Annotated in this window: 98 protein-coding genes, 2 tRNA genes, 1 other RNA gene, 1 pseudogene and 1 riboswitch (2 of these 103 cut by a window edge); of the genes and pseudogenes, 67 read left to right on the top strand and 35 right to left on the bottom strand. The window is 71.6% G+C overall.

The features are described 5' to 3' along the window. On the bottom strand, window positions 1-1,145 hold the 5' end (the start) of the coding sequence (locus ACFYUZ_RS30020) for an FHA domain-containing protein (protein ID WP_389314456.1). It extends 2,854 nt beyond the left edge of the window; 1,145 of the gene's 3,999 nt are visible here — the first part of the coding sequence; it begins with the start codon at window positions 1,143-1,145; its stop codon lies beyond the left edge, outside the window. Window positions 1,146-1,653: 508 nt separating this feature from the next. Between ACFYUZ_RS30020 and ACFYUZ_RS30015 the strand changes: the two genes are divergently transcribed. From ACFYUZ_RS30015 to ACFYUZ_RS30000, 4 genes are all read left to right on the top strand, one after another. Beyond that, a complete protein-coding gene (locus ACFYUZ_RS30015; protein WP_389314454.1) occupies window positions 1,654-3,387 on the top strand; it encodes a serine/threonine-protein kinase in 1,734 nt (577 codons plus the stop codon). Window positions 3,388-3,494: 107 nt separating this feature from the next. Next, window positions 3,495-4,733: a protein kinase gene (locus tag ACFYUZ_RS30010; RefSeq protein WP_389314452.1), complete on the top strand. Its 1,239-nt coding sequence runs from the start codon at window positions 3,495-3,497 to the stop codon at window positions 4,731-4,733. 52 nt (window positions 4,734-4,785) lie between these two features. Then, window positions 4,786-5,889, top strand: a complete 1,104-nt coding sequence (gene prfB, locus ACFYUZ_RS30005; protein WP_225801576.1) for a peptide chain release factor 2 — start codon at window positions 4,786-4,788, stop codon at window positions 5,887-5,889. Window positions 5,890-6,314: 425 nt separating this feature from the next. After that, entirely contained in the window at window positions 6,315-7,343 is a 1,029-nt protein-coding gene (locus tag ACFYUZ_RS30000; RefSeq protein WP_389314450.1) for a hypothetical protein, read from the top strand. Between the two features lie 79 nt (window positions 7,344-7,422). Here the strand turns inward: ACFYUZ_RS30000 and ACFYUZ_RS29995 are convergent, their stop codons facing one another. Beyond that, entirely contained in the window at window positions 7,423-7,605 is a 183-nt protein-coding gene (locus tag ACFYUZ_RS29995) for a hypothetical protein (RefSeq protein ID WP_030692057.1), read from the bottom strand. A gap of 237 nt (window positions 7,606-7,842) precedes the next feature. On the opposite strand from ACFYUZ_RS29995, the gene ftsE reads away from it, so the two are divergent. The 6 genes from ftsE to ACFYUZ_RS29965 all read left to right on the top strand — a co-directional run bounded on the left by ftsE (window position 7,843) and on the right by ACFYUZ_RS29965 (window position 12,023). Next, on the top strand, window positions 7,843-8,532 hold the full coding sequence (gene ftsE / locus ACFYUZ_RS29990) for a cell division ATP-binding protein FtsE (RefSeq protein WP_030692056.1): 690 nt from the start codon (window positions 7,843-7,845) through the stop codon (window positions 8,530-8,532). Window positions 8,533-8,553: 21 nt separating this feature from the next. After that, window positions 8,554-9,471, top strand: a complete 918-nt coding sequence (gene ftsX / locus ACFYUZ_RS29985; RefSeq protein ID WP_123452836.1) for a permease-like cell division protein FtsX — start codon at window positions 8,554-8,556, stop codon at window positions 9,469-9,471. 78 nt (window positions 9,472-9,549) lie between these two features. Beyond that, window positions 9,550-10,737 (top strand): S41 family peptidase, encoded by a 1,188-nt coding sequence (locus ACFYUZ_RS29980; RefSeq protein ID WP_389314448.1) that lies wholly within the window; start codon window positions 9,550-9,552, stop codon window positions 10,735-10,737. Between the two features lie 18 nt (window positions 10,738-10,755). Beyond that, entirely contained in the window at window positions 10,756-11,295 is a 540-nt protein-coding gene (gene smpB / locus ACFYUZ_RS29975; protein ID WP_389314446.1) for an SsrA-binding protein SmpB, read from the top strand. Window positions 11,296-11,391: 96 nt separating this feature from the next. Next, window positions 11,392-11,785, top strand: a transfer-messenger RNA (tmRNA) gene (ssrA, locus tag ACFYUZ_RS29970). A gap of 91 nt (window positions 11,786-11,876) precedes the next feature. Beyond that, entirely contained in the window at window positions 11,877-12,023 is a 147-nt protein-coding gene (locus ACFYUZ_RS29965; protein WP_389314444.1) for a hypothetical protein, read from the top strand. Here the strand turns inward: ACFYUZ_RS29965 and ACFYUZ_RS29960 are convergent. Next, window positions 12,020-13,273, bottom strand: coding sequence for an MFS transporter (locus tag ACFYUZ_RS29960; RefSeq protein WP_389314442.1), 1,254 nt, complete (start codon window positions 13,271-13,273; stop codon window positions 12,020-12,022). The two genes, ACFYUZ_RS29965 and ACFYUZ_RS29960, sit on opposite strands and share 4 nt — an antisense overlap. A gap of 68 nt (window positions 13,274-13,341) precedes the next feature. Between ACFYUZ_RS29960 and ACFYUZ_RS29955 the strand changes: the two genes are divergently transcribed. The 6 genes from ACFYUZ_RS29955 (at window position 13,342) to ACFYUZ_RS29930 (ending at window position 22,282) form a co-directional block, all read left to right on the top strand. Then, window positions 13,342-14,322 carry a LysR family transcriptional regulator gene (locus tag ACFYUZ_RS29955; RefSeq protein ID WP_389314440.1) on the top strand — a complete coding sequence of 327 codons (981 nt, stop codon included), beginning with the start codon at window positions 13,342-13,344 and terminating at the stop codon, window positions 14,320-14,322. A gap of 184 nt (window positions 14,323-14,506) precedes the next feature. Further along, window positions 14,507-15,862, top strand: coding sequence for a nitrate/nitrite transporter (locus tag ACFYUZ_RS29950; protein ID WP_389314438.1), 1,356 nt, complete (start codon window positions 14,507-14,509; stop codon window positions 15,860-15,862). 84 nt (window positions 15,863-15,946) lie between these two features. After that, complete coding sequence (locus ACFYUZ_RS29945) at window positions 15,947-17,083, top strand: uroporphyrinogen-III synthase (protein WP_389314437.1); 1,137 nt, start codon at window positions 15,947-15,949, stop codon at window positions 17,081-17,083. Between the two features lie 439 nt (window positions 17,084-17,522). Beyond that, window positions 17,523-19,802, top strand: coding sequence for a HelD family protein (locus tag ACFYUZ_RS29940; RefSeq protein WP_389314435.1), 2,280 nt, complete (start codon window positions 17,523-17,525; stop codon window positions 19,800-19,802). Between the two features lie 455 nt (window positions 19,803-20,257). Next, window positions 20,258-21,688, top strand: coding sequence for an NAD-dependent malic enzyme (locus ACFYUZ_RS29935; RefSeq protein WP_389314433.1), 1,431 nt, complete (start codon window positions 20,258-20,260; stop codon window positions 21,686-21,688). Window positions 21,689-22,000: 312 nt separating this feature from the next. Then, window positions 22,001-22,282 carry an HU family DNA-binding protein gene (locus ACFYUZ_RS29930; RefSeq protein WP_015033921.1) on the top strand — a complete coding sequence of 94 codons (282 nt, stop codon included), beginning with the start codon at window positions 22,001-22,003 and terminating at the stop codon, window positions 22,280-22,282. 166 nt (window positions 22,283-22,448) lie between these two features. Here ACFYUZ_RS29930 and murA read toward each other — a convergent pair whose 3' ends face one another. Continuing rightward, window positions 22,449-23,789, bottom strand: coding sequence for a UDP-N-acetylglucosamine 1-carboxyvinyltransferase (murA, locus tag ACFYUZ_RS29925; RefSeq protein ID WP_030692046.1), 1,341 nt, complete (start codon window positions 23,787-23,789; stop codon window positions 22,449-22,451). A gap of 278 nt (window positions 23,790-24,067) precedes the next feature. On the opposite strand from murA, the gene ACFYUZ_RS29920 reads away from it, so the two are divergent. The 13 genes from ACFYUZ_RS29920 (at window position 24,068) to ACFYUZ_RS29860 (ending at window position 39,347) form a co-directional block, all read left to right on the top strand. After that, the gene (locus tag ACFYUZ_RS29920; RefSeq protein ID WP_389314431.1) at window positions 24,068-24,628 is read left to right on the top strand and encodes a YqgE/AlgH family protein; all 561 of its coding nucleotides are present in this window, start codon (window positions 24,068-24,070) and stop codon (window positions 24,626-24,628) included. A gap of 28 nt (window positions 24,629-24,656) precedes the next feature. Further along, on the top strand, window positions 24,657-24,944 hold the full coding sequence (locus tag ACFYUZ_RS29915) for a DUF3039 domain-containing protein (protein ID WP_015033918.1): 288 nt from the start codon (window positions 24,657-24,659) through the stop codon (window positions 24,942-24,944). Between the two features lie 234 nt (window positions 24,945-25,178). Next, the gene (locus ACFYUZ_RS29910) at window positions 25,179-26,885 is read left to right on the top strand and encodes a beta-N-acetylhexosaminidase (RefSeq protein ID WP_389314429.1); all 1,707 of its coding nucleotides are present in this window, start codon (window positions 25,179-25,181) and stop codon (window positions 26,883-26,885) included. 224 nt (window positions 26,886-27,109) lie between these two features. Continuing rightward, entirely contained in the window at window positions 27,110-27,985 is an 876-nt protein-coding gene (locus ACFYUZ_RS29905) for an FAD binding domain-containing protein (protein WP_389314427.1), read from the top strand. After that, window positions 27,982-29,478 carry a (2Fe-2S)-binding protein gene (locus tag ACFYUZ_RS29900; protein WP_389314425.1) on the top strand — a complete coding sequence of 499 codons (1,497 nt, stop codon included), beginning with the start codon at window positions 27,982-27,984 and terminating at the stop codon, window positions 29,476-29,478. The genes ACFYUZ_RS29905 and ACFYUZ_RS29900 overlap by 4 nt, the downstream gene beginning before the upstream one ends. After that, on the top strand, window positions 29,475-31,778 hold the full coding sequence (locus ACFYUZ_RS29895; protein ID WP_389314423.1) for a xanthine dehydrogenase family protein molybdopterin-binding subunit: 2,304 nt from the start codon (window positions 29,475-29,477) through the stop codon (window positions 31,776-31,778). The genes ACFYUZ_RS29900 and ACFYUZ_RS29895 overlap by 4 nt, the downstream gene beginning before the upstream one ends. 121 nt (window positions 31,779-31,899) lie before the next feature. Further along, window positions 31,900-32,379 (top strand): hypothetical protein, encoded by a 480-nt coding sequence (locus ACFYUZ_RS29890; protein ID WP_389314421.1) that lies wholly within the window; start codon window positions 31,900-31,902, stop codon window positions 32,377-32,379. A 101-nt stretch (window positions 32,380-32,480) separates the two neighbouring features. After that, entirely contained in the window at window positions 32,481-33,932 is a 1,452-nt protein-coding gene (locus ACFYUZ_RS29885) for a WXG100 family type VII secretion target (protein WP_389314419.1), read from the top strand. A 77-nt stretch (window positions 33,933-34,009) separates the two neighbouring features. Beyond that, on the top strand, window positions 34,010-35,176 hold the full coding sequence (gene mycP / locus ACFYUZ_RS29880) for a type VII secretion-associated serine protease mycosin (RefSeq protein WP_389314516.1): 1,167 nt from the start codon (window positions 34,010-34,012) through the stop codon (window positions 35,174-35,176). Window positions 35,177-35,225: 49 nt separating this feature from the next. Further along, window positions 35,226-35,645, top strand: a complete 420-nt coding sequence (locus tag ACFYUZ_RS29875; RefSeq protein WP_389314417.1) for a hypothetical protein — start codon at window positions 35,226-35,228, stop codon at window positions 35,643-35,645. A 52-nt stretch (window positions 35,646-35,697) separates the two neighbouring features. Continuing rightward, window positions 35,698-38,016 carry a hypothetical protein gene (locus ACFYUZ_RS29870; protein WP_389314415.1) on the top strand — a complete coding sequence of 773 codons (2,319 nt, stop codon included), beginning with the start codon at window positions 35,698-35,700 and terminating at the stop codon, window positions 38,014-38,016. 17 nt (window positions 38,017-38,033) lie between these two features. Further along, window positions 38,034-38,690 carry a hypothetical protein gene (locus ACFYUZ_RS29865; RefSeq protein WP_389314413.1) on the top strand — a complete coding sequence of 219 codons (657 nt, stop codon included), beginning with the start codon at window positions 38,034-38,036 and terminating at the stop codon, window positions 38,688-38,690. A gap of 12 nt (window positions 38,691-38,702) precedes the next feature. Next, on the top strand, window positions 38,703-39,347 hold the full coding sequence (locus ACFYUZ_RS29860) for a hypothetical protein (RefSeq protein ID WP_389314411.1): 645 nt from the start codon (window positions 38,703-38,705) through the stop codon (window positions 39,345-39,347). Between the two features lie 12 nt (window positions 39,348-39,359). Here ACFYUZ_RS29860 and ACFYUZ_RS29855 read toward each other — a convergent pair whose 3' ends face one another. The 3 genes from ACFYUZ_RS29855 to ACFYUZ_RS29845 are packed head-to-tail and all read right to left on the bottom strand — an operon-like array spanning window position 39,360 to window position 44,602. Further along, window positions 39,360-41,456, bottom strand: a complete 2,097-nt coding sequence (locus tag ACFYUZ_RS29855) for a PQQ-binding-like beta-propeller repeat protein (protein ID WP_389314409.1) — start codon at window positions 41,454-41,456, stop codon at window positions 39,360-39,362. Between the two features lie 40 nt (window positions 41,457-41,496). Beyond that, a complete protein-coding gene (locus ACFYUZ_RS29850; RefSeq protein WP_389314407.1) occupies window positions 41,497-43,683 on the bottom strand; it encodes a PQQ-binding-like beta-propeller repeat protein in 2,187 nt (728 codons plus the stop codon). 4 nt (window positions 43,684-43,687) lie between these two features. After that, window positions 43,688-44,602, bottom strand: coding sequence for a serine/threonine protein kinase (locus ACFYUZ_RS29845; RefSeq protein ID WP_389314405.1), 915 nt, complete (start codon window positions 44,600-44,602; stop codon window positions 43,688-43,690). A gap of 458 nt (window positions 44,603-45,060) precedes the next feature. Here ACFYUZ_RS29845 and ACFYUZ_RS29840 point away from each other — a divergent pair, with 458 nt between their 5' ends. From ACFYUZ_RS29840 to ACFYUZ_RS29830, 3 genes are read left to right on the top strand one after another with little or no spacing between them, the layout of a single operon-like run. Further along, window positions 45,061-45,489: a hypothetical protein gene (locus ACFYUZ_RS29840; protein WP_389314403.1), complete on the top strand. Its 429-nt coding sequence runs from the start codon at window positions 45,061-45,063 to the stop codon at window positions 45,487-45,489. A gap of 14 nt (window positions 45,490-45,503) precedes the next feature. Further along, window positions 45,504-47,840, top strand: a complete 2,337-nt coding sequence (locus ACFYUZ_RS29835) for a hypothetical protein (RefSeq protein WP_389314401.1) — start codon at window positions 45,504-45,506, stop codon at window positions 47,838-47,840. A 51-nt stretch (window positions 47,841-47,891) separates the two neighbouring features. Next, entirely contained in the window at window positions 47,892-48,554 is a 663-nt protein-coding gene (locus ACFYUZ_RS29830) for a hypothetical protein (RefSeq protein ID WP_389314399.1), read from the top strand. A gap of 24 nt (window positions 48,555-48,578) precedes the next feature. Here ACFYUZ_RS29830 and ACFYUZ_RS29825 read toward each other — a convergent pair whose 3' ends face one another. Then, window positions 48,579-48,965: a hypothetical protein gene (locus ACFYUZ_RS29825; RefSeq protein ID WP_389314397.1), complete on the bottom strand. Its 387-nt coding sequence runs from the start codon at window positions 48,963-48,965 to the stop codon at window positions 48,579-48,581. Between the two features lie 67 nt (window positions 48,966-49,032). Continuing rightward, a tRNA-Cys gene (locus ACFYUZ_RS29820) sits at window positions 49,033-49,107 on the bottom strand. Window positions 49,108-49,287: 180 nt separating this feature from the next. On the opposite strand from ACFYUZ_RS29820, the gene ACFYUZ_RS29815 reads away from it, so the two are divergent. The 5 genes from ACFYUZ_RS29815 to ACFYUZ_RS29795 all read left to right on the top strand — a co-directional run bounded on the left by ACFYUZ_RS29815 (window position 49,288) and on the right by ACFYUZ_RS29795 (window position 54,363). Further along, window positions 49,288-50,769, top strand: coding sequence for an MFS transporter (locus ACFYUZ_RS29815; RefSeq protein ID WP_389314396.1), 1,482 nt, complete (start codon window positions 49,288-49,290; stop codon window positions 50,767-50,769). Window positions 50,770-50,815: 46 nt separating this feature from the next. Next, window positions 50,816-51,016, top strand: coding sequence for a CopG family transcriptional regulator (locus tag ACFYUZ_RS29810; RefSeq protein WP_389314394.1), 201 nt, complete (start codon window positions 50,816-50,818; stop codon window positions 51,014-51,016). Continuing rightward, window positions 51,013-51,405: a type II toxin-antitoxin system death-on-curing family toxin gene (locus ACFYUZ_RS29805; protein WP_389314392.1), complete on the top strand. Its 393-nt coding sequence runs from the start codon at window positions 51,013-51,015 to the stop codon at window positions 51,403-51,405. Before ACFYUZ_RS29810 ends, ACFYUZ_RS29805 begins: the two co-directional genes overlap by 4 nt. Window positions 51,406-51,509: 104 nt before the next feature. Further along, window positions 51,510-53,306 (top strand): DEAD/DEAH box helicase, encoded by a 1,797-nt coding sequence (locus tag ACFYUZ_RS29800; RefSeq protein WP_389314390.1) that lies wholly within the window; start codon window positions 51,510-51,512, stop codon window positions 53,304-53,306. A 415-nt stretch (window positions 53,307-53,721) separates the two neighbouring features. After that, the gene (locus ACFYUZ_RS29795) at window positions 53,722-54,363 is read left to right on the top strand and encodes an IclR family transcriptional regulator (RefSeq protein WP_041129456.1); all 642 of its coding nucleotides are present in this window, start codon (window positions 53,722-53,724) and stop codon (window positions 54,361-54,363) included. 466 nt (window positions 54,364-54,829) lie between these two features. Here the strand turns inward: ACFYUZ_RS29795 and ACFYUZ_RS29790 are convergent, their stop codons facing one another. Then, on the bottom strand, window positions 54,830-55,768 hold the full coding sequence (locus tag ACFYUZ_RS29790) for a helix-turn-helix domain-containing protein (protein ID WP_389314388.1): 939 nt from the start codon (window positions 55,766-55,768) through the stop codon (window positions 54,830-54,832). A 79-nt stretch (window positions 55,769-55,847) separates the two neighbouring features. Here ACFYUZ_RS29790 and ACFYUZ_RS29785 point away from each other — a divergent pair, with 79 nt between their 5' ends. Next, entirely contained in the window at window positions 55,848-56,978 is a 1,131-nt protein-coding gene (locus tag ACFYUZ_RS29785) for an alpha/beta hydrolase family protein (RefSeq protein ID WP_389314386.1), read from the top strand. Window positions 56,979-56,987: 9 nt separating this feature from the next. Further along, entirely contained in the window at window positions 56,988-57,782 is a 795-nt protein-coding gene (locus tag ACFYUZ_RS29780) for a S16 family serine protease (RefSeq protein ID WP_389314384.1), read from the top strand. Here ACFYUZ_RS29780 and ACFYUZ_RS29775 read toward each other — a convergent pair. The 4 genes from ACFYUZ_RS29775 to ACFYUZ_RS29760 form a co-directional block, all read right to left on the bottom strand. After that, window positions 57,715-59,079: an MFS transporter gene (locus ACFYUZ_RS29775; RefSeq protein WP_389314382.1), complete on the bottom strand. Its 1,365-nt coding sequence runs from the start codon at window positions 59,077-59,079 to the stop codon at window positions 57,715-57,717. The two genes, ACFYUZ_RS29780 and ACFYUZ_RS29775, sit on opposite strands and share 68 nt — an antisense overlap. Window positions 59,080-59,109: 30 nt before the next feature. Further along, entirely contained in the window at window positions 59,110-59,298 is a 189-nt protein-coding gene (locus ACFYUZ_RS29770) for a hypothetical protein (RefSeq protein ID WP_389314380.1), read from the bottom strand. 86 nt (window positions 59,299-59,384) lie between these two features. Further along, window positions 59,385-59,966 (bottom strand): ArsR/SmtB family transcription factor, encoded by a 582-nt coding sequence (locus ACFYUZ_RS29765; protein WP_389314378.1) that lies wholly within the window; start codon window positions 59,964-59,966, stop codon window positions 59,385-59,387. 155 nt (window positions 59,967-60,121) lie between these two features. Next, window positions 60,122-60,589: an Lrp/AsnC family transcriptional regulator gene (locus ACFYUZ_RS29760; protein WP_389314376.1), complete on the bottom strand. Its 468-nt coding sequence runs from the start codon at window positions 60,587-60,589 to the stop codon at window positions 60,122-60,124. A 121-nt stretch (window positions 60,590-60,710) separates the two neighbouring features. Here ACFYUZ_RS29760 and hppD point away from each other — a divergent pair, with 121 nt between their 5' ends. Then, the gene (gene hppD / locus ACFYUZ_RS29755) at window positions 60,711-61,856 is read left to right on the top strand and encodes a 4-hydroxyphenylpyruvate dioxygenase (protein ID WP_389314374.1); all 1,146 of its coding nucleotides are present in this window, start codon (window positions 60,711-60,713) and stop codon (window positions 61,854-61,856) included. 415 nt (window positions 61,857-62,271) lie between these two features. On the opposite strand, the gene ACFYUZ_RS29750 is transcribed toward hppD, so the two are convergent. Continuing rightward, window positions 62,272-63,660 carry a tetratricopeptide repeat protein gene (locus ACFYUZ_RS29750; protein ID WP_389314372.1) on the bottom strand — a complete coding sequence of 463 codons (1,389 nt, stop codon included), beginning with the start codon at window positions 63,658-63,660 and terminating at the stop codon, window positions 62,272-62,274. A 98-nt stretch (window positions 63,661-63,758) separates the two neighbouring features. On the opposite strand from ACFYUZ_RS29750, the gene ACFYUZ_RS29745 reads away from it, so the two are divergent. Next, a complete protein-coding gene (locus ACFYUZ_RS29745; protein ID WP_389314370.1) occupies window positions 63,759-65,150 on the top strand; it encodes an FAD-binding oxidoreductase in 1,392 nt (463 codons plus the stop codon). A 32-nt stretch (window positions 65,151-65,182) separates the two neighbouring features. Here ACFYUZ_RS29745 and ACFYUZ_RS29740 read toward each other — a convergent pair whose 3' ends face one another. Beyond that, the gene (locus tag ACFYUZ_RS29740; RefSeq protein ID WP_389314368.1) at window positions 65,183-65,674 is read right to left on the bottom strand and encodes an SsgA family sporulation/cell division regulator; all 492 of its coding nucleotides are present in this window, start codon (window positions 65,672-65,674) and stop codon (window positions 65,183-65,185) included. Between the two features lie 311 nt (window positions 65,675-65,985). On the opposite strand from ACFYUZ_RS29740, the gene ACFYUZ_RS29735 reads away from it, so the two are divergent. Both ACFYUZ_RS29735 and ACFYUZ_RS29730 read left to right on the top strand, forming a co-directional pair. Beyond that, on the top strand, window positions 65,986-67,467 hold the full coding sequence (locus ACFYUZ_RS29735) for an RDD family protein (protein WP_389314366.1): 1,482 nt from the start codon (window positions 65,986-65,988) through the stop codon (window positions 67,465-67,467). 68 nt (window positions 67,468-67,535) lie between these two features. Continuing rightward, window positions 67,536-68,306 (top strand): RDD family protein, encoded by a 771-nt coding sequence (locus tag ACFYUZ_RS29730; RefSeq protein WP_389314365.1) that lies wholly within the window; start codon window positions 67,536-67,538, stop codon window positions 68,304-68,306. A 30-nt stretch (window positions 68,307-68,336) separates the two neighbouring features. On the opposite strand, the gene ACFYUZ_RS29725 is transcribed toward ACFYUZ_RS29730, so the two are convergent. Then, window positions 68,337-68,594 carry a hypothetical protein gene (locus tag ACFYUZ_RS29725; RefSeq protein ID WP_389314363.1) on the bottom strand — a complete coding sequence of 86 codons (258 nt, stop codon included), beginning with the start codon at window positions 68,592-68,594 and terminating at the stop codon, window positions 68,337-68,339. 327 nt (window positions 68,595-68,921) lie between these two features. Between ACFYUZ_RS29725 and ACFYUZ_RS29720 the strand changes: the two genes are divergently transcribed. Further along, window positions 68,922-71,330 (top strand): immune inhibitor A domain-containing protein, encoded by a 2,409-nt coding sequence (locus ACFYUZ_RS29720; RefSeq protein WP_389314361.1) that lies wholly within the window; start codon window positions 68,922-68,924, stop codon window positions 71,328-71,330. A 122-nt stretch (window positions 71,331-71,452) separates the two neighbouring features. After that, the gene (locus ACFYUZ_RS29715) at window positions 71,453-71,764 is read left to right on the top strand and encodes a hypothetical protein (protein WP_389314359.1); all 312 of its coding nucleotides are present in this window, start codon (window positions 71,453-71,455) and stop codon (window positions 71,762-71,764) included. A gap of 27 nt (window positions 71,765-71,791) precedes the next feature. Here the strand turns inward: ACFYUZ_RS29715 and ACFYUZ_RS29710 are convergent, their stop codons facing one another. Beyond that, window positions 71,792-72,391 carry an isochorismatase family protein gene (locus ACFYUZ_RS29710; RefSeq protein WP_389314357.1) on the bottom strand — a complete coding sequence of 200 codons (600 nt, stop codon included), beginning with the start codon at window positions 72,389-72,391 and terminating at the stop codon, window positions 71,792-71,794. Between the two features lie 100 nt (window positions 72,392-72,491). After that, a complete protein-coding gene (locus ACFYUZ_RS29705) occupies window positions 72,492-73,820 on the bottom strand; it encodes a nicotinate phosphoribosyltransferase (RefSeq protein ID WP_389314356.1) in 1,329 nt (442 codons plus the stop codon). A gap of 148 nt (window positions 73,821-73,968) precedes the next feature. On the opposite strand from ACFYUZ_RS29705, the gene clpS reads away from it, so the two are divergent. The 4 genes from clpS (at window position 73,969) to ACFYUZ_RS29685 (ending at window position 77,126) form a co-directional block, all read left to right on the top strand. After that, window positions 73,969-74,274 (top strand): ATP-dependent Clp protease adapter ClpS, encoded by a 306-nt coding sequence (gene clpS / locus ACFYUZ_RS29700; RefSeq protein ID WP_041129438.1) that lies wholly within the window; start codon window positions 73,969-73,971, stop codon window positions 74,272-74,274. After that, window positions 74,274-74,858, top strand: a complete 585-nt coding sequence (locus tag ACFYUZ_RS29695; RefSeq protein WP_389314354.1) for a DUF2017 domain-containing protein — start codon at window positions 74,274-74,276, stop codon at window positions 74,856-74,858. Before clpS ends, ACFYUZ_RS29695 begins: the two co-directional genes overlap by 1 nt. A 320-nt stretch (window positions 74,859-75,178) precedes the next feature. Next, window positions 75,179-76,615, top strand: a complete 1,437-nt coding sequence (locus ACFYUZ_RS29690) for an amino acid permease (RefSeq protein WP_389314352.1) — start codon at window positions 75,179-75,181, stop codon at window positions 76,613-76,615. Window positions 76,616-76,700: 85 nt separating this feature from the next. Next, complete coding sequence (locus tag ACFYUZ_RS29685) at window positions 76,701-77,126, top strand: Mov34/MPN/PAD-1 family protein (protein WP_389314350.1); 426 nt, start codon at window positions 76,701-76,703, stop codon at window positions 77,124-77,126. 35 nt (window positions 77,127-77,161) lie between these two features. Here the strand turns inward: ACFYUZ_RS29685 and ACFYUZ_RS29680 are convergent, their stop codons facing one another. After that, a complete protein-coding gene (locus tag ACFYUZ_RS29680; RefSeq protein WP_389314348.1) occupies window positions 77,162-78,106 on the bottom strand; it encodes a GlxA family transcriptional regulator in 945 nt (314 codons plus the stop codon). Window positions 78,107-78,187: 81 nt separating this feature from the next. Here ACFYUZ_RS29680 and ACFYUZ_RS29675 point away from each other — a divergent pair, with 81 nt between their 5' ends. The 4 genes from ACFYUZ_RS29675 (at window position 78,188) to ACFYUZ_RS29660 (ending at window position 80,419) form a co-directional block, all read left to right on the top strand. Further along, window positions 78,188-78,817 (top strand): HD domain-containing protein, encoded by a 630-nt coding sequence (locus ACFYUZ_RS29675; protein WP_389314514.1) that lies wholly within the window; start codon window positions 78,188-78,190, stop codon window positions 78,815-78,817. A gap of 100 nt (window positions 78,818-78,917) precedes the next feature. Next, complete coding sequence (locus ACFYUZ_RS29670; RefSeq protein ID WP_389314346.1) at window positions 78,918-79,091, top strand: putative leader peptide; 174 nt, start codon at window positions 78,918-78,920, stop codon at window positions 79,089-79,091. A 93-nt stretch (window positions 79,092-79,184) separates the two neighbouring features. Continuing rightward, window positions 79,185-79,463, top strand: a complete 279-nt coding sequence (locus ACFYUZ_RS29665) for a MoaD/ThiS family protein (RefSeq protein WP_389314344.1) — start codon at window positions 79,185-79,187, stop codon at window positions 79,461-79,463. Between the two features lie 5 nt (window positions 79,464-79,468). Further along, window positions 79,469-80,419, top strand: a complete 951-nt coding sequence (locus ACFYUZ_RS29660) for a PLP-dependent cysteine synthase family protein (RefSeq protein ID WP_190160209.1) — start codon at window positions 79,469-79,471, stop codon at window positions 80,417-80,419. Between the two features lie 38 nt (window positions 80,420-80,457). Here ACFYUZ_RS29660 and ACFYUZ_RS29655 read toward each other — a convergent pair whose 3' ends face one another. Further along, window positions 80,458-80,970: a type II toxin-antitoxin system PemK/MazF family toxin gene (locus tag ACFYUZ_RS29655; protein ID WP_389314342.1), complete on the bottom strand. Its 513-nt coding sequence runs from the start codon at window positions 80,968-80,970 to the stop codon at window positions 80,458-80,460. 202 nt (window positions 80,971-81,172) lie between these two features. Here ACFYUZ_RS29655 and ACFYUZ_RS29650 point away from each other — a divergent pair, with 202 nt between their 5' ends. Then, a complete protein-coding gene (locus tag ACFYUZ_RS29650; RefSeq protein ID WP_389314340.1) occupies window positions 81,173-81,928 on the top strand; it encodes an MBL fold metallo-hydrolase in 756 nt (251 codons plus the stop codon). 75 nt (window positions 81,929-82,003) lie between these two features. Here the strand turns inward: ACFYUZ_RS29650 and ACFYUZ_RS29645 are convergent, their stop codons facing one another. Both ACFYUZ_RS29645 and ACFYUZ_RS29640 read right to left on the bottom strand, forming a co-directional pair. After that, window positions 82,004-83,269 carry a PTS transporter subunit EIIC gene (locus ACFYUZ_RS29645; RefSeq protein WP_389314338.1) on the bottom strand — a complete coding sequence of 422 codons (1,266 nt, stop codon included), beginning with the start codon at window positions 83,267-83,269 and terminating at the stop codon, window positions 82,004-82,006. Window positions 83,270-83,558: 289 nt separating this feature from the next. Next, window positions 83,559-84,878 carry a PTS transporter subunit EIIC gene (locus ACFYUZ_RS29640; RefSeq protein WP_389314336.1) on the bottom strand — a complete coding sequence of 440 codons (1,320 nt, stop codon included), beginning with the start codon at window positions 84,876-84,878 and terminating at the stop codon, window positions 83,559-83,561. A gap of 235 nt (window positions 84,879-85,113) precedes the next feature. Here ACFYUZ_RS29640 and ACFYUZ_RS29635 point away from each other — a divergent pair, with 235 nt between their 5' ends. The 4 genes from ACFYUZ_RS29635 to rdgB all read left to right on the top strand — a co-directional run bounded on the left by ACFYUZ_RS29635 (window position 85,114) and on the right by rdgB (window position 87,260). After that, entirely contained in the window at window positions 85,114-85,347 is a 234-nt protein-coding gene (locus ACFYUZ_RS29635) for a glucose PTS transporter subunit EIIB (RefSeq protein WP_389314334.1), read from the top strand. Window positions 85,348-85,431: 84 nt separating this feature from the next. After that, entirely contained in the window at window positions 85,432-86,163 is a 732-nt protein-coding gene (gene rph / locus ACFYUZ_RS29630; RefSeq protein ID WP_389314332.1) for a ribonuclease PH, read from the top strand. Between the two features lie 73 nt (window positions 86,164-86,236). Then, on the top strand, window positions 86,237-86,644 hold the full coding sequence (locus tag ACFYUZ_RS29625) for a hypothetical protein (protein ID WP_389314331.1): 408 nt from the start codon (window positions 86,237-86,239) through the stop codon (window positions 86,642-86,644). A 7-nt stretch (window positions 86,645-86,651) separates the two neighbouring features. Further along, on the top strand, window positions 86,652-87,260 hold the full coding sequence (gene rdgB, locus ACFYUZ_RS29620; RefSeq protein ID WP_389314329.1) for an RdgB/HAM1 family non-canonical purine NTP pyrophosphatase: 609 nt from the start codon (window positions 86,652-86,654) through the stop codon (window positions 87,258-87,260). A gap of 61 nt (window positions 87,261-87,321) precedes the next feature. Here the strand turns inward: rdgB and ACFYUZ_RS29615 are convergent. From ACFYUZ_RS29615 to bcp, 3 genes are all read right to left on the bottom strand, one after another. Further along, a tRNA-Leu gene (locus ACFYUZ_RS29615) sits at window positions 87,322-87,404 on the bottom strand. A gap of 264 nt (window positions 87,405-87,668) precedes the next feature. Next, window positions 87,669-89,165 (bottom strand): glycine betaine/L-proline transporter ProP, encoded by a 1,497-nt coding sequence (gene proP, locus ACFYUZ_RS29610; protein ID WP_389314327.1) that lies wholly within the window; start codon window positions 89,163-89,165, stop codon window positions 87,669-87,671. A 117-nt stretch (window positions 89,166-89,282) separates the two neighbouring features. Then, complete coding sequence (bcp, locus tag ACFYUZ_RS29605) at window positions 89,283-89,750, bottom strand: thioredoxin-dependent thiol peroxidase (protein WP_389314325.1); 468 nt, start codon at window positions 89,748-89,750, stop codon at window positions 89,283-89,285. Window positions 89,751-89,872: 122 nt separating this feature from the next. Between bcp and ACFYUZ_RS29600 the strand changes: the two genes are divergently transcribed. The 3 genes from ACFYUZ_RS29600 (at window position 89,873) to ACFYUZ_RS29590 (ending at window position 91,082) form a co-directional block, all read left to right on the top strand. Further along, complete coding sequence (locus tag ACFYUZ_RS29600) at window positions 89,873-90,193, top strand: DUF3618 domain-containing protein (RefSeq protein ID WP_093875911.1); 321 nt, start codon at window positions 89,873-89,875, stop codon at window positions 90,191-90,193. 46 nt (window positions 90,194-90,239) lie between these two features. Beyond that, a complete protein-coding gene (locus tag ACFYUZ_RS29595) occupies window positions 90,240-90,578 on the top strand; it encodes a co-chaperone GroES (RefSeq protein ID WP_030554720.1) in 339 nt (112 codons plus the stop codon). Window positions 90,579-90,658: 80 nt separating this feature from the next. Beyond that, window positions 90,659-90,730: riboswitch (guanidine-III (ykkC-III) riboswitch) on the top strand. 31 nt (window positions 90,731-90,761) lie between these two features. Further along, window positions 90,762-91,082 (top strand): multidrug efflux SMR transporter, encoded by a 321-nt coding sequence (locus ACFYUZ_RS29590; protein WP_086831901.1) that lies wholly within the window; start codon window positions 90,762-90,764, stop codon window positions 91,080-91,082. On the opposite strand, the gene ACFYUZ_RS29585 is transcribed toward ACFYUZ_RS29590, so the two are convergent. Beyond that, window positions 91,076-93,250: a transglycosylase domain-containing protein gene (locus tag ACFYUZ_RS29585; RefSeq protein WP_389314322.1), complete on the bottom strand. Its 2,175-nt coding sequence runs from the start codon at window positions 93,248-93,250 to the stop codon at window positions 91,076-91,078. The genes ACFYUZ_RS29590 and ACFYUZ_RS29585 overlap by 7 nt on opposite strands. A 158-nt stretch (window positions 93,251-93,408) precedes the next feature. Between ACFYUZ_RS29585 and ACFYUZ_RS29580 the strand changes: the two genes are divergently transcribed. From ACFYUZ_RS29580 to ACFYUZ_RS29565, 4 genes and pseudogenes are all read left to right on the top strand, one after another. Then, window positions 93,409-94,209 carry an ABC transporter permease gene (locus tag ACFYUZ_RS29580; RefSeq protein WP_389314512.1) on the top strand — a complete coding sequence of 267 codons (801 nt, stop codon included), beginning with the start codon at window positions 93,409-93,411 and terminating at the stop codon, window positions 94,207-94,209. Continuing rightward, window positions 94,202-95,092 (top strand): ABC transporter permease, encoded by an 891-nt coding sequence (locus ACFYUZ_RS29575; RefSeq protein ID WP_389314320.1) that lies wholly within the window; start codon window positions 94,202-94,204, stop codon window positions 95,090-95,092. Before ACFYUZ_RS29580 ends, ACFYUZ_RS29575 begins: the two co-directional genes overlap by 8 nt. A gap of 6 nt (window positions 95,093-95,098) precedes the next feature. Then, window positions 95,099-96,079: an ATP-binding cassette domain-containing protein gene (locus ACFYUZ_RS29570; protein ID WP_389314318.1), complete on the top strand. Its 981-nt coding sequence runs from the start codon at window positions 95,099-95,101 to the stop codon at window positions 96,077-96,079. Between the two features lie 12 nt (window positions 96,080-96,091). Next, window positions 96,092-97,360: pseudogene (locus tag ACFYUZ_RS29565) on the top strand (DUF445 domain-containing protein); the annotation flags it as partial. A 27-nt stretch (window positions 97,361-97,387) separates the two neighbouring features. Here the strand turns inward: ACFYUZ_RS29565 and ACFYUZ_RS29560 are convergent. Then, entirely contained in the window at window positions 97,388-97,690 is a 303-nt protein-coding gene (locus tag ACFYUZ_RS29560; protein WP_389314316.1) for a hypothetical protein, read from the bottom strand. A gap of 50 nt (window positions 97,691-97,740) precedes the next feature. Continuing rightward, window positions 97,741-98,607 (bottom strand): hypothetical protein, encoded by an 867-nt coding sequence (locus ACFYUZ_RS29555; protein ID WP_389314315.1) that lies wholly within the window; start codon window positions 98,605-98,607, stop codon window positions 97,741-97,743. Between the two features lie 210 nt (window positions 98,608-98,817). On the opposite strand from ACFYUZ_RS29555, the gene ACFYUZ_RS29550 reads away from it, so the two are divergent. Continuing rightward, window positions 98,818-99,552 carry an aspartate/glutamate racemase family protein gene (locus tag ACFYUZ_RS29550; protein WP_389314313.1) on the top strand — a complete coding sequence of 245 codons (735 nt, stop codon included), beginning with the start codon at window positions 98,818-98,820 and terminating at the stop codon, window positions 99,550-99,552. On the opposite strand, the gene ACFYUZ_RS29545 is transcribed toward ACFYUZ_RS29550, so the two are convergent. Beyond that, window positions 99,525-100,010: a TrmO family methyltransferase gene (locus tag ACFYUZ_RS29545; protein ID WP_389314311.1), complete on the bottom strand. Its 486-nt coding sequence runs from the start codon at window positions 100,008-100,010 to the stop codon at window positions 99,525-99,527. The genes ACFYUZ_RS29550 and ACFYUZ_RS29545 overlap by 28 nt on opposite strands. A 59-nt stretch (window positions 100,011-100,069) precedes the next feature. Beyond that, a complete protein-coding gene (locus ACFYUZ_RS29540) occupies window positions 100,070-101,458 on the bottom strand; it encodes a Tat pathway signal protein (RefSeq protein WP_389314309.1) in 1,389 nt (462 codons plus the stop codon). Window positions 101,459-101,523: 65 nt separating this feature from the next. On the opposite strand from ACFYUZ_RS29540, the gene ACFYUZ_RS29535 reads away from it, so the two are divergent. Continuing rightward, window positions 101,524-102,180 (top strand): ATP-binding protein, encoded by a 657-nt coding sequence (locus tag ACFYUZ_RS29535; protein ID WP_389314307.1) that lies wholly within the window; start codon window positions 101,524-101,526, stop codon window positions 102,178-102,180. Between the two features lie 308 nt (window positions 102,181-102,488). On the opposite strand, the gene drmB is transcribed toward ACFYUZ_RS29535, so the two are convergent. The 4 genes in view from drmB to ACFYUZ_RS29515 are tightly spaced (each overlapping or abutting the next) and all read right to left on the bottom strand, a layout consistent with a single transcriptional unit that may run on beyond the window. Continuing rightward, on the bottom strand, window positions 102,489-104,342 hold the full coding sequence (gene drmB, locus ACFYUZ_RS29530; RefSeq protein WP_389314305.1) for a DrmB family protein: 1,854 nt from the start codon (window positions 104,340-104,342) through the stop codon (window positions 102,489-102,491). Then, window positions 104,339-107,587, bottom strand: coding sequence for a helicase-related protein (locus tag ACFYUZ_RS29525; protein ID WP_389314303.1), 3,249 nt, complete (start codon window positions 107,585-107,587; stop codon window positions 104,339-104,341). The genes drmB and ACFYUZ_RS29525 overlap by 4 nt, the downstream gene beginning before the upstream one ends. Then, window positions 107,584-109,491 carry a UvrD-helicase domain-containing protein gene (locus ACFYUZ_RS29520; protein WP_389314301.1) on the bottom strand — a complete coding sequence of 636 codons (1,908 nt, stop codon included), beginning with the start codon at window positions 109,489-109,491 and terminating at the stop codon, window positions 107,584-107,586. Before ACFYUZ_RS29520 ends, ACFYUZ_RS29525 begins: the two co-directional genes overlap by 4 nt. Further along, window positions 109,488-113,478 carry the 3' portion of a DEAD/DEAH box helicase gene (locus ACFYUZ_RS29515; protein ID WP_389314299.1) on the bottom strand. It continues 773 nt past the right edge of the window, so only the last 3,991 of its 4,764 coding nucleotides appear in the window; its start codon lies off the right edge, out of view — the gene reads right to left on this strand; it ends in the stop codon at window positions 109,488-109,490. Before ACFYUZ_RS29515 ends, ACFYUZ_RS29520 begins: the two co-directional genes overlap by 4 nt.

Raw genomic sequence — 113,478 nt, 5'->3', positions numbered from 1 at the left:
TCGGTGGTGCCGAGCCGGACCACCAGGGACTCGGGGTGGCCCTGGGCCCGCTCCCAGAGCCGGGGGCCCGGGCCGAGGGCGGTGAGCAGGACGGTGGCCGGGTCGGGCCACGTGTCGGCGCGCGGTACGGGGCCGGGGGCGCCGTCCGGGGCGCCGGGGCCGGGCCGGGTGCCCGCGTGCGTCTCCGGGGAGCCGTGGAGGCCGGCGGGGGCCGGGAGCTCCTCGCGGCCGCCCGCGAGGCGCCGGGCCCATGCGCCGAGTCCGCGCTTGCCGCCGCGCGCGGACGCGGGGGGAGCCGCGGGCGCGTCCCCGCGGCCCCGGGCCCCGTCGTGCGGCTCGTCCCCGTCGTGGGAGGACGGGCCGCCGTGTCCGTCGTGCGGGTCCCCCGCGTGCGCGTGGCCCCCGTCGTAGACCTCGCCGTACGCGATGCCGCGCGCTCCGCCGTGGGTGGTGTCGTCGCCCGGTCCCACCTGCCCGGCGCGGTCCGGCAGGCGCGTCCCGGGCGCGACGCGGAGGTGGCCCTCGCCGTCCGGGGCGGTCGCCACCGCGTCCGTGCCGCCGGGGGCGCCCGTCAGCCGCAGGGCGGACTCGCCGAGGCGCAGCAGCGCGCCCGGGCGGAGCGGCACCGGACGGTCGCCGACGGGCACGCCGTCGAGCGTCGTGCCGTTCGTCGAGCCGCGGTCGGAGACCGTGACGCGGCCGTCCTCGCCGACGGTCACCGTGCAGTGGGCGCGGGAGACGTCGGGGTCGTCGAGGGGCACGTCGGCGTCGACGGAACGGCCGATTCTGATCGCTCCGCCGTGCAGCAGGTGCACTCCGCCCGCGTCGGGTCCGGCCACCACGTGCAGCCGGGCGGAGGCCGTCTCGTCGACCCGGTCGTCGGGGCCGGGGACCTGGAGGGAGAGGACCGCGCCGTCGACCAGCGGGGGCTCGCCGAGGACGCAGCGCCGGCCGTCGAGCCGCTCCGCGCCCGCGTAGAGGACGGTCGTGCCCGAGGCGGAGGTGTCGGGGCCGGTGACGGCGGCGGCGAGGTTCGAGGCCACGGCGGCGAGAGCCGTCCCGGCGGGGGCCGTGACGAGCACGTCGCAGGCGCGCCCGGCGCCGTGGCCGGCGTACGGCGCGAGGACGGTCAGCCGGATCTGCATCGCCGTCAGCGGTCCCTTCTGCGCGAGCCGGCTCGGCAGGGGGGAACCGCCCTGTGTCTCCCCCCACCCGGCACGGACGCGTCGCCCGGTACAGGTCGGCACGGCGCGGGGGCTCCCGACCCCGTCGACGCGACGTGCTGGAGGCATCCTCGCACCTGCCACCGACGACACGCCCGCGGGTCGGTCACAAATGATCTTGAATGTTCGGCGGTGGGCGAGAAATAGCCTGGTTGGGCATGCCTTCGGACCATGCCTGGCAACCGTCGTCCGCCGTGGAGCGTCTTCTTCCGGACAAGTTCCGTCCGCTCCGATCCCCCGGCGAGACCCGGACACGGCAGCGGGACCGGCCTGTGGACGACCGGCCTGTGACCCGTTCGGCGGCACTAAAGTGGGTCGGACACCCGGACGGGTCACAACAGAGGACAGGGACCCGGGGCAACAGAGGACAGGGACCCCGGGGACGCCCCGGGGACCACCCCAGGACCACGATCAGCAGGGAGCGCGTGACGTGCGGCCTATCGGCAGCAAGTACCTGCTCGAGGAGCCGCTCGGCCGCGGCGCCACGGGCACCGTCTGGCGAGCCCGCCAGCGGGAGACGGCGGGCGCCGAGGCGGCCGTGCCCGGCCAGCCCGGCGAGACCGTCGCGATCAAGGTCCTCAAGGAGGAGCTGGCCAACGACGCGGACATCGTGATGCGCTTCCTGCGCGAGCGGTCCGTGCTGCTCCGGCTGACCCATCCGAACATCGTGCGCACCCGCGACCTGGTCGTCGAGGGCGATGTCCTCGCCCTCGTCATGGACCTCGTCGAGGGCCCCGACCTGCACCGGTACATCAGGGAGAGCGGTCCGCTCACCCCGGTCGCCGCAGCCCTCCTCACCGCCCAGATCGCCGACGCGCTCGCCGCCAGCCACGCCGACGGCGTCGTCCACCGCGACCTCAAGCCGGCCAACGTCCTGCTCGCCGAGCAGGGCGGCGAGATGCACCCGATGCTGACCGACTTCGGCATCGCGCGCCTCGCGGACTCCCCGGGCCTGACCCGCACCCACGAGTTCGTCGGCACGCCCGCGTACGTGGCGCCCGAGTCCGCCGAGGGCCGCCCGCAGACCTCCGCCGTCGACATCTACGGCGCCGGCATCCTCCTCTACGAGCTGGTCACCGGCCGGCCCCCGTTCGCGGGCGGCACCGCCCTGGAGGTCCTCCACCGCCACCTCAGCGAGGAGCCGCGCCGCCCCTCGACCGTGCCCGGGCCCCTGTGGACGGTCATAGAGCGCTGCCTCAGCAAGAACCCGGACCAGCGGCCGAGCGCCGTGAACCTCGCCCGGGGCCTGCGCGCGGTCGCCGCGGGCATCGGCGTGCACGCCACGCCCGCCCAGATCGAGGCGGCGGAGGGCGTGGGCGCGCTCCTCGCCCCGGATCCGGCGCCCGCGCCGGTCCCGGGCACCCCGGAGGCCCAGGCCCGCGGCGCCGCCGACCCGACCCAGGTGCTGCCGACCGGCGCCGCCGGTGCCGGGGCGCCCCCGCAGTACGACCCCGCCGCCGCGACCAGCGTCATGCCGACCAGCGGCCCGGCGGGTGCCGCCGATCCGACGGCCGTCATGCCCCCCGTACCGCCGCAGCCGCCCCAGCCCGGTCAGCCGGAGGAACCGCACCCCTGGCAGAGCCAGCTGCGGCAGGTCCGCGACCGCAACGAGCAGACGCAGGTGCAGTACCTCGACCCGAGCGAGGACCCCCTGCGGCGCCGCCCGCAGCGCCGGCCGCAGCAGCCGCCGCAGGACGCCCGCCCCGGGGCGTACGGGCAGCAGCCGCCCCAGCAGTACCAGCAGCAGCGCCCGGCCCCGCAGCGCCCCGCGCCCCAGCAGTACCAGCAGCAGCCGCAGCAGTACGCGCCCCCGCCGCCGCCCCAGCAGTACGCCCCGCAGCAGCAGCAGTACGCGCCGCCGCAGCCGCCGCCCCAGGCCCCCGCGCCCCGGGAGCCGCGCCCGCCGCGCCAGCGGAGCGCGAACCCGGTGCGGATCCCCGGTCTCGGCTGCCTCAAGGGCTGCCTGATCATGATCGTCCTGTTCGTGGTCGCCGGCTGGCTCGTCTGGGAGCTCACCCCGCTCCAGGACTGGGTCGCCCAGGGCAAGGGCTACTGGCAGGCCATCGGCGACGGCATCTCGTCGCTCACCACCTGGGTCTCCGACCTGTTCGACAGCGCGAACACGGGCACCGGGACGGGTGCTACCGGCGGTACGGGGCAGTAACACTGCCGATTTGTCGACTTCCGAGGGGTGATTTCCCCTCGGAAGTCGAGACCGGCGGCCGTGGACGCGTAGCTTTGTCGAGAACCGCAGCCGCTGAGGGAGCAGTCTTGGCACGGAACATCGGCAGCCGCTACACCGCCCACCAGATCCTCGGGCGGGGCAGCGCCGGAACGGTGTGGCTCGGCGAGGGACCCGAAGGGCCCGTCGCCGTCAAACTGCTGCGCGAGGACCTGGCCTCCGACCAGGAACTCGTCAGCCGCTTCGTCCAGGAGCGGACCGCACTGCTCGGCCTCGACCACCCCCGGGTCGTCAAGGTCCGCGACCTCGTCGTCGACGGCAACGACCTCGCCCTCGTCATGGATCTCGTCCGCGGCACCGACCTGCGCACCCGGCTCGACCGGGAGCGACGGCTCGCCCCCGAGGCCGCCGTCGCGATCGTCGCCGACGTCGCCGAGGCCCTCGCCGCCGCGCACGCCGCCGGCGTCGTCCACCGGGACGTCAAGCCGGAGAACATCCTGCTCGACATGGAGGGCCCGCTCGGCCCCGGCGGGGCCCACCCCGCCCTCCTCACCGACTTCGGCGTCGCCAAGCTGATCGACACCCCCGGCCGCACCAAGGCCACCCGGATCATCGGCACCCCCGACTACCTCGCCCCCGAGATCGTCGAGGGCCTCCCGCCGCGCGCCGCCGTCGACATCTACGCCCTCGCGACCGTCCTGTACGAGCTGCTGGCCGGCTTCACCCCGTTCGGCGGCGGCCACCCCGGCGCGGTCCTGCGCCGCCACGTCACCGAGACCGTCGTCCCGCTGCCCGGCATCCCCGAGGAGCTGTGGCAGACGATCGTCCAGTGCCTCGCCAAGGCCCCCGCCTCCCGACTGCGCGCCTCCGAGCTCGCCGCCCGCCTCGGGGACGTCCTGCCGCTGCTCAAGGGCATCCCGCCGCTGGACGTCGACGAGCCGGGCGCGGAACCGGCCCCGGAGCCGTACGAGGAGGACGCGTACGCCACCGCCACCGGAGCGGGCGAGCCGAGCCCCCGCCGCGCCGCCGTCCCGCTCGTCCCCGGCGCCTCCGCCGACTCCAACCGCGACACCCACACCTCCATGCGGGTCCCGGCCCCCGACGAGCTCTCCGGCGGCCCCCTCGGCACCGCCCGCGCCCCGCGCCCCTCCGGCGCCCGCCGCCCCGGCTCGGCCCGCCACAAGGCGGGCGCGGTCCGCAAGAGAAGGATCACCCTCACCGTCGCGGCGGTCGTGGTCGCGGGCGCGCTCGGCGTCGGCGGCTACCTGGCGGCCTCCGGCGACGGGGAGGCCCCGCCGCAGGACTCCAAGCAGTCCTCCCAGCCGTAGGAGGCGTCGGCCGCAGGTTCGGCTCCCGGCCCGGAGCCGTTACGCTGGACGCGTGGCAGTCGTCGATGTATCCGAAGAGCTGAAGTCCCTCTCCTCGACCATGGGGTCGATCGAGGCCGTCCTGGACCTCGAGAAGCTGAGGGCAGACATCGCCGTGCTCGAAGAGCAGGCCGCGGCCCCGTCCCTGTGGGACGACCCGGAGGCGGCGCAGAAGATCACGAGCAAGCTTTCGCACCTCCAGGCCGAGGTCCGCAAGGCCGAGACCCTGCGCGGCCGGATCGACGACCTCGCGGTGCTCTTCGAGCTCGCCGAGGAGATGGACGACCCGGACACCCTCGCCGAGGCCGAGGCGGAGCTGGGCTCCGTCCGCAAGGCCCTCGACGAGATGGAGGTCCGCACCCTCCTCTCCGGCGAGTACGACGAGCGCGAGGCCCTGGTGAACATCCGGGCCGAGGCCGGCGGCGTCGACGCCTCCGACTTCGCCGAGCGGCTCCAGCGCATGTACCTGCGCTGGGCGGAGCGCCACGGCTACTCGACGGAGATCTACGAGACCTCGTACGCGGAAGAGGCGGGCATCAAGTCCACCACCTTCGTGGTCAAGGCGCCGTACGCCTACGGCACGCTCTCCGTCGAGCAGGGCACCCACCGGCTCGTCCGCATCTCGCCCTTCGACAACCAGGGCCGCCGCCAGACCTCCTTCGCCGGCGTCGAGGTCCTGCCGGTCGTCGAGTCCTCGGACCACGTGGAGATCGAGGAGTCGGACCTCCGCGTCGACGTGTACCGCGCCTCGGGCCCCGGCGGCCAGGGCGTCAACACGACCGACTCGGCCGTGCGCATCACGCACCTCCCGACCGGCATCGTCGTCTCCTGCCAGAACGAGCGCTCCCAGATCCAGAACAAGGCGAGCGCCATGAACGTCCTCCAGGCCAAGCTCCTGGAGCGCCAGCGCCAGGAGGAGCGCGCCAAGATGGACGCCCTCAAGGACAGCGGCAGCTCCTGGGGCAACCAGATGCGTTCGTACGTGCTCCACCCGTACCAGATGGTCAAGGACCTCCGTACGGAGTTCGAGGTCGGCAACCCGCAGTCCGTCCTGGACGGCGAGATCGACGGCTTCCTGGAGGCGGGCATCCGCTGGCGCAAGCAGCAGGACAAGTAACCCCTCCGTGGTTCCGGCCGGGCCCCGCACCTCTCGGTGCGGGGCCCGGTGCCGTTCCGGGGCCTCCCGGGGACCCGGTCTCCCGGGGACCCGGCCTTCTCGGATTCGGCCTCCTCGGATTCGCTGACGCAAGCGGCGGCGGGGCCACCGGGACGCTTTGTCGACAAGGGAACTGTCCACGCCGGCCCCGGAGTTCAGGGTTTACGTCACAGTTGCATCGTCGCATGTCGGTCAGCTGGTGATCTTTCGGGCATCGCACGCGCAACGACCTTGACGCTTCATCGGAAACTCGGAAGGGTGGCGTACTGGCATGCGCTTTTCTGGGACGCGTGTGAACGGGGGCCGGTCCAGTGGTGACACGCCCCTGCTGCGCGGGGCCCGAGCGCTGCCCCATGACGAGATGAGCTACTGGGGGTAGCAGCCAGATGACCAACAAGACGCGAGTCCGCCTGGTGCGGGTCGCGGCCAGTGCCGTGATCGTCGCCGGTGCGTCCCTGACGGCGGCCGGTGCCGCGCAGGCCGTCGGCGGCTTCGGAACCGACTCCGGCCAGACCCTGGACGTGAGCATCGGCATCCAGGAAGGCGAGGGAGACGTCAACGGCGTCATCGGCGGCGGCATCGCCGGCGGCGCGGCTGACGGTGGTGCGGCCGATGGTGGTGCTGCTGACGGCGGTGCCGCTGACGGTGGTGCGGCCGATGGTGGTGCTGCTGACGGCGGTGCGGCTGATGGCGGCGCGGCTGACGGTGGTGCGGCCGATGGTGGTGCCGCTGACGGTGGTGCGGCTGATGGCGGCGCGGCTGACGGTGGTGCGGCTGACGGTGGCGCGGCCGATGGCGGTGCGGCCGATGGCGGTGCGGCCGATGGCGGTGCGGCCGATGGTGGTGCTGCTGACGGTGGTGCTGCTGACGGTGGTGCGGCCGATGGTGGTGCTGCTGACGGCGGTGCGGCCGATGGTGGTGCTGCTGACGGTGGTGCGGCCGATGGTGGTGCTGCTGACGGTGGTGCGGCCGATGGTGGTGCTGCTGACGGCGGTGCCGCTGATGGCGGCGCTGCTGACGGCGGTAACGGCAACAACGGCGGCAACGGCAACAACGGCAACAACGGCGGTAACTCGTCGAACGGCTCCGGCTCGAACGGCTCGGGCTCCAACGGTTCCGGCTCGACCGGCACCGACGGCGGTTCCTCCGCCACCGGCGGCTCCGGTTCCACCGGTGACGCCGGCACCTGCACCGTCGACCTCGACGGCGCCGAGTGCGTGGACACCCCGAACAACACCGACCCCAACCAGGGCGGCTCGCAGCCGGTCCAGCAGGGTGAGGCGAAGGAGGAGCTCGCCGAGACCGGTGCGGCCGAGACCTCGTTCCTGATCATCGGTGCCGCGACCATGATCGCCGGCGGCATCGGCTTCCGCATGCTGCCGCGTCTCGTCGGCGGTGGCCGCGCCGCCGTCTGAGGCATGCGCCCGGACGCGTGACGCGCGAGAAGGGCCGGGGAGCGAGGCTCCCCGGCCCTTCTCGCGCATCCGGCTCGGTCTACACCGTCTGGACGGCCGCGAGCAGGGCGATCGCCGCGAGCAGCGCGATCGCCAACGTCAGCAGCATCGCGGGGGACAGCCCCTGAGGGGTCAGACGCTCCCGGTTCGCGCGGCAGACGGGGCAGCGGCCCTCGGCGACCGGGGCCGCGCAGTTGGCGCACACCAGTCGGTCGTAGGTCATGCGCTCTCCTCCTCCCGCACTGGGGTACACACCAGGACAACGTCCGGGGGGATCGGGACGTTCCCCTACCACTGTGCCAGCTCCGCGGCGTTTCGGCGCGCCCCGCCGGATTGCCCGGCTTCCGTCCGGAGGGGCCAAAAAGGATAAACGGTGCAAGCCAGGACCGCGACTGCGCGGGCCATCCCCGGTCGCGTAAGGTCACGCACACCTATACTCCCGGCCGACCGTGGTGCATCCGTGATCCGATTCGACAACGTCTCCAAGTCCTATCCGAAGCAGAGCCGCCCCGCGCTCCGGGACGTCTCCCTGGAGATCGAGAAGGGCGAGTTCGTCTTCCTGGTCGGTTCCTCCGGCTCCGGAAAGTCGACCTTCCTGCGACTGCTCCTGCGTGAGGAGCGTGCCAGCCAGGGCCAGGTGCACGTCCTCGGCAAGGACCTGGCCCGGCTCTCCAACTGGAAGGTGCCGCAGATGCGGCGTCAGCTCGGCACCGTCTTCCAGGACTTCCGCCTGCTGCCCAACAAGACCGTCGCCGAGAACGTGGCCTTCGCCCAGGAGGTCATCGGCAAGCCGCGCGGCGAGATCCGCAAGGCCGTGCCGCAGGTGCTCGACCTGGTCGGTCTCGGCGGCAAGGAGGACCGGATGCCGGGCGAGCTCTCCGGCGGTGAGCAGCAGCGCGTCGCCATCGCCCGGGCCTTCGTCAACCGGCCGATGCTGCTGATCGCCGACGAGCCCACCGGCAACCTCGACCCGCAGACCTCCGTCGGCATCATGAAGCTGCTCGACCGGATCAACAGGACAGGGACCACCGTCGTCATGGCGACCCACGACCAGAACATCGTCGACCAGATGCGCAAGCGCGTCATCGAGCTCGAAAAGGGCCGGCTCGTCCGTGACCAGGCGCGCGGCGTCTACGGATACCAGCACTGACGGCGGGGGAATCAGAACACCATGCGCGCTCAGTTCGTGCTCTCCGAGATCGGCGTCGGTCTCCGGCGCAATCTCACGATGACCTTCGCCGTCATCGTCTCCGTGGCCCTCTCGCTCGCCCTCTTCGGCGGCGCGCTGCTCATGCGCGAGCAGGTCAGCACGATGAAGGACTACTGGTACGACAAGGTCAACGTCTCCATCTTCCTCTGCAACAAGGCGGACGCGGCCACGGCGGCCAAGTGCGCCAAGGGCGCGGTCACCGGCCAGCAGAAGGAGCAGATCGAGGCCGACCTCAAGAAGATGGACATCGTCGAGTCCGTCCAGCACGAGTCGGCCGACCAGGCGTTCAAGCACTACAAGGAGCAGTACGGCGACACCGCCATCGCCTCCGTGGTGACGCCGGACCAGATGCAGGAGTCGTTCCGGGTCAAGCTCAAGGACCCGGAGAAGTACAAGGTCGTCGCCACGGCCTTCGCCGGCCGGGACGGCGTCGAGTCGGTCCAGGACCAGCGGAACATCCTGCAGAACCTCTTCGACCTGATGAACGGCATGAACATCGCCGCCCTCGGCGTCATGGGCCTGATGCTGATCATCGCGCTGATGCTGATCGTCAACACGGTCCGCGTCTCGGCCTTCAGCCGCCGCCGTGAGACCGGCATCATGCGGCTCGTCGGCGCGTCCAGCTTCTACATCCAGATGCCGTTCATCATGGAGGCCGCCTTCGCCGGACTCCTCGGCGGTGCCGTCGCCTGTGTGCTGCTGCTCGTCGGCCGGTACTTCCTGATCGACCACGGCATCGCGCTCGCCGAGAAGATGCAGCTGGTCAACTTCATCGGCTGGGACGCCGTCCTCGCCAAGCTGCCGCTGGTGATCGCCATCGGCCTCCTCATGCCCGCCGTGGCCGCCTTCATCGCGCTGCGCAAGTACCTGAAGGTGTGAGAAGGCACCTCTGACGGCGAAGGGCGCCGTACGGCCAAAGGCCGTGCGGCGCCATCGTCTTGTCCTAGAGTGGGCGACATGCCGGTCGACACCGACGATCTCTGTATCCGGCCCCGCGGAGTGCTCCGTGGGGCCGTTCTGACGTTGGTGTTCGCCGGGGTCCTCGCCACCGCCGCCGCCACCGGGGCGCTGCCCCGGCAGGAGTCCGCGGTGAAGGCGGCGGATGCGTCCGGTGGGGGCGAGGGGGTGGCCGCGGGCGGTACGACCGTCGACCGGGCCGCTCTCGCGCGGGCCGCCGCCGCGGCCATGGCCGACGGGAAGTCGGGGAAGAAGGCCGCCGAGGAGTTCGTCAGCCGCAGCGGGGACCGCTGGGGCGCGGTGTACGACAAGAGGGAGTACGCCGAGTTCGAGCAGGCCCTCGACGGCGCCTACACCGGGGTCGGTCTCTCCGCGGGCCGTGCCGGCGAGGACGGGGTCCGGGTGACGCGGGTGCAGCCCGGGGGGCCCGCCGAGCGGGCCGGGCTGCGGGCCGGTGACCGGCTCGTCTCCGTCGACGGGCGGCCGGTCGACGGGCTCTCCGTCTCCGAGGCCGTCTCCCTGCTGCGCGGTGACGGGGTTCCCGGCTCCGCCGTCGTCCTGCGCGTCGAGCGCGGTCGCGCGGCCTGGACGCAGACCCTGCGCCGGGCCCGGCTCGCGACCGACCCGGTCACCGTCCGCCGCCTCGACGACGGGGCCGTGATGATCAGGGTCGCCGCCTTCACCAAGGGCGCGGGCGCGCGCGTGCGTGACGCGGTGCGGGCCGCCCCGGCCGGCGCCGGAGTCCTCCTGGACCTGCGGGGCAACTCGGGCGGCCTGGTCGCGGAGGCCGCCGTCGCCGCCTCTGCCTTCCTCGACGGCGGGCTCGTCGCCACGTACGACGTGGAGGGCGAGCAGCGGGCCGTGTACGCGGAGGACGGCGGCGACACCGGCAGACCCCTGGTGGCGCTGATCGACGGGGGCACGATGAGCGCGGCCGAGCTGCTCACCGGGGCCCTGCAGGACCGGGGCCGGGCGGTGACCGTCGGCTCGCGGACCTTCGGCAAGGGGTCGGTCCAGATGCCGAGCGCGCTGCCCGACGGCTCCGTCGCCGAGCTGACCGTCGGCCACTACCGCACCCCCGCCGGGCACGCCGTCGACGGCCGGGGCATCACCCCGGACCTGGCGGCGGAGGAGGGGGCCGAGGCGCGGGCGAGAACGGTATTGAGTGGCCTCGGAGGGGGCTCGTAGTGCGAAAATGACCGCACTATGGCAAAGGGACTCGTGAACGTGCAGGGCAAGCCTGCCAAGAAGAACCAGGACAAGGCGCCGGAGCGCAAGCTCATCGCGCAGAACAAGAAGGCGCGGCACGACTACCACATCATCGACACCTACGAGTGCGGTGTGGTGCTCATGGGCACCGAGGTGAAGTCGCTGCGCATGGGGCGGGCCTCGCTGGTCGACGGCTTCGTCCAGATCGACGGCCACGAGGCGTGGCTGCACAACATCCACGTGCCCGAGTACATGCAGGGCAGCTGGACCAACCACCACGCGAAGCGGAAGCGGAAGCTGCTGCTGCACCGGGCCGAGATCGACAAGCTGGAGTCGAAGTCGCAGGAGACGGGTCACACGATCGTGCCCCTCTCGCTGTACTTCCTGAACGGTCGGGTGAAGTGCGAGATCGCGCTGGCCAAGGGCAAGAAGGAGTACGACAAGCGCCAGACCCTGCGGGAGAAGCAGGACACGCGCGAGACGAACCGGGCGATCGCGGCGGCGCGGCGGAGGCAGCGGGCGGCCCAGAGCGCGTAGCGCCCCGCGCCGTCAATGCGCTGGCAACCGGGCCCGTCGGTCACGTACCATGGGTCGTGCACCCCACCGAGGGTGTGTCTTTTGAAAAAACAACATGGGGATGATCGGTTTCGACAGCGGATGTCGAAGCAGTGGGAAGCGTGTCGAGGAAGCGGCAATGATCTCGTAAACCATATGTCGCAACCAATAATCGCCAACACCAAGAGCGATAACTCCCGCTTCGCCCTCGCTGCCTAATTTTAGGTAACGACAAGAAGCCTCTGTGAGGAGCGTCAGCCCGGGGGTGGTCCCGACCCGGATCCTGGCGTCATTCAGGGATCTAAACCTCCAGCCCCGGTCACGGGGGTTGGAGGGAAATCAAACAGTGACTGAGCCCGTTCCGGACTTGTCTGGGTGATCCGGAGGGCTGAGAAACTCGTACCAGACTGCACACGGAGAAGCCCTGATTCTGCACCGTTGGACGCGGGTTCGATTCCCGCCATCTCCACCCATGCGATGCCGCTCGCACGAGCGGGACCGCAAGGTCATCCCATCGACAGACGGCGCCTTCCACACGGAGGGCGCCGTTTGTCGTACTCACGGTGATCCGCCGACCGGCCCTCCGCGTCCCCGCCGCCCTGCCCGCCGGAGCCGCCGCGCCCCCACAGGTCCACGGCGCCTGGCACCGCGAGGACGACTACCGCACGGGGGCCGCCGTTCGCCCGATGACGCCGTTGCGGCAGAGCTAAGCCCTTTCCTGTGTCCGGCGGCCCGCACCGGTCGCCGTGCACAGGGCCAGGGCCGTCGCCGCCGCCGTCACCGGGATCAGGAAGCCGAAGGACGCGAAGGGCGCGTGGTCGGCGGCCCAGCCGCCCGTGGCCGAGCCGGTCGCGATGCCCGCGAGGAGCGCGGTCACGGCGAGGGTCATGCCCTCGTTGAGCTGCGCCGCCGGCGTGAGCCGCTGGATCAGGGCCATGCCCGTCAGCATCGTCGGAGCCGTCGCCATGCCGGCCACCAGGAGGCCGGCGGCCAGCGCGAGCAGGGATCCGGTCGAGGCGGCGAGCAGCGGCATCGCCATCACGACGGTCATCGCGGCCAGGCAGGTGCGCAGCCGGGCGGTGCGGCGGGCGCGGCCGTAGAGGAGTCCGGCCGCGCAGGATCCCGCGGCCTGGAGGGCGAGGACCGGCCCCGCGACGGGACCGTCCACGTACGCCAGGGCGACCACCTCCATGGAGCCGAAGACCGCTCCCGTGGCGAGGAAGACCGCGAGCAGCGGGGCCGTCCCGGGGGCGCGCAGCGGAGAGCCGGCGGCGGTGCGGGGGGCGACCGGGGGTTCGGTGGAGCGCTGGGCGGCGAAGACCAGGGTCCCGCCGAGGAAGAGGACGGCGGCGGTGAGCGTGCCGGCCTCCGGGAAGAGCGCCGAGCAGAGGACGGCGGCGAGCACCGGGCCGACCATGTAGCAGAGCTCGTCGACGGCCTGCTCGAAGGCGTTGGCGGTGTGCAGCGCGTCCGGGGCGTCGCGGAAGAGGTGCGCCCAGCGGGCCCGGGACATGCCGCCCGTGTTCGGGACGGTGGCGGTGACGGCGGTCGTGAGGAAGAGGGCCCAGACGGGGGTCCTCTCGTGGACGCAGAGCAGCAGGACCAGATGGCCGAGGGCCGCGTAGGCGGCCGCCGGGACCGCGATCCTGGCCTGGCCGTACCGGTCGACGAGCCGGGCGATCAGGGGAGCGGTGACGGAGCCGACCGCGAGGTGGGTGGCGGTGACCGCGCCGGCCAGGGCGTAGGAGCCGTACGCCGCCGCGATCATGATCACGGCGCTGACGCCGAACATGCCCACGGGCAGCCGGGCGATCAGGTTCCCGGCGGTGAAGGCGCGGGTGCCGGGGTGGGAGAAGAGGCGGAGGTAGGGATTGGCGGGGAGGGGGCGGGTCGCCCGGTCGCGGTAGCGGGGGGCGAGGGCCGGGCCCGCCGGGGTGAGGGTGAGGTCCGGTTGCGGCATGGATCAAGGCTCTGTCGGCATGGCCCTGCCGGTCCAACACCTTCTCGGTGGCGATTGACGCACCTGTGATGTTAACTGCGGCGGTGGTGACCTCCTCGTACGACATAGACCCCCGTCTCCTGCGCGCCTTCACCGCCGTCGCCGAAGAACTGCACTTCACCCGCGCCGCCGCCCGCCTCTACCTCGCCCAGCAGGCGCTCAGCCGCGACATCCGGCGCCTGGAGCGGGAGTTGGGCGCCGAACTCTTCGTGCGGACCACCCGGCAGGTCGCCCTCACCGCCGACGGCGAGCGCCTCCTCCCTTACGCCCGACGGGTGTTGGCCGCCCACGACGAGCTCGTCGACGCCTTCCGCGCCGCGCCCAGGCCGCTCCTCGTCGACCTCAACAGCCCGGACCTCGTCCATGAGCGCGTCCTCCTCCGGGCCCGTGAACTCGCCCCCGAACAGGAGCTGATGGCCCGCTACGAGAGCGGACTCACCGGCGCCGCCCAGTCCATCCTCGCGGGCCGGATCGACACTTCCTTCGGCCGGTACGGAGGGCTCGACGCCCGGCTCCGGGCGCGGCTCGACTCCCAGCTCGTCCGGTACGAGCCGATGGCCGTGATCCTCCCCGAGGACCACCCGCTCGCCGGCCTGCCCGAGGTGCCGCTCGACCGGCTCGCCGGGGAGCGGATCTACGCCGGGGCCGGGAACGACCGCACGCCCGAGTGGACCGACCTCGCCGCCCGCCTCTTCGCCGGCCGGGGCATCGAGATCGCCCCGCCCGCGCCGCTCGCCATCGGCCACGAGGAGTTCCGGCGGCTCATGGCCAAGCTCCGCAGCCCCATCCTCGCCGTCGTCGACTTCCCGCCCATGCCGGACCGTGTGATCCGGCCGCTCGTCGACCCCGTCCCCCTCTCGCCCGTGAGCCTCGTGTGGCGCAAGGGGCTCCGCCACCCCGGCCTCGACGCGCTCCGGCTGGCGGCGGCGGAACTGGGAGCCCGGGAGGGGTGGCTGGAGCGCCCGCCCGGCGCCTGGCTGCCGGAGGCAGAGCCGGGGCTGCCCGCGTAAGACCGGGATCAGAGGGGCAGAGAGGCGGAGGGGGTACAGGGTCGCGGGGCCGCGGGGGCGCTCACAGGGCCCGCGCGCTCCGGGTGAGAGCAAGGTTCCGTCACCGACACCTCACGGCACCGGCCTGAAACGCGCCCTTCCTAACGTCGTTCACATCAGGGATCCGACTCCGTGGAGGTACGAGATGGGTGGCCGCTGGATCGAACGCTGGGAACCGGAGGACGAGGCCTTCTGGCGAGAGAAGGGAGAGCGGATCGCCCGGCGGAACCTGCTCTTCTCCGTCCTCTCCGAGCACATCGGCTTCTCGGTCTGGAGCCTCTGGTCGGTCATGGTCCTCTTCATGGGACCCCAGTACGGGGTCGACCCGGCCGGCAAGTTCTTCCTCATCGGCACCGCCACCTTCGTCGGCGCGCTCGTCCGCATCCCGTACACCTTCGCCGTCGCCCGCTTCGGCGGCCGCAACTGGACGGTCGTCAGCGCCCTCCTGCTCCTGCTGCCGACCGGCCTCGCCTTCGCGGTGATGCACCCCGGCACCCCGTACTCCACCCTCGTCCTCGTGGCGGCGCTCACCGGCGTCGGCGGCGGCAACTTCGCCTCCTCGATGACCAACATCAACGCCTTCTTCCCGCTGCGGAAGAAGGGCTGGGCCCTCGGCCTCAACGCGGGCGGCGGCAACATCGGCGTCCCCGTCGTCCAGCTCGTCGGCCTCCTCGTCATCGGCACCGCCGGGGCGATGCACCCGAGGATCGTGCTCGGCGTCTACCTGCCCCTGATCGTCGTCGCCGCCGTCTGCGCCGCGCTCTTCATGGACAACCTCGCCCCCGTGAAGAACGACACCGGGGCCGCGAAGGAGGCCGTGAAGGCCCGCCACACCTGGATCATGGCCTTCCTCTACGTCGGCACCTTCGGCTCCTTCATCGGCTACAGCTTCGCCTTCGGCCTCGTCCTCCAGACCCAGTTCGGCCGCACCCCGCTCCAGGCCGCCTCGCTCACCTTCATCGGCCCGCTGCTCGGCTCGCTCATCCGGCCCGTCGGCGGCTCCCTCGCCGACCGGCACGGCGGCGCCCGCATCACCCTGTGGACCTTCGCCGCGATGGCCGCCGCGACCTCGGTCGTGATCTACGCCTCCGTCATCGAGTCCCTCGCCGTCTTCCTCGTCGGCTTCATCGGACTCTTCGTCCTCAGCGGCCTCGGCAACGGCTCCACGTACAAGATGATCCCGGCGATCTTCCTCGCCCAGGGCCACCGCAAGGGCCTCGCCGGCGAGGCCGCCGAAGCCTACGGACGGCGGCTCTCCGGGGCCGCCATGGGCCTCATCGGCGCCGTCGGCGCGCTCGGCGGACTCGGCATCAACCTCGCCTTCCGCCAGTCCTTCCAGACCGCCGGCACCGGCACCGCCGCGTTCGTCGCCTTCCTCGCCTTCTACGCGGCCTGCATGGCCGTCACCTGGGCGGTATACCTTCGTACCCCGGTCACCGTCCCCGCGACCGCCGAGGCGGTCACGGATCAGGAGCCCCGGCCCGGCTACGCCCGGGTGTGACCCCCCGTGCCCGGCGCGGACCGTAACGACCAGGAAATACGGGCGAACCGAGACCGTCACGCACCCCCGTCAGGCTCAGGACCCATGGACGAGCAAGAACACGGCCCCCTCGCCGGCTTCACGGTCGGCGTCACCGCGGCACGACGCGCCGACGAGCTCATCGCGCTGCTGCGCCGGCGCGGCGCGGCCGTCGTCCACGGCCCCGCGCTGCGGATCGTCCCCCTCGCCGACGACACCGAGCTCCTCGCCGCCACCAAGGAGCTCATCGGCCACGCCCCGGACGTCGTCGTCGCCACCACGGCGATCGGCTTCCGGGGCTGGATCGAGGCCGCCGAGGGCTGGGGACACGGGAACGAGCTCCTCGCCGTCCTGCGGAACGTCGAACTCCTCGCCCGCGGACCCAAGGTCAAGGGAGCCGTACGGGCCGCCGGGCTCACCGAGTCCTGGTCTCCCTCCTCCGAGTCCATGGCCGAGGTCCTCGACCGGCTCCTCGACGAAGGCGTCGAGGGCCGGCGCGTCGCCCTCCAGCTCCACGGAGAGCCGCTCCCCGGCTTCGTCGAGGCGCTCACGGCCGGCGGCGCCGAGGTCGTCGGCGTCCCCGTCTACCGCTGGATGCCCCCCGAGGACCTCGGCCCGCTCGACCGGCTCCTCGACGCGACCCTCTCCCGCGGGCTCGACGCCCTGACCTTCACCAGCGCGCCGGCCGCCGCCTCCCTCTTCTCCCGGGCGGCGGAGCGGGGCGTGCGGGACGAACTCCTCGCCGCGCTCCGGCACGACGTGCTCGCCGTGTGCGTGGGGCCCGTCACGGCGCTGCCGCTCCAGGCCGAGGGCATCGACACCCACCAGCCCGAGCGCTTCCGGCTCGGGCCGCTCGTCCAGCTCCTCTGCAAGGAGCTGCCCGCCCGCTCCCGGGTCCTGCCGGTCGCCGGGCACCGCGTCGAGATCCGCGGGCACGCCGTCCTCGTCGACGGCGGCCTCCGACCCGTCCCGCCCGCCGGGATGGCCCTCCTCGGACTCCTCGCCCGCCGCCCCGGCTGGGTCGTCTCCCGCGCCGACCTCCTCCGGGCGCTGCCGGGGGCGGGGCGCGACGAGCACGCCGTGGAGACGGCGATGGCGCGCCTGCGCTCCGCCCTCGGCACGCCGAAGCTGATCCAGACGGTGGTGAAGCGGGGGTACCGGTTGGCGCTGGACCCGTCGCCGCAGGAAAAGTACGACGGCTGACCCTCCCGGAACGGCACGCCCGCCGGAGCGGCGCCCCCGCCCCGTTGCGGGCAGTCGCTCCGCCGGGGCGGTGCCGCCCCGCCACCCGCCCGTATGGGCGATCGTCCCGCAGGGCGGGACGGGTGGGCACACGGGACGGCGCCTCTGCGGGCGCGCTCCGCCTTACGCGCCTGGACCCGCACCCCCGGTGCGCCGTGCACGGGGTGCGGGTCCAGGCCCGGGAGCCTCGGGCGCCGGCAGGGGCGCCGTTCCGTTGTGCCCACCCGTTCCGCCCCGGCGGAACGATTGCCCACAACGGAGGGCGCGGGGTGGGCACCGCCCGGCCGGGCGCAGCTCACACGGGGCGGGGGGCCGGGGAAGCAGGCCCCTCGCCTGACACGGTGCCCTTGCGTGGCGTACGCTCGACGGCTGCCCAGTGCACGTGAGAAGGGGGCCTTAGGTGGCCGCGCAGGAAGCCGTGGACACGGTCAGAGACCGTGAGATCGGTGTCGAGCAGGAACATCTGGATCAGGTCTACCGCCGTCTGGAGGAGAAGATCCACGAGGCGGAGTTCCTGATGAACGACGCCGCCCAGCGGGGCCAGGTCGGCACGCCCGGCGCCCTCGCCGAGCGCGACGCCCAGGTCTTCCGGGCCGGCATCCACCTCAACCGGCTCAACAACGAGTTCGAGGACTTCCTCTTCGGCCGGATCGACCTGCTGTACGGCAAGGACGGGAAGAAGGGCCCCGACGGCGCCTACACCTCCGTCGAGCCGGCCGAGGACGCCGTACGCCCCGACAACACCGCCGACATCGGCGAGACCCTCCACATCGGGCGGATCGGAGTCCTCGACTCCGACTACGCGCCGCTCGTCATCGACTGGCGCGCGCCCGCCGCCGCACCCTTCTACCGGTCCACCCCCGTCGACCCCGGCCGGGTCGTGCGCCGCCGCGTGATCCGTTCCAAGGGCCGCCGGGTCCTCGGCGTCGAGGACGACCTGATGCGCCCCGAGCTGCGGGCCACCCTCGACGGCCGCGAGCTGCCCGTGATCGGCGACGGCGCCCTGATGGCCGCCCTCGGCCAGGCCCGCAGCCACACCATGCGGGACATCGTCTCCAGCATCCAGGCCGAGCAGGACCTGGTCATCCGTGCGCCCGCCGCCTCCGTGACGTACGTCGAGGGCGGCCCGGGGACGGGGAAGACGGCGGTCGCGCTGCACCGCGCCGCCTACCTGCTCTACCAGGACCGGCGGCGGTACGCGGGCGGCATCCTGATCGTCTCCCCGACCCCGCTCCTCGTCTCGTACACCGAGGGCGTCCTGCCGTCCCTCGGCGAGGAGGGCCAGGTCGCGATCCGGGCCGTCGGTTCGCTGGTCGACGGCGCCGAGGCCACCGCGTACGACGAGCCGGCCGTCGCCCGCGTCAAGGGCTCCTCCCGCATGGTGCACGTGCTGCGGAAGGCCGCCCGGGGTGCTCTGGAGAGTCCCGAGGCCCCGCAGCTGCTCCGTGTCGTCGCCTTCGGACGACGCCTTGAGCTGGAGGCCGACGAGCTGCGCCGCATCCGGCACAACGTCCTCGGCGGCACCGCCCCCGTCAACCTGCTCCGGCCGCGTGCCCGCCGGCTGCTGCTCGACGCGCTGTACGCCAAGTCCGGCGCGGCCGGCCGGCACAGCGACCCCGAGCTCGCCGCCGAGCTGCGCTCCTCCTTCGACGAGGACGTGTCGAGCGAGGACTCCTTCCTCTCGTTCCTCGACGCCTGGTGGCCCGAGCTGGCTCCCCGGCAGGTCCTCGACGCCATGGCCGACGAGCGGCGGCTCGGCCGCTGGGCCCGCCGGATCCTCAACCAGGGCGAGGTGCGGCGGCTCGCGCGTTCGCTGCGCCGCCGGGAGCCGTCCGTCCACGACGTCGCCCTCCTCGACGAGCTGAACACGCTGCTCGGCGCCCCGGCCCGGCCCCGCAAGAAGCGGGAGTACGACCCGCTGGACCAGCTCACGGGGCTGGAGGAGCTGATGCCCGTACGGGAGGAGACCCAGCGGGAGCGGGCCGAGCGGCTCGCGGCGGAGCGCACCGAGTACGCGCACGTGATCGTCGACGAGGCCCAGGACCTGACGCCCATGCAGTGGCGGATGGTCGGACGGCGCGGCCGGCACGCCACCTGGACGGTCGTCGGGGACCCGGCGCAGTCGTCCTGGTCGGACCCGGACGAGGCCGCGGAGGCCCGGGACGAGGCGCTCGGCTCGCGGCCGCGGCGCCGCTTCGAGCTCACCGTGAACTACCGCAACCCGGCGGAGATCGCCGAGCTGGCCGCCAAGGTCCTCGCGCTCGCCATGCCGGGCAAGGAGTCGCCGCGGGCGGTCCGCTCCACGGGGGTCGAGCCCCGTTTCGTCGCCCTCGGCGAGAAGGCGGACCTGGCCGAAACCGTACGTTTGGAGGCCGAGCGGCTGCTCGGCGAGGTGGACGGGACGGTGGGCGTCGTCGTCGCCATGAACCGGCGCGCGGAGGCCGCCGGCTGGCTCGCCGGACTCGGCGACCGGGTGGTGGCGCTCGGTTCCCTGGAGGCCAAGGGCCTGGAGTACGACGCGACGGTGGTCGTCTCGCCCGCGGAGATCGCGGACGAGTCCCCGGCCGGCCTGCGGGTGCTCTACGTGGCGCTGACCCGGTCCACGCAGGCCCTGACGGTGCTCTCGGGCGATCGGGACGTGCCGGACGAGGCCGGGGTCCCGGACCTGCTGCGGGACTGAGCGGGCAGGGGCGCGGGGCTGCGCGAGCAGGGGCGCGGGGCTGCGCGGTCAGGGCGGTGGGGCCGGGTCCGCTCCGCCGCCCGGGGCTGATTTCAGGTCAACCTGCGGTGCTGGAATCACCGAGCAGGGCGGTTTGTTAGCCTTGTCGTGGCACCGGCTCGATCCAAGCCCCCGGGCCCAACCTTCGTCCCTCAGAGGGACCACTTGCCGCGAGGCGAGCATGGCGGGTCGGTGCCACTTAGACATACGTACAAAGTTGAGGCCCCCGTCACCTCCGGTGACGGGGGCCTCTTCTGTTTCCCCACCACTTCTCGTATGGTGGAAACTACTTTCCGAAAACAAAATGACCGTATTACCTGCTACCGGCAGGTAGGTGCGACCATCGGAGGGCGCCGCCGGGCAACCAGCCGGGGCGGCGTAGCAACGAAGCTCAGGGAAAGCAGAGGAACTCGGCCATGGCAACGGCGCCCAGCGTCTCGTACTCGATGACGGTCCGGCTGGAGGTTCCCGCCAGCGGAACCGCGGTCTCCCAGCTCACCACGGCGGTGGAGTCCCACGGCGGATCCGTCACCGGCCTCGACGTGACCGCCTCCGGCCACGAGAAGCTCCGCATCGACGTCACCATCGCCGCCACCTCCACCGCGCACGCCGACGAGATCGTCGAGCAGCTGCGCACCATCGAGGGCGTCGTCCTGGGCAAGGTCTCGGACCGTACGTTCCTCATGCACCTCGGCGGCAAGATCGAGATGGCGGCGAAGCACCCCATCCGCAACCGTGACGACCTCTCGATGATCTACACCCCGGGCGTCGCCCGCGTGTGCATGGCGATCGCCGAGAACCCCGAGGACGCACGCCGCCTCACCATCAAGCGCAACACCGTCGCGGTCGTCACCGACGGCTCCGCCGTCCTCGGCCTCGGCAACATCGGCCCGATGGCCGCGATGCCGGTCATGGAGGGCAAGGCGGCCCTGTTCAAGCGCTTCGCCGACATCGACGCCTGGCCGATCTGCCTCGACACCCAGGACACCGACGAGATCGTCGCGATCGTCAAGGCGATCGCCCCCGGCTTCGCGGGCATCAACCTGGAGGACATCTCCGCGCCCCGCTGCTTCGAGATCGAGGCCCGGCTGCGCGAGGCCCTCGACATCCCCGTCTTCCACGACGACCAGCACGGCACCGCGATCGTCGTCCTCGCCGCCCTCACCAACGCGCTGCGCGTGGTCGGCAAGGGCATCGGCGAGGTCCGGGTCGTCATGTCCGGCGCCGGCGCCGCCGGCACGGCCATCCTCAAGCTGCTGATCGCGGCGGGCGTGAAGCACGCCGTCGTCGCCGACATCCACGGCGTCGTGCACGCGGGCCGCGAGGACCTCGTGGACGCCCCGGCCGACTCGCCGCTGCGCTGGATCGCCGACAACACCAACCCCGAGGGCGTCACCGGCACCCTCAAGCAGGCCGTCGTCGGCGCGGACGTCTTCATCGGCGTCTCGGCCCCGAACCTGCTGGGCGCGGAGGACGTCGCCGCCATGGCGGAGGACTCCATCGTGTTCGCGCTCGCGAACCCCGACCCGGAGGTCGACCCGGCCGCCGCCCGGCAGACGGCCGCCGTCGTCGCCACCGGCCGCTCGGACTTCCCGAACCAGATCAACAACGTGCTGGTCTTCCCGGGAGTCTTCCGCGGTCTGCTCGACGCCCAGTCCCGTACGGTCAACACGGAGATGATGCTGGCGGCGGCCTCCGCCCTCGCCGACGTGGTCACCGAGGACGAGCTGAACCCGAACTACATCATCCCGTCGGTCTTCAACGACAAGGTCGCGGGCGCGGTCGCCGGCGCGGTCCGGAACGCGGCGAAGGCCGCGGGCGCGGGCACGGCGCCGAGCGGGCGCTGACGGCGCGTCGCGATTCGCGGAGCCGTAAACCCGCCTTTAGGGTGGCTTTTCGGCTCCGCGCGGTTTTGGTGGTGTCGACACAACGTCACCACCACGGGGATCCGGCGCTTTTCGTGTGACCCGAGGGGGTGCCGGATTGGCGTTCCCGCCGCTGGTGGGGGCAGGATGCGTGTTTGGGCGCGAGGGTCTGTCATTTGACCCGGGTCCGGGGACTGTCCGAGGGCCCTGGCAGCATCGGCTTCGCTGTACCCAATCACGCGGCTTCCGCCGCGTGGCACGCCTCACAGGCAAGAAGAACACGGGAGTAACAACATGAACCGCAGTGAGCTGGTGGCCGCCCTGGCCGACCGCGCCGAGGTGACCCGCAAGGACGCCGACGCCGTGCTGGCCGCTCTCGCCGAGACCGTCGGTGAGGTCGTCGCCAAGGGCGACGAGAAGGTCACCATCCCCGGCTTCCTGACCTTCGAGCGCACCCACCGTGCCGCTCGCACCGCTCGTAACCCGCAGACCGGCGACCCGATCGACATCCCGGCCGGCTACAGCGTGAAGGTCTCCGCGGGCTCGAAGCTCAAGGAAGCCGCCAAGGGCAAGTAAGGCGGCCTGTAGGCGCAGAAAGGGCGGCCACCCTGTCAGGGGGTGGCCGCCCTTTCGTTCGTGCGTGTACGGGCCCGTGGAAGCCCGTGGCGCCTTACGGGCCCCGCGACCTCGCGGGGCCGCGAGCCTACGGGGCCCCGTGAGGTCGCGGAGCCCCGTAAGCCGGTCAGACCAGCGCGCTGCCCGGCAGCTCGACCTTCGCGCCGAGCTCCACGAGCTTCTCCATGAAGTTCTCGTAGCCGCGGTTGATCAGGTCGATGCCGTGGACCCGGGAGGTGCCCTGGGCCGCCAGCGCCGCGATCAGGTACGAGAAGCCGCCGCGCAGGTCGGGGATGACGAGGTCGGCGCCCTGGAGCTTCGTCGGGCCGGACACGACCGCGGAGTGCAGGAAGTTCCGCTGGCCGAAGCGGCAGTCGGAGCCGCCCAGGCACTCGCGGTACAGCTGGATGTGCGCGCCCATCTGGTTCAGCGCGGAGGTGAAGCCGAGGCGGGACTCGTACACCGTCTCGTGGACGATGGAGAGGCCGGAGGCCTGCGTCAGGGCCACGACCAGCGGCTGCTGCCAGTCCGTCTGGAAGCCGGGGTGCACGTCCGTCTCCAGGTGGATCGCGTTGAGCGAGCCGCCCGGGTGCCAGAAGCGGATGCCCTCGTCGTCGATCTCGAAGGCGCCGCCGACCTTCCGGTACGTGTTGAGGAAGGTCATCATCGAGCGCTGCTGGGCGCCGCGCACGTAGATGTTGCCCTCGGTGGCCAGCGCCGCCGACGCCCAGGAGGCCGCCTCCAGGCGGTCCGGGAGCGCCCGGTGGGTGTAGCCGTCGAGGCGGTCGACACCGGTGATCCGGATGGTCCGGTCGGTGTCCATGGAGATGATCGCGCCCATCTTCTGCAGGACGCAGATCAGGTCCTCGATCTCGGGCTCCACGGCCGCGTTCGACAGCTCGGTGACGCCCTCCGCGAGGACCGCCGTGAGCAGCACCTGCTCGGTCGAGCCGACCGAGGGGTACGGGAGGCGGATCTTGCAACCGCGAAGGCGCTGCGGGGCCTCCAGGTACTGCCCGTCCGCCCGCTTCTCGATGGTGGCGCCGAACTGGCGCAGCACGTCGAAGTGGAAGTCGATGGGCCGGCCGCCGATGTCGCAGCCGCCGAGGCCCGGGATGAAGGCGTGGCCGAGGCGGTGCAGCAGCGGGCCGCAGAAGAGGATCGGGATGCGCGACGAGCCGGCGTGGGCATCGATGTCAGCGACGTTCGCGGACTCGACGTGCGTCGGGTCGAGGACGAGCTCGCCGGGCTCCTCGCCCGGTCGGACCGTCACTCCGTGCAGCTGGAGCAGCCCGCGGACCACGCGGACGTCACGGATGTCGGGAACGTTGCGCAGGCGGCTGGGGCCGCTGCCGAGCAGGGCGGCGACCATCGCCTTGGGCACGAGGTTCTTCGCGCCGCGGACGCGGATCTCGCCCTCCAGCGGGGTTCCGCCGTGGACAAGCAGGACATCGTCTGTGCCGGTCATGAATCTCGCGTTCCGAAAGTGGGGTCCGACGGGTGGCCAGAGAAAAGGGTAAGGGCCCATGAGACCCCGATCGGGTGCCCCATGGGGGCTGTCAGATGTAATGAATTCGGCACAACACCCTCTGTTCCCGTGATCTTGCGGAGCGTCACCGTCCGCTTGTTCTCGCGGGGCGACCCGGCGCCGCGGCCCCGTCGGTCCTGAACTGCGGTGGGGCCCGCCTTCCCGCCATCCCGTCCGACAACCCCCGCGAACGCCGAAGATGCGGGATCATGTGTCGCATGACCGAGGTGTCCTCGCTCACAGGACGGCTGCTCGTGGCCACCCCCGCGCTGGCGGATCCGAATTTCGACCGCGCGGTGGTCCTGCTGCTCGATCACGACGACGAGGGCTCGCTCGGCGTCGTCCTCAACCGGCCCACGCCCGTCACCGTCGGCGACATCCTCGCCCCCTGGGCCGCCCTCGCCGGCGAACCGGGGGTCGTCTTCCAGGGCGGCCCCGTCTCCCTCGACGCGGCCCTCGGCGTGGCGGTGATCCCCGGCGACGAGGGTCCGCTCGGCTGGCGGCGGGTGTACGGCGCGATCGGCCTGGTGGACCTGGAGGCCCCGCCCGAGCTGCTCGGACCGGCCCTCGGCTCGCTGCGGATCTTCGCGGGATACGCGGGCTGGGGCCCCGGCCAGCTGGAGTCCGAGCTCGACGACGGCGCCTGGTACGTGGTCGAGTCGGAGCCCGGCGACGTCTCCTCGCCGCACCCCGAGACGCTCTGGCGGCAGGTGCTGCGACGGCAGCGCGGCGAACTCGCCATGATCGCCACGTACCCCGACGACCCGTCCCTCAACTGAGGCCGGGCTTTCAGTACCCTTGGCGGTTATGAGCACTCTCGAGCCCGAGCGCGGGGCAGGTACGGGAACCCTCGTCGAGCCGACGCCGCAGGTGTCCCACGGTGACGGCGACCACGAGCGCTACGCCCACTACGTCCAGAAGGACAAGATCATGGCGAGCGCTCTCGACGGCACGCCCGTCGTGGCGCTGTGCGGAAAGGTCTGGGTGCCGGGGCGCGACCCCAAGAAGTACCCGGTCTGTCCGATGTGCAAGGAGATCTACGACTCCATGGGCGCCGGCGGCGGCGACAAGGACAAGGGCGGCAAGGACAAGTAGCGCGGCCCTGAGGTCGGGGTGACCCTTCCGCGGCCCCCGTCGTGCGTGCTCCGGTGCGCACGACGGGGGCCGTTCCGCGTTCCCGGGACGGGACGGGGCGGGGCGGGACGGGCGCGCGGACGAAGTGGTCGAGACCTCTTGTGGGCCCGCCCCGGGCGCCCCTAGTCTCACGCGTGTTGTGCGGTGCGAAACGCTCATTGCGCATGACGCAACGGATGTGTGAGGACTGACGCGATGACCCTTCCCGTGGACGCGACGCCCCTTCCCGCGGACGCCAGGACCCTTCCCGCGGACCTGATCCCGGCGCCGCTGTCCGCCGGGTGCCGGAGCGCCGCCCCGGGCCGCCGCCCCCTCGACGGCCGTACCACGCTCGACGCCGGCCCCGGCACCGAGACCACCGCCCGCTGGATCCGCGCCACGCTCGGGGCGGCCACGGGGCTGCCGCTCGCCGACGGCGCCGGGCCGCACGCGATCCGGCTGCGGATCACCGAGGGGGCGGCCGGGGGGCGCGGCCCGGAGGCGTACCGCCTGACCACCGAGGACCCGGACGCCGCCGTCGTCATCGAGGGCGGAGGCCCCGCCGGGGTGTTCTGGGGCGCCCAGACCCTCCGCCAGCTCCTCGGCCCCGACGCGCACCGCAGGGCGCCCGTACGCCGGGACGGGACCTGGGACCTGCCGTGCACGACGGTCGAGGACGCCCCCCGCTTCGGCTGGCGCGGGCTGCTGCTCGACGTCGCCCGGCACTTCCTGCCCAAGGACGACGTCCTGCGGTACCTCGACCTGCTCGCCGCCCACAAGCTGAACGTCCTCCACCTCCACCTCACCGACGACCAGGGCTGGCGCGTCGAGATCGAGCGCCATCCGCGGCTCACCGAGGTCGGCGCCTGGCGGGCCCGCACCAAGTGGGGACACCGGGACTCACCGCTCTGGACGGAGGTCCCGCACGGCGGCTTCTACACCCGGGACGACATCCGCGAGATCGTCGCGTACGCCGCCGAGCGGCACATCACCGTCGTCCCCGAGATCGACCTCCCCGGCCACGCGCAGGCCGCCATCGCGGCCTACCCCGAGCTCGGCAACACCGACGTCGTCGACACCGCGGCCCTCACCGTCTGGGACACCTGGGGCGTCAACCCCAACGTCCTCGCCCCGACCGAGGCCGTCCTGCGCTTCTACGAGGGCGTCTTCGAGGAGGTCCTCGACCTCTTCCCGTCCACCTTCGTCCACATCGGCGGCGACGAGTGCCCCAAGGACCAGTGGAAGGCCTCCCCGACCGCCCGGGCCCGCGTCGAGGAGCTCGGCGTCGGCGACGAGGAAGGCCTCCAGTCCTGGTTCGTCCGCCACTTCGACCGCTGGCTCGCCGCCCGCGGCCGCCGCCTCATCGGCTGGGACGAGATCCTGGAGGGCGGCCTCGCCGAAGGGGCTGCCGTGTCGTCCTGGCGGGGGTACGCGGGCGGGATCGCCGCCGCCGAGGCCGGCCACGACGTCGTCATGTGCCCCGAACAGCACGTCTACCTCGACCACCGCCAGGCACCCGGCGAGGACGAGCCGATGCCCATCGGATACGTCCGCACCCTGGCGGACGTCTACTGCTTCGAGCCCGTCCCGCCCGGGCTCGCCCCGGAGGCCGCCGCCCGCATCATGGGAACCCAGGCCAACGTCTGGACCGAGGTCACGGAGAACCGCTCCCGCGTCGACTACCAGGTCTTCCCGCGCCTCGCCGCCTTCGCCGAGGTCGCCTGGTCCGCGCTGCCCGCGCCGGAGGCGCGCGACCACGCCGGTTTCGAGCGCCGCATGCGCACCCACTACCGGCGCCTGGAAGCCCTCGGCGTCGACCACCGCCCGCCCGCCGGGCCCCGCCCCTGGCAGCGGCGACCGGCCCCGGAGGGGATGGAGGGCAGCCTCGGCCGCCCCCGGGAGGGCACACCCCCGAACGTGTGAGAGACCCCCTGTCCCCCCGTCACCCAAGAGCGGCGAAACGGAAGTCGCCGTCGCACCCGGGCGTCCCGGACGGAACCGTCCTTCGCGGCCCCTCGCTCCGGACTGCTCGGAAGATGTGCCAGAGTTGCCACGTCCGGCCTGTGAGCACGTACGGTACGCCCACACGCAGGCGCGACGGCCGGGCACAGTCGGGGACCACCGGGACACCGGGAAGGGGCAGCGGGTTGACCACGCACGCACCACAAACAACGCAGTCCGTGATGCTGCCCGCCTCGCTGGACGAGGCCGTGGCAGCCCTCACGGCCATGCCGGCCGCCGTGCCCGTCGCCGGCGGCACCGACCTCATGGCATCCGTCAACAAGGGCCAGCTCCGCCCCGCCGGACTCGTCGGCCTGAGCCGCATCAACGAGATCCGCGGCTGGCAGTACCAGGACGGGCACGCCCTCCTCGGCGCGGGCCTCACCCACGCCCGGATGGGCCGCCCCGACTTCGCCGCCCTCATCCCGGCCCTCGCCGCCGCCTCCCGCGCGGCCGGACCGCCCCAGATCCGCAACGCGGGCACCCTCGGCGGCAACATCGTCACCGCCGCGCCCACCGGCGACTCGCTGCCCGTCCTCGCCGCCCTGGAGGCCGACCTCGTCGTCCTCGGCCCGCTCGGCAGCCGCGAGATCCCCGTCTCCCACCTCCTCGCGGGCCGTGACCTGCTCGCCCCCGGCGAGCTCGTCGGCTTCGTCCGCGTCCCGCTCCTCCACGCCCCCCAGGTCTTCCTCAAGGCCACCGGCCGCACCGGGCCGGCCCGCGCCACCGCCTCCGTCGCCGTCGTCCTCGACCCGGCCCGGCGCGGCGTGCGCTGCGCCGTCGGCGCCGTCGCGCCCATGCCGCTGCGCCCCCTGGAGGCCGAGCGCTGGATCGCCTCGCTGGTGGACTGGGACAACGACCGGGCGCTCGCGCCGGAGGCGCTCGCGGCGTTCGGCGAGTACGTCGCCGCCGCCTGCATCCCGGACCCGCCGGGCGACGAACAGTTGCCGCCGGCCGTACTGCACCTGCGGCGCACGGTCGCCGCACTCGCCCGACGGGCACTGGGGAGGGCACTGGCATGAGCGACGAGCACGCGGGTCAGACGGGCGGCTGGGAGCCGCTTCCGCAGAGCGAGGGGTACGACGGCGACGCGACCGCCTTCGTCCAGCTGCCGCCCGACTTCATGCTGGACGGCGTCCCCCTGGAGGCGCCGGGCCACGGCTACGTGCCGCCGATGATCACCCCGCTCCAGCCGCTCGCCCCGGCCTCGGTGACGGACCCGGCGGTGACGGGCACCTGGACGGTGCACGTCCCGACGGAGGCGCAGCAGACGCAGTACTTCGAGGGGTACGAGGGGGGCGAGTACGGGGAGCAGGACGGCTCGCCCCAGGAGGCGCCGTTCCAGGAGGGTCCGTTCCAGGACGGCTCGTTCCACGACGGCTCGTTCCAGGACGGTTCGCTTCAGGACGGCTCGCTCCAGGACGGTTCGTTCCAGGACGGCTCGCTCCACGGCGGGGAGCACTTCCGGCCGCCGGCGTACGTCGAGAACACCGTCGAGCACGTCGAGGACCCGCAGGCGACGGCCGAGTGGCGCTTCGACGAGGCCCTGGCGCCCACCGCCGACCCGGGATCCACGGGCCAGTGGCAGATCCCCGCCGTTCCGGAGGCGGCCGAGCAGACGGGACCGGGGGAGCGGGGAGAGCCGGGGGAGCCCCAGGAGGCCCCGCCGCCCGCCGCCCCGTACGCCGATGCCCCGGCGACGCTGCCGGGCGGCGCGCCCGCGCCCTGGGCGCTCCCGGAGGAGCCGCCGGCGCAGGAGCCGGAGGCGGCTCACGAGGCCGTGCCGGAGGCCGTACGGGAAGCGGAGGCTCCCGAGGCGGCCCCCGAGGCCGTTCCGTCGCCCGTTCCGGAGGGGGAGGCTCCCGAGGTCCCCGTGCCGACCGTCGTGGTCGACCCGGTGACCACGGACGGCGTGAACGTCACGGAGGTCACGGACAGCACGGACAGCGACGAGCACCCCCACACCTCGTACACGCTGCGGGTCAACGGGACCGACCGTCCCGTCACCGGGTCCTGGATCGGCGAGTCGCTGCTCTACGTCCTGCGCGAGCGCCTCGGTCTCGCCGGGGCCAAGGACGGCTGCTCGCAGGGCGAGTGCGGCGCGTGCAACGTGCAGGTGGACGGCCGGCTGGTCGCCTCCTGCCTGGTGCCCGCGGCGACCGCCGCCGGGAGCGAGGTGCGGACGGTCGAGGGCCTCGCCGTCGACGGCGAACCCTCCGACGTGCAGCGGGCGATGGCCAGGTGCGGCACCGTCCAGTGCGGCTTCTGCATCCCGGGCATGTGCATGACCGTGCATGACCTCCTGGAGGGCAACCACGCCCCCACCGAGCTGGAGACCCGTCAGGCCCTCGCCGGCAACCTCTGCCGCTGCTCCGGCTACCGCGGCGTGCTCGACGCCGTCCGGGACGTCGTCGCCGAGCGCGAGGCCGCCGCCGCGGCCACCGCGCCCGAAGCGGCCGACGAGCTCCGTGTCCCGCACCAGATTCCCCACCCGCACGACGGAGGCATGGCGTGAGCAGCGACGCGACGACCGCGGCTCTGGACACCCCCGATCAGGAACAGGCCACGCGCGGAATCGGCGCCTCGCTCCCGCAGGCCGAGGCGCGGGCGAAGACCGAGGGCACCTTCCCCTACGCCTCCGACCTGTGGGCCGAGGGGCTGCTCTGGGCCGCGATCCTGCGCTCGCCGCACCCGCACGCGCGGATCGTGTCGATCGACACCACGGCCGCCGTCGCCATGCCGGGCGTACGGGCCGTGGTGACGGCCGCCGACGTGCCGGGCGCGGCGACGTACGGCCGCAGGGTCGCCGACCGGCCCGTCTTCGCCTCCGACCTGGTCCGGCACCACGGCGAGGCCCTCGCGGCCGTCGCCGCCGACCACCCGGACACGGCGCGCCTCGCGGCAGCGGCGATCGCCGTCGAGTACGAGCTCCTCGAACCCGTCACCGATCCGGAGAAGGCCTTCGCGGCGGAGGCGCTGCACCCCGACGGGAACCTGATCCGGCACATCCCGCTGCGCTTCGGCGACCCGGAGGCGACGGGCGAGGTCGTCGTCGAGGGCCTGTACCGGATCGGCCGCCAGGACCCGGCGCCGATCGGCGCCGAGGCGGCCCTCGCGGTTCCGCGTCCCGACGGGGGCGTCGAGCTCTACACGGCCTCCACCGACCCGCACACCGACCGCGACCTGGCCGCCGCCTGCTTCGGGCTGCCGCCCGAGCAGGTCAAGCTCGTCGTCACCGGAGTCCCCGGCGCCACCGGCGACCGCGAGGACCCGGGCTTCCAGATCCCCCTGGGCCTCCTCGCGCTGCGCACCGGCTGCCCGGTCAAACTCACCGCCACGCGCGAGGAGTCCTTCCTCGGCCACGCCCACCGCCACCCCACCCTGCTGCGCTACCGCCACCACGCGGACGCGGAGGGACGCCTGGTGAAGGTGGAGGCGCAGATCCTGCTCGACGCGGGCGCGTACGCGGACTCGTCCTCGGAGTCCCTCGCGGCGGCCGTGGCCTTCGCCTGCGGCCCGTACGTCGTCCCGCACGCCTTCGTGGAGGGCTGGGCCGTCCGCACCAACAACCCCCCGTCCGGCCATGTGCGGGGCGAGGGCGCGATGCAGGTCTGCGCGGCGTACGAGGCCCAGATGGACAAGCTGGCCGCGAAGCTGGGCGTGGACCCGGCGGAGCTGCGCATGCGGAACGTCATGGCGACCGGCGACATCCTGCCGACCGGCCAGACGGTGACCTGCCCGGCCCCCGTGGCCGAACTGCTCGCCGCCGTACGGGACTTCCCCCTGCCCCCGCTCCCCAAGGACACCCCCGAGGGCGACTGGCTGCTGCCCGGCGGCCTCGAGGGCGCGGGCGAACCCGGCGCGGTGCGGCGGGGCGTGGGCTACGCGCTCGGCATGGTGCACATGCTGGGCGCCGAGGGCACCGACGAGGTCTCGACGGCGACCGTCCGCGTCGTGGACGGGGCGGCGACGGTCATCTGCTCGGCGGTGGACACCGGTTCGGGCTTCTCGACGCTCGCCCGCCAGATCGTGCAGGAGACCCTCGGCATCGACGAGGTGCACGTGGCGCCGGTCGACACGGACCAGCCGCCGGCGGGCCCGGCGGCGCACGGCCGCCACACGTGGGTGTCGGGCGGGGCGGTGGAACGCGCGGCGAAGATGGTCCGCACGCAGCTACTCCAGCCGCTGGCCCACAAGTTCGGCATGTCGACCGAGCTGCTCCAGATCACGGACGGCAAGATCACCTCGTACGACGGGGTCCTCTCGACGACCGTGACGGAGGCGATGGACGGCAAGGAGCTCTGGGCCACCGCCCAGTGCCGCCCGCACCCGACGGAGCCGCTGGACGAGTCGGGTCAGGGCGACGCGTTCGTCGGCCTCGCCTTCTGCGCGATCCGCGCGGTCGTGGACGTCGACATCGAACTCGGCGCGGTACGCGTGGTGGAGATGGCCGTCGCCCAGGACGTCGGCCGCGTCCTCAACCCCGCCCAGCTGGCCGCCCGCATCGAGGCGGGCGTCACCCAGGGCGTCGGCGCGGCCCTCACGGAGAACCTCCGCACGGCCCGCGGTCTGGTCCGTCACCCCGACTTCACGGGCTACGCACTCCCGACATCCCTGGATGCCCCGGACATTCGCATCGTGAAACTCGTCGAGGAACGCGACGTCGTGGCCCCCTTCGGCGCGAAGGCGGCGAGCGCCATCCCCGTCGTCACCTCGCCCGCCGCAGTGGCCTCAGCCGTGCGCGCGGCGACGGGCCGCCCGGTCAACCGCCTCCCGATCCGCCCCCAGGCGGCGGTCGCCGTGCCCAATTCGTAACCATGTGATGTCCGTTGCTTGTGCAACCGGGAGGTGCGGACTGTCGTCGTTCCTGACTACAGTGAACTTCTAGACTTGTGCGGTACACGGCATGGTGGTTCACCGGGGGAGGAACGCGGGCATGCGAGCTGAGTTGGACGGGGCCAGCTACGGGATGCGCGGCATGAGCGCCGAGGCCGTGCGCTACAACACCGAATCGATGACGCAGTTCAAGAAGCGGATCGATGGTCTGATCGACACGCTCACCGCCTCCGAGGCCGGCAAGGGCAAGGTCGAGTCGGATCCCGTGACGCGCAGTCAGTTCGGTGGTGGCGGCGCGGCCTGGGGCGAGGCGCACAGTGTGTACGACTCGTACAACTCCGTCATCGAGCAGCTGAAGAGCCTCTCGGGCCTGCTGCAGGACTGCCTGGAGGGCCTCGGTATCGCGGTCGTCGCGTCCAAGGACGGCTTCGAGCAGATGGACGAGGACACCAAGCGGAAGATGATCAACATTCACCAGCGCACCGAGGACGCCAAGGTGAAGGCGGACAGGGAAGCAGGACGCACCGCTTCGGAGACCGGGACCGGCCAGACGGCCGGCGGCGACGGCTCCCTCCAGTAGGCGGGCTTTGACGGAATGACGGGGACACGGGGAAGAGGCGAAGGATGAGGCCTGCAGAGGGCGGCGGCCGAAGTGGCGGAACGAACTTCCACTCGAAGTCGATGACCCACCAGAAGATGCTGGACTGGCTGGACGAAGCCGAGACGTACCCGGTCAGGAACGCGGCCGATCGCCTGAAGGCGGCAGCCACGGAGCTGGAGGCGATCGCCGACGAGCTCAAGGACCGGACGGGCCGGGTGGACTGGAAGGGCGAGGCGGAGAAGGCCTTCACGGAGTGGGCCGCGAACGTGGTGAGCTCGACGTACGCACTCAGTACGTACAGCACCAGCGCCGCCACGGAGATGGACCTCGCCTCCCAGGCCATCGCCACCGCGAAGAGCGCCATTCCTCGCTACACCTCCAACGAGGCGGCCAAGGCGAGCCTGGAAGCGGCGATCAAGTACCACAACGACCCCGACTCGGCGACCATCGCGCGCGACGCCAAGAAGTCGATCACCGCCAGCCAGGACCTCGCGGCCATCGAGGCCCAGGAGGAGCGGAACAGGCTGGCCGCGGCGGACGAGATGGCAAAGCTCTCCGGCACGTACAGCGTCTCGAGCCAGCGCATGGCGGAGCTCGTGCCGCCGACGTTCCCGCCGCCGCCGGGTGACTTCGTGCCGGCGGATCCCGGCCGCGGTCGCCAGAGCGAGTACCAGGGCGACACGTACTCGACGACGGGTGACAGCGGCACCACGGGTACTACCAGGGGAAACACGTCGACGACGCGTCAGCAGCCTGAAACCCGGACCACGCCTGACTCGACCACGGTCCCACCGACGGGCGACCCGACCGGGCCGACCCACGTCATCAAGCCCGAGGTCCGGCCCGACGCCCCCGTGGACCTCGGCATCGACAGCGTGGAGACCCTGCCGAAGCCGGACACCACCGGGCCGACGACGCACACCCCGGGCGGCCCGCCGCCGCTCACCAAGCCGGACGGCGGTACGCCCCCGTTCGTGACCACGGGCGTGCCTCCGCTGACCGTGAAGGGCGGTCCGGGCCCCCTGGGCCCCACCTCTCCCATCACCGGCGGCACCGGCAACCCCCGTGGCCCGCAGACCGGCGGTCTCCGCACCACGCCGGGCATGCCCCGCGAAGGCATCAGCGGCGGCCGTCAGGTCCCCAGCACCACGGGCCGGCCGCAGACCGGCATCCCGCGCAGCACCGTCATCGGCAACGAGCCCACCGGACAGAACCGGACGGGCATGGGCCGGGGCATGGGCGGCGCGCACGGCATGGGCGGCCCCATGGGCGGCGCATCCGGCCAGAACGGCGTCACCGGCGGCCGCCGCCTCGCCGGCGAGACCGGGGGAGTCGTCGGCGGCAAGGCGCAGCGCGCCGGTGCCGCGGGCGGCGGAAAGCCCTTCACGGCCGGCGGCTCGGGCCTCGTCCGCGGAAACGCCGCGAAGCCCGGTGACCGCGAGGAGCAGAACGGAGAGCGTCCCGACTACCTGGTCGAGGACGAGGAGACCTGGCAGCAGGGGCGCCGTGTGGCGCCGCCCGTCATCGACTGATCAGCGCGAGGAAGCAGATGCGTACCAGCAGTATTCGTCGGAGCCGTGCCCGAGTCACCGCCTCGGCCGCCTTGGGGATGCTGCTGGTGGGCATCGCTTCCGTTCCCGCCCAGGCGGCGGGTGAACGAGACCGTCAGTGGCACCTGACCGCGATGGGCGCGGAAGAGATCTGGCAGATCAGCACTGGTAAAGGTGTCACGGTCGCCGTGATCGACAGCGGCGTGGAGGACGACCATCCGGACCTTCGCGGACAGGTGCTCGATGGGAAGGACATGGCTCCCGAGGCGGCGGGAGACGAGCACACCGACGTCGAGGGCCATGGCACGGGCATGGCAGGACTCATCGCCGGAACGGGCAAGGCCAACGGAGGCGCAGGGGCCTTCGGGCTCGCGCCCGGGGCGAAGATTCTCCCCATTCGGCTGCCGGCCCCCGACCAGAACCGCAGTGCCGCCTACGCCGACGAGCAGTTCAACAAGCTGGCGCCCGAGGCGATTCGTTTCGCCGTCGACGCCGGCGCCAAGGTTCTCAACATCTCGCAGGGCGCCACAGCCGGCTCTCAGCAGCTCACGGATGCCGTGAAGTACGCTTTGGACAAGGGGGCGTTGGTCTTCGCCTCGGTCGGCAACACGGGTGACAAGAGCAACAAGGTGGAGTACCCGGGAGCGACTCCCGGCGTTGTCGGCGTCGGTGCCATCGACCAGAAGCTGAAGCGCGTCCCTATCTCCCAGTACGGCCCGCAGGTCGACATCGTGGCCCCCGGCAAGGACACCGTCGCAGCCTGCAGCGGTGGCCGGGTCTGCACCTCCACCGGCACCAGCGACGCCACCGCCCTCGCCTCCGCCGCCGCCGCGCTCATCTGGGCGAAGCACCCCGACTGGACCAACAACCAGGTCCTGAAGGTCATGCTCAACACCATCGCCGCGCCGACCGAGGGCCCCAAGCGCAACGACTACATCGGCTACGGCGCCATCCGTCCGCTCCGGGCGCTGAAGACGCCCGGCGACCCCGGTCCGGCCGACGTCCGGCCGATCGACGACCTCGCCGAGACCGTGACGCCGTCCGCCTCCGCGTCCTCCTCGGCGGACCCGGTGCCGGCGGAGTCCTCCGCCGCTCCCGCCCCCGCCCCCGTCGCCTCCGAGGACGCCGGCGGCAACACCGCCCTCTGGATCGGTCTCGGCATCGGGGCCGCCGTTCTGGTGGGGGCCGCGATCGCCGTACCCGTACTCCGGTCGCGGCGGGGCTGAGTCCCGCCCCCTGCCGTCGGCCGTCCGTAACTCACTCATGGGGAAGTAGATGTCGTTCGACGAGGAGTGGAGCCAAGTCCGCAGCCAGAGCGCGGCGATGAGGCTCAACAGCGTGCCCGCCGAAGGTGGCGGTGGTGGTGGCGGTGCCAGCGACTACAAGGTGACCTCCGCCGACCTCAAGGCCATCGGCAACGAGGCCCAGGAGCTCTTCCACTGGTTCGAGCGGGACGCCTTCCACGCGGGCGCCCAGACCGACACCGCCGCGAAGAGCCTCGACGGCGACGGGTTCCTGACCGGATCGGCGATGTGGACGATGTGGGACACCTGGCGCGGCCAGGCCGAGGCGCTCCTCAGCGCCTGCGCCCACATCCACAACCACCTCGAGGACACCGTGGTCAGCCACGTCAACCACGAGGAGTCGCTCATCACGAACTTCTCCATGTCCGAGATCGACAAGCACTTCAAATAAGCCGGAGCCGGTGACGGCCACGACGATCGCGCACGGCTGACGAGGGAAACAGATGCTGAAGTTCGACCAGGTCCTCCATGCCAACCTCGGTGGCCTCAAAGAGGCCGTCACCGTCTGGTCGGAGACGGTGTCCAAGCTGGAGAAGACCAAGGAGAAGGCCGAGACCGGCCTCCAGGGCAAGGCCGACAAGGCCGACTGGAAGGGCGAGAACGCCGGTGTGACCCAGGCGTTCGTCCGCAAGACCGCCAAGGAGTTCGGCGACGCCCTCACCGAGGCGAGCAGCATCCGCAACATCCTGCGGGACGCGGAGGGCGAGTTCCAGGCGGCGAAGACCGAGCTGGAGAAGCTGGTCCAGGAGGCGCCGGGGAAGGGCATCCGCATCGATCCGGACGGTGTCGTCAGCTATCTGATCCACCCCGACCGCCGGGCCAAGGACTACGACGGGCCCAAGCCCGAGCAGGCCGACTTCGAGGCGATGCGGTCGGCGATCAAGGCCGCGGTCGACAAGGCCAACAACGCCGACGACGTCGCCTCCCGAGCCCTGCGCGGTCTCGTCGGCAGCGACAAGATGAACTTCTCCGGCACGAACTACGACTCCCTCAAGGCCGCCTCGAAGGCCCAGGACGCCGAGGACGCGCACGCCGCCTACGAGCTGTACAAGAAGGGCGACGACGCCACCCCCGAGGAGATCGACAAGCTCAACGCGCTCTTCAAGGCCAACCAGAAGGACCCGTACTTCGCCGAGAAGTTCGCCCTGGAGGTCGGGCCGAAGGGCAGCATGGAGTACTGGGCCGACATGGGCGACCCCAGCGACGGCTCCCGGCTCGGCATCGAACACCGCGACAAGCTCAAGGAACTCCAGACGAACTGGAGTCTGACGCTCGCCACCGCGACCCATTCCACGAGCCCCGAGATGGAGCAGTGGAAGGCCGACGTCATCAAGGCCGGCAGCGAGCCGATCCAGACGCGCGGCACCAGCCCGTACGGCTTCCAGGTCATGAGCAACCTGATGCGGGTCGGCGACTACGACGACAAGTTCCTCAAGGACTACGGCAACGGGCTCGTGATCACCGAGCGCAAGATGACCCATGACGGCGCGCTGCCCGCCGACCGGGCCTGGCGCCAGCTGACCGGCGGCCCGAGCCACCTGAACTGGATGGGCGGCGACCTGGGCAGCGACCCCATGGTCGGCTTCATGGAAGGCCTCGGGCACAACCCCAAGGCGTCGACGGACTTCTTCAACGGCGACATCGACCTCACGCCCGAGAACACCAAGGACGACAAGAAGCTCGACCCGTTCGACTACTTCACCAAGGACCGCGAGTGGCCCGAGGAGATCAACGACAAGGGTGACAGGACCAAGGAGCCCGGCTACAACGCCCTCGGTCACGCCCTGGAGTCCGCGACCACCGGCCACCCGTACGACGCCGAGGCCGAGGGCCTCAAGGACGTGCGGACCAAGGAGAACGCGGAGGTCATGCAGAAGGTCGTCGAGCGGTACGGCAGCGACCCCAAGTACATGCACGAGCAGCCGGGCATCGACGACAGCCTCGGCAAGATGGGCGCCGCCTACATCGACGAGCTGAACCGCTCCCTGGAGACGGACAGCGACACGACGATGGAGGAGAAGCGGAACTCCCCCTTCGGCTTCAACGACGGCAAGGGCGGGTCGCGTTTCGGCTCCGAGTTCGACACCGGGCTGCTCTGGAACCGCGGCGACGCCGTCAACTTCATGGGCATCGTGTCGCAGAGCGAGACCGGCCACTCCACGCTCTCGGCGGCCGAGTCGCTGTACACGACGAGCGTCCTCGACCAAGTGGGCCCCAAGCCCGGCTCCACCTTCGACGACCGGGACCTCACCGACGCGCGGACCACGCTGCGGGTCGGCTCGGAGGCGCAGGGAATCCTCGACGAGTCCCGCATGGCGCAGATCGACAAGGACTACGAGAAGGACTCCGAGGAGCACAAGAAGGCCGTCGGCAGGACGACCGAATGGGTCAAGTTCGGCGTCGGCGCGGCGGCGGCCGGCGGCATCGCCGTCCTGACCGGTGGTGCCGGTGGCGTCCTGGTGCCGCTGGCCGCCGAGACGGTGGGCGGCGCGGTCACGACCGTCATCGGCATGGAGGCCGACGACATGGCGGAGAAGTACGAGAAGGACGAGCTGCTCAAGAAGAAGTCGGACGACCTCTCGGACGAGGCGCTGGCCATGGGCAAGGAGAACGCGCTCCGCCCCGGCATCGCCTACGCCAACGCCCCCGGCTGGAGCGAGAAGGACCGCAACTACCTCGACGAGGAACTGGTCAAGTACGTCCGGGACTCGCGCATGCACGCCCGCGACAACTCGCTGCCCGACCCGTACGAGAAGAAGTGACGCACACAGTGACGCACATGCGGTCCGCACTGACCGGAATCGGAACGGCCCTCGCCGTCGCCGCCGTCCTCACCGGATGCGGTGGCGGCGACGGGGGAGCGGCGAAGGGACCCGAGGGCCTGACGGCCGCCGAGGCCTGCGGCGGCTTCGCCGAGGACGCCGCGGCCGCGACGGCGCTCAAGGCCGTCCTCGGCGGCGAGCGCTTCGAGGACGACCTGTCGAAGCCGGAGAAGGCCCTCGACCGGCTGCGCGAGGACGCCGCCGCGCCGTGGGCCGACTCGTACCGGCCGCAGCCGGTGAGGTACTGCGGCCTCCAGGCCGCGGGCGAGGCGTCGAAGGACCTCGGGATCGAGGTGAACGCGGTGGGGAAGGGCCCGTACCTGGGCCCGGAGCTCGCCGGGTCCGTGACCTCGTACGCCACCGGAGTCGAGGCCTTCTCCTCGTCCGCCCTGGGCAAGCTCTACTTCTCCTGCCGGCTCAAGGCGCCCGCCCACCCCATCGTCGTCGAGACGGCCGTCCAGGGCCCGGCGGGCGCCGAGGAGACGGACACCGAGCAGCGCACCCGCCTGATCACCCTCGCCAACGCGGCGGCCCGGGACGTCTCGGCGAAGCTGGGCTGTGAGGGGGACGGACTCGTGACCGGCGTGCCGACGCCCGCCGCGAAGTCCTCCTGAGAAGGTTCTTCCATGCGCATCACCGCCCACAGGATCCTGCTCCCGGCCGCCGCCCTCACGATGGCGGCGGCCGGCTGCACGCCGGGAACCGACGCCGCCCCGCCGGGGCAGTCGGCCGCGGAGGTCTGCGGCGGGTTCGCCGGGGAGCCCGGCGCGGCGTCGGCGCTGGAGGCCATCGCCGGCAAGGACGTCCGGCTGACGGACGACCGGTCCGAGCCGGACAAGGTCCTCAGCGAGCTGCGGAAGGCGGCGCGGACGCCGCAGAGCGGCAAGCAGCGCATGGAGGGCATCCCGTTCTGCACGCTGGAGGCGGCCGGGGACGAGAAGAACGTCCTCACCGTGACCCTCCGCGAGGCCCTCGCCGTCCCCACGGGCGAGGCCTCGAAGGCGACCGTGACGGCCTACTCCACCGGGCGCCTCGCGACCTCGTCCGACCTCTTCGCCTCGGTCTACTTCACCTGCCGGATGCCGGCACCGGCCCACGAGATCGTCCTCGACGCCGAACTGGAGCGCGCGGACGAGAACGAGGCCGACCGGGCGGGCATCAGGGACGAGCAGATCACCCTGGCCAACGCGGCGGCCCGGCACGTCGCCGCCGAGCTGGGGTGCGCGGGGACGGGGCTGGTGGCGGGGGTGCCGGCGAAGGCGCGGCCCTGAGGCGGCCCGCGACTACACCCCGAACACCGGCAGCGCTCCGATCCGGCCGCCCCGGGCGATGAAGACGCGGTTGCCGCCGCTCGCCAGCTGGTAGGTGCCCTGGCGCTTCATCTCGATGACGAAGAGCTGCGCGTGGGTCTCCTTGTGGACGACCCTGACGTAGCTGCTGTCCGGGGAGTGGAGCCAGACCGTGGCGCCCTCCACGGCCGGCGGGTTGACGGTGCCGGGGCCCGTGCCGTCCAGGACCTCGTACCAGTCGGAGACGGGGAAGCGGATGTCCCGCATGGTGCTGTACCGGTGGGCGTTGTAGCTGTTGACCGCGAAGACGAGGTCGCCACTGGCCGTGGGCGTGCCCCAGTCGCCCCCCAGGCCGGTCTCCTCCTCCCACAGGAAGTCGCCGCGGTCGAGACGGCGGGCCGTCAGCTTGCCGCCGCCGAAGTAGGCGACGTTGTTGTCGCCGAGCGCCGGGGCCTGACCGTCGGTGCCCTGACCCTTGATCTCCCAGTCGGTCTCGCCCGTCTCCGTGTACAGGGCGGCGCAACGGCCGTCCCTGCCGTGGATCACCAGCCGCTTCCTGCCCACGGCCGCCTTCGCGGGGCCGTTCCCGGAGCGCGGGGACGTCATCGGGCGCGCCCAGGTCGTGGCCAGGGTCCAGGCGTCGACGGCGCGCAGTTCGTCGTCCTTCGTCACCAGGTACACGTGCGTGTCGTCCGCGGCGAGGACGGCGTCGACGTCGGACTGCGTCTGCCAGACGGGGGCGCCGGTGGAGGCGACGAAGGCGTTCAGGACGCCGTTCTCGTCGACACCGACGACGAGCCGGTCGGCGACGGAGACGAAACCGGCCTCCGCGTCGATGTCCCCGGCCCGCCACCGCTCCCTGCCGTTCGTGACGGACAGGGCGAGCAGCCCGCCCGTCTTCGCCTGCACGATCACCACGTCCCGTACGGGCAGCGGCAGTTCGCCCTCCGCGGCCATCACGTCGAGCGGCCCCCACAGGGCCTTCGGAGCCTCGCCCGGCTTCGTGTCGATGGCCGAGACGAACGCGGCTTCGGGGGTCGCCGCGGCGGGCGGCACGTCCGCCGTCGGCGACTTCGGTTCGCCGCGGTTCAGCCACCAGGCGCCCGCCCCGCCGCCCACGCCGAGCACGGCCACGCCCACGGCCGCGCCGGTGAGGAAGCGGCGCCGGGACGGCGCGGAGGCGGGCACGACGGTGTCCTCGGGGGCCGCCAGGCGCTTCGTGGCCGTCTCGCGCCGCTTGATGTCGTCGGCCAGCGGGCCCTTGCGCCACGCGCGGTCCGCGCCCTTCGGCGGGGCGAGGGCCTCCGCGATCTGCGGGGGAGCCGGGCGGAAGGCCGGGTCCTTCGCCAGGCACGGGCCGATCAGCTCCTGGAGCTCCGGCGGCACCGCGCTCAGGTCCGGCGTCCCGTGCACGACCTCGTACTGGACCGCCGCCACGTGCGCGCCGTCGAAGGCGCGCCGCCCGCCCGCCGCGTACGCGAGGACCGCGCCGAGCGAGAAGACGTCCGAGGCCGGGCCGACGCGCTGTCCGAGGACCTGCTCGGGAGCCCCGTACCCCGGAGTGACGGGGACCTGGCCCGTCGTCGTGAGCGTGAGGCCGTGCTCGGGACGGGCGATGCCGAAGTCGATGATCCGCGGGCCGCCCGAGGTGAGCACGATGTTCGCGGGCTTGAGGTCGCGGTGGACCAGGCCGGCCGCGTGGATGTCGTGCAGCGTGCGGGCCAGCCGGGCGGCGAGGGCGCGGACCGTCGGCACGTCCATCGGGCCGTACGTACGGACGGCCTCGTCGAGCGTCGGACCGGCGAGGTACTCGGCGGCGATCCACGGTCGGCCGCCCTCGGTCCGGACGCCGAGGACCCGGGCCACGCCCTCGCTCGTGACGGCCCGCGCCATGTCGGCCTCGCGGACGAACCGCTGCGCGAGGTGCTGGTCGTGGGAGAGTTCGGGGCGCAGGACCTTCACGGCCGCGGTCGTACGGGCGCCGTCCCGGCCGATGTACACCTTGCCCATGCCGCCCTCGCCGAGGACGCCGAGGAGCCGGTACGGGCCGAGCCGGAGCGGGTCGCCGACGGCGAGGGGCTGTGTGGTCACGAGAACTTCCAAGTCGGTGGGGGAAAGAAGGCGAGCGCGGTCAGGCGAGGGGGATGGCCACGACGGACGTCTGCCCGGCGCCGATGATGCGGGTTCGTTCCTTGTCGACGACGAACCGGCCGGCGTCCGTCGGGAACACCCAGACCGAGCGCCCGGTGCCCGGGTCGATCGCGTTCAGCCCGCCTCGTACGGGCGCGTACGCGTACCTCTCGCCGATCACGGGGGCGGCGAAGAAGTCGGGCGTCAGCGAGCGGCCGGAGGGCCGCTCCGTCCAGCGCCTGACGCCGTAGTCGGACGTGACGGCCAGGAGGCCCGGGGCGTCCCTCCTCTCGTGCGCGTACACGAGTCCGTTCGCCACGGCCGGGACGCCGTAGGAGGTGGTGGCGGAGCCGGAGCCGTACTCCCAGGCGATCCCGCCGTCGGAGAGGCGCAGTGCCCGGAGGCGGTCCCCGCCGAAGTACGCGTGGCGCTCGTCGATCGCGAGCTGGCCGGGGATGTAGCGCGAGGAGTCCTTCAGCGGCAGGCGGCGCTGCCACAGTTGGCGTCCGGTCTGCGCCTCGCGTGCCTGGACCAGGAAGGACTCCAGGTCACCGCTGTTCTTGGCCAGGATCAGCCGGCCGCCCGCCACCTGGGAGAGCCAGGGGCGGACGCCGTCCCACGCGTACGGTCGCCGCCACGCCTCCCTGCCCGTCCGCAGGTCGACCGCGATCAGGTGCCAGCCCGTCTCGTTCACGTCCGGGTGGGTGCTGTGGTCGCCCCGCCGCGAGGCGGCGAAGAGCAGCCCGCCGCCAGCGGTGAGGAGCTGCGTGCCCGAGCCGGTGCCGTCGAAGCCCTTCACCTCGATGGTCGGCGCCGCCTCCTTGCCGGTGCGGGGGTCGAGCGTGCGGATCAGCAGGGCGCCCGCCTTCTCGTAGGGGCCGTCCGACAGGTAGAAGTGCGTGCCGTCGGTGGTGACCTGATGCGGATCCATGACCGCTTCGTCCGACCAGAGTTCGGTGCCGTCCTCCGGGTCGAGGACCCGGAACGACACCGTCTCCGCGAAGCCCACCACGTCCCCCGCCGGCAGCGGCGTGACGCTCTCCTCCCGGTCCAGCGACTTCCCCCGCCACAGCGCCGCCGGTGCCCCGTCCGAGGCCGTCGTCGCCGGGACGGCGGTCGGGCCGGCGGCGGGCGGGCCGTTTCCGGTGTCGGGCCGGGGGCCCAGCCACGCCCACAGCCCCGCGCCCGCGCCCGCGAGGCCCAGCAGGGAGCCGCCGCCCAGGGCGAGGGCGCGGCGGCGGGAGAGCGGGGTGCTCGGGACCGTCGCCGCCGTCGCGGATTCCGCCGGTGCCGGCAGGCGGTGGGGGGCGTACAGCCAGACGTCCGTCGCCCGGCGGGCGATGTCCGCGAGGAGGAGGGGCGGCAGGTGGTCCGCGAAGTCGCCGTGGCCGTCGTGGAGGTGGTCCGTCAGGGTGCCCGTGGTGGGACGGGCCGACGGGTCCTTGGCGAGGCAGGCGGTCAGGAGCGGCAGCAGGGCCTCGGGGGCGCCGGTGAGGTCGGGTTCGGCGTAGCGGACGCGGTAGAGGAGGTCGGCGGGGGAGCCCGTGCCGAAGGGGCCGTGGCCGGTGGCGGCGAAGACGAGGACGCCGGCCAGGGCGAACACGTCGCCCGCCGCGGTGTGTTCCTCGCCGCTCGCCTGCTCCGGCGACATGAAGGCGGGCGTGCCGGCCGCCGCCCCCGTGCGGGTGAGGTGGTCGTCGCCGGCCGCGCGGGCGATGCCGAAGTCGATGACCTTCGGGCCGTAGGCGGTGACGAGGACGTTCGAGGGCTTCAGGTCGCGGTGGACCACGTCCGAGGAGTGCAGCTGGGCGAGGGCCCCGGCGAGGGCGGCGCCGAGGGCGCGGACGGTCGGTTCGGGGAGCGGGCCGCCGAGCGCGACGGCCTCGTCGAGCGGCGGCCCGAGGACGTACTCGGTGGCCAGCCACGGCGTCTCGGCCAGCGGGTCGGCGTCCACGACGGCGGCTCCGTGCCGTGCGCCGATGATCCGCGCCGCGTCCGTCTCCAGGCGGAAGCGGCTGCGGAAGGCCGGGTCGGCTGCCAGGCGCGCGTGCACGGTCTTGAGGGCGACCGTGCGGCCGCCGGGCGTGCGCGCCAGGTAGACCGTGCCCATGCCGCCGGAGCCGAGGCGGGCGAGGAGGCGGTACGTGGCGACGGCGGTCGGGTCGTCGTGGGTCAGGGGCGACAGCATGGGGTCAGGTCCGGGGAGAGGGGTCGGTGGGGAGTTCGGCCGCGAGGAGTTCGGACGACTGGCGGGCCAGCGCCGCCACCGCCCGGCCCGGCAGCCAGCCGGGCGTGAGCAGGGAGCCGGCCGAGTTCAGGACCGTCCGGTGCGGGGTGGGCGGCGCGAGGGCCGCCGTCAGGTCGGCGGCGGTCGGGCGGTCCGCCGGGTCGCGGGCCAGGCAGGAGGAGATCACCGGCCGCAGCGCGGGCGGGAGTTCGTCACGTTCGGGCACGGTGTGGCCGGTCGCGGCGTACGCGAGGACCGCGCCGAGGGCGTGGACGTCACCCGGCGGGCGCGGGCGGCCGCCGGTCGCCTGCTCGGGCGCGAGGGCGCCGGGGTCGAGGCCCGGCAGGCCGGTGCGCGGTTCGCCGTCGGCCGAGGCGGCCCGTACCGCGCCGAAGCAGGTCAGCCGGGGCCCGTCGGCGGTGAGCAGGACCGCGGCGGGGGAGACCCCGGCGTGGGTGAGGCCCTGGGCGTGTGCGGCGGCGAGCGCCTCGGCGAGGGCGGTGCCCACGGCCCGTACGGTCGCCTCGGGCAGCGGCCCGCCGTGGACGGCGAGGGCCACGGGGAGGGGGAGCGAGGGGAGGTAGGGGGTCGCGTACCAGGGGGGTTCGCCCGGGTCGGCCAGGTCGGTCACCGGCGCGATCCAGGGGCCGAGGAGGCGGCGGGCCGCGTCGGCCTCCGTGGCGAAGCGGGTGGGGTCGGCGCCGGGCAGCGGGGCGCTCAGGAGGACCGTGCGCTCCCCGTCGTCCGTGCGGGCGACGAACCGGCGGCAGGGGACGGCGGAACCGCCCCGGCCGGGCGGGGCGGGCGGGTCGAGGCGGGTGATCAGCCGGTACGGGCCGATCCGGCGCGCGGATTCCTCCCGCGCGCGCGACTGTTCCACGTGTACGTCCCCCCGTCGTTCCGGCACCCCGTGACGACGGGGGCGGGACGAGCCTATCGAGGCGGAGGGGGAGGACCGTGGCCGGGAGAGCGGCGGCCCGGTCCGCGGCGTCCGGTCGCTGCCCGGTCCGCGGTGTCCGGTGGTGGCCTGGAACGTCCGGGCTGTCCGAGTTGCGAAGGTGAAGCGCGCGTGTGTACGCCGTGATGATCTCGCACCTGCCGTATTTTCCGGACGGAGAGTGCTCGAACGAGTGCCCGGAGGCTAGGATCGCGATGCTTCCCCGGCCGTGAAACTTGCTGAGGCGAAGCCTGGACGATCACCGTTACGCGGTCACGGAAGTGGCGGTCGAGGAATCGACGGTCAGGGAACCGGCGGTCGAGGAAGCGACTGTCGAGGAACCGGCGGTCGAGGAACCGGCGGTGGTGGGAACAGCAGTCACGGAAGCAGCGGGGGAGAGCATGTCGTTCGATCGGGAGTGGGCGTCCGTACGGTCCACGTCGACGGCCAACGTGGACATGAGGCTCAATCAGGTCGCCCCCGAACCCGGCGGAGGCGGCGGGGGCAACGCCGACCTGAGCGTCGACCAGGACAAGCTCGGCGCCATCGGCAGCGCCGCGTACGCCCTGCACGGCCGGCTGGTCAAGGACGGCAACCACGCCCGTACGAGCACGACGGAGGCGGGGGCGGGGCTGTCCAGCCACGGCTTCCTCACCGGGGCCGCGCTGACGACCGTCCAGGAGACGTGGAGCTCGCAGCTGAACACGCTGCTCGACGCCTGCGCCAACATCTCCAACCACCTCGACTACAGCGCGGCCTCGCACGCCAAGGAAGAGGCGGACATCGCGGCCGCCCTCTCGGCGTCCAGGATCAACGAGTACCTCAAGTAGGCGGGGGACCTGCTGTGCTGACTTTCGACAACGTCTACCAGGCGCCGCTCGACAAGATGAAGGCCGCCGCCGACGACTGGGCCGCGATGAAGGGCAAGCTCGACACCCTCGCCCAGGACGCGCAGTCGACGATGGCCGCGAAGGCCAGGGACGACTACTGGCGCGGGGTGAACGCCGAGGTCACCAAGCCCTTCGTGGACAAGACGGCGAAGGAGTTCGGCGACGCCGCCAAGGCGGCCGACGGCATCCACAAGGTCCTGGAGGACGGCTACAACGCCTTCAAGAAGGCGAAGGACGACCTCAAGAAGATCGTCGAGACGGAGGCCCCCGCCAAGGGCTTCCGGGTGAAGTCCGACGGCACGGTCGAGGCCGTCGAGCCGCTGTCGCAGACCAAGGACCAGGGGATGCGGCACGACCCCGACTTCCAGGAGATGGTCCGCAAGGAGCGCGCCGACATCGAGGCGATGCAGCGGCGGATCGACGCGATCGTCGAGACCTGCGACGACGCCGACGTGTCCTGCTCCAACGCCCTCAAGGCCGACATCACCGGCGACCGGCACGACTTCAGCGCCCCGAAGTACACCAGCCTCGACGCCGAGGAGGCACAGCGCGCCGTCGACCTCGCCAAGAAGGGCCGGGAGATCTCGCACGAGGAGCTGATGCGCCTCAACGAGCTGCTGAAGGACAACAGCGGCTCGAAGGAGTTCTCCCGGACCTTCTACGACGGCATGGGCCCGAAGGGCGCCCTGGAGTTCTTCGGCCAGCTGTCCACCGACACGTACGACTACACGAAGGTCGACAAGCAGCGCCTCGCCGACGTCCAGGAGCTCCAGAGGAACATGGGGCTCAACCTGGCGACGGCGACGCAGGGCGGCGACGCGTGGACCGAGAAGTGGTCCGCGGACATGCGCAAGCTCGGCACGGAGCGCATCCCGCTCGCCAAGTACGACAACAACCCGGCCTTCGGCTACCAGTTGCTCGGCGGCATCATGCGCTACGGCGACTACGACAAGAAGTTCCTGGTCCCGATCGCGGAGCACGTCACCCAGCTCCACGCGAAGGACCCGTACCTCTTCGCCAACAGCAAGCCGTTGATCGGCGGCGGACTGCAGAACCAGTACAACCCGTCGGGCGTCAACGGCTCCGGCTTCGACCCGATGATCCCGATGCTGGAGGCGCTGGGGCACAGCCCGGAGGCGGCGAAGGACTTCTTCTCGAAGGAGCCGACGTCGTACAACCAGGACGGCACGGTGGGCGGGACGGTCGACCTCGACCCGAAGAAGGGCGACAAGCAGGCCAATTACCTGAACTTCTTCGCGAACAAGGACTACACGTTCTTCCCGGACATCGAGGGGCACAACCCGGACGACCTCACCAAGACCATGGGGTACATGCCGGACGCACTCGGCCACGCCCTGGAGGCGGCGACGCTGGGCCACGCCTGGGACGATCCGACGCCGGAGCTGAAGCGGGACGAGACCACGGCCACGATCATGAAGGACGTCCTCGTGAAGTACGGCGAGGACGCCGAGCTGCTCAAGAAGTGGCAGCCGACGATGGCCGACAGCCTCGGGAACATGGGCGCCGGCTACATCGACGACCTCAACTGGGCTCTGGACAAGAACACCCCGGACAGCGCCTTCCATCCGACGAAGGAGACGGCGGCCCACCCCGTGTTCGGGCAGGACGAGACGATCAAGTTCCTGAGCACCCTCGGCCAGCACCCGGACGCCTACGCCACGGTCTCCACCGCCGAGCGCCTCTACACCACCAGCGTCCTCGAAGCGCAGGTCGGTCCGGACGGCAGGATCGACGAGGGGCACGCGCGTGGCGCCGTGTTCACGGGCGCCACGCTTCAGGGCCTGCTCGACCAGTCCCGTGGGGACCAGGTCGAGGCCGAGGGCATGAAGAAGCACGAGGAGTACGAGAAGGCACAGGCGGCCAAGGCCGGCTGGGTGGAGTTCGGCACCACGGCGGCCATCGCGGCCGGTGTCGCCTTCCTGCCCGCGACCGCCGCCGCTGCCGGCGCGGCCGCGATCCTCGTCCCGCTCGCGGTCGACACCGGCTCGGGCGCGATGGAGCAGCTGGCCGGGCAGGTCATCGGCGACTGGTCGGACAAGTCGGTCCAGGACCACAAGGACAAGACCGAGGACCAGATCCACGACGACAACGCGGCCATGTACATGGCTGGTCGGTACAGCGCCGAGTCCCCGATGGAACGATTCCTGTCCGAGCACCGCAGCCAGGTGAGCAGCGATTTCCGTCAGGACATGATCGAGTCCGTGAGCAACGGCTATCTGAAGGGCAACGCCCACGCCAGGCAGACCGGCAACGCCCCTGAGACCGGCTGATCCGCCGTCGCCCCGACCTCACCAGGAATCCCGAGGAACACGATGAGAAGAGTGTCCGCGTCCGTATCGACCGTGCTGGCCTTCGGGCTGCTTCTCACCGCTTGTGGAGGCGGCGGCGAGGCCGAGCCGCAGGTCGCGGAGAAGTGCGACGGCACCCTCTCGCCGGCGGCGGTCGGGAGTCTCGAGTCCGTGTTGCGTACGAAGGCGTACCACTCGGAAGGCATCGGCCTGGAGCGGACGGCGAAGGCGCTGGTCGAGGACCAGGCGAAGGGGGGCCGTCCGCCGGGGCATCCGGCGATGTGCGAGGTGATCACCGATGCCGACTCCCGGCTCGGCGCCAGGATCGACGTCAGGCTGTCCGAGAAGGACAGTCTGTACGACGACGGCACCAAGTGGACGGCCGGTGGTCGTCACCTCTACGGGGTGGGTCTTGAGGCGAACACGGACAACAAGTCGGCGTACCTCTTCGTCGGGTGCACCAGCCCGCAGCTGAAGGGGTCGGACAAGCAACCGGCCATCATCGGCGCCAAGTTCGCGTTCGAGAAGCCGGTGAAGACCGCCTACCCCGCCAACACCCCCGCCACCCGCGAGGCCTACCTCACCGTCCTCCACTCCGTGACGCTCGCGGTCGTGAGGAAGCTTGGCTGCGAGGGCGACGCGGGTCTTCCCGAGAAGCCCGTCTTCGCCGAGAAGAAGTGGCGCGGCGAGCAGTAGCGGGGCGGGGCGGGACGGCTCCCGTCAGTCCTCGGCCGTCTCGGCGGCCGGGGACAGCTGGGACAGGAGCAGGGTCGTCGCGCGGGTGATCAGGGCCGCGAGGAGGATCGTCGCGAGGCCCTCGACGCGCAGGTCGCCGATCTTCGGGCCCAGCCAGGACAGCAGCCACCAGATCAGGGCGTCCTGGACGAAGCCGGCGAGGCCCAGGACCAGGAGGGCGGAGAGCGGGGCGCGGCCCGAGGGGCCGATGAAGATCACCTGGGTGAGGACCGTCATGGCGAGGGCCGCCATCAGGACGGCGAGGACCGCGTCGACGGTCTCCGCGCCGCCCAGGGTGATGCCGGGCAACAGGCCGCAGGCGAGGCCCACGCCGATGAGGACGCCCAGTCTGCGTCTGCCTTGATCGCTCATGGGCGGACTGTCGCACACCGGGCGGCGCGCTGTGAAGATCCCGTGAGCCCCCGTGAGGGAGCCCGCTTGGAGACCGTGGCGGGAATTGAACCCGCGTAACTCGCTTTGCAGGCGAGCCCCTCAACCACTCGGGCACACGGTCGTGTTGTGCACGAGTACGACCGTAGGGCGGGGGCCGGGAGGGGCTCAAGGGTTTCGGGGGGCGTGCCATGCGACTGCCACACCGCCGCAACATTCCGTTCGCGGTCGTACGTCCAAGGGCTGAGGAGGACCGGGACTCCTGACAGGAGCCATCCCGGGGTTCACCTCTTACCCTGGGGGAATGAGCGCCCTCGAACCCCGCGACGCCGACGTCGCCCACACCCCCGAACCTCCTGCCGTGCGCGGCGACGCCAAGGGCTCCGTCCTCGACCCGGACCACCGGGCGCTCAGCATCGGCATGGTCTCCGTCGTCCTGCTCATCGCCTTCGAGGCGACCGCCGTCGGCACCGCCATGCCCGTCGCCGCCCGCGAGCTGCAGGGCATCCCGCTCTACGCCTTCGCCTTCTCCGCGTACTTCACCACCAGCCTCTTCGGCATGGTCCTGGCCGGCCAGTGGTCCGACCGGAGCGGTCCGCTCGCGCCCCTCACCACCGGCATCAGCGCCTTCGCCGCCGGACTGCTCCTCTCCGGGACCGCCGGAGCCATGTGGATGTTCATCCTGGGCCGGGCCGTGCAGGGCCTCGGCGGCGGCCTCGTCATCGTCGCCCTGTACGTGGTCGTCGGCCGGGCCTACGCCGAACACCTCAGGCCCGCGATCATGGCCGCCTTCGCCGCGAGCTGGGTCGTGCCCTCCATCGTCGGCCCCCTGGCCTCCGGGACGATCACCGAGCAGCTCGGCTGGCGCTGGGTCTTCATCGGCATCCCCGTCCTCGTCGTCCTCCCGCTGGCCCTCGCCCTCCCCGCGATACGCCGCACCGCCTCCGGGCCCGCCGACCCGAGCGCGCCCCTCGCCCCCTGGGACCGGCGCCGGATCGTGCTGGCCCTCGGCATCTCGGCGGGCGCGGCCCTCCTCCAGTACGCGGGCGAGGAACTGCGGCCGCTCGCCCTCCTGCCCGCCGCGGCCGGTCTCGCGCTGCTCGTGCCCGCGGTCCGCGGGCTGCTGCCGCGCGGCACCTGGCGGGCCGCCCGCGGCCTGCCCGCCGTCGTCCTGCTCCGCGGCATCGCCGCCGGGTCCTTCATCGCCGCCGAGTCCTTCATCCCCCTGATGCTGGTCTCCCAGCGCGGTCTCAGCCCCACCCTGGCCGGCTTCTCCCTCGCCCTCGGCGGCCTCACCTGGGCGCTCGGCTCCTGGATCCAGTCCCGGCCGTGGACGGAGCCGTACCGGGAGCGGTTCGTGGTCCTCGGCATGGTCCTCATCGCCCTCGCGATCGCCGGTGCGCCCAGTGTGCTGATCGCGTCGGTGCCGGCGTGGGCGGTCGCGGTCGTCTGGGCCTTCGGCTGCTTCGGCATGGGCGCGGTGATCTCCTCCACGAGCGTGCTCCTGATGAAGCTCTCCGCCCCCGAGGAGGTCGGTGCCAACTCGGCCGCGCTCCAGATCTCCGACGGCCTCTCCAACGTCCTGCTCCTCGCGGCCGGCGGCGCGGCCTTCGCGGCGCTCGGCGGCGGCGCGGTGGGCCACGCGATGGACGCGGGCGCGACCACCGGCTCGCACCCGGCCGCCTTCGCGGCGGTCTTCCTGCCGGTGGCGGGGGTGGCGGCGGTCGGGGTGTGGGTCGCGACGCGGCTGCACGGAGGTCCGGCGAGGGCCGGGACCGGGGCCTGAAGCCCGGCGGTACCATTCTGACCCCACTCGGTGGTACCGTTTTGGTATGGCCATGAACCTGCGTCTTCGCGACGACCAGACCGAGGCACTCAAGCTGCGCGCCGAGCAGGAGGGCACCAGCATGCACGCGATACTGCTCCAGGCGGTCGACGACTACCTCGCCCGTACCGCCCAGCAGGCGATCGTGCGGAAGACCGCCAGGGAGCAGGCGGCCAAGTGGCACGAGCTGATGGAGAGGCTCAAGTGAGCTGCGTGTACCTCTCCGCCGAGGACGTCCTGGTCGTCGCCGAGCACGCGGTGGACGACCAGGACGTCGTCCTGCGCGACGCGGGACTGCTCGAATCGGCGGTCCACCGGCCGTCCGCCGCCATGTTCGGCGAGGAGGCGTACCCCGACCTGGTCGACAAGGCCGCCGCACTGCTCCAGTCGCTCGCGGTCAACCATCCCTTCCTCGACGGCGACAAGCGGACGGCCTGGCTGTCCTGCGTCACGTTCCTCGCCATGAACGGGGTCCAGCTGCGCCCCGACATCGACGCGGCGGAACGCCTGGTCATCGCCGTCGCGACCGGCGAGACCGACGAGGTGCAGGTGATCGCCAAGGGGCTGCGCGAGCTGATCGACGACCACGCGAGCTGAGTCACAACCGGGTCGCACCCACCCCGTTTCGTACGAGGTTCGGACCGGGCCGCCGGTAAGGTGGCCCGGTTGTCATATCTGGACGAGCGTCGAACCCGGAGATCGTGACTACCACCACCGCCACCTCCTCCCATCACCTTTCTCCCGCCTTCCCCGGACGGGCCCCGTGGGGCACCGCCGGCAAGCTGCGCGCCTGGCAGCAGGGCGCGATGGAGAAGTACATCCAGGAGCAGCCCCGTGACTTCCTCGCAGTCGCCACGCCCGGCGCCGGCAAGACCACCTTCGCGCTGACCCTCGCGTCCTGGCTGCTGCACCACCACGTGGTGCAGCAGGTCACCGTCGTCGCCCCCACCGAACACCTGAAGAAGCAGTGGGCCGCCGCCGCCGCGCGGATAGGCATCAAGCTGGACCCGGAGTACAGCGCCGGGCCGCTCAGCAAGGAGTACGACGGGGTCGCCGTCACGTACGCCGGCGTCGGCGTACGGCCCATGCTCCACCGCAACCGCTCCGAACAGCGCAAGACCCTCGTCATCCTGGACGAGATCCACCACGCCGGAGACTCCAAGTCCTGGGGCGAGGCCTGCCTGGAGGCCTTCGAGCCCGCCACGCGGCGCCTCGCGCTCACCGGCACCCCCTTCCGTTCGGACACCAACCCGATCCCCTTCGTCACGTACGAGGAGGGGAACGACGGCATCCGGCGGTCGTCGGCCGACTACACCTACGGCTACGGCAACGCGCTCGGCGACGGCGTCGTCCGGCCGGTCATCTTCCTCTCCTACAGCGGCAACATGCGCTGGCGCACCAAGGCCGGCGACGAGATCGCCGCCCGCCTCGGCGAGCCGATGACCAAGGACGCCGTCTCGCAGGCCTGGCGCACCGCGCTCGACCCCAAGGGCGAGTGGATGCCGAACGTCCTGCGCGCCGCCGACCGGCGGCTGACCGAGGTCCGCAAGTCCATCCCGGACGCCGGCGGCCTCGTCATCGCCTCCGACCAGGACTCGGCCCGCGCGTACGCCAAGCTGATCCGCGAGATCACCGGCACCAAGGCCACCGTCGTCCTCTCCGACGACGCCGGCGCCTCGAACCGCATCGACGAGTTCAGCGAGAACACCGACCGCTGGATGGTCGCCGTCCGCATGGTGTCCGAGGGCGTCGACGTCCCCCGTCTCTCGGTCGGGGTGTACGCGACGACCATCTCGACCCCGCTGTTCTTCGCCCAGGCCGTCGGCCGCTTCGTGCGATCCCGCAGGCGCGGCGAGACCGCGTCCGTGTTCCTTCCCACGATCCCCAGCCTCCTCGGTTTCGCCAACGAGATGGAGGTCGAGCGCGACCACGTCCTCGACAAGCCGAAGAAGGCCGGCGAGGACGAGGACCCGTACGCCGAGTCCGAGAAGGAGATGGCCGAGGCCGAGCGCCAGCAGGACGAGGACACCGGCGAGCAGGACATGCTGCCCTTCGAGGCGCTGGAGTCCGACGCCGTCTTCGACCGCGTGCTGTACAACAGCGCCGAGTTCGGCATGCAGGCCCACCCCGGCAGCGAGGAGGAGCAGGACTACCTCGGCATCCCCGGCCTCCTCGAACCCGACCAGGTGCAGCTGCTCCTCCAGAAGCGCCAGGCCCGGCAGATCGCGCACAGCCGCAAGAAGCCGGACACCGAGGCGGACCTCCTGGAGCTTCCGGCGGAACGGCGGCCTGTCGTTTCCCACAAGGAGCTGCTCGAACTGCGGAAACAGCTCAACACGATGGTGGGCGCGTACGTCCATCAGAGCGGCAAGCCCCACGGCGTGATCCACACCGAGCTGCGCCGGGTCTGCGGCGGGCCGCCGAGCGCCGAGGCGACGGCGGGGCAGATCCGGGAACGGATCAAGAAGGTCCAGGAGTGGGCCACCCGCATGCGCTGATCCCCGGATCCCCGAGGTGTGACCGAGGCCCGTACGCCGCCGCGCGTACGGGCCTCGCGCGTCCCGTGAGGACGGGAGCGGGCCCGGAGGCCGGCCCCCACGGTCGGCCTCCTGCCGCCTCCACGCTACGGGCACGACATAACCGATCTTGTCCGCCAAAGTCCCTCGTCCGACCGACGAAGGTCCCGAAACGTCTTCATCCGGTCGCCTGCGCCCGGATTCTGGACGAGGTCTTCCGCTCAGCGGAGCGCGCCGCTACTGTCCCGGCTCACAAGCATTCGCCCCGTGGCAGCGCCGCCGCGGAGCGCAGCCGGTGTACCCCTTCCTGCCGGCGGCCTCTGACGTGCGTCGCCGCGGGACCGGCGCCGTAACTCCGTGAGAGCCCGCCGCCACTCACCCTGAAGGAGAGGGCGTCGTGACCGCGGAGACCTCCCAGACGCTCGACCGGGGACTCAGAGTCCTCAAACTGCTCGCCGACACCGACCACGGCCTGACGGTCACCGAGTTGTCCAACAAACTCGGCGTCAACCGGACCGTGGTCTACCGGCTCCTCGCCACGCTGGAGCAGCACGCCCTCGTCCGCCGCGACCTCGGCGGACGCGCCCGCGTCGGCCTCGGCGTGCTGCGGCTCGGCCGCCAGGTCCACCCCCTGGTGCGCGAGGCCGCCCTGCCCGCGCTGCGCTCGCTCGCCGAGGACATAGGGGCGACCGCCCACCTGACCCTCGTCGACGGCGCGGAGGCGCTCGCCGTCGCCGTCGTCGAACCGACCTGGACCGACTACCACGTCGCCTACCGGGCCGGCTTCCGACACCCGCTCGACCGGGGCGCTGCCGGCCGTGCGATCCTCGCCGCCCGCCAGGGCGGACTGACCGAACCCGGCTTCACCCTCACCCACGGCGAACTGGAGGCCGGCGCCAGCGGCGCGGCCGCGCCGCTGGTCGGCGTCACCGGCGTCGAGGGCAGCGTCGGCGTCGTCATGCTCGCGGACGCGGTACCGGAGCGGGTGGGCCCGCGCGTGGTGGACGCGGCCCGAGAGGTCGCGGACGCGCTGCGCTAGGCGCGCGGCACCGAACCCGACACCTGCGCTGCGCCCGGCGGGGCGGCGCCCGAGCCTCCGCCGGTGTGGGCCGCGCCCTGCGGGGCGGTGCCCCCGCGGCCCCCGCCCGTGTGGGAGCGCCCTGCCGGGCGGTTCCCACCCCCGCGCCCCCCGTGTGGGCGATCGTCCCGCTGGGGCGAGAGGGGTCCCCCCTGCTCGAGCGAAGCCGAGAGCTTGGGGGAGGGTGGGCACACGGGACGGCGCCCTTCAGCGGCGCCCCGCGTTCCGTGCCTGGACCCGCACCACTGGTGCGCCGTGCACGGGGTGCGGGTTCAGGTGCTTGAGCCTCTGGCGCCGGCAAGGGCGCCGTCCGTTGTGCCCACCCGTTCCGCCCCTTGCGGAACGCCTGCCCACAACGGGGGCACGGGGGTGGGCGCCGCCCCAGCGGGCGTAGCCCGCAACGGCGTGGGGTGTCGTCCGGAAGGTGTCAGCGCTTCAGGAGGTCGCCCAAGGGCGTCGGCGCGTGGTGGACCGACCTGCCCGTGCGGGTCGTCGTGAGCAGCCCCGCCGCCCGAAGCGCCGCCGCGTGCGCCGAGGCCGTCGCGTTGCTGACGCCGAGGCGGCGGGCCAGCTCCGTGGTCGTGCGGGGTTCCGTCAGGACCCGCAGGAGTTCGGCCCGCGTCCGGCCCAGAACCCCCGAGAGCCCGTCCCCGTCGCCGGACGGGACGAGCGGCAGGCCCGCGCCCGCCGGGTAGGCCAGGACCACCGGCCGGTCCGGAAGGTCCTGGACGAGCGGGCCGCCCCGCCAGTGGAAGGTCGGCAGGAGGACGAGGCCGCGCCCGGCGAGCCGCACCTCGCGAGGAGGACCGGGCCATTCCCACACGTCGTCACGCAGCCCCGGCGCCAGGGCCGTCAGCGCCGCCCCCAGGCCCCGCTCGGCGACCGTCAGCGCGTACCGGGTGAACTCCGCCCGGTGCAGGTCCTGGACCAGCGGCCACACGGGCGCCAGAACCGTCTCGTACGCGGCCCGCTGCGCCCGGTCCAGCACCCGCCACGCCTCTCCGTTTCCGGCGCGCAGGTCCCGGATCCACGGCGGCACGGCGCCCTGCCCCGCGTACACCCGTTCCAGTTCGGACCGTACGAACTCCGGCCGGGCCGCCTCCCGGATCAGCGCGAGGCCTTCCTCCCGCGTCTCGCCCAGGACGTCGAGGAAGTGCGGCGCCGCCCCGCCCGGCACCAGGTCCGCGAGCGGCTCGGCCGCGCGCGGCAGGGCGCGCAGCAGCCTGCCCCGCCAGCGCCCGAAGAGCAGCTCCTCGTGCGGGGCGCCGAGCATCATCAGCGCGGCGTGCAGCTCGGGAACGGGGGACGGGCGGGGTGCGAACCGCACCCGCGTGTAGTCCTCCGTCGTGAAGTGGACGCGCAGCAAGCTTCCCCCCGGTTCACCAGCCTTTCGGGTACGGCCTCAACCTTCGCGCCGCACCCCGCCCCGCCCAAGGATGCCGTGCATGACACAGCACCCCGCACCCAGCCGCCGTACCGTCGCCAAGGGCGCCCTCCTCGGCGCCGCCGCCGTCCTGTTCGGCCCCTCCGCCGCCCGGGCGGCGGAGGGGACGGCCTCGCTCCGGCTGCCCGGGCCGACAGGCCCCCACCGAGTCGGCCTCCGCACCTTCGCCCTGACGGACACCTCACGGAGCGACCCGTGGGAGCCCGGTGCCCGGGAGGTGATGATCAGCGTCCTCTACCCGGCCCGTACCGTCCGCGGCTTCCCGCGCGCCCCGCAGCTCACCCCCGCCGAGGCCCGGGAGTTCGCCGGCCTGGCGCCCCTGGTGCACCCCGGTCTTCCCGCCGCCGGCGTCGACTGGGGCGCGGTCCTCACCCACGGGCACGTCGACGCGCCCCCGCTCCCCGGGCGCCGCCCGGTACTGCTGTACACCCCGGGCGGCGGCGACTCCCGGGCCCTCGGGACGACCCTCGCCGAGGACCTCGCGAGCCACGGCCGGGTCGTGGTCCTCGTCGACCACCCCGGCGACGCCAGTCAGGTGGAGCTGCCGAGCGGGATGCGGACGACCGTCCTCCGGGGGGAACCGGACCCGGAGACCTTCCGCACCATGATCGACACCCGGGTCGCGGACCTCCGCCTCGTCCTCGACCGGCTCGGGGACCTGCCCCTCGCCCCCGTCATGGACCTGCGCCGGATCGGCGTGTACGGGCACTCGGCGGGCGGCACCGCCGCCGTCCACGCCCTGGCCGGCGACGACCGGATCACCGCCGGCGTCAACCTGGAGGGCTACCTGGACCTGGACCCGGACCTCGTGGCCGGCCTCGACCGGCCGCTGCTCATGTTCCGTACGGACGGCTTCGCGTCCGCCGCCCGCCTGGAACGCTCCTGGGCCGGACTGCCCGCCCGGCGCGTCCTGCTGACCGACGCCGGCCACTGGGTCTTCAGCGACTACGCGCACCTCGTCCCGCGGCTCCAGGCCGCCGGGCTCGTCACCGCCGGGACCAGGGCCGCGCTCGTCGGGGCGGGGGACACGGCGGCGACGACGGCCCTGGTACGGCACGGGGTGCGGGCCTTCTTCGACCACCGGCTCCGGGCGCCCGCGCCCCCGGCCCGGGCCCGGCGCTCGCCCCAGTAGCCTGGGGGCGTGTTCTCCAGCCTCTCCCGTCCCCGCGCCCTCGCGCTCTGCGCCCTGCCCGTCGCCGCCCTCTTCGCCGTCGTCGGGCTCGCGCCGCTGCCGTACGCGATCGCGCAGCCCGGCTCGACCGCCGACGTGCTCGGCGAGGACAAGGGGCGGGAGGTCATCACCATCACCGGCGCCCCCGTCCGGCCCACCGAGGGGCAGCTGCGGATGACGACGATCATCGCGACCGGGCCGTCCACCGACGTGGACCTCGGCGACGTGGTCGACGCCTGGTTCCGTACCGACCGGGCCGTCCTGCCGCACGACTCCGTCTACCCCTCCGGGAAGTCCGACGCCGAGATCGAGAAGCACAACCTCGGGCAGATGAAGGAGTCGCAGGACGCCGCCACCCTCGCCGCGCTCGGGTACCTGAAGATGGATCCCGCGAAGGTGAAGGTGACCCTGCACCTCGCGGACATCGGCGGGCCCAGCGCCGGGCTGCTCTTCTCCCTCGGCATCGTCGACAAGCTCGAAGGCAACGGGGACGGCGGCGACCTCACCGGCGGCCGGACCGTCGCCGGCACGGGGACGATCGAACCGGACGGCTCGGTCGGCGCGGTCGGCGGGGTCTCCCTGAAGACGCAGGCCGCCGCCCGGGACGGGGCCACCGTCTTCCTCGTCCCGAAGAACGAGTGCTCGGACGCCCTGGCCGAACAGCCGAAGGGCCTGCGGCTGGTGCCCGTCACCGAGCTCAGCGACGCGGTGGCGTCCCTGCGGGCTCTGGAGCAGGGGCAGGAGTCGAAGGTTCCGTCCTGCTGACGTCCTCGGCGGTGCCGTCGGTGGGGCCGGCGGGGCCGGTGGGGCCGGCGGGGCCGGTCCTCCGCGGGGTGTCCATGCCGCGCCAGGCCGGGAAGACCATCGGCGAGAGCGTCGCGAGGAAGTAGAGCGCCCCGATCCCGAGCAGCGTCGCCGTCAGTCCGACCCGCTCGACCAGGAGACCCGCCACGAGCCCGCCCAGCGGGGTCGTGAGCAGCACTCCCGCCGTACTCGCGCCCATGACCCGGCTGCGCAGCTCGTCGGGCACCTGCTCATAGGCGACGGTGGTCAGGATCGGATTGAGGACCCCGACCCCGAACCCCGACGCCGCGAGCGTCACCAGGAGCGGCGCGGTGGTGTCGGTGAGGGCGGCCACCACGTACGGCGGGGCGCCGCCTATCAGGAAGCCCGCCGTGAACACGGCCCGGCGCGGGAAGCGCTCCCCGATCGCCCCGTAGAGCAGGGCGCCCGCCAGGGCACAGCCGGCGAAGACCGAGACGAGCAGTCCCTGCGCGGCGGGTCCGCCGAGCTCCTCCCGGGCGTGGACCGGCAGCAGCACCGAACTCCAGCTCTGGCTGAGGCCGTTGGTCACCATCACCATGACCATGATCCCGAGCATCAGCCGGGCGCGGAACAGGAAGGAGTACCCCTCGCGCAGATCGGCGCGGTAGCGGGCGACGGAGAGGCGGGGGCCCTCGCGCAGCGGCTCCGCCGACGGCACCCCGCGCAGGGTCGCCGTGACGAGCAGCGCGGAGACGGCGAAGGTGGCCGCGTCGACGTACAGCACGGTGCCGGGGCCCATGAACGCGACGAGCAGGCCGGCGATCGCGGCACCCGTCATCCGGGCCCCGCGCGCCACCGCGTCGTACAGGCTGGCGGCCCGGGTGAGCGAGGTCCCGGCGCGCCCGGTCAGGTCGGGGACGAGCACGTGCCGGGCCATCTCGCCGGGCGCGTGGAACAGGCCCGTGACCGCCATCAGCGCGCAGAGCATCCAGAACCGGAGGAGGCCGGTCTGGTGCAGGAGCGGGATCGCGGTGAGCGCGAGGCCGCAGACCAGGTCGGACGTGATGCTGACCCGCCGGCGCCCGAGGCGGTCGATGACCGGGCCGCCGGCGACGGCGGCGAGCACGACGGGGACGGCCGCGAAGAAGGCGACCAGTCCGGCCTTTCCGGGGCTTCCCGTGGTCTCCAGCGCGAACCACGGGACGCCGATGAGCGTGAGCGAATTGCCGGTGACCGAGACGGCGTTGGCGGCCAGGACGCCGGCCAGCGGAGTGCGGTCGTTCTGTTCCGTCGTCACGTGGTGTCCCCCCGATCCCCCCCGGTCCGGTCACGCGGCCAGTGCGGCCGGGCGGTCGGCGGGTGCGACCAGTCGCAGGCCCAGCTCGACGAGCCTCCAGCCCAGTTGGGCGCGGAGGGCGGGGACGCGTGAGGGGGCGTCCGGTCGGACGGCGGCGGCCTCGTGCCGGAGCTCCTCGGCGGTCAGCGCGTGCAGCTGGAGATGGATGTCGGCATGCATGATGCGGGTCCTTCCGTGGGTGCGGGCGGTGACGGGGCGGTGCGATGCGGTGCGATGCGGTGCGGTGCGGTGCGGGTGGGGCTGGATCAGTCCTCGCGCTGCGGGAACGCGTGGAAGTGGATCCGTACGCGCTCCGCGTCCGGGTCGTCCTTCTCCGCGATGTCCTGGTACGACTCGATGAGCGCGTGTATCCGCCCGTCGAGCTCGCGCAGCTTCTCGGCCGGAAGGCGCAGCGTGAAGTCGCTCATGTCGGAGGCGCCGAGCCAGCTCTCGTGCCAGTCGTGCCGGGTGCCGAGGTAGGTGTTCAGCTCCTGGGTGTGGATGTTCGCGATCTCGTGGGTGTAGACCGCGATGGCGCCCCGGACCTCCGGGTCCGGGTTCTTGTAGAGGGACTCGTCGAACGTCGTGGTCTGCAGGACCGCCTTCCACCAGCGCTCCCGGCCCTTGCCGAGCGCCGGGTCGTCCTCGACGAAGCCGTGGGCCGCGAGCTGGCGCAGGTGGTAACTGGTCGCACCGCTGGACTCGCCGAGCCGCTCGGCCAGTTGGGAGGCGGTGGCGGGACCGCTCCGGCGCAGGACGCGCAGCAGCTGGATCCGGAGCGGGTGGGCGAGCCCGCGCAGGGAGCGCGGGTCCAGGGCGTTGCTCAGGTGCTCTTCGGGCTCGGACATACCTGAATCGTAGAGTTGCAAAGAAGGAGTTGCAAGAGGTTCTTTGCAACTCCTTCTTTGCAGAGTCTTCTTTGCGCACCTCTCCCCGTGTCGCTCTCTCCGCACACCTCTCCGCGTGCCTCTCCGCGCACCTCTCCGCGTGGCTCTCCTGGCGCCTACTCGCCCGCCGCCTGCTCCACCAGCGGGATGATCCGCAGCGGAACCGGGTTCTCCATCACGATCGCCGTCGACGCCCGCACGATCCCCTCGAAGGCCACCACCTTGTCGATCACCCGCTGCAGGTCCGCGTTCGAGCGGGCCACGAGCCGGCAGAGCATGTCGCCGTGGCCCGTCGTCGTGTGCAGCTCCAGGACCTCCGGCACCGTCGCCAGATGGCCCCGCACGTCGGCGCCCTGGCCCTGCTTGATCTCCAGGGTCGCGAAGGCCGTCACCGGATACCCGAGCGCCGCCGGGTCCACCTGCGGACCGAACCCGCGGATCACCCCGCTCGCCTGGAGCCGGTCCAGGCGCGCCTGCACCGTGCCGCGCGCCACCCCCAGGCGCCGGGAGGCCTCCAGGACCCCTATGCGCGGCTCGCGCGCGAGGAGCGCGATCAGCCGGCCGTCCAAATGATCGATCGCCACAGCGGCCTCCCCATGGTCAGGATGTACAAGTCGCACGGCCATACTCGCCGGTCGCTGTACAGCTTGACCAGTGGATCAGCGAACTCTTGCGCACCTTGCCGAACGGCGGGACATTGCTGCCATGACTGAGACCATCGATCACACCCCTTCCACCGCGCGTGAGGCCGATCCCTTCCCGGTCAAGGGAATGGACGCGGTCGTCTTCGCCGTCGGCAACGCCAAGCAGGCCGCGCACTACTACTCCACGGCCTTCGGCATGAAGCTGGTCGCCTACTCCGGACCGGAGAACGGCAGCCGCGAGACCGCCAGTTACGTCCTCACCAACGGCTCGGCCCGTTTCGTGTTCACCTCCGTCATCAAGGTCTCGACCGACTGGGGCCGCTTCCTCGCCGAGCACGTCGCCGAGCACGGTGACGGCGTCGTCGACCTGGCGATCGAGGTGCCGGACGCGCGCGCCGCGTACGCCTACGCCGTCGAGCACGGCGCCACCGGCATCACCGAGCCCTACGAGCTGAAGGACGAGAACGGCACCGTCGTCCTCGCCGCCATCGCCACGTACGGCAAGACCCGTCACACCCTCGTCGAGCGCTCCGGCTACGACGGCCCGTACCTGCCGGGCTTCGTCTCCGCCAAGCCGATCGTCGAGCCCCCGGCCAAGCGGACCTTCCAGGCCATCGACCACTGCGTCGGCAACGTCGAGCTCGGCAAGATGAACGACTGGGTCGGCTTCTACAACAAGGTCATGGGCTTCACGAACATGAAGGAGTTCGTGGGCGACGACATCGCGACCGAGTACTCGGCGCTGATGTCGAAGGTCGTCGCGGACGGCACCCTCAAGGTGAAGTTCCCGATCAACGAGCCGGCGATCGCGAAGAAGAAGTCGCAGATCGACGAGTACCTCGAGTTCTACGGCGGCGCCGGCGTGCAGCACATCGCCCTCGCCACCAACGACATCGTGGCCTCCGTGCGGACGATGCGGGCCGCGGGCGTGCAGTTCCTCGACACCCCCGACTCGTACTACGACACGCTCGGCGAGTGGGCGGGCGAGACGCGCGTGCCCGTCGAGACCCTGCGCGAGCTGAAGATCCTCGTCGACCGCGACGAGGACGGCTACCTGCTGCAGATCTTCACCAAGCCGGTCCAGGACCGTCCGACCGTCTTCTTCGAGATGATCGAGCGTCACGGGTCGATGGGCTTCGGCAAGGGCAACTTCAAGGCGCTGTTCGAGGCGATCGAGCGGGAGCAGGAGAAGCGCGGCAACCTCTAGCCGCCGCGCACGAAGGGGCCCCGGGACCAGTTCCCCCGGGGCCCCGCCCGTTGTGGGCGCCCGCCTCCCCGTTGTGGGCTGCGCCCGGCGGGGCGGTGCCCACCCCTCGCGTCTCCCCGTTGTGGGCAGGCGTTCGGCAAGGGGCGGAACGGGTGGGCACAACGGAACGGCGCCTTTGCCGGCGCCAGAGGCTTCAGTGCCTGAACCCGCACCGGCAGGTACGGCACACACGCGGTGCGGGTCCAGGCGCGGAACGCGGAGGCGCCGCGAAAGGGCGCCGTCCCGTGTGCCCACCCGTCCCGCCCCAGCGGGACGATTGCCCACACGGCGGGTGGCGGAAGGGGCACCGCCCCGCAGGGCGCGGCCCGCCGTAGTTGACCGGTCCCGGCCCACGCGGGGGATGGGCCGGGGCCGGTCAGGTGCGGCGGGGTGACGTCGGCTTCGGGCGGAGTTCCGGGGGGAGGTCGTTCGGGAGTTCGCCCAGCGCCGTCAGGGCCCCCTCCGCCCGCCGGGCGTGCAGCGGGGAGAACTCCGGGTTGATCCGCAGGGCCTCCGCCAGGTGACGGCGGGCGGGGCCGGACTGTTCGAGCGCCCGCTCGATCTCGCCCCGGTGGTACGCGAAGAGCGCGCTCCGCAGCCCCTCCTCCGTGGCGATCTTCGCGTATCCCAGCGCCTCCTTCGACGCCCCCGAGCGGTGCAGGGCCCATCCCAGCGCGTCCGCCACCCGCACCGAGCGATGGCCCCGCGCCCACTCCGCCCGCATCCGGACGGCCGCCGCCGCCGGGTCGCCGTGGTCCGCGTCGAGCAGCCCGAGCGTCACCTCCGCGTCCGCCCACGTGCCCGTCCGCAGCCGCTCGTACAGGGCCCGCGCGTCCCCGTCGAGGCCCAGCGACTCGTACAGTTCGCCCGCCTCCAGGAGGTACTCCGGCAGCGGCAGCCGGGCCAGGGCCGCCCGCCAGTCGCGCACCGCCTCGTCCGTGCGGCCGAGGGCCGCGAGCGCGCGGGCCCGGCCCGCGAGGGACGGCCCGTGGTCCCGTACGAGCCGCAGCGCCGCCCCGAACCGCCCGAGGGCCTCCTCCGGTTCGCCCCGCTCCCACGCCAGGTCCCCGAGCCGCGCGAGGGCCGCCGCCTTCTCCGTGTCCGTCTCCGCGAGCGCCGCCGCGTCGAGGGCCGCCGCGTCGGCGTCCTCGCGCCAGCCCCGGTCGCGGTAGGTCTGCGCGGCCCTGGCCCGCACCACCGCGCCCGCGTGGAGCTCCTCCAGGCTCTCCATGGCCTTCTGGGCCGCCCCGTACTCCCCGAGGCCGTTGTACGCGTCCATCAGGACCGGGTACACGGGCCATCGGCGCGGGTCGGCCTTCCGCACCCGCTCGCCCCACTCCTTGGCCGTCTTCCAGTCGCCCCGCGCCCCGGCGAGCGCCCCGAGCCCCAGCTGCGCGTCCAGGTTGCCGCGTGCGGCGGGCCGTTCGGCGAGCGAGCGGCGCAGTGCCCGCTCGGCCCGGGGATAGTCCCGTACGTCTCCGAGCCGGCTGCCCCGCTCCGTGTACGCCGCGCCCAGCTCGGCCCAGGAGGCCTCGTCGTCCGGATGGGCCCGCAGCCACTTCTCCCGGTCGGTGATCAGCGCGGCCAGGTCCGGCAGCGCGGCCTGCGCGCCCGCGTGGGCCGCGATCACCGCCCGCTCCGCCGGCCCCGGCGGGGGCGGCGGGCCCTGCCCGGCGAACTCCGGGACGTACAGCAGCGCCGCCGCCGCGAGCACCGCGCCCACCCCGGCCGCCAGGACCGTCCTCGACACGTTCTCGGTCTTCATGGCGCTCACTGTGCGCCCGCCTCCGCCTGTACGAAGAGCACACGAAGGGCTCGCTCCGGCGGGTTCACACCGATGGCCCCGAGTGCCACGCTGGACGCATGGACGATCTTCAGAAGGACGATCTTCATCGGCTCCACGAGGCCCTCAGGGCCGGACTCCCGGCCGAGGCGCTGCTCACCGATCCGGACGTGACGGCCTCCTACGCGCGCGACATGGCGAGTTTCTGCGCGGCCGGCGCCCCCGCGGCCGTCGTGCTCCCGCGCACGGTCGAACAGGTCCGGCACGTCATGCGCACCGCGACCGAACTCCGCGTCCCCGTCGTCCCGCAGGGCGCCCGCACGGGCCTGTCAGGCGGCGCCAACGCCTCCGACGGCTGCATCGTGCTCTCCCTCGTCAAGATGGACCGCATCCTGGAGATCAACCCGGTCGACCGGATCGCCGTCGTCGAACCGGGCGTCGTCAACGCGGTGCTGTCCCGTGCCGTCGCCGAACACGGCCTGTACTACCCGCCCGACCCCTCCAGCTGGGAGACCTGCACCATCGGCGGGAACATCGGCACCGCCTCCGGCGGCCTGTGCTGCGTCAAGTACGGGGTCACCGCCGAGTACGTGCTCGGTCTGGACGTCGTCCTCGCCGACGGGCGGCTCCTGCGCACCGGCCGGCGTACGGCGAAGGGGGTCGCCGGATACGACCTGACCCGGCTCTTCGTCGGCTCGGAGGGCAGTCTCGGGATCGTCGTCGGGGCCGTGCTCGCGCTCAAGCCGCAGCCGCCGGCGCAGCTCGCGCTCGCCGCCGAGTTCCCCTCCGCGGCCGCCGCCTGCGAGGCCGTCTGCGCGATCATGGAGCGCGGCCACACCCCGTCGCTGCTCGAACTCATGGACCGCACCACCGTCCAGGCGGTCAACAAGCTGGCGCACATGGGGCTGCCGGACACCACCGAGGCGCTGCTCCTGTGCGCCTTCGACACCACGGACCCGGCCGCCGACCTCGCCGCGGTGGGGGAGGTGTGCACGGCGGCGGGCGCCACCGAGGTCGTCCCGGCCGCGGACACCGCCGAGTCCGAACTCCTCCTCCAGGCGCGCCGGCTCTCCCTGACCGCCCTGGAGACGATCAAGTCCGCGACGATGATCGACGACGTGTGCGTGCCGCGCACGCGGCTCGCCGAGATGCTCGACGGCACGGCGGCGATCGCGGACAAGTACCGCCTGACGATCGGCGTCTGCGCGCACGCGGGCGACGGCAACACCCATCCCGTCGTCTGCTTCGACCACACCGACGAGGACGAGTCGCGGCGGGCGCGGGAGTCCTTCGACGAGATCATGGCGCTCGGGCTCGCGCTCGGCGGCACGATCACCGGCGAGCACGGCGTGGGCGTCCTCAAGAAGGAGTGGCTGGCACGGGAACTGGGGCCGGTCGGTCTGGAGCTGCAGCGCGGGATCAAGGCCGCCTTCGACCCGCTGGGGCTCCTCAACCCCGGAAAACTCTTCTGAATCCATCGGATCCACGCGCCCGCGTACGGGGCTCACAGCTCGCCGTCCTGGGACTCGTCCGACGGCCACGGGTCGCGCAGCCACAGCTCGTCGGCGACCACGGTGGTCGCCAGGAGCTCCGCGAGCCCGTCGTCGAGGCCGAGCCGCTCGGACTCGGTGCCCGGCGGCACCGTGCGCAGGGTCCGCTCCAGCCAGGCGGACACCTGCGCGGACGGGGCTTCGAGCAGGGCGTCGCCGTCGGGGGAGGAGAGGGCCATCAGGATGACGCTGCGGCCCTCGACCTTCGTGGGCCAGATGCGGACGTCCCCGTGACCGCAGGCCCGGAAGACGCCCTCGACGAGCAGCTCGCGCGCGAAGGTCCAGTCGACGGGGTGGTCCGTGCCGATGTGGAAGGTGATGTGGACGGCGTACGGGTCGTCGGTCCGGTAGGCGAGCCGGGCGGGGACGGCGACGGAGCGCTCGGGGGAGAGCACCAGCTTCAGCTCCAGCTCGCGCTCGACGGTGGTGTTGTCGGTGTTCTGCATGGCCGTGCTCCTTCTCGCGGACGGGCCCCGGATGGGCCTTCACCCGGAGAGAGAGGGGTGGACGCGGTTCATTACGCGACTTCGGGAAGTTTTTTCCGGGAAGTTTTTCCGGGGGGTCCGCCGGGCAGGATGCAACGGCCCGAACATCACGGGGAGTGATCGGTTCCGGTGCGCGTCCCCCCGAAGGCGGGCTTTCTCGTGGGCTCTTTGTTCCCTCGGGGACGTTCTTCGTTACTGTCCTCCTTGGGTGCGGCACGCCCGGCGCGCTGCCGTGCGGATCAAAGGCGTTGTGACTGAACGGAGTCGGGGCAGTGGCTACTCCTCCTGGAGGCGGCGGAGAGGTACCGCAGGCGGGGTACTACCCGGACCCGTCCATTCCCGGGTACATCCGGTACTGGAACGGGGGCGCGTGGGTTCCCGGCACGAGCCGGCCCGCCCCCGCGGACGGCGAGGTCCCGCCGCATCCGCCCGCCTCGGCGATCCCGGCCGGTCCGATCCTGGCCTCCGGCCCGGCCCCGGCCCCGGCCGTGACACCGGCGACCGTCGCGCCCGCGCAGCCGGCGGCCTCCGTCCGGTCCGCCGCGCCCGCGCAGTCGGCCGCGCCCGCCGCGGCGGCCCCGGCGCAGGTGCAGGCACCCGCGCAGGTGCAGGCCCCCGCGCACGTGCCCGCCCAGGCGCAGCCCCCCGCCTCCACGCCCGCCCCCGCTCCCGTGCCCACGGTGGAGGAGACCGGGCCCGTCTTCCTCGACGAGGAGCCGCTCGCGCCGGAGCCCGCGTCGGCCTGGCAGGCGGACTCCTCCCGTCAGACCGGCTTCGGCGGCGACCTCGACCAGAAGGTCTCCTGGGGCACGCCCCGCACACCCGACCCGCGCACGCCGGCGGAGTGGCCGGTGGCGGGCGGGAGCGAGCCGGAGGAGGAGCGCCCCGCCGCCCAGGCCTCCGCCGCTCCCGCGCCCGCCGCCCAGGCGCCCGCCGCCCAGTCGGCCAACGCCCCGGCGCCCGCCGTGGACCCCCGGGCGACCGGGGGAGCGGCACGCCTCGGAGGCATGCCGGTCACCCCGATCCCGACCCCCTCGCCGGCACCCCAGCCCCACCCGGCCCCGGCCCAGCCCCAGCCTCCCGTCGCGGCGGCCCCGGCCCCCACGCCGACGACGCCGTCCACCCCCTCCACCCCCTCCTGGGCCCAGCAGCCCCACCCCCAGCCGCAGGCTCAAGTCCAGCCCCCGCAGCAGCCCCAGGAGCAGCAGCCCGTCCTCCCGTGGAAGCCGCCCGTCGAAGACGTGTTCCAGCAGGCGGCCCGCGCGCAGGCCGCCGCACGTCCCGCCGGGCTCGGCAGGCGGCTGGTCGCCCGGCTGATCGACAGCGTCGTCCTGGGCGCGCTGGTCGGCGCGGCCTCCGTGCCCTTCGTGACCGCGGCCGTCGACCACATCGAGGAGAAGATCGAGGCGGCCAGGCAGTCCGGCACCACCGTCCAGGTCTGGCTGCTCGACTCCACGACCTCCGTCCAGTTCGGCATCGTGCTCGCCTCGCTGTTCGTCCTCGGTGTCCTGTACGAGGCGCTGCCCACCGCCAAGTGGGGCCGCACCCTGGGCAAGAAGCTGTGCGGGATCGAGGTGCGGGACATCGAGGCGCACGAGCCGCCGACGTTCGGGAAGGCGCTCCGCCGCTGGCTCGTCTACAGCGTCCTGGGGCTCCTGGCCATCGGGATCGTCAACGTCCTGTGGTGCCTCTTCGACCGTCCCTGGCGCCAGTGCTGGCACGACAAGGCGGCCCGCACCTTCGTCGCGCGCTGAGCGAGGGCCGTCCCCCGAACGGGCGGTGATTCCTTGCGGGGCCGTCCCGCCCGGGATGCACTGCCCCCATGAGCACCGACCAGCCGCCGCCCGGCCAGCCGCCCGAGGACGACCCCTTCAGCAAGAGGCCTCCGGAGCCGCCGCCGGGAGGCCCGCCCCCGGGAGAGCCGCCCCCGGGAGGGCCGCCCCCGGGAGGGCCACCGCCGGGAGGCCCGCCGCCGGGAGGCCCGCCGCCGGGTGGCCCGCCGCCGGGGAGCCCGTACGACTCCCCGTACGGCGGCGGCTCCCCGTACGACAACATGCCCCCGCCCCCGTACGGCAGCGGGTACGGCGGGGGTTACGGCGGAAACGATCCGCTCTCCGGGATGCCGCCGCTCGCGGAGACGGGCCGGCGCGTCCTCGCCCGGCTGATCGACTGGGTGATCATCGCGGTGCCGCTCGCGATCATCGGCATCCCCTTCGACATCTACCAACGGGCGACCCGGGACGGCAACGACTTCGGGGACACGGTCAACAGCCTCAACGGCGGCAGCCAGCTCGTCTTCCAGCTCATCACGATCGTCGCGTACGTCGCGTACGACACCGTGCTGACGGCCAAGAACGGCCAGACCATCGGCAAGAGGCTGATGAAGCTGCGGGTCGCGATGCTCAACGACGGGACGACGCCGCCGATGAGCCAGTCGCTGCTGCGCGCCGTCGTGCTCTGGCTTCCCGCGCTGATCTGCTGCGCCTGTCTGTGGCCGCTGCTGATCCTGATCCTGATCGTGGTCGACAAGCCGTACAAGCAGGGTCTGCACGACAAGGCGGCGAAGACGGTCGTCGTCACCGTCCCCCGGTAGGGACGACGACGCGGAAAAACGGACGAAGCGTCACGAACCGATCCGGGTGTCGATCCCCGCGCTCACGCGCTGGGCGGGCACCCGGATCTCTTCGTCCACGGGGGTATTGACGGGCCGCCCGCGCCCCGGCATCGTCACCGCCACGAGGGCGCCGAGCAGCAGGCCCGCGGCGCAGATCACCGCGATGCCCGGGGTCGTCGTCGTGCCGGAGAGCAGCAGCAGGGCGACGGTCGTGAGGACGACGGTGGCCGAACCGTAGGTGAGCTGTGCGGCGTTCGGACGCTGCATGACAGGTACCGCCCCTCGAGACTTCGGTTCGACTCTACGACGGTGGATGCCCGGAGGGTGTGACAGGTAAGCGTGACCTTACCCACGGCGCCGGTGCACGGGGGGCGCACGGGGTCACGGAAACGTCAATCTTCCTTCACCGCGCGCCTGCCAAGTGTTCGATAATCGGAAAACGGATCCTGCATAGTGCAGTTGACCCGTGCAAGTCAAGATCTGTCTTTTCTGGCCCCACTCCGGTCGAATGTCGTCACTTGTGACGCGCGACCCCGCCGGACGGACACCCCACCTTCGGTCCGAGGGCGTGGGCGCCGGGGAGGACAACATCAAGTGACCAACAGACGACGGGCGATCAGAGCGTCCGCAGTCGTCGTGGCGCTCGCGGCCACCGCCGCCACCGCCTCGACCTTCACCACCGCCTGGGCCGACAACCACGGCAGCGTGACGCCGGCCGGCATCCAGACCGTCGACAAGACGACGGTCGACCACGACCTCGAGGGCCCCTACAGCGACCAGCAGGAGCAGCAGCGCAAGGCTGCTCTGGAGCGGGTCCTGAACGGCGACGCCAAGGTCGAGAACCGCGGCGGCTCCCAGGTCGTCAAGCTCGGCGCCAAGAAGTACGTCGAGCTGGGCCGCGAGAAGACCGACAAGATCTTCACCATCCTCGTCGAGTTCGGCGACCAGGTGGACAACACCACCCTGATCGACCGCAAGGACGACGACACGCCGGAGCTCAAGCCGAAGTACGGCGGCACGCCCGGCCCGCTGCACAACGCCATAGCCCAGCCCGACCGTGCGAACGACAACTCCACGGCCTGGCAGGCGGACTACAACCAGCAGCACTTCCAGGACCTGTACTTCGGCACCGGCAAGGACAAGAAGGGCCAGCCGAAGCACTCCCTGAAGACCTACTACGAGCGCACCTCGTCCGGCCGTTACTCGGTCGACGGCACGGTCTCCGACTGGGTCAAGGTCCCGTACAACGAGGCCCGTTACGGCTCGAACTACTGCGGCCAGACCAACTGCGCCAATGTCTGGGACACCGTCCGCGACGGTCTCACCGCCTGGGTCGCCGACCAGAAGGCCAAGGGCCAGACCGACGCCCAGATCAAGGCCCAGCTGGCCTCGTACGACCAGTGGGACCGTTACGACTTCGACGGCGACGGCAACTTCAACGAGCCCGACGGCTACATCGACCACTTCCAGCTCGTGCACGCGGGCGAGGACGAGTCGGCCGGCGGCGGCGCCGAGGGCAAGAACGCCCTGTGGGCCCACCGCTGGTACGCCTACGGCACCAACGCGGGCAAGACCGGTCCGGCGAACAACAAGGCCGGCGGCACCCCGATCGGCGACACCGGCATCTGGGTCGGCGACTACACGATGCAGCCGGAGAACGGCGGCCTCGGCGTCTTCGCGCACGAGTACGGCCACGACCTCGGTCTGCCGGACCACTACGACACCGCGGGCGGCGAGAACTCCACCGGGTTCTGGACCCTCATGTCCTCCGGCTCCTGGCTCGGCCAGGGCAAGGACGCCATCGGCGACCTGCCCGGCGACATGAGCGCCTGGGACAAGCTCCAGCTCGGCTGGCTGAACTACGCCAAGGTCAACGACTGGCAGCGCTCCACCAAGACCACCCACAAGCTGGGCGTCTCGGAGTACAACACCAAGAACCCGCAGGCGCTCGTCGTCGAGCTGCCGAAGAAGAAGGTCACCACCGACATCGTGGCTCCCGCCGAGGGCGCCTCGCAGTGGTGGAGCAACATGGGTGACGACCTCAAGAACACCCTGACCCGCTCCGTCGACCTCACGGGCAAGACGTCCGCCTCCCTGGAGCTCCAGGGCTGGTACGACATCGAGCTGGACTACGACTACCTCTACGCCGAGGTGTCGACGGACGGCGGCGCCAACTGGACGGCCCTGAACGGCACCGCCGACGGCGTGGCCATCCCGAAGGACGCCTCCGGCGCCCCGGCGCTGACCGACGTGTCGGGCACGCACAAGAAGCTCGTCTACGACCTGAACGCGTACGCGGGCAAGAAGTTCGACCTCCGCTTCCGCTACCAGACGGACGGCGGCGCGGGCGGCAAGGGCTTCACCGCCGACGCCATCACGCTGACCGCCGACGGTGCCGCCGTCTTCTCGGACAACGCCGAGAACGGTGACAACGGCTGGGTCGCCAAGGGCTTCTCGCGGGTCGGCAAGGGCTTCACGAAGGAGTACGAGCAGTACTACATCGCGGAGAACCGCCAGTACGTCTCGTACGACTCCACCCTCAAGACCGGCCCGTACAACTTCGGGTTCACGGGTGACAAGGCCGGCTGGGTCGAGCACTACGCGTACCAGAACGGTCTGCTCATCTGGAAGTGGGACCTGTCCCAGAAGGACAACAACACCTCCCAGCACCCGGGCGCCGGTCTGGTCCTCCCGATCGACTCGCACCCGAGCCCGCTGAAGTGGTCCAACGGCGAGCTCATGCGCAACCGTGTCCAGGCGTACGACTCGCCGTTCACGATCGCTCGCACGGAGGGCTTCCAGCTGCACAACAAGGGCGTCGCCACCTGGGTCCCGTCCCAGGCCGGCAACCCGACCTTCGATGACAGCAAGGGCGTCTACTGGTTCGCCGAGAACCCGCGCGCCGGTGTCCAGGTAACTGACACCAACACCAAGATCCAGGTCGTCAAGGAGCCGAAGGATGGCCAGACGATCACGGTTCAGGTCGGTCCCTCGACCAAGTAATTGGTAAAATCGCAGGTCAAAGCATGATCGGCCGTCGCCCTCTAGCGGGCGGCGGCCGTTCGTGTTTAGGTGCGTCTGACGCGGTTCTTATTGACATCTGATCCACGGGGGAGTGGTTCCGCATGCCCAACGGAGGGTTCTGCAAACTGCCGGGAGGCAGTGTGGTCGTCGCCATAGGGCTGCCCAGCCCGGCCGGCGACGGCGCCACCGTCCGCTTCCTGGTCCACGCCGCCAACCGTGCCCGCGCCCTGACCAGGCTGCGGAACCTGGGGCTGCGGGCGGTCTACCTCCGCGGCAACTCCGAGCCGCCCACCCCGGACGAGGTCACCGCGGTCCTGCACCACCCGGACGGCCTGCTGTGGAGGTCCACCCCGGGCGCCGCCCAGGAGCTCTGGCACCCCGTGCGGTCCCTCCCGAAGGCGCCGGCCGCCTGATCCGGGAGCCCGATCCCGGACCCGGACCTATGCGACGACCGGCTTGCCCGTCATCCGCACGCCCGCCGCCCGGAGCTCCTCCAGGGCCCGGTCCGTGGTCTCCTCGGCCACGCCGGCCGTCAGGTCGAGCAGGACGTGGGTCCGGAAACCCTCCCGGGCCGCGTCCAGGGCCGTGGCCCGGACGCAGTGGTCGGTGGCGATGCCGACCACGTCGACCTCGGTGACGTCCCGCGAGCGCAGCCAGTCCGCGAGGGTCTCCCCGTTCTCGTCGAGCCCCTCGAAGCCGCTGTACGCCGCCGAGTACGCGCCCTTGTCGAAGACGGCGTCGATCGCCCCGCTCGCGACGGCGGGCGCGAAGTTCGGGTGGAAGCCGACGCCCTCCGTGCCGGCCACGCAGTGCACCGGCCAGGAGGACACGTAGTCAGGGTCCTCGCCGGCCGGGGCGAAGTGCTCGCCCGGGTCGACGTGGTGGTCGCGGGTGGCGACGACGTGCCGGTAGGAGGTGCCCGCCGTCTGGCCCACCAGGTCGGTGATGGCGGCGGCGACGTCCGCGCCGCCGGTCACCGCGAGGCTGCCGCCCTCGCAGAAGTCGTTCTGAACGTCCACAACGATCAATGCGCGGTGCATGGCGGGTGTCCTTAGCGGGTCGGGAGGGAATTCTTCGAGCCTAGAGACTTCCCCCTCCCGGCGGGAGGGGGCGTCACCGAGGACTCCTGTGTGCGCGGGGTCAGGCGTACTCGGTCGGCAGGACCGCCTCGCCGCGCGACAGCTGCATCGCCGACATCGGCAGCCCCGCGCGGGCCGCGATGTGCCGGGCCCTGGCGGCCTCCAGGGGCTCCCGGGCCACCACGTCGCCGCCCTTGACCAGCTCGACGAGCAGCTGGTGCCCGGCGAGCTCCGGCGGGACCGGGCCGGTGCCCACGACCTCCGCCTCGGCGACCCCGTACGCGTCGGGCCGGCGCGCCGCCCACTTGCGGCCGCCGACGGAGGCCTTGCCGCCCAGCGACTTCTTGGCCACCGGCACCAGGGGCGCCTTCGGGTCGGCCGAGGCGGCCCGGGCGACCAGCTTGTAGACCATGGAGCAGGTCGGGTGGCCGCTGCCGGTGACCAGCTGCGTGCCTACCCCGTACGCGTCGACCGGGGCCGCCGCCAGCGAGGCGATGGCGTACTCGTCGAGGTCCGAGGTGACCACGATCTTCGTGTCCCGGGCGCCCAGCCCGTCGAGCTGCGCCCGCACCCGGTGGGCGACGAGCAGCAGGTCGCCGGAGTCGATCCGCACGGCCCCCAGCTCGGGTCCGGCGACCTCGACGGCGGTACGGACGGCCTCGGCCACGTCGTACGTGTCGACGAGCAGGGTCGTGCCGCGTCCCAGGGTCTCCACCTGGGCCCGGAAGGCGTCCCGCTCGCTGTCGTGGAGCAGGGTGAAGGCGTGGGCGGAGGTGCCGACGGTCGGGATGCCGTAGCGGAAGCCGGCCGCGAGGTCCGAGGTGGAGTCGAAGCCGCCGACGTAGGCGGCGCGGGAGGCGGCGACGGCCGCCAGCTCGTGGGTGCGGCGGGCGCCCATCTCGATCAGGCGCCGCCCGCCGGCGGCGGCGGACATGCGGGAGGCGGCGGCCGCGATGGCCGAGTCGTGGTTGAGGATCGAGAGGATCACGGTCTCCAGGAGCACGCACTCCGCGAAGGAGCCCTCGACGCGCAGCACGGGGGAGCCGGGGAAGTACACCTCGCCCTCGGGGTAGCCCCAGATGTCGCCGGAGAAGCGGTAGCGGGCGAGCCATTCCAGGGTCGGTTCGTCGACGATGGAGCGCTCCCGCAGGAAGCCCAGGACGGCGGGGTCGAAGCGGAAGTTCTCGACGGCGTCCAGGACCCGGCCGACGCCCGCGAGGACGCCGTAGCGCCGCCCCTCGGGCAGCCGCCGGGTGAAGACCTCGAAGACGGAGCGCCGGTCGGCGGTGCCGGCCCGCAGGGCCGCCTGGAGCATGGTCAGCTCGTACTGATCGGTGAAGAGCGCGGTCGACGGCACGTCCACCGGCAGCCCAAGGTCCGCAGCGTTCATGTGGGCGATGCTAGCGCAGAAATCGTCAGAGTGACGATTTCTATCGCGAGGAGCGCGCCACGGGGGTGCGGCCGTTCGATCGGCACGGGTGCGCCACGAGCGCGCCCCGTTTGCGCGACCGCCCCCCAGGGGTGACAACATGGGGTGAGTGAGCGTCGCGCCTATTGAGATCGAACGTACGGAATCGGCCGAGGAGGTCTCCGCGGTCGTCGAACCCGACGTGCCCTGGGTGACCCTCGTGCACAACGATCCGGTCAACCTGATGAGCTATGTGGAGTACGTCTTCCAGTCGTACTTCGGATACTCCAAGGACAAGGCGCACAAGCTGATGCTCGACGTGCACAACAAGGGCCGCGCGGTGGTCTCCAGCGGCACCCGCGAGGAGATGGAACGGGACGTGCAGGCGATGCACGGCTACGGCCTGTGGGCGACCCTCTCCCAGGACCGCTTCTGATGGCCGGGCAGTTCGAGGCCCTCCCGGGCGGTGGCGCGGCCGTCGCGCTCGACGACGTCGAGATCTCCATCCTCCGCTCCCTCGCCGTCCAGCTCATGGAGCTGATCGGCCCGGGCGACGAGCCCGCCGCGGACGAGGACCCGCTGGCCGCGCTCTTCGCCGAGGGGCCGAGCGAGCCGCCGTCCGACCCCGCCCTCCGTCGCCTCTTCCCCGACGCGTACGGGGACGACAGCGAGGAGCTGCGCGCGGCCGCGTCCGACTTCCGCCGCTACACCGAGAACGACCTGCGGACCCGCAAGCGCGAGGACGCCCTCGCGGTCGTGCGCGCCCTGGACTCCCTGTCCGCCGAGGTGGCGGGGGAGGGCGGCGCGGTCCTGAAGCTCACCCCGGACGAGTCCCGGTCCTGGCTCGGCGCGCTCAACGACCTCCGGCTGACCATCGGCACCCGCCTGGAGGTCACGGACGACGAGGACAGCGAGCAGCTGTACCGGCTGCCGGACTCCGATCCGCGCAAGCCCATGGTGATGGCGTACCTCTGGCTGGGCGCGCTCCAGGAGTCCCTCGTCTCGACCCTGATGCCGTAGGGCCACCCCCCTCAAGGGGGTGTTCGCTCAGCGGACGCTCAAATCCGGATAACGAATGCGTTATCAGAGCGTCCTCCTGGCCATCTTGTGCACCCTTTGTCCGTATTTTTTTGTGGTGTGCGCCACATCCAACTCCGTCGATCACCCCCCACCTCGTGATAAATCTTCACGACCACTCGGGCACGCCACCCCTGTTCCCGAGGGCGCTTGGACCGGCTGACCGCCGGTAGCACTCCATCCACATCCGGGGGGATCAGGATCTGATCCGCGGCAGACGCACTCGCAGTCGCGCGGATCAGCATGGAGAAAGGCGCACCACCATGACCTCAGTGCAGGTCGACAAGCAGCACGACGGCAATGAGGCCGCGGACTCCGCCTCGGGCGAGGGTTACCACCGGGCACTCGGCGCCCGCCAGATCCAGATGATCGCGATCGGCGGCGCCATCGGCACCGGGCTCTTCCTCGGCGCGGGCAAGGGGATCTCCATCGCGGGACCCAGCCTGATCCTCGCGTACGCCGTCGCGGGCCTCGTCATCTTCTTCATCATGCGGGCGCTCGGCGAGCTCCTCATGTACCGCCCGGTGTCGGGCTCCTTCTCGGAGTACGCCCGGGAGTTCATCGGCCCCTTCGCGGGCTTCGCGACCGGCTGGACGTACTGGCTCTTCTGGGTCGTCACCGGCATCACCGAGGTCACCGCCGCGGCCACCTACATGACGTACTGGTGGGACATCCCGCAGTGGCTCTCCGCCCTCGTCTTCACCGTGATCCTCTACGGCGCCAACCTGATCTCCGTGAAGCTCTTCGGTGAGCTGGAGTTCTGGTTCTCCATGGTCAAGGTCACCGCGATCGTCGGCATGATCCTGATCTGCGCCGGCATCCTCACCCTCGGCTTCTCCGACGCCGGCGCCACCGCCTCCGTCACCCACCTGTGGGACCTCGGCGGCTTCTTCGCCGGCGAGGACGGCATCTTCTCGACCCTGATGACCCTCCAGATGGTCATGTTCGCCTTCCTCGCCGTCGAGCTGGTCGGCGTCACCGCCGGCGAGTCGAAGGACCCGAAGACGGTCCTGCCGAAGGCGATCAACACCGTGCCGTGGCGCATCGCCGTCTTCTACGTCGGCGCGCTGATCATGATCCTGTCGGTCGTCCCGTGGACCGCGTTCAAGCCGGGCGTCAGCCCGTTCGTCGCGGCCTTCGAGAAGATGGGCCTCGGCATCGGCGCCGCCATCGTCAACTTCGTCGTCCTGACGGCGGCCCTGTCCTCCTGCAACTCGGGCATGTACTCCACCGGCCGCATGCTGCGCGACCTCGCGCTCAACGGCCAGGGCCCGAAGGTCTTCACGAAGCTCACGAAGTCCGGCACCCCGCTGGTCGGCACCACCGTCTCGGCCGCGCTGATGATGGTCGGCGTCTGGATCAACTACCAGTGGCCCGGCGACGCCTTCAACTACGTCGTCTCCTTCGCCACCATCTCCGGCATGTGGGCCTGGATCGTCATCCTGGTCTGCCAGATCCGCTACCGGCTCAAGGCCGACCGCGGCGAGCTGCCCCAGTCCTCCTTCAAGGCCCCCGGCGGCATCTGGTTCAGCGTCTTCTCGCTCGCCTTCATCGGGATGGTCGTCGTGACCATGGGCATGGACAAGGACAACCGGGTCGCGCTGTACGGCGCTCCGGTCTGGGGCCTGATCCTCGCCGTCTCCTACCTGGTCCTCAAGGCCCGCAACCCCCAGGGCGCGGCCTTCGCCAAGCGAGACTGACCCCTCTGACCTGCACGGTCTCAGCATCCGGGCCGTTCCGTACCAAACACCGGTACGGAACGGCCCGTCTGCTTATCCTGTCGGCATGCTGACCATCACCCAGGCCCTGTACGACCAGATCGTGGAGCACTCCCGCGCGGACCACCCCGACGAGGCCTGCGGCGTGGTCGCGGGCCCCGTCGGCAGCGGACGCCCCGAGCGGTTCATCCCGATGCTCAACGCCGCCCGCTCGCCCACCTTCTACGAGTTCGACTCCGGGGACCTGCTCAAGCTCTACCGCGACATGGACGACCGGGACGAGGAGCCCGTCATCGTCTACCACTCGCACACCGCGACCGAGGCCTACCCGTCCCGCACGGACATCTCGTACGCGAACGAGCCGAACGCCCACTACGTCCTCGTCTCCACCGCCGACACCGACGGCGCCGGCCCCTTCCAGTTCCGCTCCTACTCGATCGTCGAGGGCGTCGTGACCGAGGAAGAGGTCAAGGTCGTCGAGGCGTACGAGTAAGAAGCGGTACGAGTGAGGCGCGGCGCCGGCGGACCCTACGAGCAGGACGTCGTCCGGAAGCGCGCCGCATAGGCGGAGGGCGTCACCCCGACATGCCGGGCGAACGCCCTCCGCAGGCTCTCGTCACTGCCGAGCCCGCTCCGCGCCGCCGCCCCCGTCACACTCGCCCCGCCCTCCAGCAGCATCCGCGCCGCCTCCACCCGCACCCGCTCCACGTACCCCGCGGGCGTCGCCCCCACCTGCTCGCGGAACAGCCGCGCCAGATGCCGGGCGCTCACCCCCGCCCGCCGGGCCAGAGCCGGCGCGCTGTGGTCGGCCGCCGGATCCGCCGCGACCGCGTCCAGGAGCGGGCGCACCACCGGGTGCCGGGTCGGGGGAGTCCGCGAGGCCGCCGAGAACTGCGACTGCCCGCCCGGCCGCTGGAGGAACACCACCAGGTCCCGCGCCACCGCCCGGGCCGCCTCCGGCCCCCGGTCCTCCTCCACGAGCGCCAGGCACAGGTCGATCCCGGCCGTCACCCCCGCCGAGGACCACACCTCCCCGTCCCGCACGTGGATCGCGTCCGCGTTCACCTCGACCGCCGGATACCGCAGGGCGAGGGCCCCCGCGTGCTCCCAGTGGGTCGCCGCCCGGCGCCCGTCGAGCAGCCCCGCCGCCGCGAGCGCGAACGCCCCCGTGCACACGGACGCCACCCGGCCCGAGCGCGCCGCGAGCCCCGCCACCTCCGGAGCGACGGCCACGCACCGCTCCACGTCCACCGCCCCGGGCACGATCAGCGTGTCCGCGCCGAGCACCTCCCCGGCCGCGCGGTCCGCGCCGATCCGCAGTCCGCACGAGGTACGTACGCCCCGCCCGTCCGGCGTGCACACCCGCACCCCGTAGCCGGACCCGGCCGTCGAGAACACCTCCAGGGGCGCGGAGACGTCGAGCAGCCGGACCCCGTCGAAGGCGAACACCCACACGTCGTGCGTCGTCGTCATGTGTCCGATTCTGTGGGATGCCCGTCCCCGAGGACATGGCGGGTCCACGGCCCCGGCGGCGAGGCTGGTCCCGTGAACCCGATGACGCTCGTCCCCGACAGCAAGCTCGCCACCGCCGCCACCGAACTCGTCCGCGACACGACGAGCGAGCTGATCTACGACCACTCCCGCCGCGTCTACCTCTTCGGCGCCCTCCAGGGCCGCGCCCGCGGCCTCGCCTTCGACCCCGAACTCCTCTACGTCGGCGCCATGTTCCACGACCTCGGCCTCGGCGCGGCGCACCGGACCAGCGGCCGTCGCTTCGAGGTCGACGGAGCCGAGGAGGCGGCCGCCTTCCTCCGCTCCCACGGCGCCGACGAGGACGCCGTCCGCCGCGTCTGGACCGCGATCGCCCTCCACACCACCCCCGGCATCCCCGGATTCATGGAGCCCGAGGTCGCCCTCGTCACCGCCGGCGTCGAGTACGACGTCCTCGGCATCGGCTACGACGACCCCGCCGCCGTCACCCCCGAGGACCGCGCCGCGATCGTCGCCGCCCACCCCCGTCCCGACTTCAAGCGTCGCATCCTGGACGCCTTCGCGGACGGCATCGCGCCCAGACCGGGCACCACCTTCGGCAACGTCAAAGCCGACGTCCTGCGCCATTTCGTGCCCGGATTCGTCCCCGGGGACTTCGTGACGACGATCCGGGACTCCGCCTGGCCCGAGTGAAGGGAGCCCTCCACTTGCCAGGTCCGCCAGTCGGGCAGAAAGTATCCACGATGTGAGATCACATTCCGGAACCCGGACCGGGAATCGATACGATGAGCCCATGGTTTCCCACGACGTGAGCGAAGAGACTCCGAGCACCACCCTGCTCGCTGCGTTCGCTGGCGCTCTCTCCGCCTCCGCTCTTCTCGGGGCCTTCGGAGGCGGAGCGGCACGCCTGCACGTCGACCTGTGCCGCCTCGCCAGCGCGATCTGTACCTCACGCGCTGCGCTCTGAGCGACCGGCCGAGCGCCCTCACCGTACGACCCCCTCCGCGCGGGGCCACAGAAGCGCGCCCATCACGCCACTTCCGACAGGAGAGCCCACGCCATGGCCATCGAGGTCCGCATCCCGACCATCCTCCGCACCTACACCGACGGCGAGAAGGCCGTCGAGGGCCAGGGCGGGACCCTCGCCGAGCTCTTCGCCGACCTGGAGACCCGCCACAACGGGATCGAGGCGCGCATCGTGGACGGCGGCAAGCTCCGCCGCTTCGTCAACGTCTACCTGAACGACGAGGACGTCCGCTTCCTCGACGGCATCGACACCAAGCTCGCCGACGGCGACAACGTCACGATCCTGCCGGCCGTCGCCGGCGGCATGGTCTGATCCACATGCGTTACGACTCCTCGCTGGCCGCGGTCGGCAACACGCCGCTGGTCCGCCTCCCCCGGCTCTCGCCCTCGGACGACGTCCGGATCTGGGCGAAGCTGGAGGACCGCAACCCCACCGGCTCGGTCAAGGACCGCCCCGCGCTCCACATGATCGAGCAGGCGGAGAAGGACGGCCGCCTCACCCCCGGCTGCACCATCCTGGAGCCGACCAGCGGCAACACCGGCATCTCCCTCGCCATGGCCGCCAAGCTCAAGGGCTACCGCATCGTCTGCGTCATGCCCGAGAACACCAGCGAGGAGCGCCGCCAGCTGCTCGCCATGTGGGGCGCCGAGATCATCTCGTCCCCCGCTGCCGGCGGATCGAACACGGCCGTGCGGGTCGCCAAGGAGCTCGCCGAGCAGCACCCCGACTGGGTGATGCTCTACCAGTACGGCAACCCGGACAACGCGGGCGCCCACTACGCCACCACCGGCCCCGAGATCCTCGCCGACCTCCCCTCCATCACCCACTTCGTCGCCGGCCTCGGCACGACGGGGACGCTGATGGGCGTCGGCCGCTACCTCCGCGAGCACAAGCCCGACGTCAAGATCGTCGCCGCCGAACCGCGCTACGACGACCTCGTCTACGGCCTGCGCAACCTCGACGAGGGCTTCGTACCCGAGCTGTACGACGCCTCCGTCCTCACCACCCGCTTCTCGGTCGGCTCCGCCGACGCGGTCACCCGCACCCGCGAACTCCTCCAGCAGGAGGGCATCTTCGCGGGCGTCTCCACCGGTGCCGCCCTGCACGCGGCCATCGGCATCGGCAAGAAGGCGCTCAAGGCGGGCGAGTCCGCCGACATCGCCTTCGTCGTCGCGGACGGCGGCTGGAAGTACCTGTCGACGGGCCTCTACACGGCCAGGACGACGGAAGAGGCGATCGAGGCGGTCCAGGGCCAGCTCTGGGCCTAGCCCCCCCGCCGCCCGGGCCCGCGGGCCCGGCGAAAAAGCTAGCGCCCGAGATGGCGGACCTGGTCCCACACGACCGGGTCCGCCTCTCCCGCTCTCCGCCGGAACTCCCACACCGGCACGTCCCGCAGCTCGTCCGTCTCCAGGAAACTGGGCCGCCCCTGCGCGTCGCCCACCGAACCGGGCGGCAGCGCGATCACCCCCGGCCGCTCGTCGTGGTACTTGCTGGTGATCTTGGCGACGAGCGCGCTGTCGCCGCGCAGCGCGAGGACCAGACACGGACGGTCCTTGGACCCCGGCCCGTCCTCGTACGGCACGTCGGCCCACCAGATCTCACCCGCCCGGGGCAACCGCTCCGGCAGCCGCCCCCGCGGCACGGGCCGCGCCGGCGGCCGCGTCCGCCCCGCCGGTCGCCCCGTCGGCCCTTCCCGGGGCCGGCGCGAAGACGACTTCCGCCCTCCCCCCGATCTCGTCCGGGGGGACCCCCAGGCGAGCGCCACCGCCAGCGCGATCACCACGACCGCGACCAGCGCGGGCCACCACGACGTGTCCATACCTCAAGAAGGTACCGGGGGGCGCCCCACCCCGCCGCCGCGCCCCGCCATCCATCCGAACCGGTGACAGAGCCCGTGAGTTCGCCCACAACGGGCCACCACGAAGGAGCGTCGGGCCCGGGTGCGCCTTACGCTCGACAGACCGCACAGCCTCCCCTCCCCCAGCGCGCTTCCCGCACCCGTCCACGGAGGTTCACGCTCCATGAAGCTCACCGTCGTCGGCTGCTCCGGGTCGTTCCCGTCCGCGGACTCGGCCTGTTCGAGCTACCTCGTCGAGGCCGACGGCTTCCGGCTGCTCCTCGACATGGGCAACGGCGCCCTGGGCGAGCTGCAGCGCCACATCGGTCTGTACGACCTCGACGCGATCTTCCTCAGCCACCTGCACGCGGACCACTGCATCGACATGTGCGGGTACTTCGTGGCCCGCTACTACCGGCACGACGGCGGGCGCTGCGACGCGATCCCCGTCTACGCGCCGGAGGGCGCCGAGCAGCGGCTGACCACGGCGTACGCCGACACGCCCTCGGCCACCTCGATGAGCGAGGTCTTCGACTTCCACACGCTGAAGTCGGGCGGCAGCTTCGAGATCGGCCCCTTCACCGTCCGTACGGAGAGGGTGTGCCACCCGGTCGAGGCGTACGGCATCCGGGTCGAGCACGGCGGCCGTTCGCTCACGTACTCCGGGGACACCGGGGTCTGCGACGCGCTGCACGGCCTCGCCGACGGCGCCGACCTCTTCCTCTGCGAGGCCTCCTTCACCCACGGCAAGGAGGACGTCCCGGACCTCCACCTCAACGGCCGGGAGGCCGGCGCCCACGCGACCCGGGCGGGGGTGGGCCGTCTGGTGCTCACCCACATCCCGCCGTGGACGGACGGCGAGCAGAACCTGCGGGACGCCCGCGAGGTCTACGCGGGCCCGTCGGAGCTGGCGAGACCGGGCGCGGTCTACGAGATCTGAGGGCTTTCGAGGACACGGGAAGGGCCCCGGAACCGTACGTACGGTTCCGGGGCCCTTCCGCCGTGCGGGGGAGGCTCACGCCTTGGTGAGGTCCTCGACCTCCTCCTCGGGCTCGCGGCCCGGGGTGGGAAGGTTGAACTTGACGATCGCGAAGCGGAAGACCACGTAGTAGATCGCCGCGAAGACGAGGCCGATCGGGATGATCATCCACGGCTTGGTCGCGAGGTTCCAGTTGAGCAGGTAGTCGATGCCGCCGGCGGAGAAGGTGAAGCCCGCGTGGACGCCGAAGGCCCAGGTGACGGCCATGGAGACGGCGGTCAGGACCGCGTGGATCGCGTACAGGACCGGCGCGATGAACATGAAGGTGAACTCGATCGGCTCGGTGATGCCCGTGACGAAGGAGGTCAGCGCGAGGGAGACCATCATGCCCATGACGGCCTTGCGGCGCTCGGGGCGGGCGGCGTGGGCGATGGCGATCGCGGCGGCCGGGAGGCCGAACATCATGATCGGGAAGAAGCCCGACATGAAGATTCCGGCGCTCGGGTCACCGGCGAAGAAGCGGTTGAGGTCACCGTGGACGACCTCGCCGGCGGCGTTGGTGAAGTCACCGATCTGGAACCAGGAGACGGTGTTCACGAACTGGTGCATGCCGACGGGGATCAGCGCGCGGTTGATGAGGCCGAAGAGGCCGGCGCCACCGGCGCCGAGGCCGGTCATCCACTCGCCGAAGCTGGAGATGCCCTCGCCGATCGGTTCCCAGACCAGGCCGAAGACGACGCCGACGGCGGTGCCGACGAAGGCCATGATGATCGGGACGAGACGGCGGCCGTTGAAGAAGCCGAGCCAGTCGACGAGCTTGGTGCGGTGGAACCGCTGCCACAGGACGGCCGAGAGCAGACCCATCAGGATGCCGCCGAGGACACCCGGGTTGTTGTAGGTCGCGGCGACGTCGACGCCCTTGTTGGCGGTCGTGTTGACGACGGCCTCGGTGATCGGGAAGGCCTTCAGCACGTTGCTGTAGACCAGGAAGCCGACGAGCGCGGCCAGGGCGGTGGAGCCGTCCGCCTTCTTGGCGAAGCCGATGGCGACGCCGATGCAGAAGAGCAGGGGCAGGTTGTCGAAGACAGCGCCGCCGGCCGTGGCGAACACGGAGGCGACCTTGTCCCACCCGAGTCCGTCCTTGCCGAAGACGTCGGGCTGGCCGAGACGGAGCAAGATACCCGCGGCCGGCAGCACGGCGATCGGCAGCTGCAGGCTGCGACCGACCTTCTGCAGGCCCTGGAACAGGCCGGATCCGCGCTTCTTCGCGGGAGCGGCGGCCTGGGCGGTGGCCGTACTCATCAACTTCCTCCAGTAGGGCAAGGCGCCGCCAGAGCATGGAAAAAGGGGGTGACGGCGGCGTCTCGTGGAACGCGGTGGTCTGGACCGCGTGGTCTACACCAATGAGTGGTGTAGACCAGTTGTAGCACGTGGGACTTAGATAAGGAACCTGTGAATTCTGTGCGCTCAGCCATAGCCGGAAATGCACGACAAAAGGCCCCCGGACGGTCAGGTCCGGGGGCCTTTCGCGGGTCTTGCGGGAGGGGCGAAAGCCCCGAAAGCGGTCGGGCTCCGGCGGGTGATCGCCGGGTCACCTGACGTTGTCGCGCTCGATCTCCTCCTCGACGTCCTCCGGCTCGCGGCCGGGGGTCTGGAGGTTGAACGTGACGATCGCGAACCTGAAGATCACGTAGTACACGGCCGCGAACCCCAGGCCGATCGGAATGATCAGCCACGGCTTCGTCGCGAGGTTCCAGTTGATCACGTAGTCGATCAGGCCGGCCGAGAAGCTGAAGCCGTCCTTCACGCCGAGCGCCCAGGTCACCGCCATCGACACGCCGGTCAGCACGGCGTGGATCACGTACAGCAGCGGCGCGATGAAGAGGAACGAGTACTCGATCGGCTCGGTGATCCCGGTGACGAACGAGGTCAGGGCGACCGAGAGCATCAGGCCGCCGACCGCCTTGCGGCGGTGCGGCTTCGCGGTGTGGGTGATCGCGAGCGCCGCGGCGGGCAGCGCGAACATCATGATCGGGAAGAAGCCCGTCAGGAACTGTCCGGCGTTCGGGTCGCCCGCGAGGAACATGGGGATGTCGCCGTGGACCACCGTGCCGTCCGGCTTGGTGTACGTGCCGAACTGGAACCAGATCGGCACGTTCAGGAACTGGTGCAGGCCGATGACGAGGAGGGCGCGGTTGGCGAGGCCGAAGATGCCCGACCCCCACGCGCCGAGCCCGACCAGCCAGTCGCTGAAGTTCTCCAGGCCGTCACCGATCGGCGGCCAGATCCACAGGCAGATCGCGGCGAACGCGATCGCGACGAACGTCATGATGATCGGGACCAGGCGGCGGCCGTTGAAGAAGCCCAGCCAGTCGACCAGCTTCTTCCGGTGGTAGCGCTGCCAGAACCAGGCCGCGAGCAGGCCCATGACGATGCCGCCGAAGACGCCCGGGTTCTGGTACGTGTAGCCGGCGAAGGAGTCGTCGGCGCCGAGGCAGCCGCCGACGATGTCCTTCGTGCCGGCCGGGCAGTCCTTCGGGAACTGGCGCAGCACGTTGTAGTAGACGAGGAAGCCGACCACCGCGGCGAGCGCGGTCGAGCCGTCCGCCTTCTTCGCCATGCCGATCGCGACGCCGATGCAGAACAGCAGGGGAAGGCCGAGGCTGCCGTCGAGCAGCGCGCCGCCGGCGCCCGCCATCACCTTCGCGACGTTGTCCCAGCCCAGACCCTCGGCGCCGAAGACGTCCGGCTGCCCCAGGCGGTTGATGATGCCGGCGGCCGGGAGGACGGCGATGGGGAGCTGGAGGCTGCGCCCCATCTTCTGGAGGCCCTGGAAGAGCCCGCCCCAGGAGACGGTCCTCTTCGGTTTCGGTTTCGGCTCCGGTGTCGCCGCGGCGCTGTCGGTACTCATCGGCGTCCTCCCTGCCCGGAACAGGCCGGGCCCGCATCTCGTTGCACACTGGTGTAGACCAGTTGCGGTAGGCTCCGGGAGCCCGCTGAGGACAGGCCGCCGGTGATCGTCATCATTCGGCAGAACGGCTGTACTCGCTCGCGAAGTTGGGCCAACCGTGGGTTACCGTGACAAAGCGGACCGCAGGTGCGCCGAGATTCGCGTTCTCGCGAACGGAACGGACAGGGAGAAACACATGGCCAGCAAGGCTGAGAAGATCATCGCCGGGCTCGGCGGCATCGACAACATCGAAGAGGTCGAAGGCTGCATCACCCGCCTGCGCACCGAGGTCGTGGACGCCTCCCTCGTCGACGAGGCCGCCCTGAAGGCCGCCGGCGCCCACGGAGTCGTGAAGATGGGCACCGCCATCCAGGTCGTCATCGGCACCGACGCCGACCCGATCGCCGCGGAGATCGAAGACCTGATGTGAGCGTGAGCTCTCCGCTCACATCCCGAGGAGGGCCCGTTCCGGCAGGGGAACGGGCCCTCCGCCATGTCCGGCTAGGCTCGTCCCATGTCTCGCATCGACGGCCGTACCCCCGAACAGCTCCGCCCCGTCACCATCGAACGCGGCTGGAGCAAGCACGCCGAGGGCTCCGTCCTCATCTCCTTCGGCGACACCAAGGTCTTCTGCACCGCCTCCGTCACCGAAGGCGTCCCGCGCTGGCGCAAGGGCAGCGGCGAAGGATGGGTCACCGGGGAGTACTCCATGCTCCCCCGCGCCACCAACACCCGCGGCGACCGCGAATCCGTCCGCGGCAAGATCGGCGGCCGCACCCACGAGATCTCCCGCCTCATCGGCCGCTCCCTGCGCGCCGTCATCGACTACAAGGCCCTCGGCGAGAACACCGTCGTCCTCGACTGCGACGTCCTCCAGGCCGACGGCGGCACCCGCACCGCCGCCATCACCGGCGCCTACGTCGCCCTCGCCGACGCCGTCGCCTGGGCACAGGGCAAGAAGCTGGTGAAGGCCGGCCGCAAGCCCCTCACCGGCACCGTCTCCGCCGTCTCCGTCGGCATCGTCGACGGCGTCCCCCTCCTCGACCTCTGCTACGAGGAGGACGTCCGCGCCGACACCGACATGAACGTCGTCTGCACCGGCGACGGCCGCTTCGTCGAGGTCCAGGGCACCGCCGAGGCCGAGCCCTTCGACCGCAAGGAGCTCAACGCCCTCCTCGACCTCGCCTCCGGCGGCTGCGCCGAACTGGCCGAGATCCAGCGCAAGGCCCTCGAAGGAACCCTCTGACGCCTGACCGCGTCCTGACGGACGACGGGCGCACGGAACGTACCCGATACGATCCGTGCGCCCGAAGACTGTCATGTACGTATCTGGGGGAGGACCCGCCTTGAAGCGCCGTCTCGCACTCGCCGTGGCCACGGCCGCCGCGCTCACCACCGTCCTGAGCGGCTGCGGAGCCCTCGACACCGCCATGGACTGCGTCAAGACCGCCGACGCGATAGCCACGTCCGTGCAGAACCTCCAGCAGGCCGTCTCCAACGCCTCCAACGACGTCACGCAGATCGAGGAGTCCCTGAACTCGATCTCCACCGAGCTCGGCAACCTCAAGAACACCACCGACAACGCCGACCTCTCGAAGGCCGTGGACGACCTGTCGAAGGGCGTCGACTCCGTCCGCACCGCGGTCAAGAACGGCGACACCACCCCGGACATCACGCCGATCACCGACGCGGCCGGCGAGGTGGCCAAGGTCTGCACCCCGGGATAATCGGGGCATGACCCGACAGCGACTGATCCTCGCCACCCGCAACGCGAGCAAGATCACCGAACTCCACGCGATCCTCGCCGACGCAGGCCTCGACCTCGAACTCGTCGGCGCGGACGCGTACCCCGACGTCCCCGACGTCAAGGAAACGGGCGTCACCTTCGCCGAGAACGCCCTCCTGAAGGCCCACGCCCTCGCCCGGGCCACGGGCCTCCCGGCCGTCGCCGACGACTCCGGCCTCTGCGTCGACGTCCTGAACGGCGCCCCCGGCATCTTCTCCGCCCGCTGGGCCGGCACCCACGGCGACGACAAGGCCAACCTGGACCTGCTCCTGGCCCAGCTCTCGGACATCGCGGAGGAACACCGCGGCGCCCACTTCGCCTGCGCGGCGGCCCTGGCCCTCCCGGACGGCACGGAGCGGGTGGTCGAGGGCCGCATGGAGGGCGTGCTGCGCCACGCCCCGGTCGGCACGAACGGCTTCGGCTACGACCCGATCCTCCAGCCGGAGGGGTACGAGGTGACCTGCGCGCAGCTGTCGCCGGCGGAGAAGAACGCGATCAGCCACCGGGGCAAGGCGTTCCGGGCGCTGGTGCCGGTGGTGCGGGAGCTGGTGGGCTGAGGGGTGCGACGAAGGCCTCACCCGGTCAAGTCCCGGATGAGGCCTTCGATTCAATACTTTGTGCGGCCTGAGGGATTCGAACCCTCACGGGATTACTCCCATCGCACCCTAAATGCGAGGCGTCTGCCGTTCCGCCAAGGCCGCTAGCCGCCTGTCATGGTAGCGGGCAGGCGGCTGGTGTGGGCACGGATGTCGCCATGTCGACCGGCGACTCCGCCACGGCCGCGCTGAGCCGTTCCTTCGTGTACGCGCTCGTCCCCATCGAGCTCCCTCCCCAGTACGGATCTCGTACGGACCAACGACCCGGATATCGGACGGTCACGCCATATCGCGTGCGTATCGCGTGCGGAAAACGGAACGGCCCGCACCGGACGTGCTCCGGTGCGGGCCGTTCGGGCGGAGAAGAGGTCAGAACCTCGGTTCCGGCGACTGGGCCAGGACCAGTTCGGCCGCTTCCTCCGGGGTCTCCACCGACGGAGGCGAGCCGTCCAGGGGCCGCTGGGCCGTCTCCTTCATGCAGGCCACCGCGATCACTCCGACGAGCGCCGCGCCCATCGCGTAGTACGCCGGCATCAGGTTGCTGCCGGTCGCGCCGATCAGGGCCGTGATGACGAGGGGTGTCGTGCCGCCGAACAGGGACGTGGACAGGTTGTAGCCCACCGACAGGGAGCCGTACCGCACCTCCGTCGGGAAGAGCGCGGGGAGGGCCGCCGACATGGTGCCGAGCATGCAGACCAGCGACAGGCCGAGCATCAGCATGCCCGCCGTGATCGCCGGTACGCCGCCCTGGCCGATCAGGAGGAAGGCGGGCAGGGACAGGAGGAGGAAGCCCAGCATGCCCGCCATGAGCACCGGCTTCCGCCCGAAGCGGTCGTTGAGGCGGCCGACCTGAGTGATGATCAGCATGAGCAGGACCATCACGAGCAGGAGCACCAGCAGGCCGTGGGTCTCGCTGTAGCCGAGCTCGTCGGAGAGGTACGTCGGCATGTAGGACAGCAGCATGTAGTCGGTGATGTTGTACGCGCCCACCAGGGCGATGCACAGGATCAGCGCGGGCCACTGCTGCCGGAAGATCTTCGTCAGGTCGCCCTTGGCGGAGGTCTCCACCGGGTCCGCGGCCTCCGAGGCGCGCGCCGACCCGCTCCCCAGCTTCTGGAAGGCGGGCGTCTCGTCGAGCCGGAGCCGCAGGTAGAGGCCGACCAGACCCAGGGGGCCCGCGACGAGGAACGGCACCCGCCAGCCCCACGCCTCCATCGTCTCGGGGCTGAGCCACGCGGTGAGCGCGGTGACGAGGCCTGCCGCGCCGACGTAACCGGCCAGGGTGCCGAATTCGAGGAAGCTGCCGAAGTAGCCGCGGCGGCGGTCGGGGGCGTACTCGGCGATGAAGGTCGAGGCTCCGCCGTACTCGCCACCGGTCGAGAAGCCCTGGAGCATGCGGAAGAACACGAGGAGCGCCGGTGCCCAGAAGCCGATCGAGGCGTACGAGGGGATCAGGCCGATCGCGAAGGTGCCGACCGCCATGAGGGTCATGGTCAGCGCGAGGACCTTCTTCCGGCCCAGTCGGTCACCCATCGGGCCGAACACCATGCCGCCGAGCGGGCGGATCAGGAAGGCGACCGCGAACGTCGCGAACGACGACAGCAGTTGGACCGTGTCGTTGCCGGCCGGGAAGAAGACGTGGCCGAGGGTGACGGCGAGGTAGGCGTAGACGCCGAAGTCGAACCACTCCATGGCATTGCCCAGGGAGGCCGCCTTCACCGCCCGCTTGACCGCCGCCTCGTCGGTGACCGTGATGTCGGTCCGCCGCAGCTTGGGCCGCCGACGCCGGGTGGCGGCCTTGAACAGGCGCGGATGGCGTCTCAGGGCCTCGGGATCGGCCGCGGGGTCGCGGTCTGTGGCCGACATGACCGTACGTCCTCTCTTGGGGGGCAAACTCCAGAGGCACTTCTGCACGGTCATGCCGATCACAAACGGAACAGGCCCCGGGATGGGACGTCCGTCACGCCGGCCGGGGCCTCGGTCCTAGACGCCCAGGTCCCGCATGATCTTGGCGACGTGGCCGGTGGCCTTGACGTTGTAGAAGGCGTGCTCGACCTTGCCCTCCTCGTCGACCACGACCGTGGAGCGGATCACGCCCGTCACCACCTTGCCGTACAGCTTCTTCTCGCCGAAGGCGCCGTACGCCTCCAGGGTCGTCTTCTCCGGGTCGCCGACCAGGGTGACCTTGAGGCTCTCCTTCTCGCGGAACTTCGCGAGCTTCTCCGGCTTGTCGGGCGACACGCCGATGACGTCGTAGCCCGCGGCCGCCAGCACGTCCAGGTTGTCCGTGAAGTCGCAGGCCTGCTTGGTGCAGCCGGGGGTGAGGGCCGCCGGGTAGAAGTAGACGATGACCTTGCGGCCCTTGTGGTCCGCGAGGGAGACCTCGTTGCCGTCCGCGTCGGGAAGGGTGAAGGCGGGGGCGGTGTCGCCGGGCTGCAGTCGCTCGCTCATGGCTCTCCTCGGGAATGTTCGTTTACGTATCCAGAGCCTAATGGGGGTCTGAGGCGACCCTCCGGCGGCAGAGCTGACAGACTGGCCGTCAACGACCGGATCACGACTACGGAGGCAGCGCGGTGTCGGAGGCCAGGACCCCTGCGCAGATCGAGGCGGACATCGTCCGCCGGCGCGAGCAGCTCGCCATCACGCTCGACGAGATCGGCATTCGGATGCACCCGAAGACGATCATCGGGGACGCCAAGGCGAAGGTCGCCTCGACCGTCGACCAGACGGCCGGACGCGCCTTCGTCGCCGTCAACCGTGTCGTCTCGGACGTGAAGGCCCGCTTCACGACCGAGGACGGCGCGCCCCGCCTGGAGCGGGTCGTCCCGGCGGCCGTCGTGGCCCTCGCCGTCGTCGGGCTGATCGTCTCCTCCTCCCGGCGGCACAAGGCGTGAACCTCCCCGGGTACGGGCGACGCGCCCGGGCAGGTAGGTTCGACGGGTGAGCGAGAACACGCACGACAAGCTGCCCATCCGGATGCTCCACGACCGGGTCCTCGTCCGCACCGACTCCCCGGAGGGTGAGCGGCGTTCCGGCGGCGGCATCCTGATTCCGGCGACGGCCGCGGTGGGCCGTCGCCTCGCCTGGGCCGAGGTGGTCGCGGTCGGTCAGAACGTCCGCACCGTCGAGATCGGCGACCGGGTGCTGTACGACCCCGAGGACCGCGCCGAGGTCGAGGTGCGGGGCGTCGCGTACGTCCTGATGAGGGAGCGCGACCTGCACGCGGTGGCCGCGGACCGGTTCCAGGGGACGTCGGACTCGACCGGGCTCTACCTGTAGGAAAGCTCTGCCTGTAGGAAATCCCTGCCTGTGGGAAAAGGGTGCGAAGGCCCTGGTGACCGGAGTCACCGGGGCCTTTGCCCGTTCTTTGCTAGCCTGGAGACACCCCGACGAGACGCGCCGTACCGGGTTTGACGACAAGACGACGCACCCCTGTTTTCCGTCTTGCGGAGGTGTCTCGTCATGGCCTGGGTTCTGCTCGTCGTCGCCGGTCTGCTGGAGGTCGGCTGGTCGATCGGGATGAAGTACACGGACGGCTTCACCCGGCTCTGGCCCAGTGTCCTCACCGGCGCGGGGATCGTCGCCTCCATGATGCTGCTGTCGCAGGCGGCCAAGACGCTGCCGATCGGTACGGCCTACGGCGTGTGGGTCGGCATCGGCGCGGCCGGTGCGGCGGTGCTCGGCATGGTGGTGCTCGGTGAGCCGGCGACCGCCGCCCGCATCTTCTTCGTCTGTCTGCTGCTCGTCGCCGTGGTGGGACTCAAGGCGACGAGCGGTCACTGACCGGTGCTGCGCGAGGGGCCGGGGGCGGGGCTGGGCGTCGCCGCGCCCGGTCCCGCCTCGCCCGTCTCGTACCAGTCCTCCGATCCGTCGGGCCCGTCAGGTCCGTCGGGCCCGTCGGGTGTCGGCGGTGTCGGCGGCATCGGCTCGGCCCCCGGCATCAGCCGGAGCTCGAAGTCCCGGGGCGGTGTCCCGTCCAGCGCCTCCCGGGTGAACCGGGCCCAGATCTCGGCCGGTGCTCCGCCGCCGTTCATGCGCGGCTGGCCCAGGGCGCCGTACAGCGACTCCTGCGAGCCGGACTCCGGGTCCTGCCCCATGAGCGCGACGACCGTCGCGAGCTCCGGGGTGTAGCCGGCGAACCAGGCGGCCTTGTCGTCCTCCGCCGTGCCCGTCTTGCCGGCGGCCGGACGTCCCGCCGCCTGCGCGGCCGTGCCCGTGCCCGTGTCGACGACGCCGCGCAGGATCGAGGTGGTCGTGTCGGCGGCCTCGCGGCTCACCGCCTGCCGGCGGGCGACGGCCGGGAGCTCCACCTCCCGGCCGCCCTTGCTGATGCTCTCGACGAGGGAGTACGTGCCGTTCCGGCCGTGCGCGGCGAGCGTGGCGTACGCCGAGGCCATGTCGAGGACGCTGGCGGTGGCGGAGCCGAGGGCGATGGACGGGGAGGCGGTGAGGTCGGGGGTGGAGCGGGGCAGGCCGAGGGCGATCGCGGTGCGCCGTACGTGCGCGGGGCCGACGTCCACCGCCATCTGGGCGTACACGGTGTTCACCGACAGGCCGGTGGCGGCGCCCACCTCGATGTCGCCGTAGCTGGCGTCGTCCTCGTTGGCGGGGTCGTACGGGTCGCCGTTCCACCCCTCCACCGGGCGCCGGTTGGTGCCGTCGTAGAGGGTGTACGGGGTGATGGGCCGGCCCTGCTGGGTCTGGGCGCCGCTCTGGACGGCGGCCGTGAAGACGAAGGGCTTGAAGGTGGAGCCGACCTGGTAGTCGCGGCGGGTCGCGTTGTTGACGTACTGCTGGGTGTAGTCGATGCCGCCGTACATGGCGAGGACCTTGCCGGTCGCCGGGTCGACGGACGCGGCCCCGACCCGTACGTACCGGTCGGCGGGGGCGCTCGCCGGGTCGAGCCGGGAGACGACCCGCTCCTCGACGGCCTGGACGAGGGCCTCCTGCTTGGCGGGCTCCAGGGTGGTGGTGATGCGGAAGCCGCCGCCGGCGAGGGTCTTCTCGTCGACGATCCCGTGGTCGGTGAGGTACTCCTCGACGGCCTGGACGAGGTAGCCCCGCTGGCCGGAGAGGGCGCTCGTGGCGCGGGCGGTCTGGGGGAGGGGGAAACGGGCGGCGGCGCGGGCGGCGGGGCTGAGCCAGCCCTCGCCGACCATGCCGTCGAGGACGTAGTGCCAGCGGGCGACGGCCTTGGCGCGGTTCTCGGGGTGGGTGGTGACGTCGTAGGCGCTGGGGGCCTTGAGGAGGGAGGCGAGGTAGGCGCCCTCGGCGGTGTCGAGCTGCTGGACGTCCTTGCCGTAGTAGGCGCGGGCGGCGGCCTGGAGGCCGTAGGCGTTGCGGCCGAAGTAACTGGTGTTCAGATAGCCCTGGAGGATCTCCTCCTTGCTCTTCTCGCGGCCGAGCTTGAGGGCGATGAAGAACTCCTTGGCCTTGCGGGTGAGGGTCTGTTCCTGGCCGAGGTAGTAGTTCTTGACGTACTGCTGGGTGATGGTGGAGCCGGACTGGCGGCCCTTGCCGGTGACGGTGTTCCAGGCGGCGCGGACCATGGCCTTGGGGTCGACGGCGCGCGAGGTCTGGAAGTCGCGCTCCTCGGCGGCGAGGACGGCCTGCCGGACGGGGAGCGGGATCTGGTCGAGGCGGACGTTCTCGCGGTTGACCTCGCCGTCGCGGGCGAGCGGGGTGCCGTCCCGGTAGAGGTAGACGTTGGACTGGGCGACGGCGGCGGCGTTGGCGGGCGGGATCTCCACCAGGAGGTAGCCGGCGGCGAAGCCGCCGACGAGCAGCAGCCCGCCGAGCAGGAGGAGCCCGAGGAGGGTCCGCAGGACACGGCGGGGGCGTCTCGGAGGGCCGGGGGCGGTGAGGGTGGGGTCCCGCGGCTCCCAACCGTCCGGGTGGGGGTCGTCGTCGCTCGTGCCGTTCGTACCGTTCGCATCGGAGGAAGGGGACATGGCATCACATACTGCACGGAACGCACCGAAACTCGCTCAAGCGACCCGAAGGTGACGCGAAAACCGCTCGCGGCGCGCCGGGCGGAGCCACTAGGGTCGTGCGCTTCGCCGTCCTCGTCACGGCACCTCCTCACGCGCGCCGGAAAGGGACACGGATGCTGCGGCTGTACGCGATGGTGGCCGCGGGCGGGTTCCGGCGCTTCGCCGCCTACCGCGTGGCCACGGCGGCCGGTGTCTTCACCAACACCGTCTTCGGCTTCGTCCTCTCCTCGACCTACATCGCCCTCTGGGACGAACGGCCGCGGCTCGGCGGCTACTCCACGGACGACGCCCTCGCCTACGTGTGGATCGGCCAGGCGCTGATCACCGTCTGCGGACTGATGGGCGGCGGCTTCGAGGACGAGCTGATCGAGCGGATCAGGACCGGCGACATCGCCGTCGACCTCTACCGCCCCGCCGACCTCCAGGCCTGGTGGTTCTCGGCCAACGCCGGCCGCTCCGCCTACCAGCTCCTCGGCCGCGGCGTCGCCCCGATGGCCGTCGGCGCGCTCGTCTTCGACTTCACCCTGCCGCCGGGGCCGGGGGCCTGGCTCGCCTTCCTGCTCGCGGTGGCGCTGGGCTCGGTGGTCGGCTTCGCGATCTGGTACCTGGTGGCGATGAGCGCCTTCTGGCTGCTCGACGGCCAGGGCGTGGTGCAGGTGGCCTGGCTGGCGGGCCTGTTCTTCTCGGGGATGCTGCTCCCGCTGAACGTCTTCCCGGGCGCGCTGGGCGAGCTCGCGCGGCTGCTGCCGTGGGCGTCGCTGCTCCAGGTGCCGGCCGACGTGTACCTGGGGAGGTACGAGGGCTGGGAGCTGGTGGGGGCGTACGGCTTCCAGGTCTGCTGGGCGCTGGTCCTGCTCGGCGCGGGCCGGGCGGCGCAGGCGGCGGCGACGCGGAAGGTGGTGGTGCAGGGTGGGTAGGTCCCCGACGGCCGGTTCCCGGCGCACGTGGCGGGAGACGGGGGCACGGGCCTCCTGGCGCACGTACCGGGAGACGGGGGCACGGGCCTCCTGGCGCACGTACCGGATGGTGGCGGGCATGTGGATCCGCTCCACGATGGCGTACCGCTCCTCCTTCGCCCTGACCCTCGTCACCAGCTTCTGCGTCACCTTCTTCGACTTCGTCGTCATCCTCCTGATGTTCGGTCAGGTGCGGGGTCTCGGCGGCTTCTCGTTCGCGGAGGTCGCCCTCCTGTACGGGACGGCCGGCACGTCCTTCGGGATCGCCGACCTGACGATGGGCTCGCTGCAGAAGATGGGGAAGCGGGTCAGGGACGGCTCGCTCGACACCTTCCTGATGCGCCCGGCGCCGCTGCTCGCGCAGGTCGCGGCGGACAAGTTCGCGCTGCGGAGGTTCGGCAGGGTCGCGCAGGGCCTGATGGTGCTGGTCTGGGGCCTGCTCCTGCTGGACGTGGAGTGGACGCCGTCGAAGGCGCTGCTGCTGCCGGTGACGGTGGTGTGCGGGGCGGTGATCTTCGGCGCGGTGATGGTGCTGGGGGCGTCGACCCAGTTCTGGATGCAGGACGCCGCCGAGGTCACGAACTCCTTCACGTACGGCGGGAACACCCTCCTCCAGTACCCGCCGACGATCTTCGCGCAGGAGCTGGTGCGGGGCGTCGTGTACGTCGTACCGCTGGCGTTCGTGAGCTGGCTGCCCGCGCTGTACGTGCTGGGGCGGCCGGCCCCGGCGGGGGTGCCGGAGTGGGCGGCGTTCGCGTCGCCGCTGGTGGCGGCGGTCTGCTGCGGGGTCGCGGGGCTCGCGTGGCGCGCCGGAATCCGTTCGTACCGATCGACGGGAAGCTGAACGACCATGCCCTTCATCGAGCTCGAATCCCTGGAGAAGACCTTCACCGTCCGCCGGAAGGCCGGCCTGCTCCGCCGCGAGAAGAAGCAGGTCAGAGCGGTCGACGGCATCTCCTTCACCATGGAGCGCGGGGAGATGGTCGGCTACATCGGCCCGAACGGCGCCGGGAAGTCGACCACGATCAAGATGCTCACCGGCATCCTGACGCCCAGCGGCGGCCGGCTGCGGGTCGGGGGCATCGACCCGGCGCGCGAGCGCACCCGTCTGGCCCAGCGGATCGGCGTGGTCTTCGGGCAGCGCACGACGCTGTGGTGGGACCTGCCGCTGAAGGACTCGTACCGGCTGACCCACCGCATGTACCGCATCCCCGACGACCGCTACGAGGAGAACCTCGCCCGCTGCGTGGACCTCCTCGACCTGGGCGACCTCCTCGACGTGCCGGTACGGCAGCTCTCCCTCGGCCAGCGGATGCGCGGCGACATCGCGGCGGCGCTGCTGCACGACCCGGAGGTGCTGTACCTGGACGAGCCGACGATCGGCCTGGACGTCGTGTCGAAGGCGAGGGTGAGGGAGTTCCTCCGCGACCTGAACGCCACCCACGGCACCACGGTCCTGCTGACCACCCACGACCTCACGGACATCGAGCAGCTCTGCTCACGGGTGATGGTCATCGACCACGGGCGGCTGATGTACGACGGCGAACTGGCCGGCCTGCACGCGGTGGGCGAGAGCGAACGGCTCCTGATGGTGGACCTGGAGCGCGAGCTGCCCCCGATCACGGACGTGCCGGGAGCCCGCTTCGTACGGGCCGAGGGCCCGCGCCAGTGGCTGGCGTTCCCCGCGACGACCTCGGCGGCCCCGCTGGTGGCGGCGGTGGCGGCCAGACATCCCCTCCTCGACCTCTCGGTGCGGGAGCCGGACATCGAGGCGGTGATCGCGAAGATGTACGGGGGAACTCGGGACGAGCGCCGGGAGTCCCTGATGTAGGAGGTCGAACCGATGGTGAGTTTCTCGTACACGGCGGCGGACGAGGAGAAGAGCAGAGGCGTCCGCCGCATGAAGACGCTGGCGACGTCCCTGCTGATCGGCGTGGCCCTGGTCTACGCCCTGGCGACCTGGGCGCGGAACGAGGGCTGGGGGGCCTGGGCCGGCTACGTCGCGGCGGCGGCGGAGGCGGGCATGGTCGGCGCGCTCGCGGACTGGTTCGCGGTCACGGCCCTCTTCCGGCGCCCCCTGGGACTCCCCATCCCCCACACGGCCATCATCCCCACGAAGAAGGACCAGCTGGGCGCGTCGCTGGGCACGTTCGTGGGGGAGAACTTCCTCTCGGCCGACGTCGTACGGGGCAGACTCCACGCCCTGGGCATCGGGAAGCGGCTCGGCACGTGGCTGGCGGCCCCGGCGCACGCCGACCGGGTGACGGCGGAGCTCTCCACGGCGCTGCGAGGCGCGCTGACGGTCCTGCGGGACGCGGACGTCCAGGCGGTCGTCGGCGAGGCGATCACCCGCCGCGCCGAATCGGCGGAGATCGCCCCGGGCCTGGGCAAGACCCTGGAGCGGATCGTCGCCGACGGGGCGCACCACCGGGCGGTCGACCTGGTCTGCGCCCGGGCCCACGACTGGCTGGTCACGCACGGCGACTCGGTGATGGACGCGGTCCAGGGCGGCGCCCCGGGCTGGACCCCCCGCTTCGTGGACCGCCGGATCGGCGAGCGCGTCTACAAGGAGCTGCTCCGCTTCGTCACGGAGGTGCGCGACATGCCGGGTCACCCGGCGCGCGGCGCGATCGACCGCTTCCTCACCGACTTCGCGGCCGACCTCCAGGCGGACACGGACACCCGCGCGCGCGTGGAACGCCTGAAGTCGGACTTCCTGGCCCGCCCGGAGATCCAGGAGATCATCGCCTCGGCCTGGTCCTCGATCCGGTCCCTGATCATCGCGGCGGCCGAGGACGACCGCAGCCAGCTCCGCCTCCGCGCCCGCGCCTCCCTGATCTCCCTGGGCACCCGCCTGGCGACGGACTCCCGCCTCCAGGCGAAGGTCGAGGGCTGGGCGGAGGACGCGGCGGCGTACGTCGTCACGACGTACCGCCACGAGATCACGTCCCTGATCACCGACACGGTCGCCGGCTGGGACGCCGTCCAGACCTCCCGCAAGATCGAGGCCAACATCGGCCGCGACCTCCAGTTCATCCGCATCAACGGCACGGTGGTCGGCGCGCTGGCGGGCCTCCTGATCTACACGGTGAGCAGGGCGGTGGGGGGCTGAGGCCGCTTTTCTCGGGTGACGGGCGGGCTAGCCCCGCCCACGGGTGACGGCCCAGGAGGCAACGCCCATCGCCCCGGCGACGGAGAACACGGCGGGCCAGGCACCGATCTTCTTGGCGAGCGGGTGGGACCCGGCGAAGGCGCCGACATAGGCGGTGGTCAGCCCCACGGAGGCCTTGACCCCACCGACCCGCTGCCACTCCCGCGCGGCCACCCCACCGGCCACGGCGAGCACGGCACCCCCGAGGGGCCGCTTCCTGGTCCACCGAGCGACGGCGTACCCACCGACGAGCCCGGCGGCGGCTATGGCGGGGGAGGGGATGCGGGGCATGGCGGGGCCTTCCTTGGTGGACGGGCGGTCGTCCTCCGAGCGTACGGGAGTCAGCTACGGACCTCGGAGACACATCTGGGGCAGTGCGTCTCGTCGCCGACCGGCCGGAAGAGCATGGTCTGGGTGTGGTCACCGGCACACTCCCGGGCACCGGCGAGCCGGGGCGAGAGCCGGGTCGTGGGCACGGGCCGGGGCAGTTCCCGTGGGGGCACGTCACGCAGGAGGTGCCGGACGAGTCCGCCGGGCCGGTGGACGGGGGTCCCGGCGGCGGGGAGGCAGCGCTGGACGTGCCGGCGGACGTCGGCGGGGGTGTGGCCGGCGTCGAGCCAGCGGGCGGCCAGGCGGGCGAGCTCGTCGCGCATGCCGGGCGGGATGTGCCGGAGGGCGGGGGAGAGGGCGGGCAGGGTGCCGACGAGGGCGCGGGCGTCTTCGAGGCGGGGCGACTCCTCGACGGCGTCGGCCTGCGGGGGATGGTGGGAGGTGTCTTGCGGGGGGTCTTTCTTCGGATGACGGTCGGTCGACGAGGTGGCCGGTGGACCGACGGCCGGTTTCCGGGGACTCGGTGCGACCTGGGAGGACGCGACAGACGCGCGGGCGAGGAGCTTGGCGGCCTGGTCGGCGGTCAGCGGGGACCCGGACACGAGCTGTTGGGTGACCCACCGCCCTCCGGGCCCCTGCACGCGCCGCTCGTGCACGAACCCCTCCTCCTTGAGCTGTCGCTTGGCGCGCCCGAAGGCGCATGCCCCGATCCGGGCACGTTCGGCGGTGCGGGAGAGTGATTCGCGGGCGCCCTGGGGGAGGGAGAGCTGCCAGGTCAGGAGGCGGACGGCGTCGGAGCTGAGCCGGGGATGCCGGATGATGTCGTGCGAGAACTGGGTGAAGGCGCGCGCGGGCGCGTTAAAGTGCCGGTAGATCACGGTGGAACTAGTGCCTTCCACGAGTGGTTCAGGCCCCTGCCGATAGGTGCGAACTGTCGACGGGGGCCGTTTTGCGCGACCGTAACGCACGGGGCGCATCCACATCGCCACGATGAGTGAATACCGCTCGTGTGAGTGACCGCCTCCAAGCGGGGCTTATGCGTCGGGGTCTGCCATGCTCAATTCCTTATCGAGGCAAGGGGGATGGCGATGAAGACGATCGGGCTGATCGGTGGGATGAGCTGGGAGTCGACGGCGGAGTACTACCGGTTGCTGAACGAGTTCACGCGCGACCGCCTCGGCGGACTCCACTCGGCGCGGTGCGTGCTCTACTCGGTGGACTTCGCGGAGATCGAGCGGTTGCAGGTCGAGGGCCGCTGGACGGAGGCGGGCGAGATCCTGGCCGAGGCGGCTCGGGCTCTTGAGGCGGCCGGCGCGGACATGGTGCTGATCTGCACCAACACCATGCACAAGGTCGCAGGCCAGGTCGAGGCGGCGGTTGCGATCCCCCTGCTGCACCTGGCCGACGCGACCGCGGAGGCCGTAAGGGCGTCGGGCGTGCGCCGAGTCGGCCTGCTGGGCACGGCGTTCACCATGGAGCAGGAGTTCTACCGAGGACGTCTGGAAGAGGGCGGGCTCGACGTACGCATCCCGGACGCCGAGGCACGCGCGATCGTCCATCGCGTGATCTACGAGGAACTCTGCCTGGGCATCGTGCGGGAGGAGTCCCGCGCCGCCTACCAGAAGGTGATCACGGACCTGGTCGCCGGCGGAGCGGAAGGCGTCATCTTGGGCTGCACCGAAATCGAGCTCCTCATCGCCCCCGAGCACAGCCCCGTCCCTACCTTCCCCACGGCCCGCCTCCACGCCGAGGCCGCCGTGCGGGCGTCGCTGTCCGACGAGGCGCTGCTCGGTGCTCAGCGTTCGGCGGCGTCCCGCCAGTAGTCCGCGAGCATCTCGCCCGGCCACGTCGGCTGGCTGACGGGCCCACGGGGGAGCATTTCCTGGAAGACCGCCACGAGATCGACGACCTGAGTGCCGTCGTCGGCGTCGAGGTCGACGACGTGCAGGTCTCGCCCGTCGACCTTGAGCAGCCTCGGGAAGGAAGTGGCCAGCCGGGCCGGACGCCGATGGTTGTGGTGAACGAAGGTGCCGGTCGCCGGCCAGGCGGGGTTGTCGCGGGGGCTGCGTGCGTGAAGGGCGACATCGTCCGGGGACCCGAGGTTGAAGAACCACGTGACCTGGAGGTGGGAGAACCGTTCGATGCCCTGCAGGGTTTCCAGAGGGAACTCCGGCCGCAGGCGGATGACCGATTCCACGCCGCCCTTGAAGTCGTCGAGCCGTCCGGTATGACCTCCGACGACGTCTGCGATGACCGGCACCTCGATGAACTGCGCAGGCACAGTCGGCCCTTCTTCCTTGTCGGCGGCGCCACTTGTGGGGCACGGCGGCTTCGGCGCCGTCAGATTACTCGTCGAAGTGCGACCCGGGCCCGCTCGTCCACCTCGGAGACGGAGGGGATTCCGCGGCTGCGGAAGGGGGACAAGGTCGTCCGCATAGTGACGACCGCTTCCCGCGTCCTGCCGGACTGAACGCCGTCCATGGCGTCCAGAGCGCGGGACCAGGTCTGGCACGCCGCTTCGATGTTGCCCTGCCCGGCCTGGACGGTGCCCATGTAGCCGAGCGTGACGGCGTGGGTTCGACCGAAGGAGTCCGCCCTACGGAGCCGAACGCTGGTACGGAAATGACTCAGGGCGCCGTCGAGATCGCCCAGGGCCCATAGGGTGCGGGCGGTCTCATGGGCGAGGGACGCTTCTTGGAAGAACCAGACGCGCTGGGGTTCGTCGTCTCCCACCGCGGCCTGGTCGAGGTCGGTCTCGGCCTGGTGGACCGCGGCGATGGCGTTCCGCTTCTGGCCGTCCACGGCCAGCACCCGCGCGCGCACGATGCCGATCAGGGCTCGCTCGCGTGGGGTGGCGTGGTCGTACCTCTTGCGCTCGACGGAGGCGGTGGCGAGGTCCAGGGCGGCCCTGGTGTGCCCGAGGTCCATGGCCTGATGGGCCATCGCCCGCAGGATGTGCCCGGTGAGGGGAGCGTCGTCGGCTTCGGCGGCAAGCTTGAGCGCGAGGGTGAAGTAGCGCCGTGCGGGCTCGTGTCGGGAGGCGTCGAAGCTCATCCAGCCGGCCACGTACACGGCCTCGGCTGCCGCCGAGTAAAGGGAGCGGCGAGAGGCCTCACTGCTGAAGACCCCGCTGACGTACCGGGCGACGTCGTCGACGATGTACTGGTAGAGAGCGGTTCGACCGTCGACGCCGCCGTGCCGCTGGTCGCGGCGGGCGAAGAATTCGGTCATCTCGCGTACGGCCCGCACTTCGGTCTCGCCGACCCTGCGGTTCGACCCGACCGCTCGGGAACGCGCCCTCTGTGGGGCGTCGTCCCACCACGGATCCCTGGGCAGGACCAGTCCGCCGACGGAGTAGACGGCGGCGCCGGTGAGGAGCCGGCGGCGTTCGCGGTCCATGCTGTTCCTCCCCAGGTCGACCAGAGTCGTCAGCGTGTCGGTGTCCCACTCGGACCCGGTGACCGTATCCGAGGCGCTCTCCGCGAGGCCGATCTCCGCGAGTGTGAGGGGACGTCCCAACCGCCGCGACAGAGTCTCTCGCAGGACGTCGGCCGCCCGTCCCCGGGGCCGGGTGCCGGCGACCCACATGGCGACGTGCGAGCGCTTGACGCTGAGGAGTTCGTCGACCCCGGACTCCGCCGCGACCCGTACGACCGCGGCGGCCACCACGGGCTGCGACCAGCCTGTCTCCGCGATCACCGCGGCCAGTTCGTCGTTTCTGCGCGCCATGCTGCGCCCCTGTTCACAAGAGAACAATCTTTGACGGGTTTGACGGCATCGAGGCCTCGGCGGGGGTGCCCGCCCATCGCGAATCACGGTTCGCTGAGAGAACACGAAACCACCAACCGACAACGGCGGGAGGGCAACTGGTGACTTTCAGCCACGTGGGTGAGGAAGAGGGTCGAGCGGCCGAGCTGTCGCCATCGGCGCTGCCGACCTCCCTGCGTCCCCACTCGATTGCCGCGGAGCGCCGCGGCGGCAAGGACACGCGAAGCCGAGAGCGGCCCGCGCCCCCGCCCGTCGGAGTCCTTGCCACGGCGACCGTCACGTCCTGCCCGACGGGCCACCCCGCCTACTCGCAGAGCCTCCCGCGCGAGGCCCGGAGCGCAGCGGTCGCCCGCCGGCTGGTCCGAACGGCACTGACTGTCTGGGGCCTGGACTCACTGACGGAGGACGCCACGCTGGTGATCACCGAACTGGTCTCCAACGCGGTCGACCACGGCAGACTGCCGTCGATCCGAGTGATCGTCTCCAGACCTTCCACGCACAGGGTCCGCCTGGGCGTCGTCGACCGCTCCAGGGCCGCCCCGACCATGAGAACGGCCCCCGACGGCGACGGCCCCCGGGGACGGGGCCTGCTCCTGATCGACGCGCTCACGGAGGAGTGGGGCACCGAGCTGTACCGCTGGGGCAAGCAGGTCTGGGCCGAGTTGCGGGAGGGCGAAGCGTGAAGGAAGGGAAACCACGGAGGGGTGATCAGGTACGCGCCGAGGCCACCGAGCGGAAGGCCATGGATCTGCAGGGCCTCCATGTTCTTCGTCAAGCGTGTGGGCAGCTTCGGTCCGGGATCGTGCCTGTATCTCCCCCGGTCATGGTCGGTGACACGCGAGGCCCATCGGTGTCGCCTGCCCTCCCCTCGTGGACGTGCTTCGCCGGACCGGCCGAGATCGTTCGAAGCCCCGGCCGGGAGGGGCGGCCAGGCGACACCACCGCAGGCCGCCCACCGAGTACCGGTGTCGTTCCGATCCGAAGGCGAGGATCAGGACCGCGGGGGAGAGAAGAACCCGATTCCGGGATCTTCCGGTGTGCCGATCAGCAGGGCGCGGTCGAGCAGGATGTTGTTGTACTCGCAGCTGGTCTCGGGCAGCATCGCGCAGGCGTGGCATGCTGCGAGGTTGGCACCGCCCGCACCGGAGGAGCGGGACTCGATGCACAACGGGTCCGCGGAACACCAGTGGGCTCGTTGCAACGCGGACTGGAGGGCCACCGCGAGCCGCGCGGGCTCACCCTGGGCGACCACGCCTCCCAGACTGCCGGCGGAGTCACTGGTCGCCGTGTAGACGAGGAAGCCCGCCATGCGGGGATCGGCGTACAGACGTTCGCGCAGTGCTCCTGCCGGGTAGCCGGCTTCCAGGCTCCACTCGTTGATCAGAACGTGTGCCAGGGTGTGCAACAGCACCATTCGGGGTGTGGCGGGCGAGGCGGGTACCTCGGCGGGACCGGTGGCCCGCTCTCTCAGCAACCGGTCGTGGTTGTCACGCATGCGCTTCACCCGGCGGGCCACCGCGTCCAGCTCGGCCCAGTCGGCGAGTCGTTCCTCGTCGAGACGCACGAAGACACCCTCACCATGCACTTCCATCGCCGGGAGCCAGTCGGTCGGTGTCAACGACAGGTCAGCCTCATATTTTTCGGAACTCGTCTCCGGGTCGGCGAGGCGCGTGAACGCTTTGAGCGCCCGTACCTCACGCAGGCGCTTCACCAGCATGGTCCGCTCGACACCGAAGGAAGAGAGGGCCGACACGTCGGAGACGGGCGGCTCGCACACGAACTGCTCCTCGCGACCCTTGTCCCGCAGAGCGTTGCCGGCCGACAGCTGCTCGTACTCCTGTCGTCGCAACCTCTGATGGCTGTCCGTGACGACGCCGTCCGGAGTCGGGTCCTCCTCCTGCTCGGCCGCCAGCAGGCCCATGACGGCGTCGACCGAGACCGAGTGGTCTCCGGGGAATGCTCCCTTGAGGTAGATCTCGATCTCCAAGCGCGAGGAGTAGCCGCGCAGGTTCTCCCAGTGCTTCGTGAGCTTGTCGGCGAGACCGTCGCTCCATGGGGGGATGGAGAGGGCGGACCTCAACACCGGCTGCCAGACCGCCGAGGAACCACGCTGCAGCGTACGGGGCGACTTCGGGCAGAGCTCGACGGGAGCGCCTTCGAGCCAGGGGCGTCTGCCCTCGCAACGGACCTTGAGTTCTGCCAGGGCGGATCGGCGGAATGCGCCTTCCATGGAGACCTCGGGCACGCCGCAGGTGCACGAGACCACGATGGAACGCAGCGAGGCGCTTCGACCGGAGAAACGCAGGCTCATCCGTCCACCGCAGCGTCCGGTTGCGCCTTCCTCGCGATTGCCGCGGTGCAGCCACTTCCAGTAGGGGAAGTCGTCGAGGTGCCCGTCCTCGCACGCCACGACGAATCGGGACGGCACGAGCGGCTCCTCGTCGCATGTCGTGCAGACGTTCTTGCCCGGAGGGGGGTTGAAGTCCCGCACGTGCTGCAGGGACTTGCACTGCGGACACGAGTGCCACAGGGGGAAGCGCCGGACGCGTACCCCGTCCTTGCTCCCGTCTCCGGAAGCGGGTGGCAGCCGGAAGTGGCGTACCTCCAGGGCTCGGGCGAGCCGGTGCTCATGGATGATCGGTGCCTCGTCGAGCTGCCAGCTGTGATGGGCCTTGTCGATGCCGGAGACGATGAAGGATTCGTTGTCGACGGCGATCAGAGACCCCACGCCGTACGTGGTGATCATCTGGGCGCGGCGGACCGAACCGCGGCGGGGCAGGTCGAGACGGGGCGCGGCCGGGCTGCCGTCGGTGCCGCGACGGCGACGCTCGCGGGGCGGGGTCATCGGGAAGCCTCCATGAAGAGAGCGGACTCGGCGTCGACATCGCGCAGGCTCCACAGGGTGGACCAGGCGCCGGCGCCCTCGGATTCGTCGTCGAACGATCGGAGCAGAGCAGGGGTGGAATTCCCGGTGCGGGGTTCGTACAGCAGGCCGCCATGCGCTCGGGCCTTCCGCTGCCACCAGTCGACGAACTCGTCGAACGCGTCTGCGGTGTCCTGCAGTTCTTCGGGCGCCACCTGGGAGACGCGGCTGGTCAGCAGCGGCCTGATCTCGCCACGCAGACGGTCCACGTACGTGTCGATCCGGCCGGCGTCGGCGTTCTCGCGGGCCTCGGGGATGAGGATGCGGGCCAGGGCCACGACCACGGCGTGCAGGCCGCGGTCGCGCGATCGGACGGAGAACGGCGTGACCGACGTCGACTCGACCTCGCGGTAGAGCGCCGAATGGAAATGCAGGAAGTTCTCGTAGTGCGAGCGGTCACGGGAACGGGCCGAGTTGAGCATCACGGCCACCAGACCGGGGTGGGCTCGTCCCACGCGGCTGGTCGCCTGGATGTACTCGGCCGTGGTCTGGGGCTGTCCCATCACTGCCATCAGACCGAGGCGGTTGACGTCGACACCGACGGCGATCATGTTCGTCGCCAGGAGGACGTCACGGACGTCGGGATCCGGATAGCGCTTCTCGATCTCCTTGAGACGGGCAGGGATCAGGCTCGCGTCGACGCGGCTCGTCAGCTCGGAGTAGCGGTCGGAGACCCGTGCCTCGGTGCCGTCGCGTTCGGCGAGGAGCCGCAGGTAGTCCTCTACGTCGTCGTTCACCTGGAGTTCGGCGGCGGACAACAGACGAAGGCTGTTGAAGTAGCCGACGAGCGTCCAGTAGGTGTCCCGGACCTCGTCGCTCGTCTCCGCGCACATGGCCTGGTGGAGCAGAGCCGCGTAGGTACGGATGAGGAGGGTCGACTGGCTGGTGCCGGGGGTGAGCAGACCGACGTACCGGCGGCTGGCCTTGTTCCTGCGGTCGGTCTCGACGGCGAACCAGGAGTCCCGGGCGTCCAGGCCGGCCGGGGGGAACTGGTGCACGTCCCGGTCGAAGAGGTTCCGTCCCTGGTCCGCCGCGCGACGGATGGTCGCCGTGGAGGCGATCACCTTCGGCTCGTCGGCGAGAGCGTCGACAGCGGTCTCGTACAGGCCGGTCAGGGTGCCGAGAGGACCCGAGATGAGATGGAGCTCGTCCTGGACGATCAGCTCCGGGGGCGGGGTGTCGTCACGACGATCCCTGTTGAACAACGCCGCCGTCTTCTCGCGCCACGGCATGGAGGCGAACTTGTCGACCGTGGCGATGACCAGGGTGGGGCGCGCCTCGTAGACAGCCTGGTCCACCAGATGGACAGGCAGCCCCGGGGCGAAGTCGCAGCCGGAGCCGGGGCAGCGTACGTCCATGCGGACGCTGTCCATGTCCACCGAGTAGTGATGGGCGTCCAGCGCGGTGCCGCACCACGGACAGGCGTGGAGCTGCACCGGGTTCTCCTTCTGCAGGCTCTGCCCGCCCCGGAGCTTCGTCAGCTGCTTGTCGGCCACGTCCAGGTCGTTCGGAGTGGCCGACTTCCCCACCCACATGCCGATCGAGATCGTCTCGTCGCCCAGGCGAGCGGGGTTCGCCGCGCGCATCCGTTCCATCGCGCAGATGAGGATCGTGGCGCGCTCGAACTGCTGGAGGGTGAGCAGGCGCAGGGTGTACCGCATCAGTACGGTGACGCCTCCGCCGTTCTTCTCGAGGCGCAGCCGGCGCAGGAACGTGGTGAACGCGATCAGACCGAGGTACGCCTCGGTCTTGCCGCCCCCCGTGGGGAACCACAGCAGGTCGGAGACCCGGCGGTCGGGGTGGCCGGGGTCGTCGATGCCCCGCAGGCACAGCAGCATGAAGGCGATCTGGAACGGGTACCAGCGCTGCGTCGCCAGGTCGGGCTCGCCCTGGCGGCCTCCCTTCACCCAGGCGCTCCGGGCGCGCTGCTCGGCCATGGCCCGGTTGGCGAGCCGGAACGCCTCCATGACGTCCGGCTTGTCGGCCAGGAGCCCGATCCCCTCGCGGATCCGTCCGAGAGCCTCGCGGCAGGTCTCGATCCGCTCCTGTGCAGCCCTCTCGTGCGGGGTCCCGTCGAGAGCGGCGGCCTCCACGACCTTGGCCTCGATCCACTGCTCGTAGCCGTCGGCCAGCCCGTGCAGGGTTTCGAGGATCTCGGCGTCGGGGCGCTCGGTGAGGCCGAGCATGTCGAGCGCCGAGCTGTCGATCTCCGGGTTGGAGTCGGTCAGCAGCACTTCGTGCGTGGGCACGAACTCGGAGCGGATCTCGTCGATCGCGGGACGCCTGACCTCGGTCAGACCGACCGTCGGCGGTGTCCACTCCCAATGGGCGGAGCAACCGTGACCCATGGCGAAGGTCGGGGCATGGCGGTGGAGCAGCCGGCTGGTGGCCGTCTCCGAGTCGACGGCGGACAGGGCGGCGGGGCGCTCGACGAAGGCGGACGCCCCGCCGGCGGCCCGCACCCGCAGGCTCGGCTGGAAGAGGGCGAAGGCGTCCTGGAGCTCCTTCTCGCCCACGATGTGGGTGTTGATCAGAGTGACGGTGACGGTGACGGTGCCGGCGCCGGAGGAGTGGCTGACCGGTCGGACGAGGACATGCAGTTGGACCTCGTCGGGAACGAGGTCCTCCGTCACGGCCCCGGGCCGTGTGATGTCGATCGTCTTCTCCGGCAGTTCCAGCTCCCGGCGCCGCCAGTGCTCACGCTGGTCGTTCGTGGTCCGGGCCTCTGCCCGGCGGGCCGACAGGGGGCGTCCCTCCGCGTCGACGGGGTCGTAGACGGCGGCTCGCGCGCGGATCACGATCTCGGGGGCGAGATCGGGAGCGACGGCGAAGGTGAGGCCCATCGTCGAGGGGCGGCGGTCACCCGACACCGGGGGGTCGACGGAGGTGTCGGTGTCGTCCGGGCGGTTCGTTCCGAGCAGGGGAGCCTCGTCCAGCCCCTCGTCCTCGGCGATGTCCTCCAGCTGCTCCTCCCGAGCCTCGCGGCCGGCGGCCCGGGGGAACAGCACCCCGATCGGGTAACGGGTGATCGGAGCGTCCTGGGTGAGGGTCTCGTCCGGGTCGTCCCCGGCGTCGACGTCCGGGCCGAGAAGCTCTCGGCGCAGTCGGGCCACCAGTTCCTCGCGGACCCGGTAGTGCTCGGTGTGCCGACTGGTCCCGTGCGTCATCCCTGTTCCTCCCCGACGCGTTCGCCGCGCCGATGCCTTCCGATCCCGGTGAGCCGAGGGGCGACCCACACCCCGTTCCCGCCGAGCCCCGCGTTGGTGCCGGCGGCCGTACTGCCTGCGACCGTCTCCAGAGTGTCCACCCGCAGACCGACGATCTCGCTCGGCCAGACGATGTCCCAGGACCGCGAGACCTTCTCCACGGCGTACAGGTCACGGCGGAAACGCTCGGAGGTCTCGCCGATGACCCGGTCGCGGTGGAACAGGTCGTACGGCGGGCTCTGCTCGAGTCCCGCGGGTACGGGGTGTCGCATCCGAAGCGTCACCGCGTCCCCGGCGCGGACGTGTCCCAGCAGGTAGGACTGTGTCGCGTCCGCGTTCGCGTCTGCCGAACAGGGGGGCGTGTCCCGGTGCACGTCCTCCGCCGCGGCCTGGATGCCGTACCGCTCGTACTTCTTCCAGCCGCCCAGGTACCAGCGTCCGGTGGGACGGTGGCGTCTTATACGGGAGGTGTCGGGTCCTGTGACGTGGTAGAGGTCCTCGCGGGCCCGTGTCATGGCGACGTAGAGGGCCTTCGCCTCCGCGGGTGCATCGAGGCTTTCGTGGACCTTGCGCAGCTCGTCGAGCGACGGGGGCGACAGCAACAGTACCCGGTCGTACTCCAGGCCCTTGGCCCGGTGCACCGTCGAGACGGTCAGCCGAGCCGTCTCCGGGTCCGCCAGGTCGTCGGGGAACCGTCCCTCGGCCACCAGACGTGCCAGGGCGGAGACGTCGACCTGACCGCGGCCGGTGCGACGGGTCGCGGCGCGCGAGAGCCGCCAGCAACGTCGGGGCTCCACACCGGCCGGGAGCGGTATCCCCGCGAGCAGCTCCAGGAAACGCGACTCGGTGAGCGTCAGAGACTCCGCGCGACGCACCAGCTCGGCCACCCAGTACGGCACGGGACGGTCCTGCAGCGACCGCTTCAGCGCGTGCTCCACCCCCTGCCCGTGCAGCAGTTCCGACACGGCGAGTGCCTGGCGGTTGTCGCGGGTCAGGATCGCGCACCGGCCGGGGAAGGACTTCAACGTGCTCAGTGCGAAGTCGTCGCTCAGTTTCCCGAGGTCCGGCAGGTCGAGGAGGCGCTCGCGCAGTTCGGCGTGGAGTGTGGAGGCCGTGTTCTCCGCGCCGTCCGGTGAGGCGGTCAGGTTCTGCAGCCGGGGACCGAGGGCGAGCGCGGTGCGGGCCCCGGGGGTCTTCGCGCGGAAGTTCTCGGTCAGGTGGAGTTCGACGAGGTCGTCGTACGAGGTCCGGAGCCAGGTGAAGAAGAGGTCGGTCTCCTCGGCGCGTTCCTCCGGGTCCTTGATCTGGAATCCGTAGATGCCCTGTGCGGAGTCGCCGACCACGGTGAAGCCGCACGAACGCTGGAAACGGTCCAGCAGGGCCTCCACCAGCTCGCGGCGGTCGCCCACCAGGTCCTGGGCCTCGTCGATCACCACGTGCGAGGGTGCCCCGAACTCCCCGGCCTCCACCGCGCCCTTCTCGATCGCAGAAGTGGCGGCGCGGATGCGCTCGTCGAAGTCATGCGCCTTCCACTCCCTGTCCGGGTACGCCCTGACGAGGAGCTGGTACGCCCATGAGTCGAAGGTCTGGACACGGACCCGATCGGCCCGGTCGCCGTGCCGGGCGATCCGGTCCCGCAGCTCCCGGACGGCGGCCCGGGAGAAGCTCAGGACGAGGATCTCCCCTGCTTCCAGGGCCTCGTCGGGATCGTCGTTCCCGACGAGGGCGTCGAGACGCCGCACGACCGTATGGGTCTTGCCCGAGCCGGCACCCGCGGTGACCAGGAGGCGGGTGTCCCAGGGGAGGTCGACGACGGCCCGCTGCTCGGCGGTGAGCAGAGGACTGGCGTCGTACGGGTCGGTCACTTGCTGCTCCACAGGTGCTCGAACTGGGTGAAGGCGAGAGAGTTGTCGAAGTTGTCGACGGTGTCACGGACATTGAGGATCAGACAGGTGTCCTTGCCGCCGTTGAGCGGTCCGCGCAGGCCGCGCCCGATCATCTGCTGGTACACGTTGGGGCTGTACACCGGACGGGCGACGATGACGGCCCGGGTGGCGGGGGCGTCGAAACCCTGGGTGAGGACGCCGTAGTTGGTGAGGACGCGGGTGCGGCGCTCGCGGAAGTCGTCGATGCGCCGGCGCCGATCGCCGGGTGAGGTCGACGAGTCGACGGAGGAGGCGGTGATGTCCCTGTCGCGGAGCCGGGCCGCCAGATACTTGGCGTGATCGATCGAGGTGGCGAACACCAGCACCGGCCAGTCACCCGGCATGTCCGAGATCTCGTCCAGGATGCGGGCGTTCCGGTCGTGGTCGTCGGCGAGTCGCTGCTCGGCCGTCCGGGACAGGACACTCATCTGCTCGGCATGCTGCTTCTCATCACGATCCAGGGTGATCGTGCCGCCCTGGAGGAGACGATGCTCGACCTGGGCCAGGACGCCGAGCTCCTGCAGCTCGGCATAGGCGTCGTCGTTCGCGAAGACGCCCTCGTCCAGCCGTCGGCCGCCGAAGCGGTTGATCAGACGGCGGGTCTCCTCCTGGTCGGTGTTGCGGAAGGGCGTCGCCGTGAGTCCCAGGAGGTGGCGGTCGGTGCGCGAGGCCGTCAGGCCCAGATTCGAAAGGATCTTGGTGTAGCGGGGGGTGATGGCGGTGTGTGCCTCGTCGACGATGACGAGGGCGGCGTTGCGCAACCATCCGTAGGAGTCCGCTTCGAGACAGTTCGACTGCTGGAGCTTGGCGTCGGTGGCCACCACCAGGTGCGGCCGATCCGTGACCGGTGCGGCCTCGTGGGACGCCCACAACCTGTTGATGACGAGCGGCTTGTCCGCACCGACCTTCTCCCAGACGAACTTCCAGCTCTGCACGGCCTGCTCGCAGAGCTCCTCGGTCTGGGCGATCCACAGGATGGGCCCGTCCAGCGTGCCCACCTGCTTCACCCAACGGATCACCGCCTCCGCCGTGACCCGGGTCTTGCCCGCGCCGGTGGGCAGGGACAGCATGCCGCGCTGCGGAACGATCCGGTCCAGCATGGTGAAGACGTTGGCGGCGAGCCGCTCCTGGTAGTCGTGCAGACGCGGGAAGTGCCGCGGGCCGTCCACCTCGATCCGCGATGCCGGCGACGGGATCCTGAAACCGGCGAACGAGCCGGGGAAGCGGAGGTCCGCCACGAAGGACACCGCGGTGGAGGTACCGGTGAAGGACGACGGGGCGTGGTTCGGATAGAGGTTCTGCAGATCGCGGACGTGCACCTGGAGGACGCCGTCCTCGTGGGCGTTGAACGCCATCCGTGCGATGCGGTGACCGTCCGGCTCCGCTCCGCCGTTCTCCTCGCGCTCGCTGTCCATGAGGCCGGGGGGGAGGCGGTCCCGCAGAGCTTCGGCACCCAGGAGGAGCAGAAGTTTCGTCTCCACGTCAGTGGCCTCGCGCACGGCCTTCAAGGCGTCCTTGACCTTCTGGTCCTCTTCCTGGCGCCGCTGCGCCTCCAGGACCTGTCGGCAACCGGATTCGCCCATGTTCCAGCGCAGTTCACGATCCACGGCCATGAGGGTCCCGAGCGGGTCGGAGTGCTCCAGCACGAGGATCGTGGACCCGCGAAGACTGCTGTTCAGGGCTCGGGGCCGCATGCCGTTGGGGGTGCGGGTCACCTCCTCCAAGACCTTGCATCGCTGCAGGACGTACTGGTCCACCTGCGAGCCGCGCATCTGGCGCAGCGCAGGGTGAGCCTCCTTGAGCGGGATCGGGTCACCGATGTCCTCGCTGCGTGTCTCGCGGCTGATCACGTCGGCGTACGGCAGCATTCCCCACTGCTTGACGAGCAGAGAGGCGTCCTCGGCCGTGGCGGTCAGCAGGGCGGGAAGGCGCTCGGCCCGCAGCGCCCGGTACTCCTCCTGAGAGGAGGCCACGGCGATCTCGCCGTCGGGGCGAGTTCCCCACTCGTCGCCGATGCGGCACCGGGTGAGTGTGTCCTCGGAGAAAGGAACCTCCAGACGGGTCAGCAGTACGTATGTGTTGCCGACGAAGGCATCGTCCTCGCTCTGCTGGAGCTTCTCCTGGAGCTGGTCCCAGAAAGAGCTGGGCACGTTCTCGACAGTGGTGGGAAGCCGTAGTTTGCGGGCCTTCTCGGAGCTGATCTCGGCCACCGGCAGGACATCGCCGTAGGCGGAGAGCTGAGGGCCGACCGCCTCGGCGACACGCCGGAGGCCGTGGGAGGTCGGGACGAGGCCGTGCCGCATGAGCATCCACCGGATCGGGGAGGCCACGGCTCGTCGGGTGCTGACCTGGGCCCCGACCTGGAGGGTCCAGTTGTCGACGAGGGAGTCCTCGGGCAAGGTTTTCAGGAAGCGGGCACGGGCCTCGTCGGAGAGGCGGGGAAGCAGGTGCAGAGGGCCGCCGACCGCCGCGCCCTCCAGCCTGATCCTGGCGAGGGTCGGACGGGCGGTCTGGTCGGGGGGCAGAGACGCGCAGTACGCCTTGTGCAGAGACTCCCGATACTGCTCGAACCACGCCTCCTCCTCCGGTCGGTTTCCTCCCGCGGGGCGGTCGCGCAGTCCCACCTCGCGGAAGAAGGCCATGTCGTCGGAGTGGAAGCCGGTGTCCACGGCGATGGCGGGATCCGAATCCGGGGTCACGACCGGACCGGGCAACAGACAGTCCCGCATCGGTCGGTAGCGGCCGTCCGAGGAGCGCACGTGCAGTGTGGCCCGCAGATCGGACACCCGCTGGATCACCTCGTGCGACAGATGACTGCTGCCGGCCTGGTGGAACAGTTCCCAGAACCGGGTCCATTCCTGCGGCCCGTACATGTCGAAGCCCTGTTCCAGGACACTGACGAAACGTCCTCGGACATCGGCCTCACGGATGCCGAGGGCGGTGAGGGCGCTCGCGAGCGACAGGTCGTCGGACAGGGCGCTGTCGACGTAGACGAGGGACTCGCGCAGCCCGTCCTGATCGGTGCGACGGAACACCTTGCCGACGACCGGGGCGACCATGCCGTGCTCCTCGGTCAGCACGATCCGCGCCTCCCGGGCCTCGTCCGCGTACGGCGAGGACGACTGGATCATGCTCGCGACGATGCGGACAGCGGTGGCGGACGCCTCGGCGGTGCCGTCGGCCACCAGGGCCTCCAGCCATTCCCGCACCGAGGCGCGCTCGCGCCTGGCGGCCTTGAGGATGTGATCCGTCTTGCCGGCACGGAGGGTGTCGACCTCCGCCGACGGATGCAGCCAGTTCGTGGGCCGGCCGGGGTAGGAGTTCCACAGGGTCAGCCAGCCGGTCACCACCTTGTTCTCCTTGCCCAGGGAGGGGTGGACGTTCAAGTCGCGCGGCACCTGCAGCCGGCCGTCCTGGTCCGGCAGGGAGGGGCGGTGGGCGGTGGCCTCCCAGATCTGCTCGGTGAGGTAGCGGTCCGCCCAGCTGACCGTCTCGGACTCCCGGGACCGGCCGGGGAGGAGCGGGAGATACGCGGCAGGGTCCTCGGCCGGAGCCAGCTCGGGCAGCGACTCGACCACCAGCCGGGCCGCCACGCGGATCATCTCCTGGTTGAACGGCGAGGAGTCCAGTAGGTTCTGTCGGTCTTCGTTGGTCTTCCAGGCGCCGTTGAGGATGCCGCTCAAGGTCATCTCGTACTTGGTGGGGAAGAAGGACCAGAAGCGTCCCCGGCCCTTGGGAGAGGAGAGGAGACCGTTGTGGGTCTCCCTCTCGTACTCGCGCACGGCCCACGAGATGTCGAGGGCGACCCGGTCGTGCAGTTCGCCCGCGCTGGAACGGGCGGTCGCAGTGGGCTCGTGGGTGAGAGTGAAAACCCGCCACCTGTTGTCCGAGGAGGGCTTTCCGGGGCGCTCCTCCCGAACGGTGTGC

It is taken from the genome of Streptomyces sp. NPDC004266, assembly GCF_042874095.1.
Classification (GTDB): domain Bacteria; phylum Actinomycetota; class Actinomycetes; order Streptomycetales; family Streptomycetaceae; genus Streptomyces.
The sequence above is the reverse complement of the archived record's forward strand: the minus strand, read 5'-3'. Positions and strand labels throughout refer to the sequence as shown.

Bases quoted from the DNA above. Each gene is read 5' to 3' on its own strand.
- ACFYUZ_RS29995 (WP_030692057.1), bottom strand. From the start codon at position 7,605: ATGACCTACGACCGACTGGTGTGCGCCAACTGCGCGGCCCCGGTCGCC.
- ACFYUZ_RS29695 (WP_389314354.1), top strand. From the start codon at position 74,274: ATGGCCGGGCAGTTCGAGGCCCTCCCGGGCGGTGGCGCGGCCGTCGCG.
- ACFYUZ_RS29870 (WP_389314415.1), top strand. From the start codon at position 35,698: ATGCTGAAGTTCGACCAGGTCCTCCATGCCAACCTCGGTGGCCTCAAA.
- ACFYUZ_RS29980 (WP_389314448.1), top strand. From the start codon at position 9,550: ATGCCGGTCGACACCGACGATCTCTGTATCCGGCCCCGCGGAGTGCTC.
- rph (WP_389314332.1), top strand. From the start codon at position 85,432: ATGTCTCGCATCGACGGCCGTACCCCCGAACAGCTCCGCCCCGTCACC.
- ACFYUZ_RS29815 (WP_389314396.1), top strand. From the start codon at position 49,288: ATGAGCGCCCTCGAACCCCGCGACGCCGACGTCGCCCACACCCCCGAA.
- ACFYUZ_RS29725 (WP_389314363.1), bottom strand. From the start codon at position 68,594: ATGCAGCGTCCGAACGCCGCACAGCTCACCTACGGTTCGGCCACCGTC.
- hppD (WP_389314374.1), top strand. From the start codon at position 60,711: ATGACTGAGACCATCGATCACACCCCTTCCACCGCGCGTGAGGCCGAT.
- ACFYUZ_RS29770 (WP_389314380.1), bottom strand. From the start codon at position 59,298: ATGCATGCCGACATCCATCTCCAGCTGCACGCGCTGACCGCCGAGGAG.
- ACFYUZ_RS29710 (WP_389314357.1), bottom strand. From the start codon at position 72,391: ATGCACCGCGCATTGATCGTTGTGGACGTTCAGAACGACTTCTGCGAG.
- smpB (WP_389314446.1), top strand. From the start codon at position 10,756: ATGGCAAAGGGACTCGTGAACGTGCAGGGCAAGCCTGCCAAGAAGAAC.
- ACFYUZ_RS29900 (WP_389314425.1), top strand. From the start codon at position 27,982: ATGAGCGACGAGCACGCGGGTCAGACGGGCGGCTGGGAGCCGCTTCCG.
- ACFYUZ_RS29750 (WP_389314372.1), bottom strand. From the start codon at position 63,660: ATGAAGACCGAGAACGTGTCGAGGACGGTCCTGGCGGCCGGGGTGGGC.
- ACFYUZ_RS29670 (WP_389314346.1), top strand. From the start codon at position 78,918: ATGGTTTCCCACGACGTGAGCGAAGAGACTCCGAGCACCACCCTGCTC.
- drmB (WP_389314305.1), bottom strand. From the start codon at position 104,342: ATGACCCCGCCCCGCGAGCGTCGCCGTCGCGGCACCGACGGCAGCCCG.
- ACFYUZ_RS29625 (WP_389314331.1), top strand. From the start codon at position 86,237: ATGTACGTATCTGGGGGAGGACCCGCCTTGAAGCGCCGTCTCGCACTC.
- ACFYUZ_RS29715 (WP_389314359.1), top strand. From the start codon at position 71,453: ATGCCCAACGGAGGGTTCTGCAAACTGCCGGGAGGCAGTGTGGTCGTC.
- ACFYUZ_RS29825 (WP_389314397.1), bottom strand. From the start codon at position 48,965: ATGAGCGATCAAGGCAGACGCAGACTGGGCGTCCTCATCGGCGTGGGC.
- ftsX (WP_123452836.1), top strand. From the start codon at position 8,554: ATGCGCGCTCAGTTCGTGCTCTCCGAGATCGGCGTCGGTCTCCGGCGC.
- ACFYUZ_RS29890 (WP_389314421.1), top strand. From the start codon at position 31,900: ATGCGAGCTGAGTTGGACGGGGCCAGCTACGGGATGCGCGGCATGAGC.
- ACFYUZ_RS29865 (WP_389314413.1), top strand. From the start codon at position 38,034: ATGCGGTCCGCACTGACCGGAATCGGAACGGCCCTCGCCGTCGCCGCC.
- ACFYUZ_RS29550 (WP_389314313.1), top strand. From the start codon at position 98,818: ATGAAGACGATCGGGCTGATCGGTGGGATGAGCTGGGAGTCGACGGCG.
- mycP (WP_389314516.1), top strand. From the start codon at position 34,010: ATGCTGCTGGTGGGCATCGCTTCCGTTCCCGCCCAGGCGGCGGGTGAA.
- ACFYUZ_RS29665 (WP_389314344.1), top strand. From the start codon at position 79,185: ATGGCCATCGAGGTCCGCATCCCGACCATCCTCCGCACCTACACCGAC.
- ACFYUZ_RS30000 (WP_389314450.1), top strand. From the start codon at position 6,315: ATGACCAACAAGACGCGAGTCCGCCTGGTGCGGGTCGCGGCCAGTGCC.
- ACFYUZ_RS29645 (WP_389314338.1), bottom strand. From the start codon at position 83,269: ATGAGTACGGCCACCGCCCAGGCCGCCGCTCCCGCGAAGAAGCGCGGA.
- ACFYUZ_RS29920 (WP_389314431.1), top strand. From the start codon at position 24,068: ATGACCGAGGTGTCCTCGCTCACAGGACGGCTGCTCGTGGCCACCCCC.
- ACFYUZ_RS29740 (WP_389314368.1), bottom strand. From the start codon at position 65,674: ATGCAGAACACCGACAACACCACCGTCGAGCGCGAGCTGGAGCTGAAG.
- ACFYUZ_RS29690 (WP_389314352.1), top strand. From the start codon at position 75,179: ATGACCTCAGTGCAGGTCGACAAGCAGCACGACGGCAATGAGGCCGCG.
- ACFYUZ_RS29785 (WP_389314386.1), top strand. From the start codon at position 55,848: ATGACACAGCACCCCGCACCCAGCCGCCGTACCGTCGCCAAGGGCGCC.
- ACFYUZ_RS29915 (WP_015033918.1), top strand. From the start codon at position 24,657: ATGAGCACTCTCGAGCCCGAGCGCGGGGCAGGTACGGGAACCCTCGTC.
- murA (WP_030692046.1), bottom strand. From the start codon at position 23,789: ATGACCGGCACAGACGATGTCCTGCTTGTCCACGGCGGAACCCCGCTG.
- ACFYUZ_RS29540 (WP_389314309.1), bottom strand. From the start codon at position 101,458: ATGGCGCGCAGAAACGACGAACTGGCCGCGGTGATCGCGGAGACAGGC.
- ACFYUZ_RS29765 (WP_389314378.1), bottom strand. From the start codon at position 59,966: ATGTCCGAGCCCGAAGAGCACCTGAGCAACGCCCTGGACCCGCGCTCC.
- ACFYUZ_RS29660 (WP_190160209.1), top strand. From the start codon at position 79,469: ATGCGTTACGACTCCTCGCTGGCCGCGGTCGGCAACACGCCGCTGGTC.
- ACFYUZ_RS29875 (WP_389314417.1), top strand. From the start codon at position 35,226: ATGTCGTTCGACGAGGAGTGGAGCCAAGTCCGCAGCCAGAGCGCGGCG.
- ACFYUZ_RS29910 (WP_389314429.1), top strand. From the start codon at position 25,179: ATGACCCTTCCCGTGGACGCGACGCCCCTTCCCGCGGACGCCAGGACC.
- ACFYUZ_RS29655 (WP_389314342.1), bottom strand. From the start codon at position 80,970: ATGGACACGTCGTGGTGGCCCGCGCTGGTCGCGGTCGTGGTGATCGCG.
- ACFYUZ_RS29525 (WP_389314303.1), bottom strand. From the start codon at position 107,587: ATGACGCACGGGACCAGTCGGCACACCGAGCACTACCGGGTCCGCGAG.
- ACFYUZ_RS29850 (WP_389314407.1), bottom strand. From the start codon at position 43,683: ATGCTGTCGCCCCTGACCCACGACGACCCGACCGCCGTCGCCACGTAC.
- ACFYUZ_RS29955 (WP_389314440.1), top strand. From the start codon at position 13,342: ATGTTAACTGCGGCGGTGGTGACCTCCTCGTACGACATAGACCCCCGT.
- ACFYUZ_RS29930 (WP_015033921.1), top strand. From the start codon at position 22,001: ATGAACCGCAGTGAGCTGGTGGCCGCCCTGGCCGACCGCGCCGAGGTG.
- ACFYUZ_RS29745 (WP_389314370.1), top strand. From the start codon at position 63,759: ATGGACGATCTTCAGAAGGACGATCTTCATCGGCTCCACGAGGCCCTC.
- ACFYUZ_RS29680 (WP_389314348.1), bottom strand. From the start codon at position 78,106: ATGACGACGACGCACGACGTGTGGGTGTTCGCCTTCGACGGGGTCCGG.
- ACFYUZ_RS29945 (WP_389314437.1), top strand. From the start codon at position 15,947: ATGGACGAGCAAGAACACGGCCCCCTCGCCGGCTTCACGGTCGGCGTC.
- ACFYUZ_RS29705 (WP_389314356.1), bottom strand. From the start codon at position 73,820: ATGAACGCTGCGGACCTTGGGCTGCCGGTGGACGTGCCGTCGACCGCG.
- ACFYUZ_RS29590 (WP_086831901.1), top strand. From the start codon at position 90,762: ATGGCCTGGGTTCTGCTCGTCGTCGCCGGTCTGCTGGAGGTCGGCTGG.
- ACFYUZ_RS29640 (WP_389314336.1), bottom strand. From the start codon at position 84,878: ATGAGTACCGACAGCGCCGCGGCGACACCGGAGCCGAAACCGAAACCG.
- ACFYUZ_RS29650 (WP_389314340.1), top strand. From the start codon at position 81,173: ATGAAGCTCACCGTCGTCGGCTGCTCCGGGTCGTTCCCGTCCGCGGAC.
- ACFYUZ_RS29885 (WP_389314419.1), top strand. From the start codon at position 32,481: ATGACCCACCAGAAGATGCTGGACTGGCTGGACGAAGCCGAGACGTAC.
- ACFYUZ_RS29860 (WP_389314411.1), top strand. From the start codon at position 38,703: ATGCGCATCACCGCCCACAGGATCCTGCTCCCGGCCGCCGCCCTCACG.
- ACFYUZ_RS29675 (WP_389314514.1), top strand. From the start codon at position 78,188: ATGACGCTCGTCCCCGACAGCAAGCTCGCCACCGCCGCCACCGAACTC.
- proP (WP_389314327.1), bottom strand. From the start codon at position 89,165: ATGTCGGCCACAGACCGCGACCCCGCGGCCGATCCCGAGGCCCTGAGA.
- ACFYUZ_RS29570 (WP_389314318.1), top strand. From the start codon at position 95,099: ATGCCCTTCATCGAGCTCGAATCCCTGGAGAAGACCTTCACCGTCCGC.
- bcp (WP_389314325.1), bottom strand. From the start codon at position 89,750: ATGAGCGAGCGACTGCAGCCCGGCGACACCGCCCCCGCCTTCACCCTT.
- ACFYUZ_RS29960 (WP_389314442.1), bottom strand. From the start codon at position 13,273: ATGCCGCAACCGGACCTCACCCTCACCCCGGCGGGCCCGGCCCTCGCC.
- ACFYUZ_RS29585 (WP_389314322.1), bottom strand. From the start codon at position 93,250: ATGTCCCCTTCCTCCGATGCGAACGGTACGAACGGCACGAGCGACGAC.
- ACFYUZ_RS29935 (WP_389314433.1), top strand. From the start codon at position 20,258: ATGGCAACGGCGCCCAGCGTCTCGTACTCGATGACGGTCCGGCTGGAG.
- rdgB (WP_389314329.1), top strand. From the start codon at position 86,652: ATGACCCGACAGCGACTGATCCTCGCCACCCGCAACGCGAGCAAGATC.
- ACFYUZ_RS29685 (WP_389314350.1), top strand. From the start codon at position 76,701: ATGCTGACCATCACCCAGGCCCTGTACGACCAGATCGTGGAGCACTCC.
- ACFYUZ_RS29560 (WP_389314316.1), bottom strand. From the start codon at position 97,690: ATGCCCCGCATCCCCTCCCCCGCCATAGCCGCCGCCGGGCTCGTCGGT.
- ACFYUZ_RS29730 (WP_389314365.1), top strand. From the start codon at position 67,536: ATGAGCACCGACCAGCCGCCGCCCGGCCAGCCGCCCGAGGACGACCCC.
- ACFYUZ_RS29840 (WP_389314403.1), top strand. From the start codon at position 45,061: ATGTCGTTCGATCGGGAGTGGGCGTCCGTACGGTCCACGTCGACGGCC.
- ACFYUZ_RS29950 (WP_389314438.1), top strand. From the start codon at position 14,507: ATGGGTGGCCGCTGGATCGAACGCTGGGAACCGGAGGACGAGGCCTTC.
- ACFYUZ_RS29810 (WP_389314394.1), top strand. From the start codon at position 50,816: ATGGCCATGAACCTGCGTCTTCGCGACGACCAGACCGAGGCACTCAAG.
- ACFYUZ_RS29635 (WP_389314334.1), top strand. From the start codon at position 85,114: ATGGCCAGCAAGGCTGAGAAGATCATCGCCGGGCTCGGCGGCATCGAC.